The organism is Enhydrobacter aerosaccus (genome assembly GCF_900167455.1).
GTDB lineage: Bacteria > Pseudomonadota > Alphaproteobacteria > Reyranellales > Reyranellaceae > Reyranella > Reyranella aerosaccus.
This window is the reverse complement of the sequence record NZ_FUWJ01000001.1, coordinates 1,752,450-1,867,019: the sequence shown is the minus strand read 5'-3', so window position 1 is coordinate 1,867,019 and position 114,570 is coordinate 1,752,450. Positions and strand designations below refer to the sequence as shown.

The following is a 114,570-nucleotide window of genomic DNA, read 5'->3' as shown; positions in this document are numbered from 1 at the left end:
CGAGGCGGCTCTGGGACAGGTGCGTTCCTGGCATTCAAGCTTCACCAATTTATCTCGGGCGCAGGCGAGGTCTTCACCACACTGACCGAGAAGCCCCGGAAAGTTCTGTTCGAAGGTCAGCTCGAAGACCCTAGCGCGCCAGGCCATCGCCTCTATCCAACCCGTTTCTGCCGGGAGTGCGGACATGAGGTCCATGTGGTCGTCAAAACAGAGGACGCCGAGGGTACGCTGTTCTTGCCAAGGAATATAGACGATGCGCCGCTGGACGATCAGGAGGGTGATGCTGCAGGTTATCTAACCCCCACGGGCGACGGCGACCCCGATTACCTGTTTACGGGTGATATCGAATCTTATCCCGAGGATTGGCGCGAGGAGCGTTACGGCGTCGAACGACTCCGCGCGAACCGGAAACGACGAGTGCCCGAGATGGTCACCGTTTCGCCCGACGGCCGCCTCGGTTCACCGGGCAAGAGCTTCTGGTTCATACCCGGCAAGTTTGGGTTCTGCCCATGCTGCCTTGACCAACCGCACCCAAGCATGCGGGAGCGCACCAAGCTTGCGGGGCTGTCGGGCGAGGGCCGTAGTTCAGCCACGACGCTCCTTGTCGCAACTGCCCTGGAATGGATGAACAGGTCCGACAGCGGCGTCCCCAAGGAAAAGCGCAAGCTTCTCGGGTTTACCGACAATCGTCAGGACGCCGCCCTTCAAGCAGGGCACTTCAACGATTTTCTATTCGTCAGCCTGCTGCGCGGTGCGATCCTGCGAGCCGTCCTGGACGTCGGCGACGATGGCCTGACCGAGGATGAGTTTGGTCTGCGGATCGTGAGGGCGCTCGGTTTCACCGCCGCTAACCGAGATACGCGCGTCCACTGGATGCTGGATCCCGAGGCGGGGGCCGTGGTCCGCGAGGACGCCCAGCGCTCGCTCCAAAAAGTTCTAGCCCATCGGCTTTGGACGGACCTGCGCCGGGGATGGCGCTACACCAACCCGAGCCTGTCCGTTCTCAAACTCATCGACGTCGAATTCATCGGCCTCGATGACATCGCTGAAGACACCGAGCGCCTGGCCGCCATCCGGCCGGAATTCGGCGCGCTCGATGCCACTGCGCGTAAGGTCATGTTGAAGAAACTCCTTGGCGCCATGCTCGAAGGCTTGGCCGTCGGAACAGAAGCGCTCGATCCGACCGTTCTCGAAGGAGTCGCCCAGAAGTCCCGCAATCTGCTGCGCGCCCCATGGGCTATCGACATCAAAGAGACGCCCCGAAGCCGAACGACGCTGTTCCTGCAAGCCCCAGGCAAGGATCAAGTAAGCCTGCGGGAGGAGCAGACGATCGTCCGTGCCGGCCACAATTCCCGCATCGGACGCCTGATCAATCGCAAAAGCGTCATTGGGACTAAGCTCGGCAAGACTGACTACTTGACCGCCATAACTGGGCTGATGGACCTCCTTGTGCGCGAGGGATTGGTGTCGTGTGTCGAGTTGGAGGAGGATCTGCAAGGCTGGCGTCTATCGCCGTCAGCTGTCCGTGTCGTGCCCGGCGAAGCCATTCGACGCGGCGCGGCGCAGGGCAACCGTTACTTTCATGATCTCTACAATGAGATTGCTGCCGACCTGAAGGCCGGCCAGAGCAACTTCTGGGGTCTCGAAGGTCGTGAACACACGGCCCAAGTGACCCAGAGACAACGCGAATGGCGCGAGTGGCGCTTTCGGTTCGAGAAGGAGGATCGGGACAATCTCGCGAGAACCGCCGCCGACCTCAAGGCCGCTGGCGAGTCGGAGCAGTTTCTCCCCGCCCTGTTTTGCTCGCCGACGATGGAACTCGGCGTCGACATCTCGGCGCTCAATGCTGTCTATCTGCGAAATGTGCCGCCGACGCCAGCCAACTACGTCCAGCGCGCTGGCCGCGCGGGTCGTTCGGGGCAGGCCGCTGTCATCGCGACCTATTGCGCCGCCCAATCACCTCATGACCAATACTTCTTCGAAAGGCGCAATGAGATGGTGGCGGGCGTCGTTCGTCCGCCGGCCCTCGACATCACCAATGAAGAGCTCGTGCGTTCGCATCTGCACGCCGTTTGGCTTGCCGAGGCGAAGCTAGCTCTGTCTCCAGACATCCCCGAAATTCTCGACCTGACCCAAACGGGGTACCCGCTGAAGCAGGAGATCCACGCCGTCATCGACCGGCCTGAATTGGCGATAGCTGCGCACGCTCCGATGAAGCGCGTTCTCGACCAGATCCTCGCTTCGGTGGAGGGCCGCAAGCCCGCCTGGATGAGCGATCCGAACGAATTCGTTTCCTCCGTCGCTCTGCGGGCGCCACAGGAATTCGATCGCGCCTTCGACCGGTGGCGGGAGCTTTACAACTCCGCCCGGACGCAGCTCATTGAAGCCAATGCTCGTTCCGAGATCACAGGTCTCTCGGCGGCGGACCGTCGTCGCATCAAGGCCTCGCAGATGCAGGCCAGCGACCAAATCGCCATTCTCGAACAGGGCAAAGCCTCGAACGGTTCGGACTTCTACTCCTACCGTTATCTAGCGACGGAAGGTTTCCTGCCTGGCTACAATTTTCCCCGACTGCCGCTCTACGCGTTCATTCCTGGCGAGGGAAAGACCGGCTCCTTTCTTCAGCGCGCTCGCTTTCTGGCCATCTCGGAGTTCGGGCCGCGCAGTCTGATCTATCATGAAGGCCGTGCCTACCGGGTCATGAAGGCGAAGCTGCCGCCAGAAGTGCGAACGGGCGATGGCGCGGAGCTCGCTACCCGAGACATCTACATTTGCTCGAACTGCGGCGCTTGCCATGACGGTGAGGTCGAGCGCTGCCATGCTTGCAACAGCCCGATGGCCGGCGAGACGCCCGTACAGCGGACACTCCGGATCGATAACGTCGAAGCCGCGCCGGCCGAGCGGATCACAGCGAACGACGAAGAACGCGTCCGGCAAGGCTTCGACATTCAGACTGTCTTTTCCTGGCCGAAACGCGAAAGCCGAGTACAGATTACAGAGGCCGATTTCCGCTGCGAGGACGCCTCAATCTTCAACCTGCAATATGCCAACAGCGCCGAGATCAGCCGGATCAATAAGGGGCTGAAGCGACGCGCCAATCAGACCGTCTTCGGCTTCTACATCGATCCGCGCAGCGGCTACTGGGCAAAGTCCGACGACGAGGAGCCCGACGTCGATGTGCCGCCGGATGTCGTGAAGCCGGTTCGGATTGTTCCTATCGTTCGTGATCACAAAAACGCGCTGCTCTTCCGGTTCAACGATCCGACGGCCTATGCCCCCGAGACGGTTGTCACCGTTCAGCACGCCTTGATGAGAGGCATTGAGGTCGTTTTCCAACTCGAGGAAGGTGAGGTTCTCGGCGAGCCATTGCCTGCCCGCGATAACCGTCGCGCCATCCTGGCCTATGAAGCCACGGAGGGCGGCGCCGGAGTGTTGAGCCGTCTCATCGAGGATCCGCAGGCGCTCGGCAAGGTGGCCCGAGAAGTGCTGACCCTGATGCATTTCGACAGAGTCGATGAAGCGATCGCGGCAGGCGATGCCAAGCTGCTCATCAGCCGCGACGGGGAGGCATGCGTCCGGGGGTGCTATCGTTGCCTGCTTTCCTACTTCAACCAGCCCGATCACGAGCTGATCGACCGTACGGGGGACGAAGCAAAACAGCTGCTGATTGATCTGGCGCGGGGGCAGGTGGTGCTTGCCGCGTCGGCCAGCCCGTTGGGCGAAAGCGCGGAATGGGAGCGTGCCTTCAAGGATGCAGGGCTCCCAGCTCCCGATGCGTCCGTCATCACCTTCTCCGGTCAGACGATGAGGTTCGCGTGGCGCAGCCACTACGTCGCTGCCTGCGTCTCTCCTCTGACCGAGGGAGCGCGCCAGGAAGCTGAGTCCAAGGGCTGGGCGCTGTTCGAGTTGCCGGGATCGATTGCCGCGGGTGTGCCCGACGCTTTGATCTCGATGTTTGGGGGAACATCCCGATGACGGTGAATTTCACCCCAGGCGATCTGGTCCGCGCCCGCGGGCGCGAGTGGGTCGCGTTGCCGTCGCCGCAGGACGGCATTCTGGCGCTTCGCCCGCTCTCGGGCAGTGAGAACGATACGGTGATCCTCGACCCGAAGCTCGAGATTCTCCCTGTCGAGCCTGCCCGTTTCAATCTACCTGCCGACGCTGCGGCGACCGTTCAGGCGAAAGCGGCCCTGCTCGCGGATGCGATGCGGCTGACACTGCGACGCGGTGCGGGGCCGTTCCGGTCCGCCGCGCAACTCGCCTTCGAGCCGCGGACCTATCAGCTTGTGCCCCTGCTGATGGCCCTTCGTCTGCCGGTGCCGCGCCTGCTCGTCGCGGACGATGTCGGCATCGGCAAAACGATCGAAGCTGGCCTGATCTTGCGCGAGTTGATGGATCGGGGCGAGGTGGATGCGTTCTCGGTGCTCTGCCCGCCGCACCTCGTCGATCAATGGCTAGGAGAGCTGAAGGCGCGCTTCGGGATCGACGCCGTCGCTGTCACGTCCGGCACCGCGAGCCGGTTGGAGCGCAGCCTGCCGCTCGCCCAGACCCTGTTCGACGCCTATCCCTTCACGGTGGTCAGCCTCGACTACATCAAGGCGGAGAAGCGCCGCGAAGGCTTTGCGCGCGCCTGTCCGGACTTCGTGATCGTCGATGAGGCGCATGCGTGTGTCGGAACGCACCAGGGGCGGCAACAGCGTTTCGAGCTCCTGTCGGAGCTCGCCCGAGATCCAGAGCGGCGGATGGTCCTTCTGACAGCAACGCCGCATTCCGGAGACGAAGACGCCTTCGCGCGCTTGCTCTCCCTGATCGAGCCGTCATTCGCGTCGATGGACTTCGATGACGCTCGCTACCGTGAGCGCCTGGCGCGACACTTCGTGCAGCGACGCCGGATCGATCTCATCTCGGGGGATTGGGATGAAGATCGTGCCTTCCCGAAGCATGAGACGACGGAATTCGCTTATCGCCTCACCGAGGCTCATCGCAGATTTCAGGAGGCCGTGCTCGACTACTGTTTCGGCATCGTTTCCCGTGCGGGATCGGGGCAACGAGAGCGACGCTTGGCCTTCTGGGGCACGTTGGCCCTGATGCGCTGTGTCGGTTCGTCGCCGGCCGCAGCGCTGAGCGCCCTGCGGAACCGCATGGCGACCGAAAGCGATCGGCTCGAACCACAAATCTACGATGAAGACAGCGACGACGAGGACGCAGTCGATCTTGAGCCAGGCACCGCATTTGACGCCGATCCGGAGCTTCTCGCTCTGGTCAAGGAGGCCGAGGCCCTAATCGGAAAACCCGACCCGAAGCTGGCCGCCTTGGTCGATGCGCTGACGCCGCTCATCAAGAAGGGGGTAAATCCCGTCGTCTTCTGCCGCTTTCTGGCGACGGCCGAGCATGTCCGCGATGGGCTGCGCAAGGCGTTCCCGAAGCTGACCATCGAAGCTGTGACCGGCGTTCTTACGCCGGACGAGCGCCGCGATCGTGTCGCCGACATGGCGACTGCGGACGACGAAAAGCCGGTCCAGCGCATTCTCGTCGCCACGGATTGCCTGTCGGAAGGCATCAACCTTCAGCAGCTCTTCGACACGGTCGTCCATTACGATCTGTCCTGGAATCCAACCCGGCACCAGCAGCGCGAGGGGCGAGTGGACCGCTTCGGTCAGCCGGCGGAACTCGTCCGCTCGATTATGATGTTCTCGCCCGACAGCGCCATCGACGGCGCAGTGCTCGAGGTCATTCTTCGCAAGGCCGAGGAAATCCGAAAAGCGACAGGTGTCACCGTGCCTCTCCCTGAGGAACGAGGGCCGGTGACGGATGCGCTGATGGCGTCGATGATGTTGCGTCGCGGCGTGTCCCGCCAACTCACGCTCGATCTTCGGCTCGATGACGGGGCCAAGGTTATGGAGACGCGGTGGCGCGACGCCGCCGAAAACGAGAAGAAGTCCCGCGCGCGTTTTGCGCAGAATGCGATGAAGCCGCAGGAAGTCGCCCCAGAATGGGAGAAGGTCCGCACGCTACTCGGCTCTCCAGCGGAGGCGCGGCTCTTCGTCGAGCGGGCGATGGCACGTTTCGGCGTGCCCCTGGAAACCCGGAAAACCTTGCTTCTGGCGCACGTTGACGCCCTTGATGCCGGCCTGCGCGAGCGCTTGAAGGAGCATGACCTGACCGGATCGGTGCGTCTGGCGACTGCCGAGCCCGCGCCATCGGGCACCGCTTTACTCACCAGGACGCATCCCCTGACGGCCACGCTTGCCGAAGCGCTGGTCGAGGCATCGCTCGATCCAGAGTCGCTGTCCGGGCTCGGCATTGGCCGGGTCGGCGCTTGGCCGACCGCCGCGGTTCAACAAGTGACTCGCATTGCTCTCCTGCGTCTTCGGTTCAAGTTGACTGTCCATGCGCGTAAGGAGCGGCTGCTGCTGGCGGAGGAAGCGGCGCTCGTTGCGATTCAAGGCGGGGGGATCGTGGCGTTCGGCGACACCGCCCGGGAGTGGCTCAACACACCGGCCACGTCCGATCTCGCGCCCGTCGCACGCGACAGGTTTGTCGCGAAGGCGAGGGAGGACTTGCCGAGCCTGCTCGGCGGTCCAATTGCTGACTTCGTACGATCGCGCGCGCAAGAGCTCATGCAAGACCATGCCCGCCTCCGCGCCGCGTCGGGGTCTGCCTCGCGCGTCACCGTGGAGGCCGTGCTCCCGCCGGATGTGATCGGCCTCTTCGTGCTGATCCCGGGGGAGGCCTGAGCCGTGGCACGTAAGCCCGTCACCGATATGTCGGCCTGGCCCTCGCTCACGCTGGAGGGCAACCTCATTGCTCCGGCGATGGTCGCCAGCATCGACCGCCGACAAGCTTCCGAGCAGACGGAGGAGGACTACCGGATCCGCAAAGGCCTGACGATCCGCGAGGAGATCTCGACGGCCTTCCGTGTCGGCCAGTCCCATTTCGATGCGTTCGCGAAACTTCAGAATCCCTCGGTGGAAGCCACGCGGCGCTTCGTGCGGGCCTTCCTTGCGGAAACCTTCGGCTTCGACGATCTCGCTCCGGCTGATGGCGTGGTCTCGTTCCTGGCCGGTGGCCGCGTCCCCATCGTTGTTGTACCGCCCTCGGAAGAGAAGCTCGATCGTCGCAGCCCGACGCTTTCGACCGATCGTTCGCGATCTCCGGCATTCGCGCTTCAGGACTATCTCAACGACAGCGATAATGTACTCTGGGGGCTGGTCACAAACGGGGCCCTCCTCCGCCTCATGCGTGACAACGCCTCGCTGACCCGTCCCGCCTACATCGAGGCCGACCTTGTCGCCATCTTCACCAACGAGGATGCCGCCTCCTTCGCGGTCCTCTGGTCGCTGATCCACCGAACCCGGTTCGGCATCGCTGGCACGCCCGTCACCGATTGCGCGCTCGAACGCTGGCGTGAGGCGGGCTCTCGCGAGGGTGAGGCCGCCCGCGACCGGTTGGCGGCCCAGGTCGAAACCGCGCTGAAAGTGCTGGGCTCTGGTTTCCTCGAGGCCAACCCAGACCTCGCCGCACGCCTGAAATCGGGCGAGGTCAACCTGACCGAGTGGTTCAACGAGCTTCTGCGCCTCGTATACCGCCTCATCTTCCTGATGGTGGCAGAGGATCGGGATTTGCTGCACCCGCCGATCAAGGAAGATGATCCGCAGCGCACAAAGAAACTCGCTGCTCGCAAGCTCTATGCAGAAGGCTACAGCCTCGCCGCGCTGCGGGCGCAAGCGGTACGCGCAGCCACATGGGACAAGCACCACGACCGCTACGAAGGCATCAAGGTGGTCTTCCGCGGCCTTGCGCGCGGGCAGGAGGCGTTGGGGCTTCCTGCACTCGGCGGGCTCTTCAATGCTGACCAACTGCCGCACCTCGAAACCGCACGCCTGCGCAACCGCGCTTTCATGGAAGCGCTCTATCGCCTTGCCTGGCTCGCCGGCAAAACCGGCATGGTGCCGGTGAACTGGCGCGCGATGGAAACTGAAGAGCTAGGTTCGGTCTACGAATCCTTGCTCGAGCTCCAGCCACAGCTTGGCGACGACGGCAGGACGCTCCTATTCGCGTCGGAAGCCGCCGAGCAACGGGGCAATCAGCGCAAGACGACCGGCTCCTACTACACGCCGGACAGCTTGGTTCAGCTCCTGCTCGACAGCACGCTCGATCCGATGCTCGACGAGAGAGAGGCTCAAGCCGCCGATCCGGCCGAAGAGCTCCTGAAGCTCACCGTCATCGATCCCGCCTGCGGCTCGGGGCATTTTCTGCTCGCAGCCGCGCGGCGCATCGCCACCCGCGTTGCCCGTCATCGTGCCGGTGGCATCCCTTCGGCATCCGACTTCCGCCATGCGCTGCGCGAAGTCGCCTGCCGCTGCCTTTATGGTGTGGACCGCAACCCCATGGCGGTCGAGCTGACCAAGGTTGCGCTCTGGATAGAGGCGCTGGAGCCGGGTCGGCCGCTTGCCTTCTTTGATGCGCAGATACGCTGCGGCGACAGCCTGATCGGCGTGTTCGACCGCGCGATGTTGCGGGAAGGGTTGCCTGACGAGGCCTACAAGCCGCTGACGGGCGACGACAAGGAACTCTCCCGTCGCTATGCCCGGCTCAACAAGGAACAGCGCGATCGCGCGAAAGGTCATCCGCTGCTGTTCAAGAATTGGTCGCCGCCCGAAGTCCTGGCCGAGCGCGATCACAAGCTCAAGGAGATCGCGCAGGACGATCTGACGAGCGTCGAGGCAAAGGCGCGCGGCTTCTACGCGATGCGCTCGTCCGATGATTGGCAGCGCCTCAAGACAGCGAGCGACCTCTATATCTCGGCTAATTTCTACATGGCGGCGTTCTTCACCCCGAAAGCGGGCGGCGCGGCAAACACCGATGCCATGCCGCTCACGGAGCATGTGTGGCAGGCGGCAGGCGGCCAGGCGCCGGCCGAACATCTGCGCCAGGGCGCGATGCTGACGTCCCGGAAAGTGGGCGCCTTTCATTGGTTCATCGAATTTCCCGAGATCATGGAGCGTGATGGCGGCTTCGATGTCGTCATCGGCAATCCGCCTTGGGAGCGCATCAAGCTTCAGGAGCAGGAGTTCTTCGCTGCGCGCTCACCGGCAATCGCCGCTGCGCCGAACAAGGCTGAGCGCCAGAAGCTGATCGATGCCTTGGAGGCGGCCGATCCCAACAGTGCGGATGGCCGCCTGTGGCGGGATTTCGTCTTTGCAAAGCGCACGGCGGAGGCAGCCAGCGAGTTTGCCCGTTCATCAGGCCGCTATCCGTTCACCGGCCGGGGCGACGTCAACACATACGCGCTCTTTGCCGAACTGTTTTCGCGGCTTGCGAAGGGCACCGGCAGGGCTGGCGTTATCGTGCCGACAGGAATTGCAACCGATTCTACCACCTCACTTTATTTTGGGGATCTGATCGAAAACAAAAAGATTCGATCGCTCTTCAGTTTCTATGAAATTCGAAATTGGTTCAAAGGTACCGATGACAGGAAGCCCTTCTGTCTGTTGTGCTCCGGAGGCTATTCTGAAGCGGCGGAGTTCTGTTTCGATATTAAATCTATCGGTGAGGTATCCAATCCGGAACGTTGTTTTACGCTAACGGCTCGTGATATTGCCCGCATCAACCCTAACACAAAAACGGCACCCATCTTCCGTTCCCGCGCCGACGCGGAGCTGACGGCGAAGCTTTACGCCCGCGCACCCGTGTTGATTGAAGAGCGGCCCAAAGAAGAGGGTGGCGATATCAATCCCTGGGGCATCACGTTCCAGTCTATGTTCCATATGTCCAACGACTCCGGCTTCTTCCGCACACCAGCGCAGATGGAGGCCGACGGCTGGCAAAGCGATGGTGTGAACTGGGTGCGGGAGACGGCGGCAGGCGTCGAACGCCGCGTGCCGCTTTACGAAGCCAAGATGATCCACCATTTCGATCATCGCTGGGCGACCTATGGCGCCGACGCAAGTGACGACGAGGAAGGCGCCCGCGACTGTACCCTTGCCGAAAAGCAGAATCCCGATTTCGAGCCGTCGCCGCGTTACTGGGTGCCCGAGGACGAGGTTGTCTTGCGCGCCGCCCGCGTGCCATCGGCACTGAAAAGCGCCGTCAGGCTGGCGCGAGGCGACCGCGGAAAGGGGCGCCGAAAGGCGGACGCCGATGCGCGGGAAGGCGGCCGCTCCGCGGCGCTCAAGGCGCTCGTCACCTGGCTGGCCGGAGCCGTTCCTGCCCTCGAAGGGCGCCCCGCGCGAGAGGCCGATATTTTCCATCTCCTCGGCCGCGCGCAGGACTGGCGCGGCGCGCTGAAGGCGTCGCCCGAGCGTTTCCTGCTCGATCCCAAGACGCTCGCGGCCGGCGCCGAGATGCAGCGCGAGACGCCGCTAGAGGCGGTCGATCTCGCCTTCGTAGCGGAAGCGCCGCAGGATGCGCTCGCCCTCGCTGAACTTCTGATCGAACTGAAGCAGCCCCGCTGGCTCATGAGCTGGCGTAGAAATGCGAGAACGACGGATGAAAGAACCTGGATACCCACAGCGCTGCCGAAACGCGGTTGCGGAGACAGCATCTTCCTTTGGAGTTTTTCTTCTATTACTCCGCAGAAAGCATCGATATTTCTTGCATCCGCCTCATCTTTGGTATCGGACTTTCTTGCTCGTCAGAAAGTCGGTGGCTCAAACCTGAGTTTCTACTTTGTTGAACAATTTCCTGTCCTGCCGCCCTCCGCCTTCTCCACCCACGACCTCGACTTCATTCGCCCGCGCGTGCTGGAGTTGACCTACACCAGCCACGCCATGAAGGCCTGGGCGGAGGATCTGGGATATACGGGTCAGCCCTTCGCGTGGAACGAGGATCGCCGCGCCCAGTTGCGCGCCGAACTCGATGTGTTCTTCGCCAGAAAATACGGTCTGACCGAGGAAGACCAGCGATACGTCCTCGATCCTGCCAAGGTGAAAGGCGTCGATTACCCCTCCGAAACCTTCCGTGTGCTGAAGGAAAAGGAACTCCGCCTCCACGGCGAATATCGCACCGAGCGATTGGTCATGGATGCGTGGAAGCGGATGGCGGCAGAGCGTCCGTCTGATGCGCTTCCTGTCTTGGTCGAATTGCCAACTTTCGAAGACTTGCCGAATGGCGCATGGGCTTGGCCGGCGAACATTCAACCTCGGGATCGCCTCCGCTACGCGGCACAATATGCGCTTTGGCAGATGGACCCCGCGAGCGATGGCGCAGGCGCGCGCTTCGTCATCGCCGGCCTCGCCGAGCCGGCGTTGCTCACGCCTTGGTTGAAGGCCAGCGACAGGGATCAATGGATCAGGCTCATCGGCCCCGAGGCGCAGCCTGCACAGGGCGCGGTCCGACTACGCCCCGCCATCAACGCGGCGTGGCGATCGATGTTCGAGACGCTGCTTACCTCAGGTCAGTTGGAAGAACGCGCCGATGGGACGTGGACAAGGGGGCAGCATTTCAGCTCGGCGGGACTGCACGCCGCCTCCGCCGATGCGCAGCGCGCCGCCTTCGCGATCCGCGCCGTGCGGGGCTTGGACGTCGGCAGCATCACCGCTGCGGCCGCGCGCGAAGACAATGTGATCTGGGCGAGGTTCGGAAGTGGCAGCTCAGGCTGACCTGTTCGCTCCGGCGATCCAGCCGCCGCAGGCGCCGGACGGACGAGCCGGGCCTCGGCTCTGGGTTCGTCGTCTGGCCATCTTCGAGGATCCGCAGACCATAAAGCGGGATGTATCGCTGAAGCCTGGTCTCAACATCATCTGGACGCCGGACATGTCGAACAGCGGCAGCCGCGCCTTGGCCCATGGCAGCGGCAAGACCACCTTCTGCCGGCTGCTTCGGGCCTGCCTGGGCGAGCCCGGCTATGCGACGGACGCTCAGCGATCACGCCTCATGGCGCGGCTTCCGAACGGCCTCTTCGCGGCCGAGATTCTGATCGACGGCGTGTGCTGGGTTGCCATTCGCCCACTGGGGCTGCCGGGTGGAGAGTTCGTCGTTCAGGCTGATTCCATCGAAGATGCGATCGCACGGGGACATCGCGATGGCGATCAAGCATCCATCGACGCCGTCATCGTTTCTAGCTTCTTCTCGACGATAGCGGGGGCCACGCCGGCGGAAGTCAGCCGCGAGCAGGTCTGGGATGTGATTCGGGCCTGGCTGACGCGCGACCAGGAGTGCCGTCTTGCCGATGTTCTTGCATGGCGGTCGTCGCAGACGCAGACGCGTTCCCGCGCACAGGTATTGGGCGAGACAGCCAAGCTGACCATGGTGCGCCTTGCCTTGCGTGCTCTCGATGCTGAAGAGCGTGCCGCCGCCGCCCGCGAGCGAGAACTCGTGGCCGCACTCGAGGAGGAGCGCCGTCGCCACACCTATCAGCAACAGCGATATGCCGAAGGCCTGAAGGCCGTGAGGCTGGCATTGGGCGTCAGCGACGAGGTGGGTTTCGAAGACACGATCGACCAGAAGGGGCTGGTCTCGCTGGCAGAGGAGGCTTTAGCCGACGCCATGCGCGCGGATTTGCCGAAGCCGCCGGATGTCGGCTCGATCTTCGCACGGCAAAAAGCGCTCAACGAGGAGCACGAGACGCTAACAGCGAAGCGTCAGGAGTTGGAGAACGAGACGCGTTTCAAACGTGGTGAGGCTGAACGATATCGCTCTGAAGCGAATCAAGGAGAGATCGACATCTCTCAGGGAGGAATCAGGGTCTGCCCCGTCTGCAGGGTCAGCATAGATGAGGTTAAGGCGAAGGGATGTGGGATTGCGCTCGAGCGATGCGACCTTCCGGCGATTAGGGCGGCCATCGAGGAAAAGCAAAAGAAGGCCGCTGATCTGGATTCAGACGCGAGCGCAGCACAGCAGGAAGCCAAGCGCATTGAGGCCCTGATCCAACAGCTTGAGCCGCGCAAGCAGGCGCTTGAGGCGGAAGCAAAGGCCGCCGATGCAGCCAGCCGCGCCGCTCAGGCAGCCGCCAAGGCGGTGCAGGACCGTGTCTATCGGGCGAGGCGCACGCTCGATGACGTGCGTTCGCTTCGCGAACGTGAGGCTGCCGCAAGATCCACCCCCGCGGAGACCACGGCACTGGAGACGGTTCGCGCAAAGCTGAAGCTCGGGTACTCGCGATCGCGGGCCGCCATTAGAATACTGGAGGAAAGGTATCAAGGGATCATGGCCGCCTGGCTTCCCGAGGGAGTGCAGGGCAGCATCAAGTTGGACGGCCACGGCTTGAAGGTTGATGCCGAATTTTCCGGACGAGGTGAAGTGTCAACGGCCGCCTTGGACTCCCTCAAGATCGTCGCATTCGATCTCGCCGCACTGCACTTGGCCGTCGAGGAAAAGGCGGATCTACCAGCTTTCCTTATCCACGACAGCCCGCGTGAGGCGGATTTGGACGGGCAGCTCTACGCTCGCCTTTTCAGCCTTGTGCATCAGTGGGCGGAAGAAGTGGAAGCGCCTTGCTTCCAATACATTGTCACGACCACGACCGCTCCGCCGTCCGAACTGCAAGGTGATCGTTACGTGAGACTCGTAATGAGCTCGACTCCGGCGGAGCGGCGCCTGTTCGCAATGGACATTTGAGCGCCGCCGCGATGACGATCGAAACGCCCCAATCGTTTGTCGTCCGAGAGGAATGTCAGAAAGCGGCGTCGCAGAACGGCTTTCGCCGCCTCTTGGGGGAAGAGGCTGGCTGGGCGGCCTTCGGCTCGACGACGGCGAAGGGCCACATCTACCTGGCCGCAACAGGACCGGCAGGGCCGTGGTATCTCGCCCTCGACCATCACGGCGTTATCGAGGAACTGGGCGTGCCCGCGGCCGATGTGGCCGGGCCCGGCCGCGCCCGTTTCGCCTTCGATACGCTCGGCGCACTCTATGGGGTGCTGCACCGTGTCTATGAACTCGGGGTCAGCCTGCCCGACGCGCCGCTCATAGAGTTCGAGCATCGGGTCGCTAACCTGCCACAGACGACGGAGGCCGAACGGCTGGTCGTCCAGAGGATCGGGCAGGATATCTTTCGCGATCGCCTGATGGACTACTGGCGGCGGCGCTGCCCGCTGACAGGAATCGCCGACGCGGCCCTGCTGCGCGCCTCGCACATCATCCCATGGGCGGAATGCGAAACCGACGCCGAGCGGCTCAACGTGCATAACGGCCTTCTCCTTTCGGCCCTTTGGGATGCTGCATTCGACCGCGCACTCGTCACCTTCGACGATGAGGGCAAGCCCGAGTTCTCGTCGGGTCTCAGCGAGCAAGCGCGCGCCGAACTGCGCTGGAGCGCCCCCATTCCGCTGACAGATGAGCATCGGCGTCGGCTTGCGCGCCACCGTGAGCGCGCGCGAAGAGCCGATCTGGTCCCGGAGTGAACGATCGTGGCCCGAGAATAGACTAGCGCATCGTTTGCGATGTCGTCCTCGCATAATAATAAATAGTTCTCGCGTAGTACTGGGGGGCTTGCCGCATGTTCGATGATTGGTGCGATATCGACGAAACGGCCCGCGGCGAAAGAAAGAAGCTGTGCGGCCTGACCGAAAAGGCTGGTGGAAGGGCGGCCATCAAGGACGAGCTTATCGAGCGCGTCCGCTCCCACTACGACAAGCTCGAGCAGATCGCGGACGATGTGGAACGTCTAGGGTTTCCCGGAGCGTCCGCCATACTCAGGGAACGATTGCCGCGCACGGCGCGCGAGCGCTCCGGAGAATTGGGCGAGATCATCGCCTCCGAATTCATTGAGCACCACACTGGATTCCGTATCCCCGTGCGCCGCTTGCGTTACAAGGACGGTCGCGAGATGGCACTGCGCGGAGATGATTACGTCGGTATTGATGAGGATGACGAGCGGCGGCTTCTTTTCCTCAAGGGCGAGGCCAAGAGCGGGCGCACGGTCCCGCAGGGCGTCGTCGCCGATGCCCGCGAGCGTCTTTCCGAGAATGATGGCCGCCCGACGACTATATCCCTGCTGTTCGTCGCCGATCGTTTGCTTGAATCGGATGATGAAAACGACAAGGCCCTGGGGCGGCGAATCCGGGATGAGGTAGCGCTTAGGGCTGTTCCGCCGCAGCGGATCACGCATGGGCTGTTCGCGCTCTCGGGAAACAACACAGACGCCGTTCTGGAAGCCGATCTGGAAGAGGCCGACGGGGCGCACAACCACCTCTCCGCCGGGTTCCACGTCGAGGGCCATCAGGCTTTCATAGCCGAGATTTACGAAGAGGCCGGCAACCTTGGAGACGATTGACGAACTGCAAGCTTTTATCAGCACAGCGACGCGGGACAATGTCCGCGGACGCTTGCTCTACCGTGGTGAAGCCCGCGCGATCATCCGTCGCGAAGGCGAGCTTCCCGCTGGCGCGCCGCAGTTCGCGGAAACGCTGGACACCGATCTGTCCGAGTATGGATTCTCCTTGCTCCGGGCTTCCCTTGCCTTGCGTGAACAGGGCGCCGACACAGGCGTGTGGCGTCCCGGATTCCTGAAGGCGGGAAACGCATTCGAGGCGCTCGTTCGCAACGGCTCGCCGGAAACGCTGCAACGCGGCTTCTGGCGCGTGATGGGCGCGGCCTCCTATCACCTTGCCGGCTATTCGGCGATGGCCTACTCGCTCATCAGCCAGCGTGAGGAGGATCCGAATTTCGCGCCGGGGGAACTTGCGCTCGCCCGCCTGATTCTCAGGGATCTTCGGACCCTGAGAAACGAAGCGCGTACATGGCTCCGTGATCCGCTGCATCAGGACGGCGCTATCCGCGCCAGCCTGGCGGAGGGTGCCGCCGACTTTGACGACACCATTTCTGTCATATTGACCACGACAGTACATCGAGCGTTTGCGATCTTCGACTTCGCGCTTGCCACGGGTTCTGCCGCTCTACAGGAGGAGGCTCTTGCGCTCCTCAGGCGAGCGCTGCGTGTTGCCGGCGATTCAGGTGCGGTTTCCCTGTGGTGGATCATTCGCGTTGCGCTCAACCTGATCGACGATCTATGGGCGCACAGTCTTCACCGCATTCTGCCGTCCGAGGGGCCGCAGGGTGCTACTGAATACGGCGAACTGCGGGAGCTGTTTCTCGCATCGCTCTATGCACGCGACATAGCGGAGATCGAGCTTTGGCCATCGCAACTGGAGGCGGCGCGCCGCGCAACTGAGCTCGACGACGATCTGGTCGTGGCACTTCCAACCAGCGCAGGCAAAACGAGGGTTGCTGAAGTCTGCGCCTTGATGTCGCTCAGCGCTGGCAAGCGCATCCTTATCGTGACGCCGCTGCGCGCCCTTTCCGCCCAGACCGAACGATCGTTCCGCCGGACTTTCGCCCCGTTGGGATTCTCGGTTTCCTCATTGTACGGCGCGAGCGGCATGATGCCGGGCGACGAAGACGCGCTTCGCACGCGGCAGATTGTGATAGCGACACCCGAGAAGCTTGATTTCGCGCTGAGAAACGATCCAGACCTCATCGATGATGTCGGTCTGATCGTGCTTGATGAAGGGCACCTGATCGGTCCCAGCGAACGCGAACTCCGGTACGAAGTTCTCGTGCAGCGACTCTTGCGGCGTGACGACGCCGGCGAGCGGCGCATTGTCTGTCTCTCAGCCATTCTGCCGGATGGAGAGCAGCTTGACGATTTGACCGCTTGGATGCGGTCCAACGCGGACGGCGCTCCTGTCAAGTCGGAATGGCGTCCGACACGCCAGCGTTTTGGAACACTTGCCTGGACCGGCCAAGGCGCCCGGCTGACGTTCGACCTTGACGACGACGGACCCTTCATCCAGCAGTTTGTCGAGCAGCAACCGCCGATCCGTCCTCGCCGCACGCCCTTCCCCAGAGACAACGCCGAACTGACGCTCGCTGCGGCGTGGCGCTTCGCCGATGAGGGCAAGCGCACGCTCGTCTTCTGCACGCAAAGGGACCATGTCGAAAGCTATGCAGAGAAGATCGTTGATCTTTCCCGCCGCGGGTTCCTTCCGCCTCTGCTCGCCAATGCCCCCGCGATCGAAAGAGCCAAGGCCATCGGAACAGAATGGCTTGGCGAAGATCACCCAGCGGTCATGTGCCTTGATGTCGGCGTCGCCATTCATCATGCCCGCCTGCCCAATCCGTTCCTTCGCGAAGTCGAGCGCCTTCTCAATGAGGGAATTCTCACGGTTACGATCGCATCGCCGACTCTCGCGCAGGGCCTCAATCTCAACGCCGCCGTCTTGTTGGTACCCAGCCTCTACCGGGCTGGTGTCGCGCTGTCCGGCGAAGAATTTGCCAATGTGGCCGGACGGGCGGGCCGCGCATTCGTCGATCTCGAGGGACTCGTGGTCCATATCATGTATGAGCCGGTGCGCTGGCGAAGGCAGGCGTGGCGCGATCTCGTAAACTCATCGCGAGCCCGCTCCCTTGAAAGCGGGCTGATCCAGATCGTGACGGAAATTCTCCGCCGCCTTGCGCGCGGAGGGATATTGAACCGGGCAGATGCCTTTGAGTATCTGGCCAATAACAGGCAGGCCTGGGACGTTCATGTAGACGAGGAGGGCGACGAGCCGCTGGAACTCCTTCTGGAGAAACTGGACAACACCATTCTGGGCCTGATTGAAGCTCTTGATGCGAATGCTGACGATCTGCCTGCGCTCATCGACGAGGCCCTGAATGGTTCGCTTTGGGCGCGACAGATCGCACGCCGTGTGGAGGGCGCGCGGGAGCGGCAGCTAGCCCTGCTCCAAGCGCGGTCGCGGCTCATCTGGGCCAGCACGACGGCGCAACAGCGCCGCAGTCATTTCGCCATGGGCGTTGGCCTTGAAGCCGGGCTCAAACTTGACTCGATGGCGGATGATCTCGCGGCCCATCTCGACCGCGCCGATCTTGCCGCTCTTCCCGGTGCCCTGGAAGTTCTTCAGGAAGCTCTGGCGCAGCTTGCCGAGCGGCTGCTCGCCATCAGGCCGTTCGCTCCCGACGATCCGCTCCCCGCCGACTGGCGCGACATCCTTAATGCATGGGTTGCCGGTGTGCCGGTGAGCGAAATCGGACCCGACAACATGCGCTTCATCGAGGATGCATTTGCCTATCGGCTGGTCTGGGCGCTCGAAGCGTTGCGCATGCGCAGGATTGCGTTGGGCTGGGAGGGCAACATTATTTCTGGGGGTGCGGCGGCATGCCTTGAGACGGGACTTCCGCGCTTCATGATGGCGATGCTCGTAAGAGCGGGACTTCCTACGCGTGCCGGCGCGCTCGCGGCTGTCAATGATCTGAACCCTGTCTTTGTCGACAGCGCCGGACTGGTGGAATGGCTGGGAAGCAACGAGGTTGCCGCGCTGACGGACGCGGACGAATGGCCGACACCCGAGACGGCGGAAATCTGGAAGCAGTTTCGGAACGACATGCTCAGAAGCGGCGCTCAAAAGTGGAGCGACAGGGAATGGCGGCGCAATGTCAATCCCGACACATACGAATCCGATCCAGCTCCGGACCGGCCCTACAGGGTCGAAATTGATGATCAGGATGACTCAGTTTGGGTTTGCACACCGGACTTCCAACGTGTCGTGAAACTCCGGCGCACCATGCGCGATCGCGGGCCCAGCGTCCTGAGTGCTAGATTCGAAGAGGGTAGTGCGGCAGCAATCATCAGGCGGCTTGGTCGCTCCCGCCCGACTTGGTCCGAGTGATGGACTTTACGAACTCACGCTAGCCAAGAGTAGAGAATTCCTGGAATCCCAATCGTGGGCGGTGCCGTGCTAATAATTGATGGCGGTATTAAGCTCCGTCACCATCCAGTCCACCCTGTATTGCGGAGCCCTCGTTCAACCTGTGACGTCCACCTTCGGAGGACAGGCCGCCCGGGCCATAACTTTGTTATGAATGTATGAAGCAATACATGATATGTGGCTAAGGCCTGTGTACGAGAAGGGCCGCATTGGGAATGCGGGACTCTCTCGTTGACGGATTGAACCATATTTTATATATGGTTATCTCCGACTTAGACAAAGTAACTCATGTCATGTCCCGGCTCATCTCCGCCCCTTTCTTTAGCGCGCATCCGGTCTTCGACCGCGCGGAATACGCGGCTGCGGTAGGCCGGGACCCGAGTGACAAGGTCGTCACCGCGATGCTTGCTCAGCACCTTCACGCCGGCAACATCAAGCGGGTCGCGCGGGGCGTCTTCGCTTCCGTTCCCAAACACGCCGACGCCCGAAAGTGGTCGGTCGACCGGTTCTTGGCAGCATCCCGACTACGCCGGGGCGCTGTCATCGCCTATCACTCGGCGATGGAGCTGCATGGCTCCGCCTACACGGAGGGGTATGAGGTCCAGGTGATCGCACCCGGTGAGCCGGGTGTGCTTGAAGCCGCCGGCTTTTCGTGCCGCTTCATCAAGCCGCCGCGCGGCATCGCTCGGCGAGGCGGAGAGGTGAAGGACGGGGTGACGGTTGTCGACCGCATGGGGCTCGATGTTCGCGTCACGACGGTCGAGCGCACGATCGCAGATCTGTTCGACCGCTACGAACTCGCCGGCGGGGCGGATGAGCTGTTCAACTCTCTCGACCTCGTCGCACGGGTCGATGCTGCAGCACTGGTCCGCCACATGCGCGCGCTCGGCAACGCGGCGGCGGCCGGTGCGCTGGGCTTCTGGCTCGAGCGCGAGCAAAAGCGGCTTGGCATTCCCGACGCAGCGCTCCGGCAACTGCACGCGATGGCACCGCGTCAGGCTCGTTATGCCCTGGGCGCCAGGCCGGGAGAGGGGAGGACGGCCAAGGGCTGGAACGTAATCCTGCCCGTCGACGTCGTAGAACGCCGGTTCGAGGGGCTGTGAATGGCGGCGCCTTCGATTCAGACGCTTCAGCGGATTGCCGACGATACCGGTCATCAGGCCGGGACGCTCGAAAAGGTAATCCGGCTGCTCGATATCCTGCAGGAAACTGCGGGCGATACCATCTTGAGTGAACGGCTCGCTCTCAAGGGCGGCACGGCGCTCAATGTCTTTCATCTTGGTCTCGACCGGCTGTCGGTTGATATCGATCTCAACTATGTCGGCGCGCTTGATCGGTCGGCGATGGAAGCTGAGCGGCCAGAGGTCGAAGCTGCTCTGAACCGCCTCCTCGCATCTCAAGGCTATTTCGTTCGACGCCGGCCTGACGAACATGCAGGCGGCAAGTGGCTTCTGCGCTTTGACTCCGCGTTGGGCGGAAACGCCACGCTGGAGCTCGATGTGAACTACATGGCGCGCCAGCCGCTGTTTGGCGCCACTCGTATGCCGTCCACTGCGCTTGGTGACGTGCGAGCAGAACGAGTGTTGGTCCTCGACCTGCATGAGATCGTCGCCGGCAAGCTTGTTGCACTCTTCGACCGGCACGCCGCACGCGATCTTTTTGACGCGCGCCGCATCCTGTCGCTCGATGGTCTCGACTGGAAGAAGATCAAGGCCGCCATGCTCGCTTTTGGCGCCTGCGGGCGCCGAGACTGGCGAACAGTGTCAATCGATTCCATCAAAGGTGATCCGCGCGAGCTTCGGCAAAAGCTTATGATTTGTCTGCCGCGCGGCTATTTCGCTGACCGGCGTGCTATCGACACTTGGGTTGAGGAAACCGTCGCTCTCTGCCGAGAGAAATTTGCCTTTCTTCTCGACTTGACGACGGCCGAGCGGGAGTTTCTCGACTGCGTACTCGACCGTGGGGAGGTCAATACCGAGCTGCTGGACGTTGAACCCGAGATCCGCGCCCGCATGGGGGCCATGCCGATGCTTGCCTGGAAGTGCCAGAACGTGCGGAAGCATCGTGGGCTCGACGGTTGATGTCTGGTTCAATGGACGATGACGTACTTCGTCGAGTGAATTTCGACCTCATCCGTCAGAAGCGTGCATACATTTCTCTGACGGAGCTTCGCTGGGTGGCGGCACAAAGTGACGCAACGCCTGACCTATTAATGGCATGCGCGGTACCAACCAACTTGATTGCACCTCCGAAGGTGTACGGATTGACGAGAGGGTGACCGTGGCCCGAGTCTTCACGCGTGAGCAATTCTACGAGCTCGTTTGGTCCAAGCCGATGACGCACTTGGCGAAGGATTTCGCCATCTCCGATGTTGCGCTCCACAAGATCTGCAGAAAGCACGGTATCCCCAACCCGCCGCTTGGCTGGTGGGCGAAAAAGGCGGCCGGGAAGAAGGTGAAGCAGACGCCACTGCCGGAAGCCAAGCCCGGCGCTCCCGACAGGATCACGATTTCCGATGGTGAGCTCGGTCGTGAATCGGCCAAGCTCGCGGCCGCACGCGAGCAGGCACGCATACAGGCATCCGACGGCGACGACAACGAAGCTGCACCGCCGCACCCGATCGTCGACCGCACCATCGCGGCGCTCAGAAAGGCGAAACCATCCGATATCGGCCTGGTCGCCGTCAGCCAGGGTGGACTCATCAAGTGCGAGGTTGCGCCGCGATCCGTCGATCGCCTCGCAGTTATTCTGCTGCGGATCGTACGGGCGGCTTCCTTGCAGGGATTCCAGCTTGTCGGCGGTGAGGGCGCGGCGCACTTCAAATCGGAGACCGAAGTCATCGGTTTTTCGATCTCCGAGCTGGTCAAGCGCGAGAAGCATGTGTTGACCGACGCCGAGCGTAGCAAGGAGGAGGCATGGCAACGCAAGCGCGACCTGGCGGCACGGCGCAATGCTTGGGATGCGGTGCTCCTCGACAGGCCGCGATTTCCGGAATGGGACTATCACCCGACAGGTCAGCTCTCGTTCGAGTTCGAGCAGGTCTATGTGTTCGGAGGAGGCACGGGCCCTCGTCGCAGCTTCCGCGACGCCAAGATCCAACGGCTCGAGACCATGGCGAGCGAGATCGGCGTCGGGCTCGCGGTGCTCGCTGCGGCAAAGACAGAGCAACGGCTCAAGAGGGAAGCGGAGGAGCGGAGAAGGGAGGAAGAGCGACGCCGGCGCGAACTGGCGGAGCGCGCCAAGCATATCGAGGATCGTCGCATCGCCGGGCTTGGGGCCATCCTGGCGGAACTCGACGAGCTCGATCGGCTGCGCCGGCTCATCGCCATGCTCACGACAGAAGTCGCAGCCGAGCCGACGGCACGCCTTACGACGTTCCTCTCCTGGGCACAGGATCATCTGGCAAAGCGTGAAGCGCGCCTTTCTGCGCAGGCGATCGAGGAGCGGTTCGCCGCCGCGCATTTGTTCGGCGACGACGACGAACACGCCTTCACGCCGTCGAGATGGTACTAAGCGAGAGACTTGGCGTGCGGGCCGATGGCGAATGATTGCCGGTCGTGCTAAAGCGATGACGGTATTTCTGACGCTGACGTGCAATGCGTTGCGTGATCGACGAAGCGAAAGAATCGACCAGTCGTTGTCGATAGTCGCTGAAACCTCGTTGAATCGGAATCGCGCGATTTTCTGTTGAAAATCAGCACCGGAAATTTTTGTCGGTGCGCAGTTCGGATCGCGACGCGCGATCAAAAAAAATTGCGCTGAAAAATCAGCGCATTAAGATAGCCAAAAATAGATGAGTGGGCGTGACGGGGAGTACTGTGGAGTAGAATGGGATAGGGCAGAGTACCAAAGGCGATGTTGTCTCAGCGATAGCAGTCGATAGTCGTCGCATCATTGCGGCCCGCGTCTCAATTGACCATCTGACGCCCGCGTTGTTGCGTTCAAGTGAGAACCCGGGAGCCTGCTTAAACCGCGCGCCAACGGCATCAATCTCCGGATCTGTCGTTGGCCGGCTGGGACTGAAACGGACCGCTCATACATGCCGATCCTCTCAGGACCGCAAGTTCTGCGGCGCCGCCAGACCGTGCGGGAATCCCGAGTTCACACAATGCCGCCACCAGCTCGCGTTTCGTCGGCAACTCGGCTAGCGGAACCTCCCGCCGCGCTGCAATCCTGACGAGCTTTGAACTTGCTCGAATCCGGGCCTGCGGGTCCAAGTGCGCGAAACACGAGGGGATTGAGCGCGATCGAAAGGAGTGCACCGGCTAGGATCAGGTTTTGTCCCTCGATTGGCAACAGGCCAAGCGATACGCCGAGTCCGGCCAAGATGAACGAGAACTCGCCGATCTGTGCCAAGCTCGTTGAAATTGTGAGCGCGGTATTGAGCGGGTAGCGTAAAGCGAGAACGAGGAGAAATGCCGCGAGCGTCTTGCCGACGACGATGATTGCAACGACGGTAAGGATCCTCAACGGCTGGCCGATTAGAATTTCCGGATCAAACAGCATTCCGACGGACACAAAGAACAGGACGGCAAACGCATCCCGCAGCGGGAGCAATTCCTCGGCCGCCCGGTGACTGAGATCGGACTCGTGCATTACCACGCCGGCGAAGAAGGCGCCGAGCGCGAAGGAGACTCCGAAGAGTTCAGCCGAGCCATAGGCGATCCCGACAGCAACGGCGATGACGCAGAGTGTAAAGAGTTCATGGGACCCGATGCGCGCCACCTGTGCAAGCAACCACGGAAAGGTCCGGCGACCGACCAAGAGCATGATGCCGACGAAGGCGGAGACCTTCGCGAGTGTGAAGGCCAGAACCAGGAGGACGTTTTCGTTTGCGGCCTGCATAAAGGGCCCGCGCTCACCTCCGTCAAGCCAGCCAGCGAGGGGCGGCAGAAGCACGAGGGTGAAGACCATCGCCAGATCCTCGACGACAAGCCAGCCGACCGCTATCCGGCCATTGACAGATTCAAGTACACCACGATCTTCCAGGGCACGAAGCAGCACGACTGTGCTCGCAACTGACAACGCAAGCCCGAATACGACCGCTGCGCCGAGGCTCCAGCCCCACCACAAGGCTACAGCGGCCCCGAGCGCGGTCGCCGTGGCGATCTGGGCGAGTGCGCCGGGTAGTGCGATACGGCGGACTTCCAACAGGTCGTCGAGTGAAAAGTGCAGGCCGACACTAAACATCAGCAGAATGACGCCGATCTCAGCCAGTTGCTGGGACAACTGAAGGTCCGCGACAAAGCCCGGCGTATTTGGCCCGATGACCACGCCTGCAAGTAGATAGCCAAGAATGGTCGGCAACCTCAGTCGCGCAGCCAGGAAACCCAAGATCAGCGCAAGCCCAAGGCCCGTGGCAATTGTTGCGATCAAGGTAAAGCTGCGCTGCCGGTTAGAGGTGGAGAGATCGATTGGGCGTCGAACCACTGTGCGTTCCGCTTTTGCATCTCCAGCGGAGGACGCCGTGTCGAAGGTTCAGTCTGCACCGGATCGAAGCCGAAGTCCCGGGCCGGCGCATCGGTCGCTGCAGTCCGAGCAAGGCCCTTGACGAAACCCAGGATCTCCTCGGCCGTGTCGCGGCGCATCTTCATCCCGTAGCTCAGAATCGATCCGTTTCCGGATATGCGTGACTCAGCCTCAGCAATCATACGTTCCAGCCGTCGTTGTATTGCTTCGATGTGATCTGTCATTCTCTCTCTCCAAGCGCAGTATCTGCTAACTTTGGAGGTCGTGCATGTGAGACCGGCATTGACTGCCGGCCTCGCACGCACACAGGGTCACGCTGTGACTCGCGGTGGGTTGCGATGGACGAACCACAGCCGCGCGGCTGCGAGGACTGCCACCGCTATGCCGACTGCGAGGTGCACACCCCTCGCAGCTGCGTTTTCCGAAAAGGCGGCCACCCAGGGCGCGATGACCGCCCAGACGCCGAGCGCCAGATTGATCCACTCCTCCCACTGAGTGAAGGCGACGAGTGCGCCGAGCGCGACAAGTGTAATAGCAGCACCGATGATCCAAGCGTTCCAGGCTGCGGTAGCGTCAGTGGTGAAGTTCAGCGCCCAGGGTGCGAGCGCCAAGCACACGCCGAGGACGACGTTTGCAATGTCGATGACGTTCTCTTTGGTGTTGAGTGTCGTAAGTCTGTCGAACATGACTTCTCTCCGTTTTCGTCACTTTGTGGTTAGCGATGCTTCCGGGGGAAGCTGTTGGAGTGGTGTCGTCAGCTTCCGCGCTAGCGGCACCACGAGACTCATTGGCGGACGACCCGACCGTTCCACTCGGATTGTCGAGTCCGTCTTCTTCCTCGGCATCGTCGCGCTGCAAGTTTAGCAACCATTGGCGGAGCCAGGTCGGATCGACTGCTCCGGCGGCAATCTCGCGAAGTGCGGTGACGGTCGGCTTGTCCCCGTCCAGCGACACGTGCGGTGTGTCCCCGTGGCTCAACGCACGGGCGCGCGCCGCAGCGAGCAGCACAAGCTCGAAGCGGTTCGGTACGACCCGTTCGCAGTCGATGGTTGTGATCCGTGCCATACGGTCTCCTATGCGGCCTGACGGTCCCCGCTGCTTGCTGCTTGGACGAAAGGCAAGAGGGGTATCGACTGGTCGTGCCCGATCCTCGCAGACCTCATCGGTGCTGCGATCCAGCGGCGCATGGCGGGCATGATCTTGACCGTGGCGGGCATGATCTTGACCATGGACGATAAAGGTGAGGCCCTGCCGTTCCGCATAGCCCACGGCAACTTCCCGGGTCGGAAAAGTCAGTTCGACCTGAGTAAGCGGATCGTCCCCGCCGGTCCAACCCATGAGCGGTTCGATAAAGGGCGGCGTCCGTCGCTCGAAGCGGAGCGTCCAATGCCGCGTGTTCGCCTTGCCTGATGTCATAGCGGAGCGGGCGGGCCGGTAGATCACCGCGACCGCATCATCAGGAAACACCGAAGAGACCGTCAATGGCGGCTTCGACGTGCTGACGCGCCCAGTCAGATCCTCGCGTTGGCTCCCGACTAGCTTCAACATTGCTTCCGCCTTCGCAGAGGTGGCGGCGGGAGCGCGCGAGCTCCCGCCCGCCGAAGTCTCCTCTCTGTTTTACTTGCCGTTGATTGCGATGCGCTTCACGTTGCGTTGCGCCTCGGCCGATCTCGGCAGGGTAATGACGAGCTCTCCGTTGCGGAACGACGCGCTCACCTTGTCCTCGTCGATGTCATTGACGGGGATGCGCCGCTCGAACCGGCCGCAGAAACGCTCGCTGAACAGCCTGTCATTGTCCGCCGTCTCGGTCTTCTTCTCGCCCTTGATGACGAGCACGCCGTTCGACAGCTGCACTTCGACGTCTTTTTCCTCGAGGCCAGGGAGCTCGGCCGTGACCCGCACCTCTTTGTCGTTCTCGCTCACCTCGATGCTCGGCCACGACCCGACACGGTCGAACACGCGGTCGAAGCGGAAGGGGCTGAGGTCGAACCCGCGGAAGACGTCGTCGAACAAGCGGTTCATCTCACGATGCAAAGTCAGGAAGGGCGTGCCTTCCTCTCCGCGCTGCACCGGAACGCTACTGCTGCGGTTCCAGGGAATGAGATCTCTCATGCTCATGTTGTGCCTCCTTTCTCAGTTGTGTCCTTTCTCCTATCTCAAACGGGCGGCGCGCGTGGCCAGGGCCACGCGAGACCACCTCCAGCCGGCCCGATCGGACTTCCGATCAGGCCGCTTGCTTCTGCTCGATTTGCTGGGGTTCGCCGCGGGAAGGCCCCGATTTGACCGCGATCCGGCGCGGCTTCATGGCTTCCGGCAACTCGCGCACCAGGTCGACCTGCAGGAGCCCGTCCTCGAACGAGGCGCCCTTCACCTCGATGTAGTCGGCGAGGTTGAAGTGGCGCCGGAACGGACGCCCGGAGATGCCGTGGTAGAGGTATTCGCGATCATCCTTCTCGGCCTTGCGGCCTTCCACGGTCAGCATGTTCTGCTCCGCCGTGACGGTGATCTCCTCCGGCTTGAAGCCAGCCAGAGCCAGCGTGATGCGATAGTTGTCCTCACCGGTCCGCGCGATGTTGTAGGGCGGGTAATTGTCCTCGCCCGCCAACCGGAGCGAATCGTCGATGAGATCGACGAGGCGATCAAAACCGACGGTCGATCGCCAGATGGGTGTGAGATCGAAGTCTCTCATAGCCACATCCTCCATTGAGCAACATGGATACGAGGGGCGCCCAAAGAGCCGACGCCCCCTTTGGACTTTGCCGATCCCCGACGGGGCGATCGGCGATTTGCGATTTAGGAAAGCTGTTCGCGGCGTCAAGGGGCCTGCCCGTCGTCGAAAGCATTTGAAGCCACTTGCCCCTGCCGTTCGTCGGGCCGCCGCTGAATCGCCGTCCCGGCAATTAACCGCGCTCTTTGTGTTGCGGCCGTCTGTAGCCTGCTCAGCCAGCCTCACGTGCGAAGACGTCCTCTCAGTCGTCGGTCCCTGTCGAGGAGAATCATCATCGCCAGATCATCGCCACCAAGGCGACGCTCGAGGAAATGTCTCGAGATGATGAAAAAGGTGCGACAGCGGCGTCAGGTCAATGAATGACGATGACGCCGTCAACCGCCCGCCATTCGGCCGGCCGGATCAGCCGCCGGTGCGCGACCCTGACCGAGTGCAGCGCGCCGTCGAGTTCGCGCCGCCAATAGTCAAGGAAGCCATGGAGCGTCGGGAAGTCCGGCGCCGTATCGTAATCCTGCCAGACATAGAGTTGTAGGAAAGCCGGGTGGTCCGGCAAATGGTAGTGGATTTCCGCGGTGGTCAATCCATAGCCTTGCAGTTGGAGCAAAAACTCCCGGCTCGCAGCCATTGGTTCCGGTCCTCCAAAGTTGCGGCTTGATGCGTCACGTGGTCGGACGGCTGGTGTTGTCCGCTGGAAATGTTCGCGCCCTGGCAGCGGGCCGAGCGAAATCGTCCAGTCGGCGCAGTGCGTCCATGACGTCGTCGAACGACACCGGCGCAGGGGTACCAGGGATTTGACGCAAGGCTGGCATGGACTCGACCGCGCAGGCGTCCGACGCCCAGGACGAAAGAATGGCCCGCTTCTCCGAAAGACCAAGGTGCGGATCGTCGATGATCTCGCGCGGATGTTTGTAGAACTGCGCCGGGTTCAAAAGCCGATCGAGATGCGGATCGTCGGTGCTGAGATGAGACGGCGATGTCGCGTACTTGCTCGTTCCCACCATAGCGATCTCCTGATTCCAATGCTCCTTTCCTAAGAGTGCCAGGAGCCGCTCGGGACCGGCATCGGCTCCGGCAATCGGCGATGATTTTGGTAGGACCATTTTTTGCTTCAAGAGGGCAGGCTTTTACGGCAGGGCCCTGCGGTTCAACCTTTGGGGTCAAACGCTGGATAGAAAAATATAAATATATCAATGCATTAACGTGCATTGGCGCTCCAAGGCGCGGAGTGCCAATTTTTTTCCGTCGACCTCTTGAACTCGATTTTTTCCGATCCTAGCTCGATTTTCGCGCCAGCCGGCGACGCCGGTTTGCGTCTTATGACATCGCTGACCTGAGCAAGGAGGATTGCATGCATTTCCGCCCACTGCATGACCGTGTCGTCGTGCGCCGCCTCGATGCCGAGGAGAAGACCGCAGGGGGTATCATCATTCCAGACACTGCAAAGGAAAAGCCGCAGGAGGGCGAGATTGTTGCCGCCGGTCCCGGCGCGCGCAACGAGAAGGGTGAACTCGTTCCCCTCGATGTGAAAGCCGGTGATCGCGTCCTGTTCGGCAAATGGTCCGGCACCGAGATCAAGATCGACGGCGAGGAATTGTTGATCATGAAGGAGAGCGACATTCTCGGGGTCGTCGAGCACGCTGGAACGCTCAAGAAAGCAGCCTAACGGGAAAGTCATCCACCATCGTCTGATTGCTGAAGGAAGGAGGTTTAAGCCATGGCTGCCAAGGAAGTGAGGTTCTCGTCGGACGCGCGCGACAAGATGCTGCGCGGCGTGGACACGCTTGCAAACGCGGTCAAAGTGACCCTGGGCCCCAAGGGCCGCAACGTCGTTATCGAGAGGTCGTTCGGCGCGCCCCGCATCACCAAGGACGGCGTCACCGTCGCCAAGGAGATCGAGCTCGCCGACAAGTTCGAGAATATGGGCGCACAGATGGTGCGCGAGGTTGCGTCGAAAACCAATGACCTTGCCGGCGATGGCACGACCACCGCGACGGTACTGGCGCAGGCGATCGTCAAGGAGGGCGCCAAGGCGGTCGCGGCCGGCATGAACCCGATGGACCTCAAGCGCGGCATCGATCTCGCCGTCGAAGCCGTCGTCAAGGATCTCACCAAGAACGCCAAGAAGATCACCGCCAATTCAGAGATCGCGCAAGTCGCGACCATCTCGGCCAACGGCGACACCGAGATCGGCCGGTTCCTGGCCGAGGCCATGCAGAAGGTCGGCAACGAAGGCGTGATCACGGTCGAGGAGGCCAAGAGCCTGGAGACCGAGCTCGAGGTGGTCGAGGGCATGCAGTTCGACCGCGGTTATGTTTCTCCGTATTTCGTGACCGACGCCGAGAAGATGCGTGTGGAGTTCGAAGATCCCTACATTCTGATCCACGAGAAGAAGCTGTCCGGCCTGCAAGCCATGGTGCCGCTTCTCGAAGCCGTCGTTCAGTCCGGCAAACCGCTCTTGGTCATCGCGGAGGATGTCGAGGGCGAGGCTCTGGCCACGCTGGTAGTCAATAAGCTGCGTGGCGGCCTCAAGGTCGCGGCGGTGAAGGCCCCTGGCTTTGGCGATCGCCGCAAGGCGATGCTGGAAGACATCGCAATCCTGACGGGCGGCACAGCTATCAGCGAGGATCTTGGCATCAAGCTCGAGAACGTCACGCTCAACATGCTCGGTCGCGCCAAGAAGGTGGTGATCGAGAAGGAGAATACGACGATCGTCGACGGCGCTGGCCGCAAAAAGGACATCGACGCCCGTGTCGCGCAGATCAAGGCGCAGATCGAGGAAACGACTTCGGATTACGACCGCGAGAAACTCCAGGAGCGTCTTGCCAAGCTCGCGGGCGGAGTGGCGGTCATCCGCGTCGGTGGCGCAACCGAGGTCGAGGTCAAGGAGCGCAAGGACCGTGTCGACGATGCGATGCATGCGACCCGCGCCGCAGTCGAGGAGGGCATCCTGCCGGGGGGCGGCGTCGCGTTGCTGCGCGCCCTAAAGACGCTCGACGCTGTCAAGCCGGATAACCCCGATCAGAAGGCCGGCGTCGATATCGTGCGCCGTGCGATCCAGGTGCCGGCCCGGCAGATCGTCCAGAATGCCGGCGAGGACGGCTCTCTGGTGGTCGGCAAGATCCTGGAAAAGAACACCTATAACTGGGGCTTCAACGCGGCGACCGGCGAGTATCAAGACCTGGTCGGGGTCGGCGTGATCGATCCAGCGAAAGTCGTTCGGACGGCACTCCAGGATGCCGCTTCGGTTGCGGCGCTCCTGATCACCACGGAAGCGCTGGTTGCCGAGAAGCCGAAGAAGGAAGCGGCTCCAGCGCTTCCGCCTGGCGGCGGCATGGACTTCTGACACTTACGAGACCCGCAGCTTATGCGGGTCTCGTTCTCCCTATCATCGGCTGTGTCCGACAGGAACAGCGACGGGCCGCGCGGGCCACCTGGCCGCGCGTCCCTTGTCGATGCTTCGCTCATTTGAGGAGGTGGTACCCATGAAAATCGCCCAGATCGCACCGCTCGCGGAATGCTGTCCACCTCAGCTCTATGGGGGCACCGAGCGGATCGTCTCCTACCTCACCGAGGAATTGGTCCGACAGGGGCATGAGGTGACGTTGTTCGCCAGCGGAGATTCACGAACAAAGGCAAAGCTCGTTCGCTGTTCCGACATGGCGCTTCGCCTTAATCCCTCCGTCAAGGACCACATGCCGTATCATGTGATGATGCTCGACTCGGTCCGCGAGCAGGCGGACGACTTCGACGTCCTGCACTTCCACATCGACCTGCTGCACTTCCCAGTGATCCGCGACATTGCCGACCGCACTGTCACGACACTGCATGGACGCCTCGACCTTCCTGATTTGAAGCCGTTCTACGCCGCGTTTCCGGAGATCCCGCTGGTCTCGATCTCGCGTGATCAGCGCCGTCCGCTGGCGCGCCCCATCAACTGGGTTGGCAACGTCTATCATGGCCTACCGCGAGACCTGCTGCCTTTCCGGGCCAATCCGAAAGGAGACTACCTTGCCTTCCTGGGACGGATATCGCCCGAGAAGGGGCCGGACCGCGCCATCGAGATAGCCGCACGCGCCGGCATGAAGCTCAAGATCGCTGCCAAGATCGACCGCGTCGACCAGGCCTACTGGAATGAGACCGTCGCGCCGATGGTCGCGGCCCATCCGAACGTCGAATACATCGGCGAGATCAATGAATCGCAGAAAGCGGAATTCCTCGGCAACGCGCGGGCGTTGCTCTTCCCGATCGACTGGCCGGAGCCGTTTGGGCTGGTGATGATCGAGGCCATGGCCTGCGGCACGCCAGTGATCGCCTTCCGGTGCGGCTCGGTGCCGGAGGTAATCACTCCCGGCAAATCCGGCTTCATCGTCAAGACGCTGGACGAGGCAGTAGAGGCGCTCGCCAAAGTGGAGACGCTGGACCGCAGCAAAGTGCGCGAGAGTTTCGAGAAGCGCTTCACGGTGGAGCGTATGGCGCAGGACTACTTCGCCGTCTATCGCGGCCTGCCTGGCACACGGACCGAGGCCGCGCGCATTCGTCGCCGGCAGGGCGACGAAGTCGGACTGCAATCAGTCGCCTGACGGAGCTCATGATGACGACGTCATGGGGAGAGTCGAACATGACGGCACACGTTCCGGTGCCGGCGGGCGCCGGAACCGCGCCGTTGGCGCAATTCTTTATACCCGCGACTACCTCCCTGCAGGAGCGGCGGCCTCGCACGTTAAAACACGGCGACACTTTCGCCGTGTTTGACCACAACGGCGATGCCCTCTCAGGACCAGGAAGTCCCGAGGGGCTCTTTCACCGCGACACGCGACATCTGTCGCACCTTTATCTGACCATTGCGGGGACGCGGCCAATGCTGTTGTCGTCCACCCTTCGCGATGACAATGCCACGCTTACATGTGACCTGACCAACCCTGACATCTATGACAGCAACGGGCGCCTGAGCCTTCCGCACGATCTCGTCCATATTCGTCGGTCGCGATTGTTGTGGAACGCGACCTGCTTCGAGCGATTGGTCGTGCGCAATTTCGACGAGCGTCCGCGGCGCCTCGCCATCGAGATTGCCTTCGATGCCGATTTCGCGGACATCTTCGAGGTGCGTGGCACGCGCCGTGAGCGTCGGGGCGTAATGCAGTCTCCGGAAGTTTCCACGAACCGCGTGACATTGAGCTACATTGGACTCGATCATCGACAGCGAAGCACCACGTTGTCATTCGATCCCGCTCCAGCCCGGCTAACCGGAAGGAGTGCGCTCTTCACGGTCGCGATCGCGCCCAGAGAATCCCGCTCGCTCTTTCTGGAAATCAACTGCGGCTCCGAGGGCGTGAACCACCCGCCACGCCGCGCATTTTTCAGCGCTCTGCGTGATGCGCGCCGCGCACTACGGAGTTCCTCCTCGCGGGCCGCATCGATCGCGACATCCAATGAGATTTTCAACGAGGCCGTGCGGCGCAGCGTTTCCGATCTTTATATGCTGACGACGGATACGCCCGAGGGACCTCTTCCATATGCCGGTATTCCCTGGTTTTCGACCGTCTTCGGCCGCGACGCCCTGATCACCGCGTTGCAAACACTCTGGCTTGATCCCGCGCTAGCGCGTGGCGTCCTGTTGCATCTGGCTGCCCATCAGGCGACCAGCAGCGATCCCTTGGCCGACGCCGAACCGGGCAAGATTCTACATGAAGTGCGAGTAGGCGAGATGGCTGAACTCGGCGAGGTGCCGTTCCGGCGATACTACGGCAGTGTCGATTCAACGCCGCTCTTTGTCGTGCTCGCCGGCGCCTATCTGGATCGCACCGGCGACCTCGTTACCATTCGTCGCCTATGGCCACACATCGAGGCGGCCCTCACATGGATTGAGCAATACGGTGATCGCGACGGCGACGGCTTCGTGGAATATCACAGACAGACGTCCGAGGGGTTGATCAATCAAGGTTGGAAGGACAGTTACGATTCAGTTTTTCACGCCGATGGAACGTTTGCCAAGGGCCCTGTCGCACTTGTCGAGGTGCAAGCCTATGTCTACGGCGCGTGGTGCGCTGGCGCCAAGATTGCGGAGCAGTTGGGGCACGCCCTGCGTGAGACGGAGTATGAGGCGCGCGCGCACAGGCTGCGCGAAGCATATGACGCCCACTTCTTCGATGAAGAGCTTGGCACTTATGGACTGGCGCTCGATGGCGACAAGCGCTTGTGTCGCGTTCGCACGTCCAACGCAGGTCACGCGCTATGGACCGGCGTCGCATTACCCAACCGGGCGGAACCGGTCGTGCGCAGCCTGATGGCGGCATCGTCGTTCTGCGGATGGGGTGTGCGCACGGTTGCGTCGACGGAAGCCCGCTACAATCCGATGAGTTATCATAACGGTTCGGTCTGGCCCCATGACAATGCTCTCGTCGCAGCCGGATTTGCGCGCTACGGGTTTCGACGCGAAGCGGCCCGAATCTTCGAAGGCGTGTTCGCGGCTTCCAGCTACATCGACCTCAGGCGGCTTCCCGAACTGTTCTGCGGATTTCCACGCCAGCGCACGCGGGGCCCAACCTTTTATCCCGTGGCTTGCACGCCGCAAGCCTGGGCGGCTGCGGCGCCGCTTTATATGCTGCAGATCTGTCTTGGGCTCGGCTTCGACCCTGGTGAAAGGCGGATCACCTTCGAAGAGCCGATGATGCCGGCCTTTCTGAATGAGGTCCTCCTCCGCAATCTGTCGATTGGTGATGACGTGGCCGATGTCGCGGTACGGCGATCCGGTCAGCATGTCGTCGTCGACGTCCTCGCGCGGCGAGGGCCCGTACGAGTGGTGACGACCAACTGAGCTTCTGGCGCAGGTATGGAACTCTTACGGTTTCATCGGAGATTTGGCGACAACCCGGCGCAGCGGCGATGAGCTCCGGAGCCCCAGCGCCGCCGGGCATTTGACTCCGCTCGACGGCATTCTTTCGAACAAGCCGCCCAGCTTCGAAGCGACAAAGCCGAGCAGGATCGCTTTCGTCCCGTGGGCTCTTGCCCGAAAAGCTGGCTATTACGCGTAAATGCTGACGACCTGATCCGATATCCGTCATGCACATCGCACCGAGCATCCCGTCGAGCTTCGTGACCCTTCTTGTTACGATCGGTTCGGTCGAGACGGCCGTGGTTTTCGCGAGTTTGACCGCCGGCATCCATCGCAACGAGCGTCGCAGCCTGGCGTTGCGCTCGGTCGTGATCGCTGGGTTGGTGTTGCTGATCTTCGCAATCGCGGGATCACTGATCCTGTCGGTGCTCCATATTTCGCTCCCGGCCTTTCGCGTAGCCGGTGGCCTGTTGCTGTTCCTGCAGGCGCTTACCCTCACCTTTTCGAGCCCTGGTCTTTCGTCGATCAACGAAAGCGAAAAGCGTGATGCCGAGCAACCCGGCGACATTGCTGTCTTCCCACTCGCCTTTCCGCTGATCGCCGGACCGGGCAGCCTGTCGGCCGCGGTGCTGGTTATGGGGCGCACCGCGGGATGGATCGAAGGGGTAGGCGTCATCGCCATGGTGTTGGCATGCCTTCTCCTAACCTTTGTCGCGATGCGGGCGGCCGAACGTTTGGTCGCCATCCTCGGCAGGACCGGCGCCGACGTGGTCAGCCGCGTGTCGGGCATACTGCTTGCCGGACTCGCCGTTCAGTTCGTGTTTGATGGCCTCGGCGAGGCGCCATTCCTACGAGGATGAACATACGTGCGACGCACCGTCCCGCCCCATATTGCGAGGCCCACCCAGATCGTAATCTCTCCCAGGCTCTGAAGCAGGCTGGTGTTGATCCGCATCTCGGCGCTGATGTTCCTGCTGGAGCCTAGATCCCCGATCATCGCATCAAGGCGGTTGTCGTCGCCGCTCCTGCGTTTGGCCTTGTTTTCAGCCCGATGGTTTGAAGAATTTACTCGTTCCACTCCAGGTCTGGTGGGCGGCGATGACGATCGTCAGCCAGACGCCTGGTACGACGAAGCTGTGCGGGCGCTGCTAGCCCTGAGTCAAAGCATGGTGACGGTCTTTTTGGAAACCGCAGCTACCGTTTGGTTGGCGGTCGGGCAGAGGAAAATCGACCGATCGATGCCGATAGTCGCTGAAGCCATCCACATCACGGATCGTCGAAATTCCTGTTTGAAATCAAAAGCGCGAATTTCTGACGGATCGGGGAGACGGTTCTTCGTCGCGCTCAGAAAAAATTTGCGCTTAAAATCCAATACGTTACCCTGGCTCAGAATAATCGAGTGGGAGTGAGGTCTAATCTCTGCCCTCATTGGTAGGGGGTGCTGCGGCCGCCTTTGCCGCTTCCGCCGCACGCTCCGCTTTGATCCACGCAAAGAAGGCATCGGTCGTATCGGTAGGATTGCCGGTCTTAATGTATGCGTCTAGATGAGCGGAAAAGCTGATCAGCAAAAAGCGAGTGAGCAATTCGACATCGCCATAGCTAATGGTTTGGTTGCTCTTGTTGGCGGGAAGGTCGAATCCGAGTGTCGGCCAAGTGCCATGAAGCACGCGCGAACGAGCCGTTGTGATAGCCTCCACGAATTGTTGGACAGTCACTTTGCCATTCTCGACGATGGGATCCGAACTGCCTAGACTGAAGAACACATCGAAGCTCTCGTGCAGGCGGCGCTTGCTGCCGCTCATATTTTCTGCACGGAAGAGAACTTCGATTGCGGTCTCTAACTTTGCAACGGCGACCGTGTCGAGGGTTTCTGCGAGCGCTTCGTGATACCAATAGGCCGCGTTGCACCATGCCTCGTCTAGATCGGGAACCGAACTCGATGCGTCTAGAAACGCGGTTAGTCGTTGACCCATGGAACGGAGCACCGGTTCAACTTCCTTGATGTGATCCACGATGAGTTTCTGAGGCCGTGCGAGAGCGGGAATTTGGTTCCGCAATTGTTCACTGAAGCCACCATTCTCGGCCCAAGACGCATCCACTCTCCCTAAGGGGGCAGTTCGCGCAGATGCTCGCGCGATTCCTCGCATGTCCTGTCCGGGGGAAACTAGCTGAACCACTGCTAGGGCAACGTCCGTTGCAGTATCAGCGGCGTGAATAGATTCCGCAGTCGGGCGGCCCGTAACCTTCACGAAGGCCATCCACGGTGCATTCCTGTTGGTCGCGAATTCCATGAGAGAAGAGAAGCGGAAATCTCCATTCTCTGGCTGGAAAGCGCCCTGCGCACCCCCGACCTCGTTTGTCGGCGGCTCAGATATATGACGGAAGGTCACCGGCCCTATCGTGAATTTCGGGACGGCATGAGGGAACAAGATACACGGCACGACATGCTCGCGCACTTCGGTCAATGACGCGAACCAATCGTCGACTACTGTTTGAAGTTGGTCGAGATCAGGCTGAGTGAGCGACGTAGATACGCGGTGTGTCCAGTGGCCTATGATGTAGTCGAAAAGCAGCTTCGCCAAGGTTGCGTTGCTCGCTCGACGGCTAATCTCACTCCGGCTTGGGCGAAACGTTTTCGCGAGGGTAACGATTGCGTCAATGCCGCCCGCCGAGAAGCCAGTCACTGTTCGCTCGCGCAGATTGATAGATGCGTTACGGATGTCGTTTTCTTCGAGAATGGTGCCGAGATCGTCGGCGCCAAGAGGAAATGGGCCAGGTAAGCAAATCGTCTTCATCCCATCGAGGGCTCTGCGGCAGAGTTTCTCTTGTTCGGATGTCATGGTCAGTCCTGTAGATAGCCATCGCAATGGAGAGACGGGTGTGGAAGGGCATCCGCTTGACTGCGTAGTCACGCGGATATATGTTCCTTATTTGTTCACATCTGCTCGTAATGGAGCATCTTGCCGTGGCAACCATAGGCAGGCGCTTGCCTTGAACCCATTGGAAATTCAGCGTGCGGTGCCTGGGAGGCTTCGCTCTTTACTGCGGGGGCAGCCTGACCCGATACTTTTAGTCGGTGCCGGCGCGTCGGTATCGTCGGGTATTCCAGCTGCCGGAGAGGCGGTCGAGAGGATCGCCAAGTGGCGGTGGTGCCTCGACAATGATCGCCTGCCCAACGATCCGAGCGTACGTCGCGCCGACTACTGGCCATGGCTAACCGGGCAGCCCTGGTTTTCGGCCGATGTCCATCTTGCGGAAGTGTATCCGGATGCGGTTAAGAATCTGCTAAATGTCGCGAATGACAGGCGCGTCTTTTTCGAGGACATGATCCATCCGCCGGTGCACCCGAACCGGGGATATAAAGCCCTCGCGAATATCCTGCACCAAGGTTGGATTAGCACAGTTCTCACGACAAATTTTGACGAATGCGTCCAGAATGCCCGAGTGCTGGTCACGCGTCCGCATCATCTGGTTGTGATTAAGACGCCGTCAGACTTAGTCCGCTTTTCCTCTGCGCCTGAAAATCCGCAACTTGTCTATCTTCATGGCTCTGTCGAGCATCTGACAGACAAGAATCTTGCTGTCGATGTTCAGAGCATGGATAGTGAGATTGTCGAACGTGTTCGGCCACTACTACGCGATCATCCGATCATCGTTGTTGGCTATCGTGGCGGCGAGCCGTCAGTGATGCGAGGCCTGTTCCTCGACAATATCAATTATACGAATAATTTCCATCACGGGATATACTGGTGCGTGCTGGATCGCGAGATCGATGCGCCGATGCCTCCGATGGTAGCAGATCTTGCGAGGGCGATCGGCGGCAACTTTACCAAGGTTCCAATTTCGGGCTTTGACAATCTCTTCGAGATTGAATTGTACAGTCGGCTGATTGCCGAAGGCGCGCAGCCGACCCGACGAAGCCATGGTTATCGGGCACCCGAACTGCCGTTCGACATGACGGCCCTCGCTGGCGGCGCGCTTGATGGCATCGATCGCGTACTGCTTTTCACCCGTTTGCGGGAATATGCGACGGTTCTCAACAATTGGGCGCCGGATTCTTATCAAGAAGAGTGGACGCTCCGGATCGCAAGTACCTTCAACCTGCTGATCACTGGCGACGACGCGACCACTCCCAGTGTCGCCGGCTGGCTGCTGTTTGCCAACGACCCGTCCACTTTGATGCCAAGCGCCTTCGTGCACTTTCGGGCGAGGGGACCAGAACCGTGGTTGCGCCAATGTCTCGGGGACGATGTTGATCTTGCCCGTGGCACTGATGATGAGGGCTCATTTGTCGAGGTCGAGATCCGCGGCAATCTCTGGTCGCAACTCGACCAACTCACCGAGCTTCTCTCGCGCGTCAATCGTCAGTTTCGCCTGAAGCAGGAGGTATCGCGGCAAGTCCGGTCCTATAGTCCTCTTGCTCTTAAGGAGATGATCGTGAACGCGCTTGTGCACCGCGATTATACCTCCACAGGTCCAGTCGAGGTCGATGTCACCCCGGAGCGGATCATCACGCGTAGCCTGGGCGGGCTAGTGGATCCGGTGGTAGCCCAAATCTACGACCAGGAGCTTCAGGCTCTCATCAAGAGCGGCCGGCGGAGTATTAAGGGCTACCGAAATCCGGTGATATCCGATCTCTTCTACGGAGGCGGCCAGATGGACCATACCGGGTCAGGTTTGTCCGACATGTGGAAAGAAACGATCAACAATAATGGCGACGTAGACTTCGGGCCGGAAGATGGAAACAAGGCGTTTAAGGTCGAGATTCACGCACGCCCGGAGGCCGTTGACGACATCACGAACACGGCCATCGCAGATGAATCGCACGTTGCACGCTTCACGACAAACCTTCTGCCGATCCACACAATGCCCGATCGGATTTGGCACGCCGGTACGACTGCGACCTATACAGGCGGTCTTTTTCGATCGGCCGGCGATTTGCCGGTGCCGCCTGGCCATGTTCAGGACGGTCGATTCTTTACCCTCTACGACCTTGAAGGAATCGCTGACTCGTTGGTAACTCCATTCGATGCGGGAGACGTCGAGACCGCCACGCCCGACGAACTTATCGCGCTTCCCAACGGCGAAAATATATTGATTAAACTCCTGGGGGATGCCGTGCTTGGGCATTGCCGTGCACTTGGCATGCAGATCGATTTCAAGCGTAAGCGTGCGCATTTCCCTCGCTTCGACGAGGGGCATGAACGCCGGATCACCTACAAGGCCCGCTACAAGCGCGCGACTAGAACGGTCGTTAAAGCGAGAACCAAGCGTAATACCGGGGAGATCGCCTACTACGAGCACAAGGCACTCTCGATCGCGGTTGCTCCCTATGGTGCCGAGTGGTGCATCGTTCTTTCTCCAGGCTATGCCTTCACGCGAAATGGCTTCGGCCGATTAATCGGCAACGAACTCATCAACAGCCTGTCGACGCGGCGGGCGGCGAAGGACTTCAATTCAAGCGTCCACAATGATCTTGCCTTCTGGCAGGCGATGTTGGCGGACCAAGCTGAGGGGATATTCTCGCTTAAGCCAGATGTCAGGGATGAACTATCATTCTTCGCCCCCAACATCCTGATTAGTAATCAACTTCCCGGTGCATCGCTGAACTCCAGTGCGTTAGACGGGCTGGCAAGCATAGACGCCGATTCCAAGGACGAGCTCGACGAGTTGGACGAGGAGCTTGCCGCGATGGCGGACATGGTCGAGCTGGATGATTTGTCGGCGTTGGACGCGGTAAGTCCTTCTGACTCGGCACGCGACGATGACTGACCTCTCGCTCTTCGAGCTTCGGCCGCCGCCTCTGCAATTCGGTGGCGCAGCATCGACTTCAGATCCCAAGTCCGGCCTCGATAGCGCTGGCCCTTTCGATCTGCGATTCGGATCGGCTCGGAAAGACTCGATTTATGTGGGCGCGATTGGTCCCGCGAACATCGTCGACGGCGCGCACAAGTGGTTGACCCGATGCTCGACTGGAATTCCATCGTTCGGCCCGCCCACGTCGCTACGGCGTCCGTTCCCGGGTTTTTCGGAGGTCTTTCGAAAGAAACTTGTCTTCTCCGACCATCTCACCGTCGCTTTGGATAACGCTGTGGCCGATCCAATTGCGAATGCCCTTGCGGGAACTGACGCATTCCAGCGGTTTCAGACGATCGTAGATCTCTACGATGCTGCTCTTCGAAGGCTGGCGGGGCGGGATGTGAACCGACCCGATGTAGTCTTAGTCTGCCTGCCACAGAATGTGCTCGACAAGTGCAAGACCGTCGAGCGTCAGAATACGGCGGCGGAACGCGAGCGTGCTAAAGCGATCCGAAAAGCGCGAGCTAGCCGTCAGACCGACTTCTTCGACCTACTTGATGAAGTTGAGGAGAGCGAAGACGACTTCCTTAAGCGGGATTTGCGACATGCGCTCAAAGCCAAAGCTCTGGCCGCACGGCTTCCGATCCAGATCGTTACGCCCCGATTGCTAGAGGATGGCCCAAAGACCGAGGATCCAGCCACGCGCGCTTGGAACTTCTCGGTCGGCCTTTATTACAAGGCGGGCGGCGTTCCTTGGCGTTTGAATCCTCCTGGCCCTGAAGCCTGCTTCGTTGGCATCAGCTTTCACCATCATCGCACGAAGCAGCGACATGTCGTGCAATCGAGCCTTGCCCAAGCCTTTTCGAGCGAAGGCGAGGGCTTCGCGATCCGCGGTACGGGTGTACCCGCGGAGGCGGACCAGCGGCTGAACGTCCATCTTTCAGAAGATCAGGCCTTTGACCTCGGGGAGCGGATCATCGCCGAGTATGCGTCAAGAACTGGTCGTTCGCCGCTGCGTCTGGTCATTCATAAGACCAGCCAGTTCGACGCCGCTGAAATCAGGGGGTTTCGTGCGGCGCTTGGCGATATTCCGATCCTGAGCCTCGTCACAATGGTGCCGAGTGCGTTTCGGCTTGTGCGCTTCGGAATGTATCCCCCCAAGGTGGGAACGATCTGCACGGTAAACGGGACGCGAACATTCCTTTATACATCAGGCTATATCTCTGAGATCGAGACCTATCCCGGTCCGCATATTCCGCAGCCGTTCGAAGTGCGCGCGATCGGCCCTGAGGATTCCTTGGCTGCCGCAACCGACATCTTCAATCTGACGCGCATGAACTGGAACACGGCGGATATTCGTGGGAAGTGGCCGGTAACGCTTTCGTTCGCGCGACGCGTCGGTGGCATTCTTAACGAATATGGCGAGCAGGATCCCGAGGAAACCTCCTTTCGATACTTCGTATAGTGTTGGCACTCCGACGCTCATGCCCAAATGAAGGCAAGCTCGTCCGCTTGCTCGAACGAGGCGAAGCATGGTCGAAGAACCTCCGGAGCAGGAGGAGTGGCGATATGATGGGTGACGGCCTCCAGCAACACCCCTGAATGCCTAACCCTTCAGTTGAGCCATCACCCCGGCGATGTCGCCCATGCCCCAATGTTCGGTGAACTTGCCGTCGGCGATCCGGAAGATGTCGCAGGACGTGAAGCGCAGGCGCCGGCCGGTCGCGGGCACGCCGAGATAGGTCGCGGTGTGCGTTCCTTCATAGAGGAAGCTGGCGGCGGCCATGTCGTTGGTGGCCAGCTCGACCTCGACCGTCACCCTGAGGTCGGGCAGGCCCTTCAGGCGAGCGGCGAAGAAGCCGACGCTGGCCTTCTTTGGCGGGATGCTCGTGGGCACCGGCGCCGCGGCGCTGACCTGGTGGTTGACGTAGCTGTCCGCGAAAAGCGCGGCGAAGGCCTCGATATCGTGCGCCGATAACGTCGCCGCGAACTTGTCGATGAGTTGCCGCCCCGCTGACGGTTCCTGGGCATTGGCCGCGGGAGAGCTCAAGGCCTGGGCGGCGAGCCCGGCCAGGGAAAAACCAGCCAGGAGGTGTCTGCGATCCATGTTCGTTCCTTCACCCGCGAGGGTCATGTCGGCGTCATGCGCTCGATGGTAGGGCGTCCGGCCGCGACGGCAAAGTCGCCGTCTCCTTCCCGCTGCGTGAAAAAACCGAGCGTGTGATCGCCGCGACCGGCCCGACCTCGTGGTCCTGCGGGACGCCGCGTGGCATCGCGCAAGATGTCCCTCGACTTGGCGCGCATCCTCCGATTAAGACCGCCCCCATGATTCGTCTCGACAACATCAGCAAGCAGAACGGCCATCAGATCCTGTTCATCGACGCCTCGATGGGGCTCCAGAAGGGGGAGAAGGCGGGGCTGGTGGGGCCCAACGGGGCCGGCAAGTCGACGCTGTTCCGCATGATCGCGGGCCAGGAGGAGCCGGATGACGGCCAGGTGACGATCGATCCCGGCATGACCATCGGCTATTTCAGCCAGGATGTCGGCGAGATGTCGGGCATGAGCGCGGTCGCGGCGGTCATGGATGGCGTCGGGCCGGTGAGCGCGCTGGCCGTCGAGATCGCCCGGCTCGAGGCGGCGATGGCCGATCCCGAGCAGGCCGACGGGATGGATGCGCTGGTCGAGCGCTATGGCGAGGTGCAGGCGCGCTTCGAGGAGCTGGACGGCTATGCGCTGGAGGCCCGCGCGCGCGAGGTGCTGGCCGGCCTGTCGTTCAGCCAGGAGCGCATGGATGGCGATGTCGGCCTGCTCTCCGGCGGCTGGAAGATGCGCGTGGCGCTCGCCCGCATCCTGCTGATGCGGCCCGACGGCATGCTGCTGGACGAGCCCTCCAACCATCTCGATCTCGAAAGCCTGATCTGGCTGGAGGACTTCCTGAAGAAATACGACGGCGCGCTCTTGATGACCTCGCACGATCGCGAGTTCATGAATCGCATCGTCAACAAGATCGTCGAGATCGATGGCGGCACGCTCATCACCTATTCGGGCGACTTCGATTTCTACGAGGAGCAGCGGGCGCTGTCCGAGAAGCAGCGCCAGGCGCAATACGAGCGCCAGCAGGCGATGCTGGCCAAGGAGCTGAAGTTCATCGAGCGCTTCAAGGCCCGCGCCTCCCATGCCGCCCAGGTGCAGAGCCGGGTGAAGAAGCTCGACAAGATCGAGAAGGTCGAGCCGCCGCGGCGCCGCCAGTCGATCCAGTTCGAGTTCCGCTCGCCGCCGCGCTCGGGCGACGACGTGGTGAGCTTCCGCAACGTCCACAAGAGCTATGGCAGCCAGTCGATCTATGCCGGCCTCGACCTGATGCTGCGGCGCAAGGAGCGCTGGTGCGTGCTGGGCGCCAACGGGGCGGGCAAGTCGACGCTGCTGAAGCTGGTCGCCGGCGCCGCGGATCCCGCGCACGGGATCGGGCCGGACACCGGCCGCGTGACGCTGGGCGCCAGCGTCCGCATGGGCTACTTCGCGCAGCACTCGATGGATCTGCTGGACGGCGACGAGACGATCTTCGAATCGCTCGACAGCTCGTTCCCGCAGGCCGGCACCGGCGCGCTGAAGTCGCTGGCCGGCTGCTTCGGCTTCTCCGGCGACGATGTCGAGAAGCCCTGCCGCGTGCTGTCGGGCGGCGAGAAGGCGCGGCTGGTGATGGCCAAGATGCTGTTCGATCCGCCAAACTTCCTGGTCCTCGACGAGCCGACCAACCATCTCGACATGGCGACCAAGGAAATGCTGGTCGCCGCGCTGGCGGAGTTCGAGGGCACCATGCTGTTCGTCAGCCACGACCGCCACTTCCTCGCCGCCCTGTCGAACCGGGTGCTGGAACTGACGCCCGATGGCGTGCATCAATACGGCGGCGGCTACACCGAATACGTCGCCAGCACCGGCCAGGAAGCCCCCGGCCTGCATCCGGGCGGCTAGGGCGCGCCGTATCATGAGCGCAACTGCGCGCGGAGTAATCTCCGCGCTTTAGTTGCGCGCTCCCTTGACTCTGAGGAGCGCGCCACTCCAGTGGCGCTCATCGTCTTGCAGCCAGCGTCCGCGTCCCACCTCGGTGTCATCCCGAATCGCGCGGAGTAACCTCCGCGCTTAAGTGAGGGATCCCGGATCGACGCACTGCCCCCGAGCTTCGCCCCACCAACCGTGTCATCCCGAGCAAAGCGAGGGATCCCGGATCGGCACCGGCAAGAGATCCTTCGCTTCGCTCAGGATGACACGGTCTTCTGCATCCGGGCGGCTAAGGCGCGCCCTCAAGGGAGCGCGCAACTCCAGTTGCGCTCATCGTCTTGCAACCAGCCCCCGCGTCCCACCTTGGTGTCATCCCGAATCGCGCGGAGTAACCTCCGCGCTTAAGTGACGCGTCTTGTCCTATCGACCGCATAAGAGCGCAACTGGAGTTGCGCGCTCCCCTGACTCTGAGGTGCGCGCCACTAAAGTGCGGAGATTACGCCGCGCTTCAGTGGCGCTCAGGACCTTTTGTCCGCCGCGACGAGATCGAGCCAGGCCCGGGCGGCGTGGGAGAGGAAGGCGCCGCGGCGCCAGATCATGGCGATGTGCCAGTCCGTGTCTGCCTCGGCCAGGCGCACGCGGGCGACGGATCGGTGCTTGCGCTGCTCGGCGATCATCCGCGGCAGGAAGGCGACTCCCATGCCCGTTGCCGCAAGCGCGACGATGAAGTCGATCTGGCTGCTGCGCGCGACGACGGTCGGCTCGAAGCCGCGCCGGTGGCATGCCTCCAGGATGATACGGTTGAGGGCAAATCCGGCCTCGAACAGGATGAACGGCTGGTCGCGCAAGGCGGCAAAATCGAGCGAGCGTCGGCGCGCGAGCGGGTGGTCCGCCGCCAACAGGGCGGTCAGGGGCTCGCGCTTGACCTCCCGCCATTCGAACCCGTCCGACACCGGCAGGAGCGAGGCGGCGAGTTCGATCTCGCCCGACATCAGGACCTCTTCCAGCCGGTCGCTGCCATACTCCACCAGCCGGATGTCGATGCCGGGATAACGCTTGCTGTAGATCGCAAACAGTGGCGCGAACAGGACGTCGCTGCCGACCGGTGGCAGGCCGAGCCGCAGCGTGCCGCGCTTCAGGCCGCGCAGTTCCCCCAGTTCGGCGATCAGGTCCTCCCGCTCGGTGAGGATGCGCTGGGCGCGGTGGAAGACGATCTCGCCGGCGGCCGTCAGTTTGCTGCGATGGCCGATGCGGTCGAGCAGCGGCACGCCGATCTCGTCCTCGAGCTGTTTGACCGCCTTGCTGATCGTCGACTGGGTGGCGGAGACGGTCTTGGCGGCCTGCGAGAAGCCGCCCTGGCGGACGACCTCGACGAAAGCGCGCAGCGTGCGGATCTCCATGGCATTCCATATCAGAATAGATTCTAGTCATTCAATTCATTTTCCGAATGCCGATCCGGACCCTACATTCGGCGCGAAAGGAGAGCCGATGCGTGTGTCCTGGCTCAGGGTCCGTGTCCGTCGTGGCGTTCACCGCAGCCCGCTGCTGCAGATCGGGCTGGTCGTCGGGTTCTGGCTGGCTGGAGAGGGCATCGCAAAGCTGACCGGCTTGCCTGTGCCCGGCGGCGTGATCGGCATGCTGCTGGTTCTCGCGCTGCTGGCGACGCGCAGGGTGAGCGCGCACAGCCTGCGCCGGGGCGCCGAGTGGTTCATCGGTTCGATGGTGCTGTTCTTCGTGCCCGCCGTGATGGCGCTGCTCGATCACCGCGAGCTGCTTGGCCTGCTCGGCCTGAAGATCCTGGCCGTGATCGTCGGCGGCACCGTCGCCGTCATGCTGGTCACCGGCCTCATCGTCGATCTGTGCACCAGGTGGGGGGCTCGCGATGCCGCAGCTCATGCCAGCGGGGATTGATCTCACCCTTCAGGCGCTCTTCTGGTCGACCGCGACGATCGCCCTCTATCTCGCGGCGCGGGCGGTTTACCGGCGCTGGCCGCGCTGGTGGCTGATGCCGCTGGCGATCGCGCCGCTCGGCCTGATCCTGACGGCGCTCGCCCTTCATACCAGCTACCGCGACTACAGCCGCGGCACGCACTGGCTGGTGAGCCTGCTCGGGCCGGCGACGGTCGCCTTCGCGGTGCCGATCTATCAGCGGCGCGCTCTCATCCGCCGGCACTGGCGCGTTCTGGCCACGGGCATGGTGCTGGGCAGCGCCACCTCGATGCTGACGGCCTGGGGATTGGCGCGGCTGCTGGGATTGAGCGACACGCTGACCTTGAGTCTTCTGCCGCGCTCCATGAGCACGCCGTTTGCCATGACGGTGTCGAGCGAGATCGGCGGCGCGCCCGACCTGACGGCCGTGTTCGTCATCGTGACCGGCGTCGTCGGCGCGGCGATCGGCGATGTCCTGCTGCTGCGATTTCCCATCCGCTCGAGCCTCGCCCTCGGGGCGCTGCTCGGCGTTGCCGCGCACGGCGCCGGCACCGCCAAGGCGCACGAGATCGGGCAGGAGGAGGGCGCCGTCGCCGGCCTCGTCATGGTGCTGGTCGGCCTGTTCAACGTCCTGCTGGTCCCGCTGCTGATGATGGCCCAGAAGCTCGTCTCTCACGGTGTATGAGCGCCACTGGAGTGGCGCGCTCCGATGAGCTCGTCCTCCGGTCGTAGAGGCTTCACTCAGGGGAGCGCGCCACTCCAGTGGCGCTCATGGTCTTGCCAGCGCGAGGTGCGTGGTCCGCTCCGATAAGTTCGCCCCCGGTCGTAAGAGGCGTTCACTCAGGGGAGCTTGCCATTAAAGCGCGGAGATTACTCCGCGCGGAGTGGCGCTCATGATCTTATGCGCTATTTCGCCAGCACGACGTGCGTCGCCCGCGCCGTCGGCACGTGCTCGACGGTCCGGTATCCGAGCGCGCGGAGATCGAGGCCGGCGAAGAGCGCTTCGCCCCGGCCCAGCGCCACGGGCGCGAGGGCGAGGTGGATCTCGTCGACATGGCCGGCCTGGAGGTATTGCCGCACGGTCTCGACGCCGCCGCCGATCTTGACGTCCTTGGCGCCCGCCGCGTCGCGCGCCTGCCGCAGCGCCGACTCGATGCCCTCGGTGACGAAGTGAAAGGTCGTTCCGCCCAGCATCTCGATCGGCGGTCGGGGATAGTGGGTCAGGACGAAGGTCGGTGCGTGGTAAGGCGGGTTGTCGCCCCACCAGCCTTTCCACTGATCGTCCGGCCAGTCGCCGCGCACGGGGCCGAACATGTTGCGGCCGAGGATGAAGGCGCCGAAACCGTCCATCGCGCGTCGGCCGAAGCTGTCGTCGACGCCGGTCTCGCCGTCCGCCTGTCCCAGCATCTGGCGAAAGGCCCGCGTCGCGAAGAACCACTGGAACATTTCCTCGCCCCGCACCCCCAGCGGATGCTTCAGGCTCTGGTCGGTGCCCGCGGCGAAGCCATCGAGCGAGACGCTGAACCCTGCAACCTTCACCTTGGCCATCGATGCCTCCAACCGCCGTGTTTCGGGGCATCTTTATACTAAACTATACGGTTAAGTATAGCCCTATGGCCGCGCCTTGTCATATCGACAGTGTATGAGCGCAACTCGGCGCGGAGAGTACTCCGCGCGGAGTTGCGCTCATGGTCTTGGAACACCTCACCGGAACAGGCGCCGCTGCGCCATCGTTGATAGCGTGCACGTCCCCGTCCACTTCGCGCTTTGGAGCAGGGTGAGGGCACTGCTTGTGTCGTCATGTCTGCCGCAGGCGCGAAGGAGATGGATATGAAAGCACACGACCTCGATTTCCAAGCAGTCAAGCCGGTCGACCTCAGCACCGACGCGCTCAAGCCTGGCTCCAGGGCGACTCCCTTTTCCACGTTCATCTGGGCGGTCATATCGGGTGATATCGCTACTGCCGAGGCGCAGATTACGGACGATATTGAATGGGGGCTGATGCCCTACAACAAAGTGCTCAGAGGCAAGGACCAGGTTATCCCTTGGCTCAAAGCCGCATCGGCGGATCAGAAAGAGCCTGTCGTGATAACCAATGCCGCTACCAAGGACTGGGGTGTCTTTGAATACTGGAATATCGGTACAGTCAGCGAAGACGTGATCAAATTCGGCAACGAACAAAAATGGCCTTGGCCGAAAGATCCGGCGAGCTTCTTGGGCCAGAAATATCGAGTTGCCCAATGCTTCACGTACCATCTCGAGTCCGGGGGAAAGATAGATTTCATGCGTCAGTATCTCGATACGGGGAGTGTCTGGGCGCAATTCAAATAGCGACGGGTCACATAGCGAGCGGCGCCTTGCCTTTGCTGCGGCAGCCGAGGATTAAAAGGTCGACTTTCAATTTTGGCAATGCTAAAAACGCAATAACTCGATATTGCGGATGTAGCCATGCCCCTGAGCGAGCCGGACACTCTTCCAGCATCCATTGCCGACTGGCCGCCTCTCGACCGTGCCCTCCTGGGCGAGACCCACCCGGCACTTCCCACGTTCCCGCTGCACCTGTTTCCCACCCCCTGGCGCGCCTGGGTCGAGGCCTCGTCGCGGCTGTTCGGCTCGGCCGACTATCTGACGCACTGCCTGCTGGGCGGGGTCGCGGCGGTGGGCGGCGCGGGCCTGCGGATCGAGGTCGCGGCGCACTGGCGCGAGCCGCTGCTGTTGTGGCAGGCGCTGGTCGGCGGCCCGTCGAGCGGCAAGTCGGCGTCCTTCGCTCGGGTGCGGGCGTTGCTCGCCGCCGTAACGCCGCACGCGGAGAGCGGCGATCGGGCGGCGCCCACGGTGGTGTTCGATGGCGGGCTCGAGAGGGTGGATACGGCGCTGCTGGGCAGCTCGCGCGGCGTGCTGCTGTGGCGCGAGAATCTGGCCGACTGGATGGCGGAGGCCAACGCGCGCGGGCGACGGCAGGACCGCCGGCCGGCGCGGCCGGCCTGGCTCGCCGGCTGGAGCGCCGGGTCGTCCCTGGTCGGTCCGCGGCCGAGGGACGATTTCGCGGTCGGTATTGCCGGCGCGCTGTCACCGGAGCGGCTGGCGGCCTGGGGCGAGGGCGACCGCGCGCTCGCTTCGCGCTTCCTCTATGTCTGGCCGCAGCGCGGCGCCGCGCCGTCGCTGGCCGATGGTGAGGCCGACGATTCGGGCCTCGTCGCGCTGCTGCAGAAGATCGCCTCGCTCGCCGGCCATCGTGAGACGCCCTGCGTCGTGCCGTTCGACGAGGACGCCGCGCGCCGGCTGGAAGCGCTGATGCCGGCGCTGCAGCGGCCTGTCGATGAGCGCGAGGAGCCGGGCGCGGAGGGCGTGGCGGCGGAATGGATCGGCCGCGGCGTGCCGACCCTGGTGCGGCTGGCCGGCCTGCTGTCGCTGATGGAATGGTCTCTCTCCAAGGCGGAATGGTCGCCGGTCCGCGCCACGCATGTCGAGGCCGCGTACGAACTCTGGTCGGGCTATTATCGGCCGCACGCGCTTGCCGTGTTCGATCGCTCCGAGGTCGGGGCGTGCGAGCACGCCGCCCGCCGCGTCGCGCGCTGGCTGCGCCGCGTGCGTGTGTCGCAGATCTCGCGCGAGGATGTGCGGCGCGAGGCGCTGTGCCAGTCGGTCGATGTCGAGGGCGCGGAAGAGGTGCTGGCGCGGCTCGAGGCGGTGGGGCTGGTGCGGCAACTGCCGCCGGCCGGCTCGTCCCGGGGCGGTCCGCGCCGCCGCCGCTGGCTGGTGCATCCGCAACTCGCCGGGCGCGCGAGCGAAGGAGGGAGTTAGCGCAGTTAGCGCTAGTGCTTCGATCACCAGGGCGGGCAGCGTCAGGCGCTTTTCAGGTCTGATGGCCGTCGGCCGCTCGTGATCTTGCCGCGCGCAGCGCGGCGGCCAACTGGCCCAGTTGATAGGGCTTGGGCAGAAGATGGATGCCTTCCGCCGTCGCCTCCTGGGCGGCGGTGTCGGCGTAGCCGCTGGTCAGAAGCACCGGCAGGTCGGCGTGCCGCCGGCGGATCTCGCGCGCGAGGTCGAGGCCGGTCATGCCGCCCGGCATCATGACGTCGGAGAAGACGAGGTCGACGCGGCGTCCGTTGGCCAGGGCGCCAAGGGCCGCAACAGCGCTCGCGGTCCGGGTGACCTCGTAGCCGAGCTGGTCGAGCATCTCGCCGGTCAGCGCCGCGACCTCGTCGTCGTCCTCGACCAGCAGGATGCAGCCGGCCTCATGGGGACGCCGGCGATCTCCGGAGGCGCGGCGCGGGACATGGGGGGCGTCCGCCGGCGGCCGGTCGGCCTTCGGCAGGTAGAGGGAGATGCGGGTGCCGCGGCCGACCTCGGAGTCGATGCGGACGGCGCCGCGCGACTGGCTGGCGAAGCCATGCACCTGGGCGAGGCCGAGGCCCGATCCCTTGCCCACGCCCTTGGTGGTGAAATAGGGCTCGAACACGCGGGCCTGGATCTCCGGCGCCATGCCGATGCCGGTGTCGATCACCGACAGGCGCACATAGTCGCCGCCGAGTTCCGGGTCCTCGATGTCCGGCAGGTTCTCGCCGCGGATGACGATCGTGCCGCCGTTGGGCATGGCGTCGCGGGCGTTGACGGCGAGATTGAGCACGACCAGCTCGAGCTGGCCGGGATCGACCTCGACCGGCCACAGCGTGTCCGGCATATCGACCTCGACATGCACGTGGCCGCCCAGGCTCCGGTCCAGCAGCTCGCGCATGCGCGCGATCTGGCTGGCGATGTCGACCGATTCCGGCCGGAGCTCCTGGCGGCGCGAGAAGGCGAGAAGCTGGCGCGTCAGGGCCGCGCCGCGCCGGGCCGCATGGATCATGCCGTCCCTGAGGCGACGCTGCCGCGCCGGATCGGTCGGGCGGTCGAGCATCTCCAGGCCGCCGGAGATCACCATGAGCAGGTTGTTGAAGTCGTGGGCGATGCCTCCGGTGAGCTGGCCGATCGCCTCGATCTTCTGCGCCTGGCGCAGCGTGTCCTCGACCTGCGCCCGTTCCTCCATCTCGGCGCGCAGCTGTCGGTTGGCATCGGCCAGCGCGCGCGTCCGCTCGACCACCAGGCCCTCCAGTTCCTGCGCCGCCTGCTCGCGCGCCTGGATCAGCGCCCGGACCTCGTACTGGCGCCGCCGGGCCCGCAGCGCCGACTGGATCGTGCTGGCAAACGTGATCGGCTGCACCGGCCGTTCCAGCAGCGACACGTTGCGCAGGACCTCGATGAGGTTGCGGCGCCACGCCGTCACCGCCGGCTGCTCCTGGTGGCTGGTCAGCACGATGAAGGGCAGGTCCGACCAGGCCGGCTGGCGGGCGATCTGGCGCGCGAGCGGGGCCGTGTCCTGCCGGAACAGTCCTTCTTCGGCGACGAACACCGCGCCCGCGCCCGCGGCGATCTCCTCGATCAGCGTCGCGAGATCGGCACAGACGAGGGCCTCGATCCTGGCGCCGCGCAGCAGCTCGGCCGATGCTGGCCCGTCGCGGCCGATGGGCGCAAGGACGAGAACGCGATTTTCCCGGTCAGTCCCGCCCATCGGCATCGTCCACGACGTTGGGGATGTGCGTGCCGGTGAAGCGCGGGTTGCCCGAGAATATGCCGCTGAAGTCCTTGAGGGGCGGCCCGATGCTGATGCCGTTGCCGCTCAGCCGGAACTCGCGGATGGTGTGCTCGTGACGGCCGCTTCGCTTCTTCACGACCGACAGCGCGCGCCGCACCGTCCCGCCCACCTCGAAATAGCGCAGCATCAGGACCGCATCGCTGAGGTAGCTGATGTCGAGCGGCGTCTCCATCGGCCCGACCAGCCCGTGCTGCGCCAGCACGAGAATGGTCAGCACGCCCTGCTGGGCGAGATAGCTCAGCAGCTCGTGCATTTGCAGGATGAGGAAGCGCTCGTCCGGCATGGCGTTCAGGTAGCCGTTGAGGCTGTCGATGATGACGATGCGGGCGCCGTTGTCTTCCACGCAGCGCCGCACGGCGGCCGCGAACTCTCCCGGCGACAGTTCGGCCGGGTCGATCTGCTTGAGCTCGATCAGGCCGGCCTCGACATGCTTGACGAGCGGCAGGCCGAGCGTGTGGGCGCGGGCTTCGATCGTGCCGCGGCCTTCGTCGAAGGCGAACAGCGCTGCGTGTTCGCCGCGTTCGGCGGCGGCGATGGCAAAGGTGAGCGCCAGCGACGACTTGCCGACGCCGGCGGCGCCGATGAGGAGGGCATTGGTGCCGCGTTCCAGGCCGCCGCCCAGAAGCTGGTCCAGCTCGGCGTTGCCGCTCGGCGTGTATTCGATGGCGAAGTCGGCGTGATGCTCGGCGGCAACCAGCCGGGGGAATATCTTGAGCCCGCCGGTCTCGATCACGAAGTCGTGGAAGCCGCCGCGAAAGGGAATGCCGCGCATCTTGAGGACGCGCAGGCGACGCCGCTCGGCGCCGTAGTCGATCGCCAGCTGCTCCAGCAGAATGACGCCATGGACGATGGAATGAAGCTGCAGATCGTCCTGTGCGGCGGAGAGATCGTCGAGCAGGACGACGGTGCAATGACGACTGGCGAAGAAGTGCTTCAGCGCCAGGACCTGCCGGCGATACCGCAGCGGGCTTTGCGCGAGGAGACGGAGTTCGGAAAGACTGTCGAACACGACCCGGGTCGGATTGATCCGTTCCACTTCCTTGAACACGAGATCGATCGTCTCGCTGAGCTCCATATCGGCGGGATGGAACACGGTAAGCTGGCGCTCCGGATCGAGCGTCGTCTCGGGCGGCACCAGCTCGAACATGTCGACTTTCGCCAAGGACCAGCCGTGCCGCTTCGCCACCAGCTTCAGCTCGCGCTCGGTCTCCGACAGGGTGATGTACAGGACACGCTCGCCGCTGCGGACGCCTTCCAGCAGGAACTGGAGCGCGATCGTCGTCTTGCCGGTGCCGGGCCGGCCTTCGTAGAGATAAACGCGATCGGCATCGAAGCCGCCGCCCAGTATGTCGTCCAGCCCGCCGCTTCCGGTCGAGACGCGGGGCAGATCGGCCCGCTCTTCGTTTTCATCGGAAGTCGAGCTGGTCGTCATTCACTACTCCGTTGCGAGGTCGAGCAGAGTGAACGAATGAAAGAGCTGAATGGCTATGTGGTTGCCCGACCGGCTCGAGACGTCAAGTCTATCGGATCAACTTGCCGCCCGGAAAGCCCATGGATCACAGGATTTGCCCACCTGCGCATATGAGGCGGAACTTCCCTGCGTTCCATGCGTTTCAGTGCACTGGGTCATTGGCGCCTGGGCTATCGGCGAGAGGACCAAATTGAAGAATCGACAGAGCGACACTCTGAGGATGCTGGTCTTCTGCGTCGTTTTCGGTCTCCTCGCCGTCACGGCTTCTGTCGCGTCTGCCGCCAATGTCGGCTTCGAGACGATCCAGGTATCGAACGGGACGGAGCCGCCCTTGCGCGGTGGCGTCTGGTATCCCACGGACGCGCCGGCGACAGAGCATAGCTTGGGCTTGTTCACCCAGACCGTTGCGGTTGGCGCGCCGGTCTCCGGCCACGACCTGCCCTTGGTGGTTCTCTCGCACGGCGGAGGGGCCTCCTATCAAGCCCACTACGACACGGCTCTGGCCCTCGCGCAGGCCGGCTTCGTCGTCGCCGCCATCGATCATGCGGGCGACACCTATAACGACCAAAGCCAGGTCCTGCGCTTATGGCGCCGCCCGGCCCAGCTTCGGCGGCTTGTGTCCTACATGGTGGAGGAATGGCCCGGGCATGGAGCCGTGAATGCTGGCCGCGTGGGCGCCTTCGGCTTCTCCAACGGCGGCTTCACCGTCCTCGTGGCCGCGGGCGGCGTTCCGGATCTCGACAGGACGGCTCCGTATTGCCAGGCGCACCCGGACCACGATCTCTGCCAAGCCCTGAAGCAGGGCGGTGCCGATCCGCATCTCGGCGCGGATGTTCCTGCCGGCGCCTGGATCGCCGATCCTCGTATCAAGGCGATCGTCGTCGCCGCTCCGGCGTTTGGCTTCGCCTTCAGCCCCGATGGCTTGAAGAACGTCCGCATTCCAGTCCAGCTCTGGCGGGCGGCGGAGGATCATCATCAGCCGGACGCTTGGTATGACGAAGCGGTACGCCGGGCTCTGCCGCGACCGCCGGAATACCACCTCGTCGCCGGCGCGAACCATTACAGCTTCCTGCCGCCCTGCGCGCCACGTCTCGCCAGCCGCGCTCCCGGACTCTGCACCGATCCGCCCGGCTTTGACCGCGCCGCGTTCCACCGGACCTTCAATGCGGAGGTCGTGCGCTTCTTCCAGACGGCGTTGCACTAGACTCCGGTGCGAGGCCCGCGATGCCTAGGATGGTTGGACCAGCTCCGCGACTGATGCGTCCTTATTTTCCGGCGGTGGGGGTGGACAGCTTGGCGATATCGGCCCAGCGCCGGACTTCACCGGCGAGGTAGCTTCCGACCTCGTCGGGGCCACCTATCTTCTCCTCGATTCCCTGCGACATCAGGGTGTCCTTGATCTTCGGGTTCCGCAGGGCCCGGTCGACGGCGTCTGAGAGCTTGTCGACGATCGGCTTGGGCGTGCCCTTCGCTGCCAGCAGGAAGTAGGCGACCTCGACGGTCAGATCGGGATAGCCAGCTTCCTTGAAGGTCGGAACGTCCGGCAGAACGCGCGCCCTGGTATTGCCCGTGACGGCGATCATGCGCGCCTGCTTGCTGCTCTGGACGGGAATGCCGGATGCGACGGGCGTGAACCACACCTGGATGCGATTGGCCAGCAAGTCGACCAGCGCGTCGGGGGTGCTCTTGTAGGGCACCATCACCATGGTGATGCCGGCCGCCCGGTTCAACATCTCGCCGAGGAACTGCGGGACGCCGCCGACATAGCCGGCATAATTGAGCTTGCCGGGCTGGCGGCGGGCAAGTTCGACGAGGTCGGCCACGCTGTTCACGGGAAGCTCGTTGGGCACGAACATCGAATAGAGCGCCATGCCGGCAAAGGCGACCGGCGTGGAGTCCTTGGTCAAGTCAGTGTTCGCATTGCCGGTCACCTGATTGAGGATGTTGCTCATGGAGGCGATCAGCAGCGTGTAGCCGTCCGGCCGCGATTTGACGACGAGGTCCGCCGCGATATTGCCCGTGGCGCCAGGCCGATTGTCGACGACGACGCTCTGGCCCAGCGTGCTCATCATGTCCTGGGCAAGCTGGCGGGCGATGATGTCGTTTGCCGTGCCGGGACCGAACGGACAGACGATCGTGATCGGCTTGTTCGGAAAGTCCTGTGCCTCGGCCGCTCTCGACATTGTCAGGGCGGCGATGCCGCCCATCGCTACCGCGATTGCCGCGCGCCTGCGCCATGGTCCAACCGCCATGAACATCCTCCCGCTCTCTTCTTCATTGCTTGTCGAGCGAATTAAGGTCGGCCGTCCGCAGCCGGTCAACACCGTGACGCGATGGCGATGCGCCGTTGTTTCGCCAGGCATTATTCTGGAAGAGACGAGCTCTGCGCGGTCAGCTCACCGTCCGACGCCGGAGCAGCCATCGCCCGGGCAATTCAAGGGCGATTGCTCATGGATCGGACACATATGCACCGTCAGGACCGCTTCCATGGCCGACGTGCAATCCAGCTTCCGCACCACGTTCTGACGTTGACGCTCGACTGCCTTGACGCTTTTGGAGAGATTGCGGGCGATCATCTTGTTGGAATGCCCCAGCCGCATCTGGGCCAGCACCTCCCGTTCCGTATCCGTCAGGCGCGCCAGCTTGGACTGAACGAGTGTGCAACGCGCCTGCTTGAGCACCCTCTGCTGATCCTCGAAGCAGAAGCGCTCCAGCTTGTTGAGAAAGGCGTTGTCGTCGACCGGCTTCTCGAAGACGGTGGCCGCGCCCATCTCCATGGCGGCGACCGCGGTCTGAACATCGGCATAGGCGCTGATCAGGATCGCGGGCACCGAACTCTTCTGGCGCAGCAGTCGCAGAACTTCGAGGCCGGACAGGGAGGGAAGACGGTAGTCGAGAACGACGCAACCAGGACGTTCAATGCGAGCCCGATTGAGAAGGGAGCCCGGATCCCTCCATCCCTCGACCTGCAACCCAACGGACTCGATCAGTGCACATAGTGAGTTTCTGAATTGATCATCGTCATCGACGACGTACACATGATCGGCCATGAGCGCCTTCCCCTAAATTACTACTGATACGCAACCGAAGGTCGATCATTGATTTGGATCAACTGTACAGACCAAGACCCGACTCGCGAGAGGTCTGTTGCGCAACCGAACGGTCATATTTCGCGCGCAACGTCCGAGTTCCGGATTGGCACACTGAACGTCACACGCAGGGAAAATGTCACGCGCATGGAAGAAGCATCTCCATGCACGTTCCCCATCGTCGGGAACGGCAGGAGACGCTGCCACGATGCCAATGGATGATGTCACTGGCGATGGCCAGGCCGAGGCCGCTCCCCTCCGGCTTGGTCGTCACGAAAGGTTCAAACATCCGGTCGCGTATATGCTCCGGAACGCCGCAGCCATTGTCGAAGATCTGAACGACCGTCGTTTCGGGATTTGGTGACGCCACGCGAATTGTCAGCCGCCGGGTAGCGATCATCGGCACATCGAGAGCGGCAATGCTGTTCATCATGAAATTGAGCAGTGCCGTCTCCAATAAAGCCTTGAATCCATGGACTTTCGTCCGTGGTGTGCAGGTATGGAGGCGAACCCGGATCATCTTGTTCTCCGCCAGGGAGGCAAGCCGATCGATCGCCTCCTGGCATACTTCCACGAGATCGACGACCGACCGGCCGACCGGCCGACGTTCGGTCAGCATGCGCAAATGCTTGATGATCGTCGTCGCCCGCATCGCCTCGGCCTTGATCTCCTTGATCTGCTCGTCGATGTCCTGAGGCTTGATGACAGGCTTCGCGAGCTGCCTAGAAAGCGTGTTCGCGAGGTTGATGATCGTGCCAAGCGGATGGTTGAGTTCGTGAGCCACGTAAGCCGTCATGACACGCAGTGTCGCCTCACGTTCCCATTGGGGGGCGAGATTGGTGAGCGTGCCGTCGCGCATTGCAGCCTCCGAGTACGTTGACCCAGCGAACAGCGCTCGATCCGACGACTCGCAAAAGGCCGAGTATCAGCCAAATTGGTCCGTACGGTTACAGAGCGATGATTGCTGCAAAAATTAGCGTATCAAACAATCGACGACGGATTGGAAGCGATATTTTTCTCCGACGATAACGACCAGGAACCGTGTATCCGTGGCCGTTTTTCAACATAAAGGCGAGTGGCTCAGTGCGAGCAACCACAGGTGGTTGAATGCGCGGGACTGAGTGACGCTCCCGAAATCCACGAGCTGAACGGATATCGCGGCGGTGGTCGTACGGCTCTGTAAAATGAGGCGTGGGAAATCCCCCTGTGCCGAGTGCATTCCCTCCGATGTCGGGAGACTCACCCTATGAATTGGGAGTCTCCTTGATGGTCGGTCGAATGGAAATTTGGGACACACGTCTTCGTGACGCGAAGGTCGTTCCGTCACCTGCGGGCGAAATCCTTCGTCCGTGTCATCCAAGATGGGGGATCCCATATGGCCGTTGAGAAGATGAATGCCTCGAGCAGTCTTGCCGAGGTCGTCGACCGTATCCTCGACAAGGGTATCGTCATCGATGCGTGGGTGCGCGTGTCGCTCGTCGGTATCGAACTGCTCGCGGTCGAAGCCCGCGTCGTGGTCGCCGGCGTGGATACCTACCTCAAGTATGCCGAGGCGGTTGGCCTGACCGCCGGTGCCGAGGCCGCTTGATGCCCAGGTGCTTGGGGAGGGGAGAACGGCCCCTTCCCGAGCACCGACATCGGGCGCGGCCCTCAGGTTCCCCAGCTGAAGAGGAGACGAGACCATGTCTTTGACGAGCGAGATGGCGCGCGTAACAGCGCAGATCGAAGTGGCGCAACGAGATCGGGCCGCAGCCCTGGCGAAGATCAAGGCGGACCTGAAGCGGGAGACCGAGAGCAACGAGGCAGCCCGCGAGCAGGCGATGGCAACCCATCAGGCGGCCGTGAAAAGCAGCCTGCGGGACATCTTCGGACGCACGGCCTTCATGCGTGGCGCCGCGGAAGAAATGATCGAGCGTTTCAAGACGGAACGCGAGGCAGCGGCCGGTGAACTGTGGCCCAAGCTGACAGCCTATGCCGATCACGTCCGCGACACGGTCAGCGCGGAAGCTGCCCGACTGGCGGCAGCGCGGCGAAGCATGGCGAGCCGGGAGCGGAGTGCCCGTCAGACGCACGTGAAGGAAATTCGCCGCCGCGTTGGCTCTCTGCGGGCGGGTGCCAGCAAGTTCGTCGATGCGTTGCGGCAGGATCGCGCGGGCGCCGGCGATGCCTGGGGAACGCATGTCGGCAAAGGAACGCGGTAGGCCGGCGGTAACGGCCAGCTGATCGACGAGGCGGGCGGGACACCGGATGAGGTGCCCGCCGCCCAACAAGTGCGGCGGGTCGTCCTGCTAGAAAAAATGGGACGAGATCTGACAGCGGCAAGACATCGACGAAGCATCAACGAGCGGAAGCGATTGAAAGACGAGGTCGGCATGTATTTGGGAGAGCGCAGAATTCGATCGGCAGGGCGTCGGAGCGGCAGCGTCGAGATGACGCTACCGGTCGAGCTCGCCGTCCTCGAGGGCATCCCATGCCGCCTGCATCTCCGCGACGGCTTTGCCCTCGAGATCGTGCTCGAACCGGATCTCCGGGGTGTGATGTCAGTTTTCGAGAAAGTCTGGGCTCTTTTGAGGATCGGGCTGGAGGAGGTCGAGGAAATCGGCGACTTCGCCGAGGCCGACTTCGGATTTGGACTGTTCAGGTCGGCGAAATTCGGCTCGCTGCCGTCGCTCGCCTATGCCGACGCGCTTCTCGTAAGGCGCGACCTGGAGGACGGGGTTCATGTCACGCCGCAGGCGTTGGAGGCCTTCGCTTATCTCCTCGAGAGCATGGCCGTCGTGGCCGGAAATCGGCTCGGCCTGACCAGCGAGCGCGCCGCGACATTCGGGAATCGGGTCGCCTATCTCGTAAGCGGCGAGGCAATCGGCGGTCGCGACCCCTTTGCGCGCGCCGTCTTCCCCATCGGGGGCCTGGAATCGAGAGAACCCGGCTGGTGTCGGGGCAAGCCGCTGGACGCCGAGGATTGGCGCCGCGCAAGTCCTCACCTGGCAGAGGTCTACGAGCAGTTTCGGGCTTGGGAACGCGATCCCACGCTTTTCGCCAAGGAGCGGCAGCACTGGTACCGAGCGCGTCAATTCGAGTCGCAGCTTCGAACGGCCGATGCATGAAGGCTTTTTCGCGGATGTCGACGCAAGTGAGGGGGCTGACGAGATGAGCATGGATCAGGCGGAAGAAATCGGAGTCGTGACGACGATCGAGCCGAGACCGCGTGCGGACTTCGTTCGCACGCAGAGCGTCGAGGCAACGGCCAGGCGGGCGCTCGGCTATTTGAATGCCGGCTTCTCGGTTCATTTCCGCGGTCCGGCGGGCACGGGCAAGACGACGCTCGCGCTCCATCTCGCCGCTTTGCTCGGCAGGCCGATGGTGATGATCACCGGTGACGAGGAGATGCTGACCTCGACCCTGGTGGGAACGCAGCACGGCTATCACTTCCGGCGGGTCGTCGATCGCTTCATCCATACCGTGACCAAGACGGAGGAAACGGCCGACAAGCGCTGGGCAGATCATCGCCTGACGACCGCCTGCCGCGAAGGCTACACGCTGATCTATGACGAGTTCACGCGCTCTCGGCCCGAAGCCAACAACGTCCTGCTGAGCGTCCTCGAAGAAGGCCTGTTGGTCCTGCCGGCGCAGAACCAGAACGAGCCTTATATAAAGGTGCACCCGAATTTCCGGGTGATCTTCACCAGCAATCCGCAGGAATACGCGGGCGTCCACGATGCGCAGGACGCGCTGGGCGACCGGATCGTCACGATCGATATGGGACATGCCGATCGCGAACTCGAACTGGCCATCGCCGCCGCGCGGTCCGGCCTTCCGCCGACACAGGTGGCGCCGATCGTCGATATGGTGCGCGAGTTCCGGGAAACCGGTGAGTACGATCAGACACCGACGCTGCGAACCAGCATCATGATCTGCCGCATGATGAGCCAGGAGCGGCTCGCTCCGACCATCGAAGATCAGCAGTTCGTGCAGATCTGCATGGATATCCTGGGCGGAAAATCACTGCCGGGCGGGAAGGGCGACAACAAGCGCGCACAGCAGCAGAAAATGCTGCTCAGCCTGATCGAGCATCATTGTCCTGCTCGCTCGTTTACCAGTGTCGGAGAGGTCTAGCGCGTTGCCGGAGTGCATGCGGCGCGAATGGAGGATGGGATGAGGAAGGACAGAAAGCCGGCCACGAGCAGTCTGCGCAAGGCGGTGACGCTGCAGACACTCGTTCGGGGCGCAAAGCCGCGCGACCGCCAGCAGGTGGCCAATCGCTTCGCCCGGCTGGAGAACGAGCGTGCCCGGTTGGAGCGCGAGATCGCCATCTGGGAGAACTGCCGGCAGATGGCCGCGACGAAGTTGGACAAGATCCGCAACGAACTCGACTCCTTGCGGCCTCTGCTCAACGAAAAGCCAGCCAGGCGCGCCGTGCTCCGGAAGGGACGCGGTCCACGCCGCGCGCCGCCTTCTCTCGATGCACCCGGCGGCGCCTTGATCGCGAACCGCACCATGCAGCTCGAATACTAGTCGGACGCAGCCGTTGGAATCGGTCGAGTCTTAGAGAGGAGAGCGCGATGACGAAGAGGGGCAAGACGGGCGGCAAGGACGACGGGCCGGAGATCGAAGTCGGCGGTCTTTTCCGCCAGCTCGGCGAAGCGGTCGACCTGCTGGGAAAGCTCGTGGAAGTCGGTGCCGTGCACAGCCGGCAAGGAGAGTTTCGCGTCAAGGGACTCGGTGACAAGGCGCGCGGGGTCTACGGCTTCAGCATCCGGACGGGGCTCGGCGGAGAGAGCGGTGCCCAGGTCGAGCGCTTCGGCAACGTCCATCCCAGCCGGGAGGGGTTCGTCGTTGACGAGGTTCGCGAGCCGTTGGTGGACGTGTTCGACGAGGCCGACGAAGTGGCAGTGACCGCAGAACTGCCCGGCGTCACTGAAGCGGAGATCACCGTCGAGGTCCTCGGCGATCAGCTGACGGTCGAGTCCAAAGGCGAGCGCCGTTACGCCAAGGAGATTACCCTGCCGGCGGAGATCGATCCCGCAACTCTCCAGAGAAAGTACAACAACGGCGTGCTGGAGCTGCGGATGCGAAAGAAGGCTCGGCCATGAACCCGCCGGAAGCATATATCGCCGGACGGACGGCGGCGAAGTCAGTCGAGGACCGCAAGGCCAGGCCTCAGGATCTCGCCGAGGGAAAGTACGTCTACGCCATCATCGCCTGCGACGAGCCACGGGAGTTCAAGAACCGCGGCATTGGCGAACGCGGCGACAAGGTGCACACCATCAACCACCGGCAAATGGCCGCCGTCGTCAGCGACTCGCCGACGATCGACTACGAACGAAGCCGCCGGAACATGATGGCGCACACGGTGGTCCTCGAAGAGGTGATGAAGGAGTTCGATCTTCTGCCATTGCGCTTTGGCACTGTCGCTTCCAGCGCCGAGTCGGTCGAGCGGCAACTCCTGGTGCCGCGTTATGGCGAACTGTCGGCCATGCTCGAGAAAATGCGCGGGCGTTCGGAGTTCGGCCTCAAGGCATTCTGGCACGAGGGCGTCGCCTTCGGCGAAATCGTCCGTGAGAATGCGCGCGTCCGCAAGCTGCGCGACGCGCTGCAGGGGCGCTCGCTGGAGGAAAGCTACTATCAGCGCATCCAGCTGGGCGAGGAAGTCGAGAAGGCATTGACGGCCATCCGGGCACGCGACGAGGAGCTGATCCTGTCGCGGCTGCGGCCCTTCATGCGCGATATCAGGACCAACAAGATCATCAGCGATCGCATGGTCCTCAATGCCGCCTTTCTCGTCGAACGTGGGGATGTTCCGGCGTTGGACGAGGCGATCAGGCAGCTCGATCAGGAATTCAGCGAGCGGCTGATGTTCAAGTATGTCGGACCGGTGCCGCCGTACAATTTTGTCAACATCGCGATCAATTGGGAGAGGTGACACATGGGCATGCTGGCTCGCCTGCTGACGCTTCCCGTCAGCGCTCCGGTCGGGGGCGTTCTTTGGATCGCCCGCAAGATCGAAGAAGAAGCGAACGCGGAGCGCTGGGATCGGAACAAGATCACCGGCGCTCTGAGCGAACTCGAGCTGGAGCTCGATCTCGGTGCGATCGACGTCGAGGAATACGACGCCCGAGAGGCCGTGTTGTTGCAGAAATTGAAGGAACTCCAAGAGGTCGAGAATGACTGAACGTACCGATATCGCTACGCCATCCAGCCCTCGCCCGGAGGCGCTGGAAAGCAAGGAACCGCCGCCTGTGCGCACGCGCAAGCGCCAGGCCTTTTCGACCGCGGTCGCGATCATCGCGCGAGCCCGCGACGAGCTGCAGCATCTGACGGGCTACAAGGTCGACAGCGTGTCCGCTTTCGAGCGGACGGACGACGGCTGGCGGCTTTCCGTCACCGTCGTCGAACTGCGTCGCATCCCGTCGGCAACGGATGTCCTCGCCAGCTATGAGGTCATCCTCGACGAGACCGGCGACATCGTCACCTATCACCGGGGCAGCCGGTATTTCCGGGACCAGGTCGGACAGGATCAATGACGATCGACGATGCTCCGCCACGCATCGCGTGCCCGATCGACATCTTCGACGCCGTCGAAGAAGAGATCCGTCGGCTGTCGATGGCGATCAATCGGGCACCGTCGAGCGACAAGAGGGAACTGGCGAACCAGCTCCTGGAGCAGGTGTCGAGGCTGCTGGAGTGTGATGCCTACGATCCCGGCAACGAGAATTGCCGCCTCTGCCGAGGGATCTCGACGTTGCGTCGCAAGACCGCAACCCTGATCGAGACGGCGGCGGCACTGGGTTAACGAATACTGTCAGCGGAGTCGGAGCATGGCGGTCACGAACGGACGCATGGAGCATTCGATCCAGGGCTCGTCCCTTGCGGATATCCTCGATCGAATTCTCGACAAAGGCATTGTCATCGCCGGCGATGTCACGATCTCGCTTGTCGGTGTCGAACTGCTCAATATCAGGCTGCGCCTCCTGGTGGCATCGGTCGACAAGGCGATCGAGATGGGAATCAACTGGTGGGAGGCGGATCCATACCTGACCTCGCAAACCAAGGCGTCGTCGGAGCAGACCGAGCTACTTCAGCAGCGGCTGGAGCGTATCGAGGGGCTATTGGCGGGACAGGCGACCAAGGAGCAGCCGCTATGAGCCTTCAGGACGGAAGCTTGGGGTCCACCCCGCCAATCTACGTCTATGCCATCGTCCCGGCATGCCCGGGAGTTGCGGAGAAGTTCGGCTCGATGTCACCCGGCAGCCGTCTGGACGCCATTTCTGCGGGTCCATTTGCCGCTGTCATCGGCGACGGCGTGGATGTCGGTGAACCGGGACAGACCCGCGAACAACTGGCGCCGCGCCTTCTGTCGCACCAGCGCACGATCGAACAGATCATGCGCGCAAGCCCTTTGCTGCCCGTGAAGTTCGGAACGCTGGCTCCAGACGAAGGAAGCGTGCGCGTCATTCTCGAGAAAGGGAAAGCGGCGTTCCAGGCGGCTTTCGATCGTCTAGGCGCATGCGTGCAGATGGAACTTCTCGTCAGCTGGGATCTCAAGAAAGTGCTTCCCGAACTGGCGCGGGACGAGGCCATCGCGTCCTTGAAGCGCAAGCTGGAGCGGGAAGGCGCCGCCGACGACCAGGCCGCGCGGGCCGAACTCGGAAAGCTGGTGAAAAGCGTGCTCGACGGCCGCCGTGCGACGCTCGCCTCGTCGCTTCTCGAGCAGCTGCGATCCGCGGCGGAAGATGTCATTGCCTATCCGCCGACGGCGGATCAGGTTGTCTTGCACCTGGTGTTGCTGACCCGAGCGGATGGCGTGCAGGCCTTTTACCAGCATCTGGAGGCGCTCGATGCCGCCTATGATGGCCGGTTGATGTTCCGGTGCGTCGGACCGTCCGCTCCCTACAGCTTCGCGACCGTGGAGATTCAGGCAGTCGATCCCGCGACGTTGGTCCAAGCTCGTCGCCTGCTGGATGTGGAACAGAGTGCGACTTCTGACGAGGTGCGAGCTGCCTATCGCCGTCTGGCCAGGAGCCTTCATCCCGATCTTGCCGGTGCCGGCGCCGATGACGGCGCACGGATGGCCGCACTGACGGAGGCCTATCAACTTCTCGTCGCGAACGCGACTTTCAGGCGCGGAGACGGGGAGCAATCCGCGAATGCGCGGGGCGGGCTAGCGGAGACGACCAATGCCACGTCGATTCACGTCTTCGTCCGGCGGCAGGAGAGCGCCTTCGACGGCGCGAGATAGAGAGGCGGCACTGTCCATGGAAGGGCATCGCATCTACATCTATGGCATCGTCCGCGATGCGGCCGATGGCGGGCCTGCGCCTGTGCCGCCGGTTGCAGGCCTCGATGGTGGCGCGCTTCGAGCCATAGCAGGGTATGGCCTGGCAGCGATCGCGAGTGCCGTGGATCTGTCGAAGGCCGGCATCCCGTTCGAGGAGCAGCTCAAGGATCCAGATCGGGCCACGGCCCTGGTCCTGGAACATCACCGCGTGCTCCAGCAGGCAATCGACGCGCAGACCGTACTGCCCATGCGCTTCGGCGCGCTGTTTCAGGACGATCGAGGCGTGACCGACGCGCTGGAGAAGAATCGCTGCGGACTCATGGATGCGCTTGGCCGCATCGATGGCGCGCGCGAATGGGGCGTGAAGATATTCTGCGATCGCGCCGTCGCCGCTCGGCAGCTGAGCGCGACGTCGGCGGTCGTGCAGGCGGCGGAAAAGGAACTGTCCGGGCTGGCGGAGGGACGAGCGTTCTTCCTGCGTCGTCGCCTGGAGCGTCTGCGCACGGAGGAAACCGATCGCGCCGTGGCACACGAAGTCGACGTGAGTCGGCAGGCTCTTTGCGAGCTGGCACGGGCCAGTGCGCCGCTGAAACTCCAACCAGCGGCTGTCCATGGACGCGGTGAGGACATGGTCTGGAACGGCGCCTTCCTCGTGCCGCGATCGGGCGAGGAGCGCTTCCTGTCACGCCTCGAGGTGGTGGTCCAAAGCCGTTCGGATCTCGGCCTGCACTACGAGGTCACCGGCCCGTGGCCGCCCTTCAGCTTCGTCGACGGTCAGCTGGAAGGAGGGGGAGATGCCTGTCCAGACGGCGCATGACGGCGAACTGGCCCTGGCCGATCTCCTCGACCGGGCGCTGAACAAGGGCGTGGTCCTGTGGGGCGACGCGACGATCTCCCTGGCGGGTGTGGAACTGGTCTATGTCGGGCTGAGGGTTCTCGTTGCCTCCTGTTCGACCATGGAGAAGTACCGCTCCTCGCCGCGGAAGGGCAGCATGCCGATCGCACGCGGGGAGAGCTGACGATGCTTTACGTCTACGGCATCGCGGACAACGCCTTCGAGGTCCTTCGCGGTGCGGGGTTGCTGAACAGTGACGTCTTTGCGGTTCCTGCCGGCTGCCTTGCCGCGGCGGCGAGCAAGCTTGCGCAAGGCGGCATCGAAACAACGCCGCAGGGTGTGTGGCGGCATGAGCAAGTGCTCCGGCAGCTCATGCAGGATCATGCCGTGCTGCCGCTGCGGTTCGGGACGATCTGCCGCGACCGCGAGACACTGACGGACCGGCTCATGGAGGCGTCCGACGATCTGGTAAGGGGCCTTGGGCGTGTGCGCGGCAAGGTCGAGATCGCGCTCCGCATCGTCGACGAGCGAGAGCACGAGGCGCATCCTGTTCCCTCTGAGACGCCGACGGTCGACGCGATCGGCGGAGGTCGAGGCACGGCCTATCTGCGTGCTCGCCGCCGACACCATGCCGCCGAGATGGGCCGGGAAGCGCGGGCCGAGCGCGTCGGGAAGATGTTGTCGGCCTATATCGATGTCGGCGCGGAGGATCTCGTCTGTTCGGTTGCGCCGGAGGGCGATCACGCAGTGTCCGTATCCTGCCTGCTCGGCCGCGACCAACTGGCGACGCTCCAGGCCGCGCTCGAACGCTTCCAGTCCGATCATCCCGCGATCGGGTTGTCCTGGACCGGACCGTGGACCCCTTATTCGTTTGTCGCGCCTTCCTTGTTCGGCGTGGGGTTGCCATGACGAAGTTGCTGGAAGCGAAGACGGTCGATCCCGACAAGGCCGGCGATGATCTGGTCAAGCTTGTGCTGGCACTCGTGGAGACCCTGCGGCAGCTCGTCGAGCGCCAGGCGATCCGCCGCGTCGACAGTGGCGTCTTGAATGACGACGAGGTCGAGCGACTCGGTCTCGCGCTTCTGCGGCTGGAAGAGAAGATGAGCGAGCTCAAGGCGCATTTCGGGTTCGGCGACGAGGAACTGACGCTCAAGCTCGGCTCGCTGGGCGAATTGGCAAGGGATGTCTGACATGGCGGATATATCCGACGACGTAATGTCCACACCCGGCGCGACGAAGCCTCCTGAGGAACTTTCCCGGAAAGTCGCGGAGGCGCTCGCCAGGGACGTCGGCCGCGGTCTGGTCCGAGTCGATCCGGCGGACATGGCGGCCCTCGGGATCAATCCGGGAGATGTGGTCCGCCTCATCGGCGATCGGGAAACCGCCGCGAAGGCGATGCCCGCTTTCCCCATGGATCGGGGCAAAGGGATCGTCCAGATCGACGGGCTGACCCGCGACAATGCCAAGGTCAGCCTGGGCGACAGGATTCGCCTGGAGACGACGCGATATGCAGTGGCCGCCCGGGTCAAGCTGGCCCCGGCGGAACTGCCGCGGGCGGGAACGCGCAAGGACTATGTCGCCAAGCTCCTCGAAGGGCTGGTGATCACGGAAGGGGACCGGGTCCGCGCCACGCTCATGGGCACGCGCACGCGGGACTTTACCGTTCTGAAGACGGTGCCGGCGGGACCGGTCGTCATCAGCTCGACCACGTCCATCGATGTCAGCCAGCAGCAGGCCAGCCAGGCGCGGGAGCGCATCGCCTACGAGGATATCGGCGGGCTGCAACGCGAGCTCTCGTCGATCCGCGAGATGATCGAACTGCCGCTGCGGCATCCCGAGATATTCGAGCAGATGGGCATCGATCCGCCGAAGGGGGTGCTGCTGCAAGGGCCGCCGGGTTGCGGCAAGACCCTGATCGCCCGCGCGGTCGCAAACGAGACCGACGCCAAGTTCTTCGGCCTGAGCGGGCCGGAGATCATGCACAAGTTCTATGGCGAGAGCGAAGCCCATCTGAGGAAGGTCTTCGAGCAGGCCGCCAAGGGACCCAGCATCATCTTTCTCGACGAGATCGATGCGATCGCGCCCAAGCGCACCGGGCTGGGCAGCGAGCAGCAGGTCGAACGTCGGGTCGTGTCGCAGTTGCTGACGCTGATGGATGGGCTCCAGAGCAGGGGCCAGGTGATCGTCATCGGCGCTACCAATCTTCCGGACGCGATCGATCCGGCGCTGCGTCGCCCGGGACGATTCGACCGCGAGATCACCATTGGCGTCCCCGACAAGCCGGGACGGCTACAGATCCTGCAGGTCCATACGCGCGGCATGCCCTTGGCGGAGGATGTAAGTCTCGATCGCCTCGCTCAGGTCACGCACGGCTTCGTCGGCGCGGACCTGCAATCGCTGTGTCGCGAGGCGGCGATGGCGCGGCTGCGTCGGATGTTTCCGACCTTCGACCTGAGCCAGGACCAGATACCGGTCGAGGTTCTGCAGAAGCTGACGGTCGGCGTCGAGGATTTCGATGAAGCGCTGACGCTCGTCGAGCCATCGGCGATCCGGGAGGTATTCACCGAAGTTGCCGACGTCAAATGGGCCGATGTCGGCGGTCTCGAGGAAGCCAAGCGCATCCTGAAGGAATCGATCGAGTGGCCTGCGCTGCATCCCGACCTGTTTAAGAAGGCGGCGATCGTTCCGCCCAAGGGAATCCTGCTCTATGGACCGCCGGGTGTCGGCAAGACGCTTCTCGCCAAGGCGGTTGCGACCGAAAGCGGCGCGAACTTCATCTCGGTCAAGGGGCCGGCGCTGATGAGCCGATGGGTGGGAGAGACGGAGCGGGCCGTCAGGGATCTGTTCCACAAGGCAAAGCTTGCTTCGCCCTGCATCGTCTTCCTGGACGAGATCGACAGCATTGCGCCACGGCGGGGCGGCAGCGAGGCGACATCGGTGACCGACCGGACCATTGCCCAGCTGCTGACGGAGATGGACGGCGTCCAGGAGCTTCGCGGGGTCGTCGTGCTGGCCGCCACCAACCGGAAGGATCTGGTCGATCCGGCCTTGCTGCGGGCCGGTCGGTTCGACTTCCTGATCAAGCTGCCGTTGCCGGACGCGATCGCCCGTCTCGAAATCCTGAAGGTCCATACGCGCGCGCGGCCGCTGGCCGACGACGTCGATCTTGCGGCATTGGCGGGGGCGCCGAGCAACGGTCAGAGCGGCGCCGATATCGAGCTCGCATGCCGCAATGCCAGCCTGGCGGCGATCCGGGAGTATCTGGCCGGACCCTCGGGGGCAGTCGGAAAGGGAGAGGACCTCGTCATTGGGCGACGCCACTTCGAGGCCGCCCTTCATGGCACCGCCGGTGGGCGCGTGATAACGTCGGGGTTCTAATGGGAGCACCCGTTGAGACGTATCGTTCATGTTCCCATCGTCCATAGCCAGACGGACCTCGGCCCCATCCAGGATCGCGTGCGCCAGGCCTATATCGACAAGGGGGGCGAGCAAGCCTGGCGCGCGAGCCGCGAAGCGCTGGCGCAGTTCTGGAAGGCGCTCGAGCAGGTGATGGATCACCTCCCTGTCGATTATGCCAGGCTCAGGATCTATCAGGACGGTCTTCCCGTCTGCGGCCAGGAGGAGAGGATCGTTCGAGATCTCGCAGAACAGGGCGGCGCGAACTACAGGATTCTCCAGAAGCTTGCCGGCCGCGGCGCGCGGATAGAGGGAACGGAAGATCCGGATCTGCTTCGCAAGGAGTACGAGCTGATCATGAACTCGTCGCTGGGGCCGAGCGGCGGTGAGGCAGCTTCCGCAGATGACGCCGAAAAGTCGATGGTCCTGCGCGACCTGCTCGATCGACGGGATCGCTTCATCGCGGCGCGCATCGACAAGACGCTGCAGGAGGGAGAGACGGGCCTTCTCTTCCTGGGAGCGATGCACAACGCAACGGCAATGCTGCCGGAGAGCATCGAAGTCCTGTCCCTGACGGACCTTCTGCGTAACGCGGCGGCTACTTGATCACCTCCGAGAATGCGGTGCCGATACTACTTCGGCCATGGACAATATTGGACCACTTCTCCCAAAGGCTCCCCGACCCAATCGACAGATTCGTCAATCTCGGCGCAATGACCGTCGTCATCGCAAGCCCGGCGGCGCCAGACTGAGCAAGCCCAGAAGCCCGAGCACGACACCAATCCACAGCGGTGAAGAAAGGCCATGGCCGGCATCGATCGCCGCGCCACCGGCCCAGGTCGCCAGGGCCAGGCCGGCCGTGATCATTGATGCGTGAACACTATTCACCAAAGGACCCGGAGAGGCCGTTCGCATCACGCGCGCGACCATGGCAGGGTTCATCGACACGCCGACCAGCCCGACGACGATAAACGCCGCGATGCTGATCGTGGGAACGGCGGCAAACAGCGCAAGCACTACCAGGGCGATGGTAAGAATCGTCAGGCCGACGACGAGAACCGGAATGGTGAAGCGGTCCGCAAATCGCCCGATGGCGAGGTTGCCCACGACGTTGGCGATACCATAAGCAGCTAGCAGGACCGGGATCATCCTTGGTGGCAGGCCGCCGATCTCGGTGAAGATCGGTGAGAAATAGCTGAAGGCAGAGAATGTTGCGCCGATGATCAGGCCGCTCGTCGTATAGGCGGCCCACAGACGGACGCTCAAAAGCGCCGCGAGGCCGGCTGCCAGATCGACGGCCATGGCGTGCTTTGATGCCGGCACGCCGAAAGCGACCACCACGATGCAGAGGGCGGCGAGTAGCGCGACGCTCCAGAAGCTCGCCTGCCATCCGACCATCTGGTCGATCAACGTCACGGCAGGCACCCCCAGAACGGGGGACAGCATCAGCCCCGCGAGAACATAGGAAGCCGCGCGTCCGCGCTGGGCCGGCACTACGAGTTCGGCACAGATCGTCATGGCGACGCCGAAGCAGGCCGCGCTGGAGATGCCTTGCACGACCCGGGCGACGGCCATGGTGCCGTAGCCTCGCGCCAAGGCTGCGACCACGCTTCCCACGAAGAATAGGCCGAGTAGCCAGAGCAACGCCTGCTTGTTCGGTACGCGCAGGTGCAGAAGAAGTGCCGTGATCAGCGGCCCGCCGACTGTCATTCCGAGCGCGAACAAGGAGATCAGATAGCCGATTTCGCCAACGGGGACATCGAACGCCGACGACAGGGAGGGCATCATTCCCGCGACCATGAATTCCGAAGTGGTTACACCGAAAATCGTCGCTGCCAGAAGGAGGACAGCCGAGGGTATGGCAATGGGTGCCGGAGAATCCTCGCCCTCGCCGGTTGGAGTCCCCGTACAGGTCGCATTCATTGGCTTCAGCTCAATTATGTAGTAACAATTACAGAAATAGCTATCGGACTTGCCGAAAGGTGGTCAAGGGAATTATATAAATTAGACTATAGAAAGGGGCCGAATGGCTAGCCGTGGCCGACCGCGCAGCTTCGATAGAGATCTTGCGCTGGAGCGGGTGATGGAAGTGTTCTGGTCGAAGGGCTATGAAGGCGCTCAGCTCAACGACTTGACTGCCGTGATCGGCGTGACGCCTCCGAGCTTCTATGCCGCCTTCGGATCGAAGGAGGCGGCCTTTCGGGAGGCCGTCGACCTCTATATCGAAACCGTCGGTGCCCGGCCGATGCGGGCGCTGGAGGACGCGACGACCGTTCGTCAAGGCCTTCGCGCCATGTTGGAGGGCAGCGTCGACGTCGCCACGTCATCGAAGCCGGGTGGCTGTCTTCTGATTGTCGGGGCCGTGAACTGCCTCCCCGAGAATCGGCCTGCCCGTGATCATCTGCTTCGGGCGCGCAAGAAGACGCTCTCTCTCATCAAGGCACGCCTGGAACGTGGCGTGCGCGAAGGGGAACTGCCCGCCGATACCGAGGTCGGTCGGCTCGCGACTTTCTATCATGGCATCATGCAGGCGATCTCGTTCCAGGCGCGCGATGGCGCGACGAGGAAAGCGTTAAGAGCCCTGATCGAGCCGGCGCTTCGAGCTTTACCAGGCTGTCCGTGAAGTAGGGCGTCTCGTCTCCCCCAGCTTGTGCGCCATCACGGCGCAGGCGCGCGGTGCTCGCGGTAGACTGCGGCGATGGTTCTGAGCGCGGCGCGCGACTTCGCGTCGGTCAATGTCGAGTGGAGGACGATCTCGGAGGAGGCGAGGCGGGGCAAGCCCAGACGGTCGCCGACCTCGATCGTGCCTGGCGGCGCAACGCGCTCGGAGAACACCGCGATCGCGAGGCCGGCCGACACCGCCGCCGTCACAGCGGAGGAGCCGCCGCCCAGGAACACTTCCGTCCAGGGGATCCCGGCCGCATCGAGAGCTTGCGTAGCGATGTCGCGCACGCCGCATGACGGCGACAGCGCTGCCAGGCGCAGCGGCTCGCCCTGCCGATGCTCGAAGCTCGGCGCGCCGAACCAGCCGAAATGCTCGGGTGCCAGAACCTCGCCGTCCCGCCGGTCGTCCTCGCGCCGGACGATGGCCGCATCGATCTCGCCACGCTCGAAGGCGTCGAGGAGGCTGCGCGAGTTATCGAGGCGCACCTCGATCCTGAGGCCCGGGTCGTGGGCGTGAAGCTGAGCCAGTAGCGGAGGCAATTCCGGCCCGGCCACGTGCGCGGCGATGCCCACCACGAAGCGGCGCGGAGCAGCGGAGAGAGCGGCGACGGCGGCCTCGTGTGCAGCGAGGAAGTCGCGGGCGCGATCGAGAAACACCGCTCCTTGCGCGGAGAGTCTGACCTGGCGCGGCGTCCGCTCGATCAGCCTGGCGCCGATCCTGTCTTCCAGGCGCTTCAGCTTGACGCTGATCGCGCCCTGGGTGGTGCCCAGCGCCTCGGCGGCGCGCGTGAAGCTCTTCATATCCGCGATCGCCACGAAGGCGTGCACGGCTTCGACATCCAGCGCGGTCATCTGTCCATACCGAATTGTTGTCTCTGAAATATCCAATCATATCATTTATTTATTATCGAGCCACCGCTACCTCTCCGGCGTCGACGCTCTCCGCTCGAAACCACAATCGAAGGTCCGCTCATGCCCGCGAACTCGCACGCGCGCGCGCTTGCCGCCGCTTGCCTCTCAGCCCTGATGTTCGGCCTCGAGATTTCGAGCGTGCCGGCCATACTTCCGACGCTGGAAGCGGTGCTCCGGGCGGACTTCCAGCAGCTTCAGTGGACGATGAACGCCTATACGATGGCGGTCGCGACAGTGCTGGTGATGGCGGGAACGCTGGCCGACCGCTTCGGCCGCAAGCGCATCTTCGTCACGTCGATCATGGCCTTCGGCATCTCGTCGCTGCTGTGCGGCGTGGCGCCGAGCATGACGGTTCTCATTGCCGCGCGGACTCTCCAGGGCGCGAGCGGCGGTGCCATGCTGACCTGCCAGTTTGCCATCCTCTCCGACGCGTTCCGGGAGCCGAAGGCGCGCGCGAAGGCTTTTGGATGGTGGGGCATCGTCACCGGAGTCGGTCTCGGCTTCGGGCCGCTCGTCGGCGGGGGCATTGCGGCAACGCTGGGATGGGCCTGGGTCTTCCTGATACACGTCTTCATCGCGATTGTGACGCTCGGCCTCGCCGTGCGCGGCGTCCAGGAGTCGCGGGATCCCGATGCCCAGGCGCTCGACATTGCGGGCATCGCCACGATCTCCATCGCGGTCTTCTGCCTCGTCTTCTACATCACGCAGGGGGCGGAACTGGGCTTCACGAGCCGGCCCGCGATCGCGGTCGTCGCCCTGGCGGCGGCCTCGCTGACCGCCTTCGTCGCGATCGAGCGTAGCGTCCGGCAGCCGATGATCGACTTCTCCGTCTTCAGGATACGACGCTTCACCGGCGCCCTGTATGGCTCGATGGGCATGAACTTCAGCTTCTGGCCGTTCATGATCTACCTGCCGATCTGGTTCCAGGCCGGGCTCGGGCTCGAGGGCCTGTCCGCGAGCGCGGCGCTGCTCGCCTATACGCTTCCGACCCTCGTCGTTCCGCCCGTCGCCGAGCGGCTGGCGCTGCGCTACGGCGCCGGGCTCGTCATTCCTGGCGGCATGTTCACCATCGGGCTCGGCTTCCTCATCATGGCCGCGGCGGCTCACACCGGGCAGCCCGCGTGGTTGGCGACATTGGTTGGCGCGGTCATCGCGGGCATCGGCCTCGGCGCCATCAATACGCCGGTCACGAACACCACCACGGGATCGGTGCCGAGCGCCCGCAGCGGCATGGCCTCCGGAATCGACATGAGCGCGCGCATGATCTCGCTGGCGCTGAACATCGCGCTCATGGGGTTCGTCCTGGTCGGTGGCGTGTCGGCGTCGCTGCGAGACGGGCTTGGAGGAGCCGTGGATGCCCAGACGCTGGCCGCCCTCGCGCAAAGGATCGCCGCCGGCAATCTCGTGCTCAAGGAAGGAAGCATGTCGGCGGGCGCCGCCGACGCCGTCGCTCACGCGGCGCTGACCCGGGGCTACGTCTGGGTGATGCTGTACGCGACTCTTTTCATCTGGGGCCTGGCGACGTTGAGCGCCTTCACCTTCGGGAAGGGCCGCAAGACCGCTGTCGTTTCCTGCGAGGGATGACGACCAGCCACCTCGTCGCTCGTCCCGGTCGTGCCGCCAGCCCGGACAAATCCGCGTGACGACACGCGCTCTTCCTCGCGCCGAGCTTCCGACATATCTCTGGTCCGCCTTTGGGCAGGCGGCCCAGCGAAGCACGGAGAGAAGCGACGATGGCGAGTCGGAAATATGCAGCCTATGCGCCAGCGGCGCCTTACTTCGATCTGGTCCGCCGGGCGCTGGGCGACCGCGTCGACGGCGAGCACTTCTTCGATATCGTCGCCGACGATATCGCCTACGAGGTCCTCTACGAGTTCCCGGGCTGGCCGCGCGTCCTGCGCGGCCGCACCGAGCTGATGGCGAGCTTCCGCGGCTATGTCGACAACATCGCCCTGCAGGCCGTCGATACGCTGGTCACGCACGTCGCCGACGGCGGGCGCGTCGTCGTGCTCGAATACGAGGTCCACGGCACCGTCCTCGCCACCGGCGCGAAGTACGACAACCGCTTCTGCTCCATCGTCACGATCGAGAACCGCAAGATCGCGTACTGGCGCGACTACATGGATTCTCTCGCCGCCTGGAACGCCCTGACGGCGCGCGGCCGCTAGGCATCGACAGGGAAAAGCGGCGGCGCCTCACGCCGCCGCCAGCGTTTCATCGTCGGCGTAGCGCGACGGCGGCACGCCGACATGCCGGGTGAAGGCGACGCTGAAGGCGCTGGCCGAGCCGTAGCCGACACGCTGCGCCACCTCGGCGATGCTGCCGGCCTTCTGCCGTAGCAGGTTCTTCGCCAGCGCCATGCGCCAGGCCAGCAGATACTCCATCGGGGCGACGCCGACGGCCTGCCGGAAACGCTCGAAGAAGGCCGAGCGGGAGAGCGCTGCTTCCCGGGCCAGCTGCGCAATGGTCCAAGGCCGCGCGGGCGCCTCGTGCAGGCGCCGGATGGTTGCGGCGAGGCGATCGTCGGCCAGGCCGCGCAGGAGTCCGGGCGAGGCCGCCGTCGCCACCGTCGAACGCAGCGCCTCGATCAGCAGGACTTCCAGCAGCCGCGCCAGGACGACCTCGCGCGCCGGCCGCATCGCCCGCACCTCATCGCTGACCAGTCCCACCAGCGTGGCGAGCCGGTCCTCGCCGTGCACCAGCACGAGGCGGGGCAGGAGCGAGACCAGCAGGGTCGCGTCCGGCGAGCCGAAGGCGCAGTAGCCGACCAGCAGTCGCACGTCGGGCGGTCCCTCCGGCGTGCCGAGCCGGAATGTGCCGTCGCGCCCCACCACCGGCACGGTATCGGCGTCCGTCGCCGCCATCGCCTGGTGGCTCGACATGGTAAAGGCGTGGACCGACGGGATGAGGACGAAGTCGCCGGCCTCGAGCGTGAGCGGTGCATGCCCGCTGGCCTCGAGCCGACACGATCCTTCGGCGATCACGCAATAGAAGGGTCGCCCGGCCTCAGTGCGCCGGATGCGCCACGCGCCGGCGGCGCTCACTCTCTTGGAGAAAGGGGCACGAGGCTGCAGCAGCGTGACGATCTCGGCCAGCGGATCGATCAAAGCCGGACTCCTGCAAACGCATTATAGACCCTCTCATATAGTTAGTCCGGGCTCGGCGTTCCATATGCAGGCCACCCGACACTCCTGACGAAAAGGGAAAGCCCCCATGAATACCGTCCTGATCACCGGATGCTCGTCCGGCTTTGGTCTCGAGACCGCGCGCCTCTTCCTCGATCGCGGCTGGACCGTCGTCGCCACCATGCGCACGCCGCGCGCGGATGTGCTGCCGCGCTCCGAGCGTCTGCGCGTGCTGCCGCTCGATGTCACCGATCCGGACAGCATCGCCGCCGCCGTCGCCGCTGCCGGTCCCATCGACGTGCTGGTCAACAACGCCGGCATCGGTTGGGCGAATGCCCTCGAAGGCACGCCGATGGCGATCGCCCGCGGGATCTTCGAGACCAACACGATCGGCACCATGGCGGTGACGCAGGCGGTGCTGCCGCAGTTCCGCGAGCGGCGGGCCGGCGTCGTCGTCAACGTCACCTCGACCGTGACGCTGAAGCCGCTGCATCTTCTGTCCGTCTACACCGCCAGCAAGGCGGCGGTGAACGCCTTCTCCGAAGTGCTGGCGCTGGAACTGGAGCCGTTCGGTGTCCGCGTGCGTATCGTGCTGCCGGGCCGCGCGCCGGGGACGCGCTTCGGCGACAACGCCCGCGCGCTGATGAAGGATGGCTTTCCCGAGCCCTATGCGGCGCTGGCGCAGCGCGTGTTCGCCAGCTTCCAGATCCCGGGCCCGATCACCGAGTCCCGCGACGTGTCGGAAGCGGTGTGGCGGGCGGCGACCGATCCCGCCTGCCCGATGCGCCTGCCCGCCGGGGCCGATGCCGTCGCCCTGGCGGCGGCGGCCTGACGACGGAGGCTGACGGCTTTCGATCCCGCGCGGCTTTGCAGGGCTCTCAACCCAGAGAGCGCAACACATCGTCGAGCGGGATCATCGCTTTCAGCGATTGGCTTCCATGGTCCGGACGCCCTTCCTCAAGGGCGACCGCCGTCTGGAATCCGCGATCGTTGGCCATCCTCTCCTTCCAGGCACGCAGCTTCGGGTAGGCATCCGGGGCGACCGCGCCATGGAATTCGCCCCAGCGGGCAACCCCGGCGAGGATTGCGTCGGGCAGCATCGGCGCATCGCCGCCAAGGAACGGCGAGTCTCCCATCATCTCCTCGAGCTGTTGATGACGCCTCGCCACGGAAGCCAGGCCGTAATCCCGCAGCACCTCCCGCTGCCGTTCCGTGAGCGTCGTGACTTCGAGAGCGACCCAGAGCGATGCGAAGGCGGCGGTGAAGTTGGTGTTGATGAAGGCCATCAGCTCGTGGGCGCGATACCAACGAGCCGTACCGGGCTCGAAACCGATCCGGCGCGCCCGGTCGCGTTGTTCGAGCCAGGACGCGATGGCCAGGGTTTGTGTCAGAACCTCACCTGTCTCCCGAATCAGCACCGGAGTCTCGCGGCGTGCATTCAATCGACGATACCCGTCCGTCAGCATCTCGTCCGGCATCTTGACCCGGACAACGCGATAGGGCTCGCCGGCCCATTCAAAGGCCGCGAGGAGACCTGTCGAACTTCCAAGAGGGTGACCAACGAAAAGAACCGGCGTCATTTCTCAATCCTTGTTGAAGCGGACACCAGTGTGCTTTTGTGGACTTTCGTCGCCTAGCCATGGGTTCTGAGACACTAAGTCCACAAATGGAGACATCTCTATGCGTCTCGATGACTTGTCCTACTTCGTCAAGGCGGTGGAAGCGGGTGGGTTCGCGGCGTCGGCGCGACAGATGAACTGTCCCAAATCGACCATCAGCAAGAGAGTGGCGGAACTGGAGAAGCAGCTCGGCGTGCGCCTCATCGAGCGATCGTCCCGGCACTTCGTGCTCACCGATCTCGGCCGCGAGGTCTTCGAGCATGCGCGGGCAGCGGTGATCGAAGCCGATGCGGTGAGGGCGTCCGTGGAGGCTCGGCGTGCCGAGCCTGCCGGTCGCGTCCGGATCACGGCTTCGAAACCGACGGCGGAGATCTACCTCGCGGAGCGGTTGCCGCAACTTTCGCGCCTGTATCCTCGCCTGCTGCTGGAGGTCGACATCGGCGATCGCTTCGTCGATCTGGCGCAGGAGAAAGTCGACATTGCGATCCGGAGTCACTTCGACCCGCTACCCGATTCCACGCTCGTGGCGAGGACGCTTGGACGAGGACCGGTGATCCTGGTTGCTTCTCCCGGCTATGCGGAAGCGCGAGGAACTCCGAACGCACCCGGGGACCTTGCCGGCCACGATGGATTGTGGAGCGGTCTCGAACAGCGCCACTGGCGCCTGTCGAATGATGCCGGACAGGCGGTCGAGGTCAGCCCGCGCCGCCGCTTCGTCGCCAACGAATCGCACTGCCTGATCTCCGCCGCGGCACAGGGACTGGGCATCGCCCCGATGCCTCATTCACTGGTCAGGCGCGAACTCGACGAAAGACGGCTGGTTCGCATTCTCCCGGAATGGACGGCGGGCACCCTGACAACGACCATGTTGATGACCCATCGCCGCAACCAGCTCCCGGCGATCCGGGCCGTCGCGGAATTCCTGAGTGCAATCGATCGCGCGTGAAGGGCGCGCGATATCTCCGCTGGCCGGCCTCAATAGGCCAGCAGGTTGTCGCGGAACTGCTTGTGCTCGTAGGCGCTGCGGACCAGGCCGCGATCCTGCAGCGCCGGCACCAGCCCGTCCTCGATCTCCGCCAGCGTGCGGCGGTTGACGTTCGGCATCGAGAACAGGAAGCCGTCGCCGCCGACCGCCTGCATGGTTTCTGCCATCTGCGCCGCGACCGCGTCGGGCGTGCCGCACAGAGGTACCGACAGGTCGACGGTGTTGAAGCTCGCCATCGTGTCGCGGATCGAGCGGCCCTGGGCCAGCTTGCGGTACTGCTCCAGGTTCTGCTGGTGGCCGTTGGTCGTCACATGGTCGGGCAGGGGCTTGTCGAGATCGAACTGGCCGAAATCGATGTTCGTCACCTTGCCGAAATGCGCCAGCCGTTCCTCGATATGCATGCGGGCATGGGCGAGCTGCCGCGCCTTGCGTTCCTGCGCATCCTCCATCGTCTCGCCGAGGATGGGATTGACGAGGAACAGCAGCTTGCAGTCGTCCGGATTGCGGCCGTGCGCCACCATGTGGGCGCGCACGTCGTCGCGATAGGCCTTCATCGCCTCGACGCCCTTCACATGCACGACGATGGTGTCGGCATGGGCGGCGGCGAACTTGCGCCCGCGCGGGGAGCCGCCGGCCTGGGCGATCACCGGCTGGCCCTGCGGCGCCGGGCCGGAATTGAGCGGCCCGCGCGTGCTGTAGTATTTGCCCTTGAAGTTCACGGCATGGACCCGGGTCGGATCGACCAGCACGCCGCTCTTGCGGTCGGCGATCACCGCGCCGGGTTCCCACGAGCCCCACAGGCCGCGGCACACCGCCATGTATTCGTCGGCCATGTCGTAGCGCAGGTCATGCTCGGGCATGCCTTGCATCCCGAAATTCATGGCCGCGAAATCGGAACTGCCGGTGACGGCGTTCCAGCCGATGCGGCCGCCCGACACCTGGTCCAGCGTCGCCACCAGCCGCGACAGCAGATAGGGATGATAGGCATAGGTGCCGAAGGTGGGCACGATGCCGATGCGCGAGGTGACCTGCGTCATCAGCGCGGCGACCACCGACGGATCCTGGCGCGGCACGCCGATGGCGTTCTTCAGGTAGATGTCGGTCGAGCCGTTGAAGCTCTCGCCGACATAGGAGGAATCCTCCAGCAGGACATAATCGAAGCAGGCCCGCTCCAGCGCCCGCGCCATGTCGAGGAACAGCTCGGGCTGCATCCAGGTCGAGCCGATATGCCCCGTCCAGGGCTCGCCCCACGCCTGCGCGCTCGAGCCCTGAAGAAACCAGGCGAGATGAAACGGTTTGCCAGCCAACGCGCATGCTCCTTTGTGAACGGGAGCAGGGGAAGCAAGGGGTGTGCCGGGGCGGGAACGACCGTGATGACTAGCCTAGCCCTTCGCGGCGGGAGCGGGTGGCACCGGCAGAATGATCTCCGAAGCGACCTTCCAGTCGTTTCCGACGCGAAGCCAGTTGATGATCATCAGAAACGGCTTGGGCGTTCCATCCTGTCCCGCATAGGAGACCGTGATAGTCATCGGCACGTAGGACTCGGCGACGTCGTGTGTCAGGCCGACGACCTTGAATTTCGAATAGTCCGGTTCGAGCACGACCGGCCCGGAGCTGCCGATGTCGTGCAGCTTTTCATCGACCGCCTTGTTGCCCCAGTAGCCGGCCCAGTTGCCCTCGGACGGGATCGCGCTCTTTGCCACCAGCAGCGTCGAGGGCGATTGCCAGAACATCCCGTGCAGGGCCTTGAAGTCGTGCTTGTTGGCCAGTTCCATGAGCTTGCCGAACTGCGACCTGATGATGTCGAGGGTCGCGGCATCCAGCGGCTCTTCGCTGGCGGCGGGGGCTGTCGCGGCGGACCCGATCGAAAGGACCGTGGCGGCGAGGGCGGCAAGAAGTGTCTTGTACATGTCGGAACTCTCTTCAGGCTCAACCGTGGCAGTTCAGCCCGCACAGTCGCGCAACAGAGCCGTGATCTTCGCATCGAGGTTGCGGGCGACGGCGAGCGCGTCCGAGTTGCCGTAAGGCAACAGATAACTCTCCATCTTGTCGTAGGTGAGGTGTACGCCATCGGGGCGTTCATCGATGAGGATCGTGACCGGCGCGTACGATCCGGCATCGGGGACGTGCTTGACCATTTCCTTCATGATGAGTGGATTGCCGACCAGGAACCGCATGCTGTTCGGCGTCCCGGGTCCGGAGTCGTGACGAACGACGTCGCCCAGGTCGAATTCCGCGAACAGCATGAAACCGGTGCGGCCGAGACTGCCATGCACGATACGCTCCAGCTCCGCGAAGGAACTGGCGGCCCGCATCGCCTCGAAGAAGGCCACCATGTCGGGTTGCCCGATCGCCGATTTCAGCGTGGCCACGACGACGTCGAACGGCTTCAGGCTGGTGAGGCTGAAACGCTCCACCTCGATCTTTGCGATTGTCATGTCGTCCTCCGCAACAACGCTCGGGGATTGAAGGGGATGTCGCTGCCGGCACGAATGCGCCGGCAGCGATCCTGTCAGTCCGCCAGCGCTGCTTTCTCGATCACCGCGGCGACTTCGTTCGCATGAACGACGAGCGAGGCATGGCTGCCGGCGACTTCTGTCGTCTGCGCCTTCATCTCGGTGGCGAAGAACTTCTGCGCCGCAGGTGCCAGCACCTTGTCCTTGGTGCTGATCACATAGAACGTCGGCTTGTCGCGCCAGGCCGCGGTATCGACCGGCGCCTCGAACGCGACATGGTTCAGCGGAAGCTGATGGTTGGCGAGGGACTCGGCGATCTTGGGGGGAAGGTCGGCCGCGACCGCCGACGGAAACACCTTGGGATCGATGTAGAGATTGCCTTTGTCGTCGGGATGGATCGCAGCGGTGCCTTCGGTTGGCGGACCGCTCTTGGCGAGGGCCGCCAGCGATTGTCCCACGTCGGGTGCGAATGCGGAGACGTAGACCAGCGCCGAGACTTTGGGATCGTTACCGGCTTGCGTGATGACCACGCCACCCCAGGAATGACCGACGAGGACGGTCTTGCCGTTCTGCTTCGCCAGCGCCTGCCGGGTGGCCTCGACGTCCGCGGCCAGCGACGTCAGCGGATTCTCGACGAGCGTGACGGTGTAGCCCTTCTTCGTGAGGATGTCGGCCACGGGCTTCCAGCTTGTCTGGTCGACGAAGGCGCCATGGACGAGCACGATATTGTGCGCCGCCCCCTTGGGCAGACCGGTCGATTGGGCGTGGGTGGCAAACGCCGCTCCCGCCGCCATGACGGCAGCGGCGGTCGAGAGGAGAAGATTTCGCATTGATGACTCCTGTTGGGATGACGCACGACGCGGGTCGGCAAATGGCTGGTGTTGCGACGAGAGGGTGGCCCTTCCATCTGCGGTTGTGCTGGACGGAAGACCGCCCGACGCGTCGGCGCGTCTCGGCAGGACCTAATGTGGCGCGTTGCTGGACGGTAGAGCTCGATCGTCCAAGAATTGTGTCCAGCCGTCCGCGGCATTAGCCTCTCGCCATGGACATCCTCGCCGAAGTGCTCGACCGCGTTCGCCTCGGCGGGACGCTGCTCTTCCACTTCGAGCTCGGACATCCCTGGGGGCTGGCGCTGCCCCAGCGTCCCTATGCCCTGTTCCATTACCTCAGTCGGGGCACGGCGACGCTGGCGTTCGAGGACGGACGGGAACTCCCCATGACCGCCGGCGACTTCGTCGTCGTCTCACGCGGCCAGCCTCACCTGTTCTATTCGGATCGTCGGATCGAGCCGTTCTCGGTCCTGGACCTCGATCGCTCGTCGGCGCATCTCGGTGTCGTCCATCACGGCGGCACCGCGGAGCCCTGCGCTACGATGATCTGCGGCAGGTTCACGGTCGCGCGGCCCTCGCGCGGCAGCGTGCTGGAACTGCTTCCGCCGGTACTTCTCCTGAAGCCGACGGACGGTGAATGGCTCGAAGCGATCCTGCGCCGCATGGTCAGCGAATCGGCGCGGGCGCTTCCCGGCCAGGGCGTCGCGCTTTCGCGACTGACGGAAGTGCTCTTCGTCGAGGTGCTGCGCAGCTGGATCAAGTCGCTTCGTCCCGGAGAAGGTGGGTGGCTCGGGGCGATGACGGACCCGCATATCGGGCGAGCGCTTCAATTGATCCACGAACGACCGGATCGGCCCTGGACCCTCGACGACCTCGGGCAGCGGGTGGGGCTCGGCCGCTCGGCCTTCTCGGATCGCTTCACCCGGCTGGTCGGTCTTTCCATGCACCGTTACCTGACCGCGCGTCGGATGGCGGAGGCGGCCTCCCTGCTCGAGACAGGCGATGAGGCGATTGCACGAATTGCAGCACGGGTCGGCTACGAAACCACGGCCGCCTTCTCGAAGGCGTTCCGTCGACACCACGGCCTGTCACCCGGTCGCTATCGGGCAACGCGCGATTCGGCGGCGGCCGAAGGTGAGGGCGCTCTCCCCGAAGCACAGGTCGCCGATTAAGCTTGTACGACCGGCGGCGCAGCATCGCGGATCGGTTGAAGTCACGCGATCGTCTCTCTTACGCTCTTGCCGGACTATTTGTGGTCTTACTTTTCCTCAATGAAAGGGATTGCTCACTCGTATTCGCTCATCGAGCACCATTCCGTCCTGCATATCCTCCGACCACAACGTCTCACATCCCGCCTGAATTGCGGACGCCGCGATCATCGCGTCGAACGTCGACAGAGTGTAGCGCTCCGCCAACGCCAGTCCGGTCGCGTGTGTCTCAATCGTCACCGGATGGATCGTGAGCGCGCCGCGCAAGAGCGAGAGGAAGGCGTGTGTCTCTTCCCAGGAGAGGCGCATCTTGCGCCGGGCCATATTGGTAATCTCGTTGAGGACCTGGACGCTGATGGCGCCACCCTGTGCCAGCAGGGCTTCGGCCCGATCGGCTTTGCGCGTGTCGCTGGAGGCGAGATAGAGCAGGACATTGCTGTCGAAGAAGTCAGCGGGCATTCGCCTCGTCCCGGTCGAACTTGAAGTCGGCGGGCAGGCGACCTCGGAAGGCGCGCAATTGCTTCAGCAACTCCTGGCGTCCGGGCGAGCGCTTCACCGCAAACTGTCGGCTTCCCGCCACATCGATCTCGATCTCGTCGCCTTCCTTGAGTTCGAGGGCGTCCACGACCGAGGCGGGGAGGCGGACCGCAAGGCTGTTTCCCCATTTGGCAACGCGCATATTTGAGGCTCCTTGATATACATCCAATAATGTATATCCGCGCGCCTGATTTCAACGGTGGTTGTGAGAACCGCTCGACATTTGTTCTTCATATTGCTATTTTCGTTGCGATTTTCGCCATGAGATCGCCGTGCACTTGGAAGAACATACCTATGGTCCAGCGAGTACCGCATCCCTGCGGCTGTCGATCTCGGGGGGTGATACCGCCAGTTAGCGCAGTTAGCGCTAGTGCTTTTGTGTAACAGAGTGCGCCCGCGGAGCGGATTGGCCAGGACGTTCGTTGCCACCTTTCGAGACAGCCGCTGCGCGGCCTCCTCACGGTGAAGAGGAGGCCTGGATCTCCGATACTTCACCCTGTGCCCTCATCCTGAAGGGCACCGAAGGCGCGTCTCACAGGATGGCTGTAAGCAGTATCTGTTCCGGCGCGCTATTCCGCGCCGGGGTCCTTGCGCAGCGAGCCGATGCCGAGCGATCCCGCCGGGGCCTCGGGCGCTGGCTCAGGCGCTGACTCGGGCGCGGCCGCGGCGTCCGTTCCGCTGTCGGGGAGGGACGTGCTCGATTCGCCTTCCGGGGCCGGGCCGGTCGGCCCGGGGGCGGCGGCGGGCGGGGCGACGGTGTCGAGGAAGCCCGCGGTCGGGATGAAGAACAGCGTGCCGGTGACAGCGCGGCTGAAGTCGAGCAGGCGGTCGTAGTTGCCGGGCGGCCGGCCGATGAACATGTTCTCCAGCATCCGCTCGATGCGGCTGGGCGAGCGGGCGTAGCCGATGAAGTAGGTGCCGAACTCGCCCTTGCCGATCTCGCCGAACGGCATGTTGGCGCGCACGATGGACAGCTCCTGGCCGTTCTCCTCGATCACGGTCAGGGCGTTGTGGGCGTAGGAGGGCTTCACCGAGTCGTCGAGCTCGACATCGGAGAGCTTGGTACGGCCGACGATCTTCTCCTGCTGCTCGACGGGCACCGCTTCCCACGCCTTGAGGTCATGGAGGTACTTCTGCACGATCACGTAGCTGCCGCCGGCGAAGGCCGGATCCTCATCGCCGATGAGGGTGGCGTCGAGCGCCTCCTGGTCGACCGGGTTCTCGGTGCCGTCGACGAAGCCCAGCAGATCGCGGTCGTCGAAATACTGGAAGCCGTGCACCTCGTCGGCCGTGGCGACGGCGGGGCCGAGGCGCGACATGATCAGCGCCGCCAGCTCGAAGCAGAGATCCATGCGCATGGCGCGGATGTGGAAGATGAGGTCGCCCGGAGTCGAGACGGCGTGGTGCTTGCCCTTGATCTCGCGGAAGGGATGCAGCTCCTTCGGCCGCGGCGCGCCGAACAGCCGGTCCCAGGCCTCGGAGCCGATGCCCATGATGCAGGACAGCCGGCCGTCGAGGTCGCGGAAGCCGACCGCGCGCTGCAGGGCCGACAGGTCGGCGCACAGGCTCTTCACGGCGGCTTCATGCTCCGCGCCGTCGTTGATGGTCACGACGAGGAAGATGGCGGCGCGCGTCAGCGGCGCAGCGACCGGTTGGGACATCGTGGACGGCACGCACTACTCCTTGGGGCTTCGATCGGGGGCCGGCATCTTGGGGCGGCAAGAGGTGAAGAGCAATTGCAGGGAGCGTCGGCGCGCCGGCCCGAATCCGGCCCGGGACGCCCGGCTTCGGACTATAGCGGGCGCGTCGCTGTCATAAGAGATTCTTCAGGCCGTGCTTGGATAGGGCTTATGGGTCGTGGCGCGCCGCCGAGGGGCGCGCGCCTGCGGCCCGCAGTCGACGGACCGGGGCGTGACAGGCAAGCGGAGAAGCGAGGTCAAGACGGCGCTGACATTGCGCCAGCTCCGGGCATTTCTGCTGACGGCGGAGAATGGCAGCGCCTCGACCGCGGCGCGCGCGCTGGGCGTGACGCAGCCGGCCGTGAGCCAGCAACTGCAGGAGCTCGAGAAGCTGTTGCGGGTGCGGCTGATGGAGCGCGTCGGCATCCGCATGCTGCCGACGCTGGCGGGACGGGCCCTGATCGATCCGATCCGCCGCGCGCTGTCAGCGATCGACCAGATCGAACCGACGATCGCGTCTTTCCGGGAGGGCGATTCGCGGCTGGTGCGGCTGGGGACGGGGGCCACGGCCTGCATCCATTTCCTGCCCGGGCCGCTGGCCCGGACGCAGGCCCAGATGCCCAACCTGCAGATCCTGGTCGTCACCGGCAACACCGACGAGATCGTGGCGGCGGTCGAGGACGGCTCGATCGACGTGGCGCTGGTGACCGGCGAGGTGTCGCGCGCCAATCCTTCGATTCACATGGAGCCCGTGTTCGAGGAGGAGCTGGTCGGCATCCTGCCCAAGAAGCTCGAATACCAGTTGCCGAAGATGCTGCGGCCGCAGGATCTGGTGCGCGTGCCGCTGATCCTGTTCGAACCGGCCGGCCGCACCCGCGGCATCATCAACGCCTGGTTCAAGGCCGAGGGCATCCGACCGATCCCGGCGATGGAGCTGGGCAGCATCGAGGCCATCAAGACCCTGGTCGGCGCCGGGCTGGGCGTATCGCTGATCCCGAGCCTCGCGGCGTCGTCGGGGCAGAAGACGATCGTCTGTCGCCGGCTGGTGCGCCCGGTCCATCGGCATCTGTCGCTGGTCCTGCGGACCGACAAGGTGCTCGATGCCGGCCTGCGTGCGCTGCTGGCCGAGATCCGGTCGGCGGCGCAGTCGCTGCAGCCGCCCGTCCTCGATCAGTCCCCTCTCATAAGAGAAGCCGATGCCGAGCGATAAGCTCTGCCTCGCGCTTTGTTATCGAAGCGTATTGCTGGGCCAATACCTTCCGCGGCGTGGCACCCGTTGCAAGACGGCGGGGCGATAGCTTCAGAAGGGAAATCATCGTGAACAATCCGAACGTCGCGCTCGCGCTCGAGTCCGCGCCCGGTCCGATCGGCGGCAGGCTGGCCTGGAAGAGTGCCGATCTCGCGGCCGATCCGTCCTGGATCCATCGTCTGACCGGGCAGGAGGTGGCCGAACTCGAAGCGGCCGCCGCCCATTCCAAGACGGTCGTCGACAACGTGCTCGACCTGCGCAAGGAGCATTTCCCGCTGCCCACGCTCGCGACCAAGATCAAGGCCTTGCGCACCGACATCATGGATCGTTTCGGCTTCGGCTATCTGCGCGGCCTGCCGGTCCACAAATACGATCGCGACACGGTGATGCGGATTTACTGGGGCCTCGCCTCGCATATCGGCGACGTCGTCCCGCAGAATCGCAACGGCCACATGATCGGCCATGTGATCGACATCGGCACCAAGGTCGACGACTACAACAAGCGCCTGACACAGACGTCGGCCGGCCTGTCGTTCCACTCCGATTCCTGCGACGTGGTCGGACTGGTCTGCCTGCACACGGCCATGACCGGGGGCGAAAGCGCTCTGGTGAGCGGCATCGCCGTGCACGACGAGATGATGCGGCGCGCCCCCGATCTTTGCCGCGCGCTCTATCAGCCCGTGACGGTCGATCGCCGCGGCGAGGTGCCGGAGGGCAAGTTCCCGTGGATGCGCATTCCCGTCTTCATGTGGCAGGACGGTCAGTTCACTGGCTACGCGCCGCTTCAGGAATATCTCAACTCGGCGCGCCGCTTCGACGAGGCGCCGAAGATGACGGACCAGCAATGGCAGGCCGTTGAACTCTTCTTCTCGATCTGCAGTGAGCCGGAATTCGCGGTCAAGATCCCGTTCGAGCCGGGCGATTTCCAGTTCGTGCACAATCACGTCGTGTTCCATTCGCGCACCTCGTTTGAGGATTGGCCGGATGTGGCGAAGAAGCGTCATCTCATGCGCATCTGGATTTCCCTGCCGGACGGTCGCGAATTGCATCCGGCAATCGCCGAACGCTGGGTCCACATCGAGCGCGGCACCGTGCGCGGCGGCGTCAACATCCCCAACCGCAAGGCGCTGACGATCCCGCTCGAGCCGCTGACACCGGCCTTCGCCTGAGACGTCGATAGGGCGGGGAGGCACCGCCTCCCGCTTTCTGCGACGGGCAGTGAAAAGAAAGGGTCAAGTCGTGGGCCTATACGACTTGGCCCTTGGGCGTGTTTTCGATTCGGAGTTGCCGGTGTCGGTTCTGGTTGTGCGTGGCGTTTCCAAGTCGTTCGGAGCCGGTTCGGTTCTGTCCGGCATCGATCTCGACATCGGCGAGGGCGAGATCGTGACGCTGCTCGGCCCTTCGGGCTGCGGGAAGTCGACGCTGCTGCGCATTATTGCCGGCCTCGAGGTCGCCGATACAGGGGCGATCGAGATCGGCGGCCGCGATGTCTCCCGGCTGGCGCCGGGCGCGCGCAACATCGCCATGGTGTTCCAGTCGCTCGCGCTCTATCCGCATCTCACCGGTCGCCAGAACATGGCCTTGCCGTTGCGCGTGCGGCGACTCGGTCGATGGCAGCGCCTGTTCAGTCCGTTGCGTCTTTCCCAGTCCGTGCGCACCATCGAACGCGAGATCGATGCCGCTGTCGACGATCTGGCGGCGCGTCTGGCGATCGCCGAGGTGATCGACCGCGTGCCCGCCCGTCTGTCGGGCGGCCAGCGGCAGCGGGTGGCGATCGGCCGGGCGCTGATCCGCGACAGCCGTTTGCTGTTGCTGGACGAGCCGCTGTCCAGCCTCGATGCCAAGGTGCGGGCCCAGGCGCGCGAGGAGATCGTCCAGATCCAGCGCAGCTTCGGCCTCTCCTGCGTCTTCGTCACGCATGACCAGGGCGAGGCGCTGGCGATCTCGGATCGCATCGCCGTGATGCTGGGTGGGCGGGTTGCCCAGTTCGATACGCCGGCCGAGATCTATCGCAATCCTGTCTCGCTCGAGGTCGCGCGCTTCGTCGGCACGCCGACCATCAACTGTTTCGAGGGCATCGTCGATGCGCAGGGTCGCGTCCATACGGGCAGCTTCCTGTTCGACACGCGGCTTGCGGCACCGGCGGGCGACACGGTCACCGTGGCGGTGCGACCGGAACATGTCCGGCTCGGTCCGGCTCGTGAGCTGTCCGGCCCTGTGCTGCGTGTGGTGCGGGTGGAAGATCACGGTCACGACGGGCTGGTTCATCTCGGCAGGGGCGATAGCCTGGCGCCGGCCCTGATCGCCCGCAGCGGGCAGTCGACGAGCCTTCGATCCGGAGACGAGGCGCGGGTCGCGATCGCGGCGGAGGAGGCGTTGTTCTTCACGCGCGACGGGGCACGTCTCGAGTCGACACCGGTGCGGATGGCGGATTACGCCCGTGGCTGAGCGTGCCATGAACAGGCGAGGCGATGCGAGCCTGGCGCCCTATCTGATGGTGGCACCGGCGACCGTCCTGCTGCTGGCCTTGATCCTGGCGCCGCTGGCACTGGTCGTCGCCACGGCCTTCACGGACTGGCATCTCGGCGGCGGCGCGGCGGCGTTCGTTGGCTTCGATACCTTCGTGACCCTGCTCGACGAGCCGGACTTCCGGACCGCCGTCTGGAACACCGCGCGCTATGTCGTGTTCGTCGTTCCCGCGACATCGGTCGCCGGGCTGGTGGCGGCGCTGCTGATCGCCGAATGCCGACGTGGGCAGGCGCTCTACCGGATGCTGTTCTTCCTGCCGTCGGTCGCCACGCTCGCGGCCATGTCGGTGGCCTGGCAGATGCTGCTCAGCCCCTCGGTCGGCGCGCTGCCGCAGATCCTGCGTCTGGTCGGCCTGACGCCGGGCAACTGGCTGCAGGACCCGGATCGCGCGCTGTCGGCGCTCGGGCTGATCGGTATCTGGAGCGAGGCAGGATTCGCCATGCTGTTCTTCCTCGCCGGCCTGAAGACCGTGCCGGCGGAGCTGCACGAGGCGGCGGCGCTCGATGGCGTCGGCACTCTGCTCGACCGGCTGTGGCACGTGACGCTGCCGCATCTCGCGCCGATCACTGCTTTCGTCCTGGTGTTCAGCTCCATCCACGCGCTGCGCGTGTTCGACACGGTGGCGATCATGACGCGCGGCGGGCCCGAGAAGTCGACGCTGGTGGCGCTCTACTTCATTTACCAGGAGGCGTTCTCGCTGTTCCGCACCAACCTCGCGGCGGCGGCGACGGTCCTGTTCATCGCGGCGGTGCTGCTGCTGAGCCTCTTGCAGCTTTACCTGACACGGGCGCGGGGCGGCCGATGATGCAGCCCTCGTCGCGTCTGGTCGGCATCGTCCGGCATCTCCTGCTGGCGACGGGCGCCATGCTGGTGCTGCTGCCGCTCCTGTGGGCGATCCGCATCTCCTTCCTGCCGGCCGAAGACGTCTTCTCGCCCCAGTTCCATTTGCTCCCAAGTCGCTGGATCGGATTCGAGAACTACGCGCGCGCCCTGACGGCGTCGCCGCTGCTGCGCTTCCTGGTGAATGGCGTGGTGGTGTGCGCGGCGATCATCCTGTGCCAGGTCCTGGTCGCCATCCCCTGCGCCTATATCCTCGCCAAGGGCCGGATCGTCGGTCTGCGCCTGATCTGGCTGGCGGTGCTTGTCGGGCTGGTGGTGCCGCCGGCGGCCTTGGCCTTGCCGCTGTTCATCATGGCGGCGCAGCTCGGGCTGATCGATACCTATGCCGCTCTCATCCTGCCCTGGACGATCTCGCCGCTCGGCATCTTCCTGCTGCGCCAGGCCTTCCTCAGGGTCCCGGACGAGCTGATCGAAGCGGCGCGGCTGGACGGGCTGGGCGAGGTCGAGATCCTCGCGCGCATCCTGGTGCCGCTGATCACGCCGGCGATCGGCGCCTTGATCATGATCTCCCTCGTCGCCCACTGGAACGACCTGCTGTGGCCATCGGTGGTCGTGACGTCGGGCGACAAGGCGACGCCGCCGTTCGGCGTGATGCTGTTCCAGGTCCAGGAGATCGGATCGGATTACGGACCGCTGCTCGCCGGCGCGATCATGATCGCCGCTCCCTTGCTGCTCGTCTTCATCCTGACGCAGCGCCGGTTCCTCGATGGATTGAGCTGGACCGGCTCGAAGTGACCGCACGCTTCCGCAACCCCTTTCACGACAACAGGTACCTTTCGATGAGACGCTTCCTCCTTCCGTTCATTCTCCTGCTGACGGCTGTCGCCAGCGGCCGTGCCGCGCTGGCGGTGGAGATCACGGTGCTCTATCCGCAGCCCTATCTCTACCAGGCGCCGATCGAGGAGATCGTGAAGGCCTTCGCCGAGAAGCGGCCCGACATCCAGGTCAAGCTGCTGGCGCCAACCAAGGCCTACGAGGAAACGGCCAGCGCCGTGTTGCGCGGCGCCATCACCGGCAGCATGCCGGATGTCGCCTTCAACGGTACCAACCTCATGCACCTGTTCGTCGATCGCAAGCTCGCTGTGGCGCTCGATGGCTTCGTCAGCAAGGAAGCCGATTGGGACAAGCAGGGCTATGTCCCCGGCATGATCTCGACCGGCAAGGTCAATGGCCAGCTCTACGGGCTGCCGTTCGCGCTCTCGACGCCGATCCTGTACATGAACGTCGATCTCCTGCGGAAGGCCGGCGGCAATCCCGACGCGCCGCCGCAGACCTGGCCTGAGCTGCTGGCGCTGGCGCACAAGATCACCGATCCGGCCGGCAACACGCACGGCGCTTACATGCTGTGGACGACCACCGGCAACTACCTGTGGCAGGAGCTGCTGTTCACGCATGACGGCGAGATGCTCTCGGCCGACGGCAAGAAGGTCGGCTTCGATACGCCGGCGGGCCTCAAGACCTTCGAGATCCTGCGCGACCTCGTCACCGAAGGCGGCATGCCCAATCTCACCGACGACCAGGGCACGCAGGCCTTCATCGCTGGCCAGATCGGATTCTATCTCGGCTCGTCGGCGCGCGTGAACAGCCTGATGGGCAAGGTCGGCAAGCGCTTCGAGCTGCGCACCGCGCCGTTCCCGAGCCCGCGCCCGGACTCCAAGATCGTATCTGGCGGCGGCACGATGATGATCTTCGCCAAGGATCCGGCGAAGCAGGCCGCGGCCTGGGACTTCATCAAGTTCGCCGCCGGTCCGATCGGCCAGACGATCATGGTGCGCCATATCGGCTACATGCCCTCGAACCAGATCGCCATCGATACGCCCGAGCTGCTGGGCGACTACTACAAAAACAATCCCAACATGCGCACGGCCATCTCGCAGCTCGCGCGCACGCGGCCCTGGCTCGGCTTTCCGGGCGAGAACAGCCTGAAGGCGATCCAGGTCATCTACGACAACATGGAAGCGGTGGTGGCTGGCAAGGCCACGCCGGAGGTGGCGCTGCAGCGGTCCGCTACCCAGGTCCAGGCGCTGCTGCCGAAGTAGCATCCGCCTTCGCCGCGGCGATGAAGGTCCGGACGGCGGCGGAGGGCTCGCGGACGGGAGAGACGACGAGTCCGAAGGTGCGATGAAGGGGCGTACTGAGCGTCCCGATCCGCAGGCCCCGCCGCGACTCCGGAAGGGTGGATTCGGGCACGAGGGCGACGCCGGCGCCTTCGCGCACCAGGGCGATGGCGCTGGTCCAGTCGCGCACTTCGATCTGGACATCCGCCAGGGACGTTCCGGCCGCCGCGGCCAAGGTGCCGGCATGGACGTCGCAGCCGCCGGTGGCGAGCACGAACGGCTGGCGGGCGAGTTCGACGAGACTCACCGCGGACCGCTGGGCCAGGCGATGGGCGCTGGGGAAGATCGGCACCCAGGCATCGCGTCCGAGGATCGCGGCGGCGCGGCGCGGTGCCGGATTCAGGACGACACCGAGATCGACCTTGCCTTTGGCGAGCCAGGTCTCGACCTCGCGATCGTCGGTCTCCAGGGCGACCACGCGCACTTCAGGATGGCGGCTGCGGAACCGGCGCAAAAGAGGCGGCAGCAGCGTGGCGAAGACACTGGGGAATCCGGCCAGACGGATGGTTCCCTTGGCGAGGCCATGCACCGTATCGGCCTCGGCCCGGATGCGGCCGAGCGCGTCGAGGGCGGCGCGGGCATGGGCGACGACGCGTTCGCCGGCCGCGGTCAGATCGGCGCCGCGCCGATGACGCACCACGAGCGCTACGCCAAGAGTCTCCTCCAGCGCCGCGATCGCCTGGCTGACGCCCGATTGCGTGACACCAAGCTCTGCGGCTGCCGCGGTGAAGCTGCCGGCCTCGGAAAGCGCAACCAGGCTGCGCAGATGACTCGTATTCATATTAGTAACACTACTAGCACAATAGTGACCGAGTAATTTTACTTTTATCAAGGCTCGCGTCAATTTGCGTCTCGTGCCGGGCCGGTCGTCGGTCCGCGCCTTTGGAGAGTCGCATGAAGCTGTATTTCGCCCCCGACGCCTGCTCGCTGTCGCCGCACATCGTCCTGCGCGAGCTCGGCCTGCCGTTCGATCTGGTGCGCGTGGACAACAAGACGAAGAAGACCGCCGACGGTGGCGATTTCCTTGGCGTCAATCCGAAGGGTTATGTCGCTGCCCTGCAGCTGGACGACGGCGAGGTGCTGACCGAGGGGCCGGCCATCGTGCAATACATTGCCGATCTCAAGCCGGAAGCCGGACTGGCGCCGGCGAATGGCACGTGGGAACGCGTGCGGCTGCAGGAATGGCTGAACTTCATCGCCACCGAGATCCATGCCGGGGCGAGCCCGCTGTTCAACGCGGCCATTCCCGAGACGGTGAAGGCGATCTTCAAGGAGCGCCTGTTCCGGCGGTTCGACACCCTCGCCGCCACGTTCGCCGATCGGGACTATCTCATGGGTGAGCGCTTCGGCGTGGCCGATAGCTATCTGTTCACCGTGCTGCGCTGGATGGATCGCTTCGCCATCGATCTCGATCGTTGGCCCGCCATCGCGGCTTTCATGGAACGAGTCGGCCGCCGCCCAGCCGTGCAGGCCGCGCTGGCGGCGGACGGGGCGCGTCCCAGCCCCGATGATCGTGCGACCTTCGGAAATTGCGGGAACTGCGCCAGCGCAGATCCCGCGTTCCGAGGTCACATCGCCTTGATGTAAGCGACCATCTGGTCGAGCACGGTGCCCCAGCCGCCGTGGAAGCCCATCTCCTCGTGCTTCTTGCGGGCGTCCTCGTCGCGATGCAGGGCGGTTGCCGTGTAGCGCGTGCCTTTGCCTTCGGGCACGATGTCGACGATGGCGGTGAAGAACGGGTTGGGCGAGGGGCGCCAGCCGGCCAGGAGCGTATCGGTGATGACCAGCCGGCGCTCGGGGACGATCTCGAGGAAGCAGCCGTTGTTGGGGAACTCCTGGCCCTCCGGCGAACGCATCACGGTGTTGAAGACGCCGCCGGGGCGCAGATCGATCTCGACCTTGGCGATCGTCCACGGCTTGGGCACGAACCAGTGCTTGAGATGCTCGGGCTTGGTCCAAACCTCCCACACCAGCGCGGTCGGCACGTCGACGACGCGTTCGAGGACGAGGTCGAGCTTGGGATCTGGCTTCGTCATGATGAGCGTTTCTCCTTGAGGGCCAAGAGGTAGGCATCGAGCTGGTCGAGCCGCTGTTCCCAGATCGCCCGTTGCCGGGAGAGCCAGTCTTCGGCGAGCCGCAGGCGCTTCGGCATCAGCCGATAGGTGCGCACGCGGCCGGTCTTGCTGGATTGCACCAGCCCGCAGTCTTCGAGGACGCGCAGATGCTCGACGAAAGAGGGCAGGGCCATGTCGAACGGCGCTGCCAACCCGCTCACCGACTCCGGCCCCTGGCTCAGCCGCTCGAGCACGAGGCGGCGGGTGGGATCGGCCAGCGCACGGAACACGCTGTCGATCGGCTGGGCGGTGGTCGTCGTCATCGTCGTGTCCTTCTGGCAACGCTTTAGGCTAGATTTATACTTAGGGAAACGCCTAAGTATTGCATATCTCGCTTCCCCTCGCGACAGTGCGGTCTTTCCGGTGGACCGTCGCGCCGGCCATGCCCATGTGAGGATCATGGCCGTCCTTGTCCTGCCGTTCCTCGATGCGCTGGCGCACGATCTCGTCCAGCCCGACGATGGCCCTGCCATCGATTTCAGCCGCCCGGCCGGGGAGCCGGCGCTTACGGCTGCGGACTCGGTCTCGTGGCGCGTGTTCAAGAACCCGGTGGCGCTGTTCGTCGGCGGCGTGGCGGCGGTGATCCTCGAGCTGGCCGATCCCGCCGTGCGCAGCGGTGTCTGGGAGCACAGCAGCTTTCGCCGCGATGCCGTTGCACGGCTGCGGCGCACCGGCCTTGCCGCGATGGTCACCGTCTACGGCCCGCGTCGCACCGCCGAGGCGATGATCGCCCAGGTCGGCCGGTTGCATGCCCGGGTGCGGGGGCGGACGCCGGCGGGCGAGATCTACGAGGCCAACGATCCGGCGCTGCTCCGCTGGGTCCATGCCACCGCCGCGTTCGGCTTCGCCGAGGCCTACGATCGCTATGTGCGGCCGCTGGGCGAGCGAGGCTTCGATCGCCTGTATGGCGAAGGCGCAGCCTCGGCCTGTCTCTACGGCGCTATCGATGCGCCACTGTCGCGGGCCGCCGTCATGGACCTGATCGACAGCAAGCGCGATCGGCTGCAGGCCTCGCCGATCCCGTTCGAGTTCCTCGACATCATGCGCCGCGCACCTGTGCTTCCGGCTCCGCTGCGCCCGCTTCAGCGCCTGCTGATCCGCGCCGCCGTCGATCTCGTTCCGGCCTGGATCCGCCAGCGCCTCGGCCTCGACGACAGCGCCGGCCTGCACCGCTGGCAACGCCCGGTGGTCCGCCTGATCGGCCGACTTGCCGACCGTGTCCTGTTGCGATCGAGCCCGGCCGTGCAATCCTGCCTGCGCCTGGGATTGCCGGCGGATTATCTCTACCGGTGACGTTCGATCATTGATGTTGTCGAGAGCGCCGTGTCAGGCTGAGCGTGGCATGAGATGCGGGTCGCGGAGGGGGATAGTGCTGACAGTACGGCCTTACGAGCCAACCGATCTCGACGCTCTCTATGCCATCTCGCTGGCGACGGCGGATGCCGGCGGCGATGCCTCGCACCTCTATCGCGACAAGCGCCTCGTCGGGGCCATCTACTCTGCGCCCTATGCGATGCTCGCGCCGGAGCTCGTCGTGGTGGCGGCCGACGCGGAAGGGGTGGGCGGCTTCGTCCTGGGCGCCGTCGATACCGTGGCGTGGCAAGAGCGGCTGGAGCGAAGCTGGTGGCCGCTGTTGCGCCAGCGCTATCCCGCGCCCGATCCGGATGCGCGCAGCCAATGGACGCCGGATCAACGGCGCATGGCCATGATCCACCATCCCGAACATGCGCCTCTTGAGGTGGTCCGGCACTATCCGGCGCACCTCCATCTCAACCTGGCACCGCGGCTGCAGGGCCGAGGGCTGGGGACCCGGCTCTTTCACGCGTGGATGCAACGGGCCCAGGAGCAGGGCGCGCGGGCCACGCATGTCGGCGTCAACCGGGCCAACGTCCGAGGGATGGCCTTCTGGAGCAGGATGGGCTTCCTGCCCGTCACGCCGCCGGACCTGTCGGAAGGCCGCACGGTGTGGATGGGGCGGGATTGATGCGATGCCCGGCGGTCAGGGCATCCTGATCCAGGCTTCGAAGTCCTTGGTCGCGACGTTGCTGCCGCAGAGGATCGTCGCCACCGTCTTGCCGGCATATCGCTGCGGAGCTTCGAGAAGGGCCGCAACGCCCAGCGCGGCCGCCGGCTCGACGATCAGTCCCGCGTGCACGTAGAGAAGGCGCATGCCTTCCTTGATGCTCTCCTCGGTGACCAGCACGGCGTCATGGGCGACGGCCCGCAGATCATCGAGAACTTCCGGGATCACGTAACGACCGGCCACACCGTCGGCGATGGTGTTCGGGACGCCAGGATCCACGACTCGAGCGGCGTGGTAGGAGAGGGTCATCGCCGGTGCATTGCGCGGTTGGACGGAGACGACTTCGACGCCGGGCCGTCGACACTGCATCACGTATCCGACGCCCGTCGCCATCGCTCCGGCCCCCAGCGCGACGAGGACTGCATCGAGATGGTGAGGCAGCGCCGCAAGTTCGAGCCCGATCGTTGCGGCGCCTTCGCAAGTATCGAGGTTCTTGCTGTCCTCCACCAGGAAAGCGTCCGTCCTCTCCGCGTGCTCCTGAGCCGCCTGGAGCGCGACTTCGATTCCTCCGTCGACCAGGACCACCTTCGCTCCGAGCATCCGCATCTTCTCCACCTTGAGCGCATTGGCCGTGGCGGACGCCGTAACCGTAACATCGAAGTTTCTCGTTCGACCGCCGTAGGCGAGCGCCTGGCCCAGATTACCGGCGCTAGCACAGACAACCGACGTCGTGTCGCCTCTGGCCTGCAGTCGGGCCAGGACCACCTCGGTCCCGCGTCCCTTGAAGCAGCGTACGGGATTGAGGGTTTCCACCTTGAGGACGATCCGGCAGCCCAGCGCCCGGCTCAAACTCTCGCAAACGTACTGTGGCGTGTTGAGAAAGACAGCGCTGATGGCCGCAGCCGCGGTTTCGATGCGGTCGATGTCCAGGCGCATGTCGTCCCCCTCGTGCCGGTGATCGATATCACCCCGTCTGTGCCTGCGCGGCTCGATTTCCGGAAGACATCTCCTTGTATCTCTTCGCCTTGGTCGGGACCTGCGGGAAATCGATCAGGCGTCTGATATTCTCCGCCGCCGATCTTCCCGGGAGAGTGCGCGTGACGACGACGATCTATGGCATCAAGAACTGCGACACGATGAAGAAGGCGCGGGCGTGGCTGGACGCCCATGGCGTGGCCTACGCCTTCCACGACTACAAGACGGCCGGGATCGATCGGGCTCGGCTGGAGGGCTGGGCGGGGCGCGTGGGCTGGGAGACGCTGCTCAACCGGTCGGGCACCACCTTCCGCAAGCTGCCCGAGGCGGAGCGGGACGGGCTGACGGAGAAGAAGGCCATCGCCCTGATGCTGGCCCAGCCCTCGATGATCAAGCGGCCGGTGCTGGAAAGCGGCAAGACGCTGCTGGTGGGGTTCAAGCCCGAGACCTACCAGCAGACCCTCGGCTGATCCACAGCTGCCCCTCCGCTGACCGGCCGAGGTTACCAGCACAGACCGAGCTTCCCCGGTCACAAAAAGGTCCCTGGTCTCCGGAGCGGGATCGCGCTTATCGTGGCAGGCACAATGAATCAAGATTCGATATATCTTTCAGTGGGTTGAAACCGCTCCTTGACGTTTCGGATCAAAACAAACAAGCTAGCAACATCCGGTCGTCCCTGCGATGGCCGCAATAATTGCCAGCGGCTGTCTGCGGCCGCCTTTCCCTCTCGAGGTTCTGGCCATGAAAACGAAGGTCTTTGCCCTGATTCTGGTCCCCCTGGCCCTGTCGGTGTCCGGCTGCGGCGATAACTGGGGGCAGCGTGCCGTCACCGGCGGCGCCATCGGTACCGGCGCCGGCCTGGCCGTCGGCGCGCTGGCCGGCTGGCCGTTGCTGGGACCGGCGTTGGCCGGCGCGGCGCTGGGTGCGGGTATCGGTGCCGCCACCACGCCGGGCGGCGTCAAGTAAGCGGGCTTCTGAACGGGCTTCCGATTCGGATCAGCTCAGCAGCAGCCTGAGCTTGCGGTCGAAGACGCGCAGCACGTCTTCGAGGCTGTCGCCGTGCGCCAGCTTGCGCGGCCCGTTATAGACCATGTAGCCGCCGCCGCTGGTGCCCGGCACCTTGGCGATGGCGAACAGCGGCTGCTCGGCGGTGTGGCGGAAGATCGAGAAGATCGCCATGCCGGGCCGGAAGTCGATGGCATAGTCGCGCCATTCTCCGCTGGCCACGCGCATGCTGTAGAGATTCAGCAGGCGCGACAGCTCGCGGCGATCGAACGAGACGATGCGGCGGCGGGCCCGTTGATCGGCGAGGCGGTAGAGATTGGTCATGCAGGCAGGGAGGGGATCATGCCGTTTGACCGAATTGTTGCAGATGCCCTGTCGGGGGTAAAGCGTCGCGGTCGATCCCCAGCCCTGCGCGACGCGATGGTTTGCCAAAGTTGCGCCCCGGGGCTATGAACCGCCGCTGAAGCTGTTGATTTTCCGCAATAATCGGGAGCCCTGCGTGTCCGACTCCGCTGCCTTTCACGAAGTCGACAATGCCGTCCGGCAGGACGAGATCAAAGCCTGGTGGAAGCGTTACGGGACCCTGACGGTCTCGGGTGTCGTTGTCCTCGTGGTGGCGGTCGCCGCCGTGGTCGGCTGGCGCCAGTACCAGTTCTCGCAGCGGGCCGCGGCCGGCGAGGCCTACACGGCGGCGCTGGCCAAGATCGGCCAGGACAATGCGGCCGCCCGGGCCGAGCTGGACAAGCTCGCCGCCAGCGCGGTCGATCCCTATCGCTGGCTGGCCGCGATGACCGCGGCGCAGCTCCAGGACAAGGCGGAGGATCGCGTCGCGGCGCTGCAGGCGGTTGCGCCGAAGCTGCCCGATCCGATGAACGAGCTGGCGCAGGTGATCGCCGGCTTCCAGAGCGTCGACACGCCCAAGGGGGCCGAGACGATCGCCAGCCTCGAGCCGCTGGCCGCGCCCAACCACGCCTTCCATGGCAGCGTGCTCGAGCTGCAGTCGCTGGAGGCGCAGCGCAAGGGCGACCTCAAGCGCGCCCGCGAGCTGTGGGCCGAGATCGTCAAGGATCCAACCGCGCCCCCGGGCGCCATCCAACGCGCGCAGGCGCTGCTCAATTTCACGGACGAGCAGGGGGCGAAGTAACAGGCGATGTCGACAGTGCTGCGTTTTATTGATCACCGCGTCCTCCTCTCCGCCGTTCTGCTGTCGGCCTCCCTCACGGGCTGCAGCCTGTTCGACAAGAAAGGCCCGCCGCTGCCGGGCGAGCGCGTGTCGGTGTTTTCCGATCGCCGCGACGTGACGCCGGACAACGATGCGCCCGCGGTCCAGGTGCCGCCGCCCTTCGCCAATCCCTCCTGGCCGCAATCGGGCGGCTATGCCGACTATGCGATGCAGCATCTCGACATCGCCGCGCAGCCGCAGGTGGCGTGGTCGGCCGATATCGGCGCCGGCACCAGCTCCGACCGCATCCTCACCACGCCGCCGGTCGTGGTCGACGGCAAGGTGTTCGTGAAGGACGCCCAGAGCACGGTCTCGGCCTTCAACGCCGATACCGGCCAGCGCCTGTGGAGCGTGACGCTGCAGCCCGAGGATACGCGCGATGCCGACGAGTTCGGCGGCGGCCTGGTCTGGTACGGCGGCCGGCTGTTCGTGACGACCGGCTTCGCCGAGGTGTTCTCGCTCGATCCCAATACCGGCAACGAGATCTGGCACTCGACGGTGAAGGCGCCGGTGCGCGGTTCGCCGCTGGCCTTCGCCGATCGCGTCTTCGCCGTCAGCATCGACAACAAGCTGCACGCGCTCGCCGCCACCGACGGCGCCGACCTGTGGTCGTTCTCCGGCTTGCAGGAAGTCTCCCGCTATGTCGGCGGCAACAGTCCGGCGGCCGCGCGCGATCTCGTCGTCGCGCCCTTCAGCTCCGGCGAGCTGGTGGCGCTCTACGTCAACAACGGCCGCGCCGCCTGGAACGAATCGCTGGTCGGCCGCAGCCGTGAGTCGCGCGCCTTCGGCAACCTGGCCGATATCCGCGGCCGGCCGGTGATCGATCGCGGCATGGTGTTCGCGATGGGCAGCGCCGGCCAGATGATCGCCATCGACCTGTCCACCGGGCAGCGGCGCTGGGAGCGCAATTTCGGAGGCTACCAGACGCCGTGGGTGGCCGGACCGTACCTGTTCGTGCTGACCAACTCGGACGACGTGGTGGCCATCGACCGCGCCGCCGGCAAGGTGAAATGGGTCACGCCACTGACGCAGTATTTCGACGCCAAGCGGCAGAAGCCGATCCTGTGGGGCGGGCCGGTGCTGGCCGGCGATCGCCTGCTGGTGACGGGCACGAGCGGCGACGTGGTGGTTCTCTCGCCCTATACCGGCGACGTCATGGGCAAGATCTCGGCCGGTGGCTCGGCGCGCCTGGCGCCGATCGTCGCCAACCGCACGATCTATATCCTGACAGATTCGGGCAGGCTCATTGCGCTCCGCTGACGACGATCGCTCCTCCGGCCGCGACGGCCCGCGGGTCGCCATCGTGGGGCGGCCCAATGTCGGCAAATCGACGCTGTTCAACCGCCTGGTCGGCCGCCGTCGCGCCATCGTCGACGACACGCCGGGCGTAACGCGCGACGTCCGCGAGGCGCCCGCCCAGCTCGGCGATCTGGCCTTCACGCTGCTCGACACGGCGGGCTGGGAGACGGCCGGCGGCGAGGCGCTGGAGGCGCGCATGCGGCGCTTCACCGAACGCGCCATCGACACGGCCGAGGTGGTGCTGTTCCTGATCGATGCGCGCGCCGGCGTGCTGCCGCTCGACGAGGCTTTCGCCGGCTGGCTGCGCAAGCGCGCCGGCAAGGTGATCCTGGTCGCCAACAAATGCGAGGGCCGGGCAGGGCAGCAGGGACTGGCCGAGGCGCACGGTCTCGGTCTCGGCGAGCCGATCCCGTTCTCGGCCGAACATGGCGAGGGATTGAGCGATCTTCACGAGGCGCTGGCCCGATACATCGAGCCGATGCCCGAGGAAGAGGACGACGAATTCGAGGACGGCGAGGGTGCCGAGGGGCCGAGCGAGGCCGAGCTCGCCAAGCGGCCGCTGCTGCTGGCCATCGTCGGCCGTCCCAATGTCGGCAAGTCGACGCTGGTCAACCGGCTGGTGGGCGAGGAGCGCGTGCTGACCGGGCCGGAGGCCGGCATCACCCGCGATGCCATCCGCGTCGAGTGGCAGTGGAAAGGCCGTCAGGTCCGCCTGGTCGACACCGCCGGCATGCGCCGGCGCAGCCGCATCGAGGCCAAGCTCGAGGCCGCCTCGGTCGCCGATACGCTCGACACGATCCGCCTCGCCGACGTCTGCGTCGTCGTGCTCGATGCCGCCAACATGGCCGAGAAGCAGGATCTCGCCGTCGCCGGCTGGGTCATCGAGGAAGGCCGGGCGCTGGTGATCGCGGTCAACAAGACCGATCTGCTCGCCGACGATCGCAGCGCGGCCAGCAAGGCCTGGCGCAAGCTGCGCGACCGGCTCGAGGCGTCCTTCGCCCAGGTGAAGGATGTGCCCATCGTCGGCATCTCCGCCCTCAACGGGCGGGGCGTGGACCGGCTGATGCCGGCCGTGTTCGAGACCTACGCGATCTGGAACAAGCGCGTGCCGACGCCGAAGCTGAACCGCTGGCTGCGCGAGATGGAGACGCTGCATCCGCCGCCGCTGGCCAACGGCCGCCGCATCCGCCTGCGCTTCATGACCCAGATCAAGATCCGGCCGCCGACTTTCATCCTCTCGGTCAGCCAGCCGGAGGAGCTGGGCGACGATTACCTGCGCTTCCTGATCAACCGCCTGCGCGACGATTTCGGGCTGCCGGGCGTGCCGATCCGCGTGACGATGCGCAAGCCGAAGAACCCCTACGCCAGCCGGGCCCGCAAGCGCTAGCTGCCGGCCGCGGCGCTGCGCGCAGCGCCGATCAAGACCTCGCACGATCAGCGCAACAGAACAGGCTCACAAGAAATCGTGATCGGTCCTCCACGGCTGCCGCATTGCATCGCGGTGGTCGGTGAATACGTCGTGCCTGCGGGGCGCGACCAGGGAGCTGAGCATGAAGATTTCTACTCGGCGCGGCATGCTTGTGGCTGGCGTCCTGACAATGCTTGTGACGACGCTTGTGACGGCGGCGGGCCTGTTGTCGATCCAGGCCGTCGCCCAGAGCGCAGGCGGCCCCGGCTCGCCGCGGACGTCCTCCTGCCCCGGTGACAATAGTGGCCTGTCCCTGTCGCCCGGCTTCTGCGCCACGATATTCGCCGACAATCTCGGTCACGTGCGGCACATGGCGGTCGCGCCCGACGGCACGCTCTACGCAAACACGTGGAGCGGCCGCTATTACGCCGCCTCGCCGGCACCGCCGGGCGGCTTCCTGCGCGCCCTGAGAGATACCAAGGGCAGCGGCCGTGCCGATGTCGTGCAACGGTTCGGCACCGCCCATGAAGCCGGCGCCAGCGGCGGCACCGGCATCGCGCTCTACAACGGTGGGCTTTATGTCGAGGAGGGCGACCGCATCCTGCGTTACGCCCTGCCGGCGGGACAGATGGTGCCGACCGGATCGCCAACCGTGGTCGTGTCCGGAATGCCGCTCACCGGCGATCATCCGATGCATCCCTTCGTCATCGACGCCAAGGGCAACCTGTTCGTCGACTCGGGCTCGGCGACGAATGCCTGCCAGGCCCAGAACCGGATCCGCGGTTCACGCGGCCTGTCGCCCTGCACCGAGAAGGAGACGCGGGCCGGGACCTGGCGTTTCGATGCCAACAAGACTGGCCAGACCTTTTCTCCGGCGCAGCGCTACGCCAGCGGCATTCGCAATGGCGAGGGCTTCGCCTTCGACGCCGCCGGCCGCCTGTTCGCGACCCAGCACGGTCGCGACCAGCTGTTCCAGAACTGGCCGCAGCTCTACACCGCCGAACAGGGCGCGGACTTGCCGGCCGAGGAGCTGATCGAGCTCAGGTCTGGCGCCGATTATGGCTGGCCCGAGTGCTACTACGATCAGGAGCAGAACAAGCTTGTGCTGGCGCCCGAATATGGCGGAGACGGCGGCAAGACGGTCGGCCTCTGCGCACAGCGCACGGCGCCGGTCGCGGCTTTCCCCGGACACTGGGCGCCCAACGATCTCGCCCTCTATCTCGGCAGCAAGTTCCCGGCCGGCTATCGCGGCGGGGCCTTCATCGCCTTCCACGGATCGTGGAATCGCGCGCCCCTGCCGCAGGGCGGCTACAACGTCGTCTTCCAGCCTCTGGCCGACGGCAAGGCATCGGGGCCGTATGTCGTCTTCGCCGATGGATTCGCCGGCGCCTACAAGGAGCCGGGTCGGGCAGCGTTCCGACCGAGCGGGCTCGCCGTCGCTCCGGACGGCGCGCTGTACGTTTCAGACGACGTGCATGGCCGCATCTGGCGCATCACCTACACGGGAGATGGGTCTGACAAGGTCGCGCCGGCACCCTCGCCGACGACGATGACCACGGCAGCGCAAGGCGCGGTGCCACCCGAAGGCACGCATCCCGATGCGGGTCGTGCCTCGGTTCCGCTGCCGACACCACCGGGTTCCAGCCCCGACCAGGTGGCGCAGGGCGATCGCATCTTCCATGGCGAGGCCAGCAACGGGACCTGCAGCGGCTGTCACGGCTCGGATGCCGGCGGCACGCCGGTCGGTCCGTCGCTGAAATCCGGCCAGTGGATGTGGAGTGACGGCAGTCTGTCAGGATTGGAGGGAGTCATCGCCAAGGGCGTGCCCCAGCCCAAACGCTACCAGGGCGTGATGCCGCCGATGGGCGGCAGCTCCCTCACACAAGCCGATCTTGCCGCCGTTGCCGCCTATGTCTGGGCCATCAGCCACGCCAACAACGGCCATGGACAGGGCGGTTGACGAGATCAGCCGGTCGAATCGTCCTGGTGGCCGGCGACCCACTCGCCGTTCAGCGCGCACGAGGGCAGGGCGAGTTCGATCAGCGCCTCGGCATGGGCTTCGGGCGAGGACACCGTCTCGGGATTCTCGCCCGGAAAGGCTTCCTTGCGCAGCTTGGTGCGCAGCGGGCCGGGATCGTAGAGATTGACGCGCACGCTGGTGTGCCCGCATTCGGCCGCATAGGTCGACGCCAGCATGTCGAGCGCCGCCTTGCTGGCGGCATAGGCGCTCCAATAGGGCACGACGCGCCGGGAGATGTCGCAGGTGACGAAGATCGCGCGGCCGGCATCGGATTGGCGCAGCAACGGATCCAGCGAGCGGATCAGGCGCCAGTTGGCGGTGACGTTGACCGCCATCACGCGCTCGAAGATGTCCGGCTCGATATGGCCGACCGGCGCCAGCATGCCGAGCAGGCCGGCATTGCCCAGCAGGATGTCGAGCTTGCCGAAGCGTTCGTACAGCGCCTGCCCGAGGCGATCGATGCCGGGGCCATCGGTGACGTCGAGCGGCACCAGCGTGGCGCTGCCGCCAAGGGCCTGGATCTGGTCGTCCACCGCTTCCAGCCCACCCACCGTGCGCGCCACCAGGATGCAGTGCGCGCCTTCCCTGGCATAGGCGAGTGCAGCCGCCGCGCCCAAGCCGCGCGATGCGCCGGTGACCAGCGCGATCCGTCCCTTGAGTCTCATCGCGTCAGGCCGGCTCGGCCAGGAAGGAGAGCTGCCGGTCCTCGGTGTCGTTCAGATCGTCGAGCGCGATCGGATAGTCGCCGGTGAAGCAGGCATCGCAGAAGGTCGGATTGGCGGCATCGCGGCCACCCGGCATGCCCATGGCGCGATACAGGCCGTCGATCGAGATGAAGGCCAGCGAATCGACGCCGATGAACTTGGCCATGCCAGCGACGTCGTAGCGCGAGGCGAGCAGCTTCTCGCGCTCGGGCGTGTCGATGCCGTAGAAGCAGGGATCGGTGGTCGGCGGCGCGGCGATGCGCATATGCACTTCCTTGGCGCCGGCGCTGCGCACCATCTCGACGATCTTCATCGACGTCGTGCCGCGCACGATCGAATCGTCCACCAGCACCACGCGCTTGCCGTCGATGTGCGCCCGGTTGGCGTTGTGCTTCAGGCGCACGCCCAGATGGCGGATATGGTCGGCCGGCTCGATGAAGGTGCGGCCGACGTAATGATTGCGGATGATGCCGAGTTCGAACGGGATGCCGGACTTCTGGGCATAGCCGATGGCCGCCGGCACGCCCGAATCGGGCACCGGCACGATGACATCGGCCGGCACCGGATTTTCCTTCGCCAGCTCCATGCCGATGCGCTTGCGGGCCTCGTACACGCCGACATTCTCGATCTTGCTGTCGGGCCGGGCGAAGTAGATGTGCTCGAACACGCAGAAGCGGCGCTGCTGCTTGGCGAAGGGCTTGATCGATCGCAGCCCCTGGCCGTCGACGATCACGATCTCGCCCGGCTCCACGTCGCGGACGAAGCGGGCGCCGATGATGTCAAGCGCGCAGCTCTCGGACGTGATGATCCAGGCATCCTCCAGACGGCCGATGCAGAGCGGCCGCACGCCCATCGGATCGCGCACGCCGTACAGCGCCTCGGCCGTCAGCATGAGCAGCGAGTAGGCGCCCTTGACCTTGCCCAGGGCATCGATGATGCGATCGACGACGGGGGAGTAGCTGGAACGGGCGATCAGATGGTTGATCACCTCGGTATCGGTCGTGGACTGGAACAGGCAGCCCATCCGCACCAGCTCCTTGCGCAGGAGGTAGGCGTTGGTGAGGTTGCCGTTGTGGGCCAGCGCCAGGCCGCCGAAGTCGAAATCGGCGAAGATCGGCTGGATGTTGCGGTCCGACGAGCCGCCGGTGGTGGCGTAGCGGTTATGGCCGATGGCCGAATAACCCTTGAGGGTGGCGATCACCGACTGCTCGCCGAAGATGTCCCCCACCAGGCCGGCGGCCCGATGATTGTGGAAATGACGGCCGTCGAAGGTGACGATGCCCGCGGCCTCCTGGCCGCGGTGCTGGAGCGCATGGAGGCCCAGCGCGGTGTGTGCGGCGGCATCCGACGTTCCGTAGATGCCGAACAGCGCACATTCCTCGTGGAATTTGTCGAGGTCGTGGGCTGGGTGATGTGGGTTCACGGCGGGGTTATATCTGGGGGCCGCGCCCGATACCATCAAGGATAACTCACTGCGACTGTTTGTTGTCGCTGGGAGCGGTCGGGGTGACGGGCGCCGATGGCGCCGGGCTGGAGCCGGAATCGCTGGCCGGTTTCTGCGTCAGGCGTGTGCGAAAGCCGGTCGGCAGGTAAGGCTCCACGAAACTGGCCATTTCCCGGATCAGCGGGAAGGTGGCACCGGCCTCGACTGCCGGCGGCAGCTGCTTGGGCCCGAGATAGCTGTAGAACAGAAAGATCGTCCCCAACACGACCCAGGTGCAGAGGACGCCGAAGCCCGCGCCCAGGATGCGGTCCGGCTTGGCCAGCGGCCCGGCCTTGATCGACCGCGAAAAGGCGTTGGTGAGCATCACCAGCACGATCAGCGCGCCCACGAAGACCGCCAGCATGGAGACGAAATAGGCGAGCTCGGCGTTGGCCACCAGTTGCTCCACCTGGGGCTGGATGACGTTGTAGTAGTGGACGGCGATCCAGCCCGAGGCGATCCACGAGGCGATGAAGAGCAGCGAATGGGCGAAGCCGGAGGACGCGCCGATGGCTGCGCCGAACAGCACGACCGCGATGACCGCGACGTCGAAGACGGTGATCCCTAGCTGATCCATTGCCCCTGCGTCTCCCCTTTACTCTACGCACCCAGACCTATTCGCGCCCGCGGTCCGGGCCGTTGTTTCGGCGCGGTCGCTTCAGGGGCCGATCGCCCGGCTGGAAACGGGCCACAAGGTCCGACAGATGCTCGATTTCGTCAACAACGATGCCCTCGGTCGCTCGTGCAGGCGTCCCGCCAGGACGCTGCGGCCCGGCCTGGCTCCGCGGTACCAGGGCGGTGCGGAAACCCAGCTTGGCCGCCTCGCGCAGCCGTGCCTCGCGTTGTCCAACCGGCCGGACTTCGCCCCCGAGGCCGATCTCGCCGAACACCACCATGTCAGGCGGCACCGCTTCGTCGGCCAGCGACGAGACGACGGCGGCCGCGACAGCCAGATCGGCTGCCGGCTCGCCGATCCTGAGACCGCCGGCGACGTTCAGATAGACGTCGTTGGCACCGATGCTGACGCCGCAGCGCGCTTCCAGCACGGCCAGCACCATGGCCAGCCGGTTCGAATCCCAGCCCACGACCGCGTGTCTCGGCGTGGCGAAGGAGGAGGGCGCGACCAGGGCCTGGATCTCGACCAGGACCGGCCGCGTGCCCTCGATGCCGGCGAAGACGCAGGCGCCCGACACCTGTCCGCGCCGCTCTGCCAGGAACAGAGCCGATGGGTTGGCGACGTCCGCCAGGCCGCGATCGGACATCTCGAATACGCCGATCTCGTCGGTCGGCCCGAAGCGGTTCTTCACCGTGCGCAGGATGCGGAACTGGTGTCCCCGCTCGCCCTCGAAATACAGGACCGTGTCCACCATGTGCTCGAGCACGCGCGGTCCGGCGATGGCGCCGTCCTTGGTGACGTGGCCCACCAGCAGGACGGCGATGCCGCGCCGCTTGGCGAGTTCCACCAGGGCCTGCGCGGACGCTCGCACCTGCGTGACTGTCCCCGGAGTGCTGTCGACTGTGTCGAGCCACATGGTCTGGATCGAGTCGATCACGGCGACCTTCGGGGCGTCCGGACGCTCCAGGGTCGCGACGATGTCCCGGACCGAGGTGGCCGCCGTCAGGTGTACCGGCGCGTCATGCAGGCCCAGCCGTTCGGCCCGCAGCCGGACCTGGTCCAGCGCTTCCTCGCCCGAGATGTAGGCGCAGGCGGTGTTCTGCTTGGCCAGTGCCGCCGCGACCTGCAGCAGCAAGGTCGACTTGCCGATGCCCGGATCGCCGCCGATCAGCAGCGCCGATCCGACAACCAGCCCGCCGCCGCACACGCGGTCGAACTCGGCGATACCGCTCTTGTAGCGCGGAGGCTGGGGCGTCGAGCCGCTCAGGCCGGCGAATTCAAGCAGCTTGCCCTTGCCGCCGCGCGCCAGCCCGCCGCCGGCCGGTCCGGGCGCCGGCGCCGCTTCCTCGACGATGGTGTTCCACTCGCCGCAACTCTCGCAGCGACCGCTCCACTTGCTGGTGACGGCGCCGCACGATTGGCAGACGAAGCGCTTCAGCGGCCGCGCCATCAGGATAACTCATGCTTGCTGAGGCACCAGCCGGCGCCATGGAGCCAGCAGGTATCGTCCTTTTCATGGTCGTCGCGGCGGAGCGATTTCAGCGCGGCACGGCCGACAGGGTCGCCAAGCGATTGCCCGAGAGCGGCCGCCTCGGCGGCATCGCGCAGACCATGGCAAGGGAAGATACCGATATTGCCAGCGGATCGCGCGGCGAGGCGGTCGCCTGTCTTGTCGATGCGAAGCAGGAAGCCCCAGCGGGCATCGGTGGTCAGTGGGATGAGTGCCCGACCGCCGGGGGTAAGCGCGTCGATCCACGCGATCGGCGGCGCGCTGGCGCCGGCAAAGGCGATGATGACATCCCACTGGCCCTCGATCTCGTGCGCGCCGTTGACCTTGTGGACGGAAGCCTGCGGCCACGGTTCGAGATTCCTGCTGGCAGCCTCGCCCAGCGCGTCATCGACCTCGAGCCCGAGCACGCTGCCGGTATCGCCGACCAACTCGGCCAATATGGCAGTGAAGTAGCCACTGCCGGTCCCGATCTGTAGGACGCGCTCGCCTGCCCGTATGCCGACACGATCGAAATGATAGGCCCACAGCGACGGCTCGCCGGTGTTGAGGCCGCGGCTCTCGTCGAGCGCGATCAGGATATTGTGGTAGAGCGCGCGCGGGTCGTTATCCGTCGTCCAGTAGCCTTGCTCGTACAGGCAAAGCGCACGCCACGGGCCGGGGCCGACGAAGCGCTCGCGCGGAACCGCCGCGAAAGCGTCGACGACGCGCTGATCGGTCACGTGGGCGACCGCGCGCAATTCCTCGGCGAAGGCGCGGCGGGCCTCGTCGAGGGTCACAGCTTGCGCACCTGCATCTGGATCGGACCATCGGCGCGGCCGTGGATGAACTGGTCGACATGGGCGTTGCCGCAATGGTCGATCTCTTCCACTGGACCCTGCCAGATCAGCTTGCCGTCATAGAGCATGGCGATGCGGTGCCCGATCTTGCGCGCGCTTGCCATGTCGTGGGTGATCGAGACCGCTGTCGCGCCGAGATCGCTGACGCACTTCACGATCAGCTCGTTGATGACATCGGCCATGATCGGATCGAGTCCCGTGGTCGGCTCGTCGAAGAAGATGATCTCCGGTTCGCGTGCAATGGCGCGGGCGAGGGCGACGCGCTTCTGCATGCCGCCCGACAATTCCGATGGGAACAGATCGCCGATCTCCGGGCCAAGCCCGACCGCACCGAGCTTGGCGATGGCGATCTCCCGCGCCTTGGCGGGAGCCATGCCGTCGCTCTGGATCGGACCGAAGGCCACGTTCTCCCAGACGCGCAACGAGTCGAACAGCGCACCGCCCTGGAAAAGCATGCCGAACTTGCGCATCACCGCCTCACGCTGGCGGCTGCTGATGCCGACGGTTTCCTCGCCGTCGATCCTGATCGAACCTGAATCGGGCCGCATCAGGCCGAGGATGCATTTCAGCAGCACCGACTTTCCGGTGCCGGAACCGCCAATCACCACCATCGACTCGCCGACGGCGACGTCGAGATCGATGCCCTGCAGGACCTTCTTGGGACCGAAGGACTTGGTGACGCCGCGCAGCGAGATCTTGGGAGCTGTCATCGGTCAGCGGGCGAAGAAGGCTTCGGTGATGAAGTAGTTGAAGGTGAGGATGAGGATCGAGGCCGAGACCACGGCATTGGTGGTCGCCATGCCGACACCCTGCGCGCCGCCCTTGGAATTGTAGCCGTGGTAGCAGCCCATCAGCGTGATCAGGAATCCGAAGACGGCCGCCTTCACCAGACCAGAGAACACGTCCTGGAACTGCAGGAAATCGAGGGTGTTGCGCAGGTAGGTCGCGCTGTTGAAGTCGAGCTTGTAGACGCTCACCAGATAGCCGCCCAGGACACCGATGATATCGGCGACCAGCACCAGGATCGGCAGCGTCACGATGCCGGCGATCAGGCGTGGCGCGACGAGATATCTGAAGGGATCGGTCGACAGGGTGCTGAGCGCATCGATCTGCTCGGTGACGCGCATGGTGCCGATCTCCGCCGCCATGGCCGCGCCGACCCGGCCCGCTACCATGAGGCCAGCCAGCACCGGTCCCAGTTCGCGGGTAAGGGAGACGACGACGACATTGGGGATCGCGCTTTCAGCGGAGAAGCGCGCGAAGCCCGTATAGCTCTGCAGGGCCAACACCATGCCGGTGAAGATCGCCGTCAGTCCCACGACCGGCAGGGAGTAGTAGCCGATCTCGAGCATCTGCCGCCCGATCTGGCGGCGGTAATAAGGCGGCTGCAAGCCGCGATGCACGGCCTCGCCCGCAAAGGTCGTCATCGCGCCGGCTGCCGTCAGAAAGGCGAGAGTCATGCGGCCAAGCAGGGTGACCAGGGGAACGTTCACTGAGAATTCTCCGGCCCGTCGATGTAGAGGCGGGCATAGCGGCGGCCAAGCGCGGTCATCACTTCGTAGGCATTGGTCCGGGCATGATCGGCGAGATCGTCCGCCGTCAGGTGCTCGCCCAGTACCTCGACGGTCGCGCCAGCCTGGCACGCGGACTCGGGGACATCGGTCACATCGATCGTGACAAGATCCATCGAGATGCGACCGATCACGGGCACACGATGCCCGGCGATGTAGACATGCGCCCGATTGATGAGATTGCGGAAGTATCCGTCGGCATATCCAAGCGCGATTGTTGCCACACGACTGGGTCGCGCGGATCGCCAAGCGGCACCGTATCCAACGGTCTGCAGAGCGTCAATTCGGCGAGTCTGCAGGATGCGGGAAACCAGTCGGACCGTCAGCAGCATCGGGTTCGGCTGGCCCGGCAGGGGATTTATGCCGTACAGCGCCGCGCCCGGTCGCAAGAGGTCGAAATGATAATCCGGCCCCAGGAAAATTCCCGAGGAATTGGCCAGCGACGCAGGCGCCCCGGGCATTGCCTTCACGAACGAACGAAAGCGCGAAAGTTGTTCGCCGTTGATCGGGTTAGCCGGCTCTTCGGACACGACCAGATGGCTCATGAGCAACGCAAGCCGCAGGCCCCGGAGCCGGCCGCGCTCGTTGACGAGCGCCTGCGCCTCTTCGGGCGAAAAGCCCAACCGGTGCATGCCGGTATCGATATGGATCACCGCATCGAGCGGACGATTGAAGCGCTGGGCGGCGGCGCGCCAGCTATTGAGCTGGGCGAGATGATTGAGCACCGGCGTAAGCCCGTGCTCGACGAAGTCGGGTTCGGTTCCCGGCAGCAGTCCGTTCAGCACATAGATCGGAAGATCCGGCAGCACGGCGCGCAGGGCGACCCCTTCATCGATGTGGGCGACGAAGAAATGGCGGCAGCCCTCGGCCGCGAGCCGTGGGCCGACGACGGTGGCTCCCGTGCCGTAGGCGTCTGCCTTGAGCACGGCGGCGCAATCGATCTGCTGGCCTCCTGCGCGGCCGGCATCACGCAGGCCGCGCCAGTTGGCGGCAATGGCGCCGAGATCGACAGTCAGGATGGCGCCAGCGCGGCGCGTGGGATCGGCTTCGGCAGTATGGGACACTGAGTACTCTAGAATGCAGGCTCATCCGGCCGGTCTTCGTCGGCCGCCAGATTGCCAAACTTGGTGATCGATCCATCGAACGACAGCCGCACGATGCCGGTCGGGCCGTGACGCTGCTTGGCAACGATGACTTCGGCCTTGCCGTAGGTCTGCTCGCAGCGCTGACGCCACGCATCATGGCGCTCATTGTAGTGCTGGTCGTTTTCCTCGGGGCGTCGGCTCGGCTCGGAGCGGGTGAGATAGTATTCTTCGCGATAGACGAACATCACGACGTCGGCGTCCTGCTCGATCGAGCCGGACTCTCGCAGATCGGAGAGCTGAGGCCGTTTGTCTTCACGCTGTTCGACGGCACGGCTGAGCTGTGACAGGGCGATCACCGGGACGTCCAGTTCCTTGGCCAGAGTCTTGAGGCCGCGCGTGATTTCGGAAATTTCCTGCACGCGGTTTTCCTGCCGCGAACGGCCGGACGGATTGAGCAGCTGGAGATAGTCGACGACCAGAAGGCCAAGACCGTGCATGCGCTTCAGACGCCTGGCACGCGTGCGCAGGCCGGCGATCGTGAGGGCAGGGGTATCGTCGATGAACAGATTGAGGTGCTCGAGTTCCTGGCTGACCGTCAGCACCTTGTCGAAGTCGCTGCTGATCATCTCGCCGCGCCGAATTTTCTCCGACGACACCATCGCCTGTTCCGACAGGATACGAGTGGCGAGCTGCTCGGCCGACATTTCCAGCGAGAAGAAGCCGACGACCGCACCGTCGACCACCTTGGAGCCGCCGTTGGGATCGTGTTCTTCGCGATACGCCTTGACGGCATTGAACGCCATGTTGGTCGCGAGCGCGGTCTTTCCCATCGAGGGACGGCCGGCAAGGATGATCAGATCGGACCTGTGCAGGCCGCCCAGGAGCTGATCGAGTTGGAACAGTCCGGTTGCCACGCCCGTGAGCTGGCCGACACGGTGATAGGCCGACTCCGCTGCGGTCATGGCCTCGGTGAGGGCGGCGCGGAACGGTTTGAAGCCGCCTTCGATCTGGCCGATGCTGGCGAGGTCGTAGAGATGCTTCTCAGCGAGCTCGATCTGTTCGACCGCACTTTCTTCGATGGTGGGCTTGAAGGCGCCGTTGATGACGTCGTGCCCGAGCTCGATGAGCTGGCGGCGCAGATACAGGTCGTGGATCACGCGACCATACTGCTCGGCGTCGATGACATGCACCGAGGCGGCCGCGAGATTGGCCAGGAATTCCGCTCCCCCGGCTTCCTTCATGGCCTCGTCGTGTTCGAGATACGTCTTGAGGGTGATGACGCTTACGACCTGACCTTTCTCGATCAGGCGGGCAATGTCATCGAACAGCTTGCCATGCAGGGGATTGGCAAAGTGCTCGCCCTTCAGGAACTCGCCGACGCGATGATAGGCAGCGTTGTTGATGAGGATCGACCCGAGCAGAGCCTGCTCCGCCTCGGGGTTCTGGGGCGGCTCGCGGACAGCAGCGAGCTTGATGATCCTGTCGTCGGCCTGATCGGCTTTTTTCTCTGGCTCCATGGTAGAGCCTTTTCAAGCTAGAGGGGTACGAACTCCACTGTCGTTTTTAAGAACGAAACCAGAAGCTGTCAGCTACCCACAGCCAAGTTTTTCACATCCTGTTAACCAGGAGGAAGCTACTCGGCGGCCATGGACGAGGTGACGGTCGCGGCACCGCGTTCTGCATCCACCATGTAGTCGCGGACCAGCGGCACGGCGTCCTGTCTGCGGGCGATCTGAATCTGGAACACCATTTGATTCATGTACCGGAAAGCCACTTCGCACCCGGCCAGGTAGAATTCCCACATCCGGCAGAACCGGTCGTCATAGCCGGCCATCTGCTTGATGCGCTCCCGGTTCGACAGGAAGCGCTGGCGCCAAAGCCGCAAGGTTTCCGCGTAGTGCAGACGCAGGATCTCGATATCCGTCGCCCACAGCCCGACCCTTTCGATCGCCGACAGGACCTCCGAGAGGGCGGGGGTATAGCCACCCGGAAATATGTACTTCTTGAGCCAGGTGTTGGTGCCGCCCGGCGGCTCCATCCGGCCGATGGCATGCAGCAGCATCACACCGTCTTCCTTCAGGAGGTCCTTCACCTTGCGGAAGTACTCCAGGTAATGGGCTGCGCCCACATGCTCGAACATACCGACGGAGACGATGCGATCGTACTGGGCGCTCTCCTGACGGTAATCCAGCAACTTGAAGCGGACCCGATCCGCTAGGCCGCCTTCCAGGGCGCGGCGGCTCGAGACGGCGAGCTGCTCCTTCGAGAGCGTCACGCCGGTGACATCGACCCCGAACTGCTGCCCGAGGAAAAGGCCCATGCCGCCCCAACCGGATCCGATGTCCAGGACCTTCTGTCCCGGCTTCAGCAGGAGCTTGGCCGCGATATGCTGTTTCTTGTCGGTCTGCGCCTGCTCGATCGGCTCCTTGCCGGTCCTGAAATAGGCGCAGGAATACTGGCGGTCGCGATCGAGAAAGAAGTCGTAGAGCTGATCCTTTAGATCGTAGTGATGCGCAACATTGCGCTGCGCGGTCCCGATCGGGTTGTGCTGTTCGATAGCCCGGATCAGTTTCTGGAACCCATAGGACCAGCGGACGAAAGGGGTCTGCTCGAGCGCGGCCATGTTCCGGCCCAGCAAATCGAGGAGATCGTAAATATCGCCGTCTTCGACCGTAAGCTTGCCATCCATGTAGGCTTCGCCAAACGCCAAGCGGGGGCGAAGCACGAGCCGCAGAGCGGTCCATCGGTCGTGCACTCGCATGGTAACGCCGGGGCCGGGACGGGGCCCCCGGATGCGATGCGATTGACCGGCCGCATCGATGATCGTGAGTTGGCCTTCCCCCAATACGCGGGAAAGAACCTTCGCTAACAGCATCGTCGGTCCATCCTCACAAGCCGGTGAAGGTGCTCACTTCCACCGGTAATGCCACGTTCTCGCCTTAAATGTTAATCCGATTGGCATTTTCAATGCAAAGGGCTGTCGAAAGAAAATTGCTTGCGGTCGTCCCCGAAAGTTTGTGCAGCATGGATAAGAACAAATAAAAACGCCCGCCGTTGCGGGCGCGCAACGGCGGGCGTTATCGGCTGGCCGGATCCGAAGGATCCGGATCGGCCTATTTTTCTTCCTCGGCGGCCGCTTCTTCCGTGCCGGCCTCAGTGGCCTCGCCCTCGGCGGGCTTGGGCTCGAACAGAGCAGCGGCCTGTTCAGCCGCCCGCTGGGCCGCTTCCGCAGCCTCCAGTGCCGCCCGCTCGGTCTCCGCCACCAGAGCACCGCCCTTGGCGAGGAACTCGGCCTCGTCCGGCGAGCGCGCGACCAGAGCGGTAATCTCGACCACGACCTCCGGATGGAGGTGGACCTTGATGGGATGGGCGCCGAGCGACTTGATCGGCTTGTCGAGTTCGACTTGGCCGCGGGCGAGCTTGACGCCCGCTGCCGCGGCTGCATCGGCGATGTCACGGGAAGTGACAGAGCCGTAGAGTTGCAGTGCTTCGGAAGCCTGCCGGATCAAGGTGACCTTGAGGTCCTTGATCTTCTCTCCAGCCGCTTCGGCCTCGCTGCGGCGCTCGAGGTTCTGCGCCTCCAGCACCTTACGCTGCGACTCGAAGTAGGCAATGTTGTCCTTAGTGGCGCGCAGGGCCTTCTTCTGCGGCAGAAGGAAGTTGCGGGCGAAGCCGGGCTTCACCTTCACAACATCGCCCATCTGGCCGAGCTTGGGCACACGCTCCAGGAGGATGACGTTCATCGGCATGATGCGCGCTCCTTAGGAGATCACGTAGGGCAG

Annotated in this window: 106 protein-coding genes and 2 pseudogenes (2 of these 108 running past the window's edge); 63 read left to right on the top strand and 45 right to left on the bottom strand. The window is 64.2% G+C overall.

Translation table 11 applies throughout. The features are described from left to right. From B5D62_RS08895 to B5D62_RS08850, 10 genes are all read left to right on the top strand, one after another. A protein-coding gene (locus B5D62_RS08895; protein WP_085933378.1) for a DEAD/DEAH box helicase crosses the window boundary here: on the top strand, positions 1-3,975 show its 3' portion. Its footprint begins 1,206 nt before the window's first position; only the last 3,975 of its 5,181 coding nucleotides appear in the window; its start codon lies beyond the left edge, outside the window; it ends in the stop codon at positions 3,973-3,975. After that, positions 3,972-6,737, top strand: a complete 2,766-nt coding sequence (locus B5D62_RS08890) for a DEAD/DEAH box helicase (protein WP_085933377.1) — start codon at positions 3,972-3,974, stop codon at positions 6,735-6,737. The genes B5D62_RS08895 and B5D62_RS08890 overlap by 4 nt, the downstream gene beginning before the upstream one ends. Before the next feature lie 3 nt (positions 6,738-6,740). After that, complete coding sequence (locus B5D62_RS08885) at positions 6,741-11,603, top strand: Eco57I restriction-modification methylase domain-containing protein (RefSeq protein WP_085933376.1); 4,863 nt, start codon at positions 6,741-6,743, stop codon at positions 11,601-11,603. Next, positions 11,587-13,560 (top strand): DUF2326 domain-containing protein, encoded by a 1,974-nt coding sequence (locus tag B5D62_RS08880; protein ID WP_085933375.1) that lies wholly within the window; start codon positions 11,587-11,589, stop codon positions 13,558-13,560. Before B5D62_RS08885 ends, B5D62_RS08880 begins: the two co-directional genes overlap by 17 nt. Before the next feature lie 11 nt (positions 13,561-13,571). Continuing rightward, positions 13,572-14,342 (top strand): HNH endonuclease, encoded by a 771-nt coding sequence (locus B5D62_RS08875; RefSeq protein ID WP_085933596.1) that lies wholly within the window; start codon positions 13,572-13,574, stop codon positions 14,340-14,342. Between the two features lie 95 nt (positions 14,343-14,437). Continuing rightward, complete coding sequence (locus B5D62_RS08870; protein WP_085933374.1) at positions 14,438-15,214, top strand: Hachiman antiphage defense system protein HamA; 777 nt, start codon at positions 14,438-14,440, stop codon at positions 15,212-15,214. Further along, positions 15,201-18,608, top strand: a complete 3,408-nt coding sequence (locus B5D62_RS08865; protein WP_085933373.1) for a DEAD/DEAH box helicase — start codon at positions 15,201-15,203, stop codon at positions 18,606-18,608. Before B5D62_RS08870 ends, B5D62_RS08865 begins: the two co-directional genes overlap by 14 nt. 332 nt (positions 18,609-18,940) lie before the next feature. Then, positions 18,941-19,750 (top strand): type IV toxin-antitoxin system AbiEi family antitoxin domain-containing protein, encoded by an 810-nt coding sequence (locus tag B5D62_RS08860; protein WP_139373775.1) that lies wholly within the window; start codon positions 18,941-18,943, stop codon positions 19,748-19,750. Next, positions 19,751-20,728 carry a nucleotidyl transferase AbiEii/AbiGii toxin family protein gene (locus B5D62_RS08855; protein WP_085933371.1) on the top strand — a complete coding sequence of 326 codons (978 nt, stop codon included), beginning with the start codon at positions 19,751-19,753 and terminating at the stop codon, positions 20,726-20,728. Between the two features lie 199 nt (positions 20,729-20,927). Beyond that, entirely contained in the window at positions 20,928-22,160 is a 1,233-nt protein-coding gene (locus B5D62_RS08850; RefSeq protein WP_218190984.1) for a hypothetical protein, read from the top strand. 710 nt (positions 22,161-22,870) lie between these two features. On the opposite strand, the pseudogene B5D62_RS08845 reads toward B5D62_RS08850, so the two are convergent. From B5D62_RS08845 to B5D62_RS08805, 8 genes and pseudogenes are all read right to left on the bottom strand, one after another. Continuing rightward, positions 22,871-24,023 (bottom strand): annotated as a pseudogene (locus B5D62_RS08845) (cation:proton antiporter domain-containing protein); the annotation flags it as partial. Beyond that, positions 24,020-24,340, bottom strand: coding sequence for a hypothetical protein (locus B5D62_RS08840; protein ID WP_139373774.1), 321 nt, complete (start codon positions 24,338-24,340; stop codon positions 24,020-24,022). The pseudogene B5D62_RS08845 and the gene B5D62_RS08840, both read right to left, overlap by 4 nt. A gap of 87 nt (positions 24,341-24,427) precedes the next feature. After that, on the bottom strand, positions 24,428-24,802 hold the full coding sequence (locus B5D62_RS08835; RefSeq protein ID WP_085933368.1) for an SPW repeat protein: 375 nt from the start codon (positions 24,800-24,802) through the stop codon (positions 24,428-24,430). Beyond that, positions 24,690-25,532 (bottom strand): DNA-directed RNA polymerase subunit omega, encoded by an 843-nt coding sequence (rpoZ, locus tag B5D62_RS34340; RefSeq protein ID WP_419188779.1) that lies wholly within the window; start codon positions 25,530-25,532, stop codon positions 24,690-24,692. The genes B5D62_RS08835 and rpoZ overlap by 113 nt, the downstream gene beginning before the upstream one ends. Positions 25,533-25,733: 201 nt before the next feature. Next, positions 25,734-26,234, bottom strand: a complete 501-nt coding sequence (locus B5D62_RS08820) for an Hsp20/alpha crystallin family protein (RefSeq protein WP_085933367.1) — start codon at positions 26,232-26,234, stop codon at positions 25,734-25,736. Between the two features lie 106 nt (positions 26,235-26,340). Next, a complete protein-coding gene (locus B5D62_RS08815; protein ID WP_085933366.1) occupies positions 26,341-26,805 on the bottom strand; it encodes an Hsp20 family protein in 465 nt (154 codons plus the stop codon). A 391-nt stretch (positions 26,806-27,196) separates the two neighbouring features. Then, positions 27,197-27,469: an usg protein gene (locus B5D62_RS08810; protein ID WP_085933365.1), complete on the bottom strand. Its 273-nt coding sequence runs from the start codon at positions 27,467-27,469 to the stop codon at positions 27,197-27,199. A gap of 34 nt (positions 27,470-27,503) precedes the next feature. After that, entirely contained in the window at positions 27,504-27,845 is a 342-nt protein-coding gene (locus tag B5D62_RS08805; RefSeq protein WP_085933364.1) for a hypothetical protein, read from the bottom strand. Between the two features lie 347 nt (positions 27,846-28,192). Here B5D62_RS08805 and groES point away from each other — a divergent pair, with 347 nt between their 5' ends. The 6 genes from groES (at position 28,193) to B5D62_RS32835 (ending at position 35,085) form a co-directional block, all read left to right on the top strand. Next, positions 28,193-28,507: a co-chaperone GroES gene (gene groES / locus B5D62_RS08800; RefSeq protein ID WP_085933363.1), complete on the top strand. Its 315-nt coding sequence runs from the start codon at positions 28,193-28,195 to the stop codon at positions 28,505-28,507. A gap of 51 nt (positions 28,508-28,558) precedes the next feature. Beyond that, a complete protein-coding gene (gene groL / locus B5D62_RS08795) occupies positions 28,559-30,187 on the top strand; it encodes a chaperonin GroEL (RefSeq protein WP_085933362.1) in 1,629 nt (542 codons plus the stop codon). Between the two features lie 139 nt (positions 30,188-30,326). After that, positions 30,327-31,424 carry a glycosyltransferase family 4 protein gene (locus B5D62_RS08790; RefSeq protein ID WP_085933361.1) on the top strand — a complete coding sequence of 366 codons (1,098 nt, stop codon included), beginning with the start codon at positions 30,327-30,329 and terminating at the stop codon, positions 31,422-31,424. Between the two features lie 38 nt (positions 31,425-31,462). Then, complete coding sequence (locus B5D62_RS08785) at positions 31,463-33,658, top strand: amylo-alpha-1,6-glucosidase (RefSeq protein WP_139373773.1); 2,196 nt, start codon at positions 31,463-31,465, stop codon at positions 33,656-33,658. Between the two features lie 245 nt (positions 33,659-33,903). Then, complete coding sequence (locus B5D62_RS08780) at positions 33,904-34,536, top strand: MarC family protein (protein WP_085933360.1); 633 nt, start codon at positions 33,904-33,906, stop codon at positions 34,534-34,536. A gap of 81 nt (positions 34,537-34,617) precedes the next feature. Continuing rightward, positions 34,618-35,085, top strand: a complete 468-nt coding sequence (locus B5D62_RS32835) for a hypothetical protein (RefSeq protein ID WP_139373772.1) — start codon at positions 34,618-34,620, stop codon at positions 35,083-35,085. A gap of 3 nt (positions 35,086-35,088) precedes the next feature. On the opposite strand, the gene B5D62_RS08775 is transcribed toward B5D62_RS32835, so the two are convergent. Beyond that, positions 35,089-36,516, bottom strand: a complete 1,428-nt coding sequence (locus tag B5D62_RS08775) for a hypothetical protein (RefSeq protein WP_139373771.1) — start codon at positions 36,514-36,516, stop codon at positions 35,089-35,091. A 151-nt stretch (positions 36,517-36,667) separates the two neighbouring features. Here B5D62_RS08775 and B5D62_RS08770 point away from each other — a divergent pair, with 151 nt between their 5' ends. Next, the gene (locus B5D62_RS08770) at positions 36,668-39,448 is read left to right on the top strand and encodes an SIR2 family protein (RefSeq protein WP_218190981.1); all 2,781 of its coding nucleotides are present in this window, start codon (positions 36,668-36,670) and stop codon (positions 39,446-39,448) included. Further along, entirely contained in the window at positions 39,441-40,940 is a 1,500-nt protein-coding gene (locus tag B5D62_RS08765) for an argonaute/piwi family protein (RefSeq protein WP_085933357.1), read from the top strand. The genes B5D62_RS08770 and B5D62_RS08765 overlap by 8 nt, the downstream gene beginning before the upstream one ends. A 141-nt stretch (positions 40,941-41,081) precedes the next feature. Here the strand turns inward: B5D62_RS08765 and B5D62_RS08760 are convergent, their stop codons facing one another. Beyond that, positions 41,082-41,582 (bottom strand): ester cyclase, encoded by a 501-nt coding sequence (locus tag B5D62_RS08760; RefSeq protein ID WP_170920839.1) that lies wholly within the window; start codon positions 41,580-41,582, stop codon positions 41,082-41,084. A gap of 218 nt (positions 41,583-41,800) precedes the next feature. On the opposite strand from B5D62_RS08760, the gene B5D62_RS08755 reads away from it, so the two are divergent. Next, positions 41,801-43,447 (top strand): ABC-F family ATP-binding cassette domain-containing protein, encoded by a 1,647-nt coding sequence (locus B5D62_RS08755; RefSeq protein ID WP_085933355.1) that lies wholly within the window; start codon positions 41,801-41,803, stop codon positions 43,445-43,447. A gap of 545 nt (positions 43,448-43,992) precedes the next feature. Here the strand turns inward: B5D62_RS08755 and B5D62_RS08750 are convergent. Beyond that, on the bottom strand, positions 43,993-44,874 hold the full coding sequence (locus B5D62_RS08750) for a LysR family transcriptional regulator (protein WP_085933354.1): 882 nt from the start codon (positions 44,872-44,874) through the stop codon (positions 43,993-43,995). An 88-nt stretch (positions 44,875-44,962) separates the two neighbouring features. Here B5D62_RS08750 and B5D62_RS08745 point away from each other — a divergent pair, with 88 nt between their 5' ends. Both B5D62_RS08745 and B5D62_RS08740 read left to right on the top strand, forming a co-directional pair. Further along, positions 44,963-45,385 carry a CidA/LrgA family protein gene (locus B5D62_RS08745; RefSeq protein ID WP_085933353.1) on the top strand — a complete coding sequence of 141 codons (423 nt, stop codon included), beginning with the start codon at positions 44,963-44,965 and terminating at the stop codon, positions 45,383-45,385. Further along, positions 45,369-46,088: an LrgB family protein gene (locus B5D62_RS08740; protein WP_139373770.1), complete on the top strand. Its 720-nt coding sequence runs from the start codon at positions 45,369-45,371 to the stop codon at positions 46,086-46,088. Before B5D62_RS08745 ends, B5D62_RS08740 begins: the two co-directional genes overlap by 17 nt. Positions 46,089-46,309: 221 nt before the next feature. On the opposite strand, the gene B5D62_RS08735 is transcribed toward B5D62_RS08740, so the two are convergent. Then, a complete protein-coding gene (locus B5D62_RS08735) occupies positions 46,310-46,951 on the bottom strand; it encodes a dihydrofolate reductase family protein (protein WP_085933352.1) in 642 nt (213 codons plus the stop codon). 282 nt (positions 46,952-47,233) lie between these two features. Between B5D62_RS08735 and B5D62_RS08730 the strand changes: the two genes are divergently transcribed. After that, positions 47,234-47,734 (top strand): nuclear transport factor 2 family protein, encoded by a 501-nt coding sequence (locus B5D62_RS08730; protein WP_139373769.1) that lies wholly within the window; start codon positions 47,234-47,236, stop codon positions 47,732-47,734. A 117-nt stretch (positions 47,735-47,851) separates the two neighbouring features. Further along, positions 47,852-49,207: a DUF3987 domain-containing protein gene (locus B5D62_RS32830; RefSeq protein ID WP_139373768.1), complete on the top strand. Its 1,356-nt coding sequence runs from the start codon at positions 47,852-47,854 to the stop codon at positions 49,205-49,207. Between the two features lie 52 nt (positions 49,208-49,259). Here B5D62_RS32830 and B5D62_RS08720 read toward each other — a convergent pair whose 3' ends face one another. Next, complete coding sequence (locus B5D62_RS08720; protein ID WP_085933350.1) at positions 49,260-50,954, bottom strand: response regulator; 1,695 nt, start codon at positions 50,952-50,954, stop codon at positions 49,260-49,262. Continuing rightward, positions 50,941-52,470: an ATPase domain-containing protein gene (locus B5D62_RS08715; protein ID WP_085933349.1), complete on the bottom strand. Its 1,530-nt coding sequence runs from the start codon at positions 52,468-52,470 to the stop codon at positions 50,941-50,943. The genes B5D62_RS08720 and B5D62_RS08715 overlap by 14 nt, the downstream gene beginning before the upstream one ends. Before the next feature lie 229 nt (positions 52,471-52,699). Here B5D62_RS08715 and B5D62_RS08710 point away from each other — a divergent pair, with 229 nt between their 5' ends. Then, entirely contained in the window at positions 52,700-53,713 is a 1,014-nt protein-coding gene (locus tag B5D62_RS08710) for an alpha/beta hydrolase family protein (protein ID WP_218190980.1), read from the top strand. A gap of 61 nt (positions 53,714-53,774) precedes the next feature. On the opposite strand, the gene B5D62_RS08705 is transcribed toward B5D62_RS08710, so the two are convergent. From B5D62_RS08705 to B5D62_RS08695, 3 genes are all read right to left on the bottom strand, one after another. After that, entirely contained in the window at positions 53,775-54,761 is a 987-nt protein-coding gene (locus B5D62_RS08705) for a Bug family tripartite tricarboxylate transporter substrate binding protein (RefSeq protein ID WP_170920838.1), read from the bottom strand. Between the two features lie 144 nt (positions 54,762-54,905). After that, positions 54,906-55,559: a response regulator transcription factor gene (locus tag B5D62_RS08700; protein WP_085933346.1), complete on the bottom strand. Its 654-nt coding sequence runs from the start codon at positions 55,557-55,559 to the stop codon at positions 54,906-54,908. Positions 55,560-55,737: 178 nt separating this feature from the next. After that, entirely contained in the window at positions 55,738-56,457 is a 720-nt protein-coding gene (locus B5D62_RS08695; protein ID WP_085933345.1) for a sensor histidine kinase, read from the bottom strand. Between the two features lie 516 nt (positions 56,458-56,973). Here B5D62_RS08695 and gvpA point away from each other — a divergent pair. The 18 genes and pseudogenes from gvpA (at position 56,974) to B5D62_RS08605 (ending at position 68,713) form a co-directional block, all read left to right on the top strand. After that, positions 56,974-57,186, top strand: coding sequence for a gas vesicle structural protein GvpA (gvpA, locus tag B5D62_RS08690; RefSeq protein WP_085933344.1), 213 nt, complete (start codon positions 56,974-56,976; stop codon positions 57,184-57,186). Between the two features lie 94 nt (positions 57,187-57,280). Further along, the gene (locus B5D62_RS08685; RefSeq protein ID WP_085933343.1) at positions 57,281-57,799 is read left to right on the top strand and encodes a hypothetical protein; all 519 of its coding nucleotides are present in this window, start codon (positions 57,281-57,283) and stop codon (positions 57,797-57,799) included. Positions 57,800-58,027: 228 nt separating this feature from the next. Beyond that, positions 58,028-58,705 (top strand): hypothetical protein, encoded by a 678-nt coding sequence (locus B5D62_RS08680; protein ID WP_085933342.1) that lies wholly within the window; start codon positions 58,028-58,030, stop codon positions 58,703-58,705. Positions 58,706-58,754: 49 nt separating this feature from the next. Then, positions 58,755-59,714, top strand: coding sequence for a gas vesicle protein GvpN (gvpN, locus tag B5D62_RS08675; RefSeq protein ID WP_218190979.1), 960 nt, complete (start codon positions 58,755-58,757; stop codon positions 59,712-59,714). 39 nt (positions 59,715-59,753) lie between these two features. Then, a complete protein-coding gene (locus tag B5D62_RS08670; RefSeq protein WP_085933341.1) occupies positions 59,754-60,113 on the top strand; it encodes a hypothetical protein in 360 nt (119 codons plus the stop codon). 47 nt (positions 60,114-60,160) lie between these two features. Then, complete coding sequence (locus B5D62_RS08665; RefSeq protein ID WP_085933340.1) at positions 60,161-60,691, top strand: Hsp20/alpha crystallin family protein; 531 nt, start codon at positions 60,161-60,163, stop codon at positions 60,689-60,691. Next, positions 60,688-61,521, top strand: a complete 834-nt coding sequence (locus tag B5D62_RS08660) for a GvpL/GvpF family gas vesicle protein (RefSeq protein ID WP_085933339.1) — start codon at positions 60,688-60,690, stop codon at positions 61,519-61,521. The genes B5D62_RS08665 and B5D62_RS08660 overlap by 4 nt, the downstream gene beginning before the upstream one ends. Positions 61,522-61,524: 3 nt before the next feature. Further along, entirely contained in the window at positions 61,525-61,770 is a 246-nt protein-coding gene (locus B5D62_RS08655) for a gas vesicle protein GvpG (protein WP_085933338.1), read from the top strand. After that, positions 61,763-62,122 (top strand): gas vesicle protein GvpO, encoded by a 360-nt coding sequence (locus tag B5D62_RS08650; protein ID WP_085933337.1) that lies wholly within the window; start codon positions 61,763-61,765, stop codon positions 62,120-62,122. Before B5D62_RS08655 ends, B5D62_RS08650 begins: the two co-directional genes overlap by 8 nt. Next, the gene (locus B5D62_RS08645) at positions 62,119-62,391 is read left to right on the top strand and encodes a hypothetical protein (RefSeq protein ID WP_085933336.1); all 273 of its coding nucleotides are present in this window, start codon (positions 62,119-62,121) and stop codon (positions 62,389-62,391) included. Before B5D62_RS08650 ends, B5D62_RS08645 begins: the two co-directional genes overlap by 4 nt. A 46-nt stretch (positions 62,392-62,437) precedes the next feature. Next, positions 62,438-62,587: pseudogene (gvpJ, locus tag B5D62_RS34470) on the top strand (gas vesicle protein GvpJ); the annotation flags it as partial. A gap of 152 nt (positions 62,588-62,739) precedes the next feature. Continuing rightward, positions 62,740-63,837, top strand: coding sequence for a GvpL/GvpF family gas vesicle protein (locus B5D62_RS33640; RefSeq protein WP_085933335.1), 1,098 nt, complete (start codon positions 62,740-62,742; stop codon positions 63,835-63,837). A gap of 16 nt (positions 63,838-63,853) precedes the next feature. Further along, on the top strand, positions 63,854-64,693 hold the full coding sequence (locus B5D62_RS08630; RefSeq protein WP_170920837.1) for a GvpL/GvpF family gas vesicle protein: 840 nt from the start codon (positions 63,854-63,856) through the stop codon (positions 64,691-64,693). Beyond that, the gene (locus tag B5D62_RS08625; RefSeq protein ID WP_085933333.1) at positions 64,671-64,895 is read left to right on the top strand and encodes a gas vesicle protein; all 225 of its coding nucleotides are present in this window, start codon (positions 64,671-64,673) and stop codon (positions 64,893-64,895) included. Before B5D62_RS08630 ends, B5D62_RS08625 begins: the two co-directional genes overlap by 23 nt. Before the next feature lie 2 nt (positions 64,896-64,897). Further along, the gene (locus B5D62_RS08620; RefSeq protein ID WP_085933332.1) at positions 64,898-65,620 is read left to right on the top strand and encodes a GvpL/GvpF family gas vesicle protein; all 723 of its coding nucleotides are present in this window, start codon (positions 64,898-64,900) and stop codon (positions 65,618-65,620) included. Then, positions 65,617-65,901 carry a gas vesicle protein K gene (locus tag B5D62_RS08615; protein ID WP_085933331.1) on the top strand — a complete coding sequence of 95 codons (285 nt, stop codon included), beginning with the start codon at positions 65,617-65,619 and terminating at the stop codon, positions 65,899-65,901. Before B5D62_RS08620 ends, B5D62_RS08615 begins: the two co-directional genes overlap by 4 nt. Position 65,902: 1 nt before the next feature. Then, complete coding sequence (locus tag B5D62_RS08610; protein WP_218190978.1) at positions 65,903-68,089, top strand: CDC48 family AAA ATPase; 2,187 nt, start codon at positions 65,903-65,905, stop codon at positions 68,087-68,089. Positions 68,090-68,101: 12 nt separating this feature from the next. After that, positions 68,102-68,713 carry a hypothetical protein gene (locus tag B5D62_RS08605; protein WP_085933330.1) on the top strand — a complete coding sequence of 204 codons (612 nt, stop codon included), beginning with the start codon at positions 68,102-68,104 and terminating at the stop codon, positions 68,711-68,713. A gap of 117 nt (positions 68,714-68,830) precedes the next feature. On the opposite strand, the gene B5D62_RS08600 is transcribed toward B5D62_RS08605, so the two are convergent. After that, positions 68,831-70,030, bottom strand: a complete 1,200-nt coding sequence (locus tag B5D62_RS08600) for an MFS transporter (RefSeq protein WP_085933329.1) — start codon at positions 70,028-70,030, stop codon at positions 68,831-68,833. Between the two features lie 103 nt (positions 70,031-70,133). On the opposite strand from B5D62_RS08600, the gene B5D62_RS08595 reads away from it, so the two are divergent. Continuing rightward, entirely contained in the window at positions 70,134-70,730 is a 597-nt protein-coding gene (locus B5D62_RS08595; protein ID WP_085933328.1) for a TetR/AcrR family transcriptional regulator, read from the top strand. A 35-nt stretch (positions 70,731-70,765) separates the two neighbouring features. Here the strand turns inward: B5D62_RS08595 and B5D62_RS08590 are convergent, their stop codons facing one another. Next, entirely contained in the window at positions 70,766-71,623 is an 858-nt protein-coding gene (locus B5D62_RS08590; RefSeq protein WP_085933327.1) for a LysR family transcriptional regulator, read from the bottom strand. Between the two features lie 120 nt (positions 71,624-71,743). Between B5D62_RS08590 and B5D62_RS08585 the strand changes: the two genes are divergently transcribed. Together B5D62_RS08585 and B5D62_RS08580 are read left to right on the top strand one after the other, a co-directional pair. Beyond that, positions 71,744-73,267 (top strand): MFS transporter, encoded by a 1,524-nt coding sequence (locus tag B5D62_RS08585; RefSeq protein WP_085933326.1) that lies wholly within the window; start codon positions 71,744-71,746, stop codon positions 73,265-73,267. Between the two features lie 149 nt (positions 73,268-73,416). Next, the gene (locus tag B5D62_RS08580; RefSeq protein ID WP_085933325.1) at positions 73,417-73,851 is read left to right on the top strand and encodes a nuclear transport factor 2 family protein; all 435 of its coding nucleotides are present in this window, start codon (positions 73,417-73,419) and stop codon (positions 73,849-73,851) included. Positions 73,852-73,878: 27 nt separating this feature from the next. Here B5D62_RS08580 and B5D62_RS08575 read toward each other — a convergent pair whose 3' ends face one another. After that, a complete protein-coding gene (locus B5D62_RS08575; RefSeq protein ID WP_085933324.1) occupies positions 73,879-74,790 on the bottom strand; it encodes an AraC family transcriptional regulator in 912 nt (303 codons plus the stop codon). A 106-nt stretch (positions 74,791-74,896) separates the two neighbouring features. Between B5D62_RS08575 and B5D62_RS08570 the strand changes: the two genes are divergently transcribed. Further along, positions 74,897-75,640, top strand: a complete 744-nt coding sequence (locus B5D62_RS08570) for an SDR family NAD(P)-dependent oxidoreductase (RefSeq protein WP_085933323.1) — start codon at positions 74,897-74,899, stop codon at positions 75,638-75,640. A 46-nt stretch (positions 75,641-75,686) separates the two neighbouring features. Here the strand turns inward: B5D62_RS08570 and B5D62_RS08565 are convergent, their stop codons facing one another. After that, positions 75,687-76,388, bottom strand: coding sequence for a glutathione S-transferase family protein (locus B5D62_RS08565; RefSeq protein ID WP_085933322.1), 702 nt, complete (start codon positions 76,386-76,388; stop codon positions 75,687-75,689). 100 nt (positions 76,389-76,488) lie between these two features. Here B5D62_RS08565 and B5D62_RS08560 point away from each other — a divergent pair, with 100 nt between their 5' ends. Next, the gene (locus B5D62_RS08560) at positions 76,489-77,373 is read left to right on the top strand and encodes a LysR substrate-binding domain-containing protein (protein ID WP_085933321.1); all 885 of its coding nucleotides are present in this window, start codon (positions 76,489-76,491) and stop codon (positions 77,371-77,373) included. 29 nt (positions 77,374-77,402) lie between these two features. Here the strand turns inward: B5D62_RS08560 and B5D62_RS08555 are convergent, their stop codons facing one another. The 4 genes from B5D62_RS08555 to B5D62_RS08540 form a co-directional block, all read right to left on the bottom strand. Further along, complete coding sequence (locus B5D62_RS08555) at positions 77,403-78,719, bottom strand: NtaA/DmoA family FMN-dependent monooxygenase (protein ID WP_085933320.1); 1,317 nt, start codon at positions 78,717-78,719, stop codon at positions 77,403-77,405. Positions 78,720-78,794: 75 nt separating this feature from the next. Next, positions 78,795-79,322, bottom strand: coding sequence for a hypothetical protein (locus tag B5D62_RS08550; protein ID WP_085933319.1), 528 nt, complete (start codon positions 79,320-79,322; stop codon positions 78,795-78,797). Positions 79,323-79,355: 33 nt separating this feature from the next. Next, positions 79,356-79,850 (bottom strand): DUF302 domain-containing protein, encoded by a 495-nt coding sequence (locus tag B5D62_RS08545; RefSeq protein WP_085933318.1) that lies wholly within the window; start codon positions 79,848-79,850, stop codon positions 79,356-79,358. 74 nt (positions 79,851-79,924) lie between these two features. Then, positions 79,925-80,698: an alpha/beta hydrolase gene (locus B5D62_RS08540; protein ID WP_085933317.1), complete on the bottom strand. Its 774-nt coding sequence runs from the start codon at positions 80,696-80,698 to the stop codon at positions 79,925-79,927. A 212-nt stretch (positions 80,699-80,910) separates the two neighbouring features. Here B5D62_RS08540 and B5D62_RS08535 point away from each other — a divergent pair, with 212 nt between their 5' ends. Further along, positions 80,911-81,870 (top strand): AraC family transcriptional regulator, encoded by a 960-nt coding sequence (locus B5D62_RS08535; RefSeq protein ID WP_085933316.1) that lies wholly within the window; start codon positions 80,911-80,913, stop codon positions 81,868-81,870. A gap of 96 nt (positions 81,871-81,966) precedes the next feature. Here the strand turns inward: B5D62_RS08535 and B5D62_RS08530 are convergent, their stop codons facing one another. The 3 genes from B5D62_RS08530 to B5D62_RS08520 form a co-directional block, all read right to left on the bottom strand. Further along, positions 81,967-82,365, bottom strand: a complete 399-nt coding sequence (locus B5D62_RS08530; RefSeq protein ID WP_085933315.1) for a PIN domain-containing protein — start codon at positions 82,363-82,365, stop codon at positions 81,967-81,969. Beyond that, positions 82,355-82,585, bottom strand: a complete 231-nt coding sequence (locus tag B5D62_RS08525; protein WP_085933314.1) for an AbrB/MazE/SpoVT family DNA-binding domain-containing protein — start codon at positions 82,583-82,585, stop codon at positions 82,355-82,357. Before B5D62_RS08525 ends, B5D62_RS08530 begins: the two co-directional genes overlap by 11 nt. 427 nt (positions 82,586-83,012) lie before the next feature. Beyond that, entirely contained in the window at positions 83,013-84,104 is a 1,092-nt protein-coding gene (locus B5D62_RS08520; RefSeq protein ID WP_085933313.1) for a Dyp-type peroxidase, read from the bottom strand. 250 nt (positions 84,105-84,354) lie between these two features. Between B5D62_RS08520 and B5D62_RS08515 the strand changes: the two genes are divergently transcribed. The 6 genes from B5D62_RS08515 to B5D62_RS08490 all read left to right on the top strand — a co-directional run bounded on the left by B5D62_RS08515 (position 84,355) and on the right by B5D62_RS08490 (position 90,839). Further along, positions 84,355-85,332, top strand: coding sequence for a LysR family transcriptional regulator (locus B5D62_RS08515; protein WP_170920836.1), 978 nt, complete (start codon positions 84,355-84,357; stop codon positions 85,330-85,332). 107 nt (positions 85,333-85,439) lie between these two features. Continuing rightward, positions 85,440-86,540 (top strand): TauD/TfdA family dioxygenase, encoded by a 1,101-nt coding sequence (locus B5D62_RS08510; protein WP_085933311.1) that lies wholly within the window; start codon positions 85,440-85,442, stop codon positions 86,538-86,540. Between the two features lie 121 nt (positions 86,541-86,661). Further along, the gene (locus B5D62_RS08505) at positions 86,662-87,819 is read left to right on the top strand and encodes an ABC transporter ATP-binding protein (protein ID WP_139373767.1); all 1,158 of its coding nucleotides are present in this window, start codon (positions 86,662-86,664) and stop codon (positions 87,817-87,819) included. A gap of 7 nt (positions 87,820-87,826) precedes the next feature. Next, positions 87,827-88,705 carry a carbohydrate ABC transporter permease gene (locus B5D62_RS08500; protein ID WP_085933309.1) on the top strand — a complete coding sequence of 293 codons (879 nt, stop codon included), beginning with the start codon at positions 87,827-87,829 and terminating at the stop codon, positions 88,703-88,705. Beyond that, complete coding sequence (locus tag B5D62_RS08495; RefSeq protein WP_085933308.1) at positions 88,702-89,535, top strand: carbohydrate ABC transporter permease; 834 nt, start codon at positions 88,702-88,704, stop codon at positions 89,533-89,535. The genes B5D62_RS08500 and B5D62_RS08495 overlap by 4 nt, the downstream gene beginning before the upstream one ends. A 44-nt stretch (positions 89,536-89,579) precedes the next feature. Beyond that, positions 89,580-90,839, top strand: a complete 1,260-nt coding sequence (locus B5D62_RS08490; protein WP_085933307.1) for an ABC transporter substrate-binding protein — start codon at positions 89,580-89,582, stop codon at positions 90,837-90,839. On the opposite strand, the gene B5D62_RS08485 is transcribed toward B5D62_RS08490, so the two are convergent. Beyond that, on the bottom strand, positions 90,808-91,698 hold the full coding sequence (locus tag B5D62_RS08485) for a LysR family transcriptional regulator (RefSeq protein WP_085933306.1): 891 nt from the start codon (positions 91,696-91,698) through the stop codon (positions 90,808-90,810). The genes B5D62_RS08490 and B5D62_RS08485 overlap by 32 nt on opposite strands. Positions 91,699-91,811: 113 nt before the next feature. Here B5D62_RS08485 and gstA point away from each other — a divergent pair, with 113 nt between their 5' ends. Next, a complete protein-coding gene (gstA, locus tag B5D62_RS08480; protein ID WP_085933305.1) occupies positions 91,812-92,504 on the top strand; it encodes a glutathione transferase GstA in 693 nt (230 codons plus the stop codon). Here gstA and B5D62_RS08475 read toward each other — a convergent pair. Continuing rightward, the gene (locus B5D62_RS08475; protein WP_085933304.1) at positions 92,486-92,953 is read right to left on the bottom strand and encodes an SRPBCC family protein; all 468 of its coding nucleotides are present in this window, start codon (positions 92,951-92,953) and stop codon (positions 92,486-92,488) included. The two genes, gstA and B5D62_RS08475, sit on opposite strands and share 19 nt — an antisense overlap. Further along, entirely contained in the window at positions 92,950-93,294 is a 345-nt protein-coding gene (locus B5D62_RS08470) for an ArsR/SmtB family transcription factor (RefSeq protein ID WP_085933303.1), read from the bottom strand. Before B5D62_RS08470 ends, B5D62_RS08475 begins: the two co-directional genes overlap by 4 nt. Positions 93,295-93,430: 136 nt before the next feature. Here B5D62_RS08470 and B5D62_RS08465 point away from each other — a divergent pair, with 136 nt between their 5' ends. Together B5D62_RS08465 and B5D62_RS08460 are read left to right on the top strand one after the other, a co-directional pair. After that, on the top strand, positions 93,431-94,324 hold the full coding sequence (locus B5D62_RS08465; RefSeq protein WP_085933302.1) for an oxygenase MpaB family protein: 894 nt from the start codon (positions 93,431-93,433) through the stop codon (positions 94,322-94,324). Between the two features lie 76 nt (positions 94,325-94,400). Next, positions 94,401-95,015 carry a GNAT family N-acetyltransferase gene (locus B5D62_RS08460; RefSeq protein WP_085933301.1) on the top strand — a complete coding sequence of 205 codons (615 nt, stop codon included), beginning with the start codon at positions 94,401-94,403 and terminating at the stop codon, positions 95,013-95,015. Between the two features lie 15 nt (positions 95,016-95,030). Here the strand turns inward: B5D62_RS08460 and B5D62_RS08455 are convergent, their stop codons facing one another. Continuing rightward, positions 95,031-95,990 carry a threonine ammonia-lyase gene (locus B5D62_RS08455; RefSeq protein WP_085933300.1) on the bottom strand — a complete coding sequence of 320 codons (960 nt, stop codon included), beginning with the start codon at positions 95,988-95,990 and terminating at the stop codon, positions 95,031-95,033. A 161-nt stretch (positions 95,991-96,151) separates the two neighbouring features. Between B5D62_RS08455 and B5D62_RS08450 the strand changes: the two genes are divergently transcribed. Beyond that, positions 96,152-96,499 (top strand): ArsC family reductase, encoded by a 348-nt coding sequence (locus tag B5D62_RS08450; protein ID WP_085933588.1) that lies wholly within the window; start codon positions 96,152-96,154, stop codon positions 96,497-96,499. Positions 96,500-96,770: 271 nt separating this feature from the next. Further along, positions 96,771-96,995 (top strand): hypothetical protein, encoded by a 225-nt coding sequence (locus B5D62_RS08445; RefSeq protein WP_085933299.1) that lies wholly within the window; start codon positions 96,771-96,773, stop codon positions 96,993-96,995. Between the two features lie 30 nt (positions 96,996-97,025). On the opposite strand, the gene B5D62_RS08440 is transcribed toward B5D62_RS08445, so the two are convergent. Further along, on the bottom strand, positions 97,026-97,466 hold the full coding sequence (locus B5D62_RS08440; protein ID WP_231714746.1) for a DUF2794 domain-containing protein: 441 nt from the start codon (positions 97,464-97,466) through the stop codon (positions 97,026-97,028). A 67-nt stretch (positions 97,467-97,533) separates the two neighbouring features. Between B5D62_RS08440 and B5D62_RS08435 the strand changes: the two genes are divergently transcribed. From B5D62_RS08435 to B5D62_RS08420, 4 genes are all read left to right on the top strand, one after another. Next, positions 97,534-98,178, top strand: a complete 645-nt coding sequence (locus B5D62_RS08435; protein WP_170920835.1) for a tetratricopeptide repeat protein — start codon at positions 97,534-97,536, stop codon at positions 98,176-98,178. Positions 98,179-98,193: 15 nt separating this feature from the next. Further along, positions 98,194-99,516 carry an outer membrane protein assembly factor BamB family protein gene (locus B5D62_RS08430; RefSeq protein ID WP_170920834.1) on the top strand — a complete coding sequence of 441 codons (1,323 nt, stop codon included), beginning with the start codon at positions 98,194-98,196 and terminating at the stop codon, positions 99,514-99,516. Further along, complete coding sequence (der, locus tag B5D62_RS08425) at positions 99,503-100,942, top strand: ribosome biogenesis GTPase Der (RefSeq protein ID WP_085933296.1); 1,440 nt, start codon at positions 99,503-99,505, stop codon at positions 100,940-100,942. The genes B5D62_RS08430 and der overlap by 14 nt, the downstream gene beginning before the upstream one ends. Positions 100,943-101,153: 211 nt before the next feature. Continuing rightward, complete coding sequence (locus B5D62_RS08420) at positions 101,154-102,923, top strand: PQQ-dependent sugar dehydrogenase (RefSeq protein ID WP_085933586.1); 1,770 nt, start codon at positions 101,154-101,156, stop codon at positions 102,921-102,923. 5 nt (positions 102,924-102,928) lie between these two features. Here B5D62_RS08420 and B5D62_RS08415 read toward each other — a convergent pair whose 3' ends face one another. The 12 genes from B5D62_RS08415 to rpsR all read right to left on the bottom strand — a co-directional run. Then, positions 102,929-103,648: an SDR family NAD(P)-dependent oxidoreductase gene (locus B5D62_RS08415; RefSeq protein WP_085933295.1), complete on the bottom strand. Its 720-nt coding sequence runs from the start codon at positions 103,646-103,648 to the stop codon at positions 102,929-102,931. Between the two features lie 4 nt (positions 103,649-103,652). Beyond that, on the bottom strand, positions 103,653-105,146 hold the full coding sequence (gene purF / locus B5D62_RS08410; RefSeq protein WP_085933294.1) for an amidophosphoribosyltransferase: 1,494 nt from the start codon (positions 105,144-105,146) through the stop codon (positions 103,653-103,655). 10 nt (positions 105,147-105,156) lie between these two features. Beyond that, positions 105,157-105,747: a CvpA family protein gene (locus tag B5D62_RS08405; RefSeq protein WP_085933293.1), complete on the bottom strand. Its 591-nt coding sequence runs from the start codon at positions 105,745-105,747 to the stop codon at positions 105,157-105,159. Positions 105,748-105,784: 37 nt separating this feature from the next. Further along, positions 105,785-107,236, bottom strand: coding sequence for a DNA repair protein RadA (radA, locus tag B5D62_RS08400; protein WP_085933292.1), 1,452 nt, complete (start codon positions 107,234-107,236; stop codon positions 105,785-105,787). Next, entirely contained in the window at positions 107,236-108,072 is an 837-nt protein-coding gene (locus B5D62_RS08395) for a protein-L-isoaspartate O-methyltransferase family protein (protein ID WP_170920833.1), read from the bottom strand. Before B5D62_RS08395 ends, radA begins: the two co-directional genes overlap by 1 nt. Beyond that, the gene (locus tag B5D62_RS08390) at positions 108,069-108,842 is read right to left on the bottom strand and encodes an ABC transporter ATP-binding protein (protein ID WP_085933290.1); all 774 of its coding nucleotides are present in this window, start codon (positions 108,840-108,842) and stop codon (positions 108,069-108,071) included. The genes B5D62_RS08395 and B5D62_RS08390 overlap by 4 nt, the downstream gene beginning before the upstream one ends. A 3-nt stretch (positions 108,843-108,845) precedes the next feature. Further along, on the bottom strand, positions 108,846-109,625 hold the full coding sequence (locus B5D62_RS08385) for an MlaE family ABC transporter permease (protein ID WP_231714745.1): 780 nt from the start codon (positions 109,623-109,625) through the stop codon (positions 108,846-108,848). Continuing rightward, the gene (alr, locus tag B5D62_RS08380) at positions 109,622-110,767 is read right to left on the bottom strand and encodes an alanine racemase (protein WP_170920832.1); all 1,146 of its coding nucleotides are present in this window, start codon (positions 110,765-110,767) and stop codon (positions 109,622-109,624) included. The genes B5D62_RS08385 and alr overlap by 4 nt, the downstream gene beginning before the upstream one ends. A gap of 8 nt (positions 110,768-110,775) precedes the next feature. Beyond that, entirely contained in the window at positions 110,776-112,305 is a 1,530-nt protein-coding gene (locus B5D62_RS08375) for a replicative DNA helicase (protein WP_085933288.1), read from the bottom strand. 116 nt (positions 112,306-112,421) lie between these two features. Next, complete coding sequence (locus tag B5D62_RS08370) at positions 112,422-113,477, bottom strand: SAM-dependent methyltransferase (RefSeq protein WP_231714744.1); 1,056 nt, start codon at positions 113,475-113,477, stop codon at positions 112,422-112,424. A 424-nt stretch (positions 113,478-113,901) separates the two neighbouring features. Beyond that, complete coding sequence (gene rplI, locus B5D62_RS08365) at positions 113,902-114,531, bottom strand: 50S ribosomal protein L9 (protein WP_085933584.1); 630 nt, start codon at positions 114,529-114,531, stop codon at positions 113,902-113,904. An 18-nt stretch (positions 114,532-114,549) separates the two neighbouring features. Then, positions 114,550-114,570 carry the 3' portion of a 30S ribosomal protein S18 gene (gene rpsR / locus B5D62_RS08360; RefSeq protein ID WP_085933286.1) on the bottom strand. 213 nt of this gene lie beyond the right edge of the window, so only the last 21 of its 234 coding nucleotides appear in the window; its start codon lies beyond the right edge, outside the window — the gene reads right to left on this strand; the stop codon is at positions 114,550-114,552.

Bases quoted from the DNA above. Each gene is read 5' to 3' on its own strand.
- B5D62_RS08740 (WP_139373770.1), top strand. From the start codon at position 45,369: ATGCCAGCGGGGATTGATCTCACCCTTCAGGCGCTCTTCTGGTCGACC.
- B5D62_RS08500 (WP_085933309.1), top strand. From the start codon at position 87,827: ATGAACAGGCGAGGCGATGCGAGCCTGGCGCCCTATCTGATGGTGGCA.
- B5D62_RS08780 (WP_085933360.1), top strand. From the start codon at position 33,904: ATGCACATCGCACCGAGCATCCCGTCGAGCTTCGTGACCCTTCTTGTT.
- B5D62_RS08565 (WP_085933322.1), bottom strand. From the start codon at position 76,388: ATGACGCCGGTTCTTTTCGTTGGTCACCCTCTTGGAAGTTCGACAGGT.
- B5D62_RS08390 (WP_085933290.1), bottom strand. From the start codon at position 108,842: ATGACAGCTCCCAAGATCTCGCTGCGCGGCGTCACCAAGTCCTTCGGT.
- B5D62_RS08465 (WP_085933302.1), top strand. From the start codon at position 93,431: ATGGCCGTCCTTGTCCTGCCGTTCCTCGATGCGCTGGCGCACGATCTC.
- B5D62_RS08560 (WP_085933321.1), top strand. From the start codon at position 76,489: ATGCGTCTCGATGACTTGTCCTACTTCGTCAAGGCGGTGGAAGCGGGT.
- B5D62_RS08535 (WP_085933316.1), top strand. From the start codon at position 80,911: ATGGACATCCTCGCCGAAGTGCTCGACCGCGTTCGCCTCGGCGGGACG.
- B5D62_RS08790 (WP_085933361.1), top strand. From the start codon at position 30,327: ATGAAAATCGCCCAGATCGCACCGCTCGCGGAATGCTGTCCACCTCAG.
- B5D62_RS08615 (WP_085933331.1), top strand. From the start codon at position 65,617: ATGACGAAGTTGCTGGAAGCGAAGACGGTCGATCCCGACAAGGCCGGC.
- B5D62_RS08455 (WP_085933300.1), bottom strand. From the start codon at position 95,990: ATGCGCCTGGACATCGACCGCATCGAAACCGCGGCTGCGGCCATCAGC.
- B5D62_RS08715 (WP_085933349.1), bottom strand. From the start codon at position 52,470: ATGACGACCAGCTCGACTTCCGATGAAAACGAAGAGCGGGCCGATCTG.
- B5D62_RS08530 (WP_085933315.1), bottom strand. From the start codon at position 82,365: ATGCCCGCTGACTTCTTCGACAGCAATGTCCTGCTCTATCTCGCCTCC.
- B5D62_RS08485 (WP_085933306.1), bottom strand. From the start codon at position 91,698: ATGAATACGAGTCATCTGCGCAGCCTGGTTGCGCTTTCCGAGGCCGGC.
- B5D62_RS08585 (WP_085933326.1), top strand. From the start codon at position 71,744: ATGCCCGCGAACTCGCACGCGCGCGCGCTTGCCGCCGCTTGCCTCTCA.
- B5D62_RS08875 (WP_085933596.1), top strand. From the start codon at position 13,572: ATGACGATCGAAACGCCCCAATCGTTTGTCGTCCGAGAGGAATGTCAG.
- B5D62_RS33640 (WP_085933335.1), top strand. From the start codon at position 62,740: ATGAGCCTTCAGGACGGAAGCTTGGGGTCCACCCCGCCAATCTACGTC.
- B5D62_RS08760 (WP_170920839.1), bottom strand. From the start codon at position 41,582: ATGGATCGCAGACACCTCCTGGCTGGTTTTTCCCTGGCCGGGCTCGCC.
- B5D62_RS08415 (WP_085933295.1), bottom strand. From the start codon at position 103,648: ATGAGACTCAAGGGACGGATCGCGCTGGTCACCGGCGCATCGCGCGGC.
- B5D62_RS08785 (WP_139373773.1), top strand. From the start codon at position 31,463: ATGACGGCACACGTTCCGGTGCCGGCGGGCGCCGGAACCGCGCCGTTG.
- B5D62_RS08680 (WP_085933342.1), top strand. From the start codon at position 58,028: ATGACGCTACCGGTCGAGCTCGCCGTCCTCGAGGGCATCCCATGCCGC.
- B5D62_RS08705 (WP_170920838.1), bottom strand. From the start codon at position 54,761: ATGGCGGTTGGACCATGGCGCAGGCGCGCGGCAATCGCGGTAGCGATG.
- B5D62_RS08405 (WP_085933293.1), bottom strand. From the start codon at position 105,747: ATGGATCAGCTAGGGATCACCGTCTTCGACGTCGCGGTCATCGCGGTC.
- purF (WP_085933294.1), bottom strand. From the start codon at position 105,146: ATGGTATCGGGCGCGGCCCCCAGATATAACCCCGCCGTGAACCCACAT.
- B5D62_RS08745 (WP_085933353.1), top strand. From the start codon at position 44,963: ATGCGTGTGTCCTGGCTCAGGGTCCGTGTCCGTCGTGGCGTTCACCGC.
- B5D62_RS08870 (WP_085933374.1), top strand. From the start codon at position 14,438: ATGTTCGATGATTGGTGCGATATCGACGAAACGGCCCGCGGCGAAAGA.
- B5D62_RS08815 (WP_085933366.1), bottom strand. From the start codon at position 26,805: ATGAGAGACTTCGATCTCACACCCATCTGGCGATCGACCGTCGGTTTT.
- gvpA (WP_085933344.1), top strand. From the start codon at position 56,974: ATGGCCGTTGAGAAGATGAATGCCTCGAGCAGTCTTGCCGAGGTCGTC.
- rpoZ (WP_419188779.1), bottom strand. From the start codon at position 25,532: ATGACATCAGGCAAGGCGAACACGCGGCATTGGACGCTCCGCTTCGAG.
- rplI (WP_085933584.1), bottom strand. From the start codon at position 114,531: ATGAACGTCATCCTCCTGGAGCGTGTGCCCAAGCTCGGCCAGATGGGC.
- B5D62_RS08370 (WP_231714744.1), bottom strand. From the start codon at position 113,477: ATGGATGGCAAGCTTACGGTCGAAGACGGCGATATTTACGATCTCCTC.
- groL (WP_085933362.1), top strand. From the start codon at position 28,559: ATGGCTGCCAAGGAAGTGAGGTTCTCGTCGGACGCGCGCGACAAGATG.
- B5D62_RS08810 (WP_085933365.1), bottom strand. From the start codon at position 27,469: ATGGCTGCGAGCCGGGAGTTTTTGCTCCAACTGCAAGGCTATGGATTG.
- B5D62_RS08775 (WP_139373771.1), bottom strand. From the start codon at position 36,516: ATGACATCCGAACAAGAGAAACTCTGCCGCAGAGCCCTCGATGGGATG.
- B5D62_RS08660 (WP_085933339.1), top strand. From the start codon at position 60,688: ATGAACCCGCCGGAAGCATATATCGCCGGACGGACGGCGGCGAAGTCA.
- B5D62_RS08520 (WP_085933313.1), bottom strand. From the start codon at position 84,104: ATGTCCCAACCGGTCGCTGCGCCGCTGACGCGCGCCGCCATCTTCCTC.
- B5D62_RS08600 (WP_085933329.1), bottom strand. From the start codon at position 70,030: ATGAATGCGACCTGTACGGGGACTCCAACCGGCGAGGGCGAGGATTCT.
- B5D62_RS08580 (WP_085933325.1), top strand. From the start codon at position 73,417: ATGGCGAGTCGGAAATATGCAGCCTATGCGCCAGCGGCGCCTTACTTC.
- B5D62_RS08685 (WP_085933343.1), top strand. From the start codon at position 57,281: ATGTCTTTGACGAGCGAGATGGCGCGCGTAACAGCGCAGATCGAAGTG.
- B5D62_RS08610 (WP_218190978.1), top strand. From the start codon at position 65,903: ATGGCGGATATATCCGACGACGTAATGTCCACACCCGGCGCGACGAAG.
- B5D62_RS08735 (WP_085933352.1), bottom strand. From the start codon at position 46,951: ATGGCCAAGGTGAAGGTTGCAGGGTTCAGCGTCTCGCTCGATGGCTTC.
- gstA (WP_085933305.1), top strand. From the start codon at position 91,812: ATGAAGCTGTATTTCGCCCCCGACGCCTGCTCGCTGTCGCCGCACATC.
- B5D62_RS08750 (WP_085933354.1), bottom strand. From the start codon at position 44,874: ATGGAGATCCGCACGCTGCGCGCTTTCGTCGAGGTCGTCCGCCAGGGC.
- B5D62_RS08835 (WP_085933368.1), bottom strand. From the start codon at position 24,802: ATGTTCGACAGACTTACGACACTCAACACCAAAGAGAACGTCATCGAC.
- B5D62_RS08665 (WP_085933340.1), top strand. From the start codon at position 60,161: ATGACGAAGAGGGGCAAGACGGGCGGCAAGGACGACGGGCCGGAGATC.
- B5D62_RS08630 (WP_170920837.1), top strand. From the start codon at position 63,854: ATGGAAGGGCATCGCATCTACATCTATGGCATCGTCCGCGATGCGGCC.
- B5D62_RS08860 (WP_139373775.1), top strand. From the start codon at position 18,941: ATGTCCCGGCTCATCTCCGCCCCTTTCTTTAGCGCGCATCCGGTCTTC.
- B5D62_RS08590 (WP_085933327.1), bottom strand. From the start codon at position 71,623: ATGACCGCGCTGGATGTCGAAGCCGTGCACGCCTTCGTGGCGATCGCG.
- B5D62_RS08495 (WP_085933308.1), top strand. From the start codon at position 88,702: ATGATGCAGCCCTCGTCGCGTCTGGTCGGCATCGTCCGGCATCTCCTG.
- gvpN (WP_218190979.1), top strand. From the start codon at position 58,755: ATGGATCAGGCGGAAGAAATCGGAGTCGTGACGACGATCGAGCCGAGA.
- B5D62_RS08695 (WP_085933345.1), bottom strand. From the start codon at position 56,457: ATGCGCGACGGCACGCTCACCAATCTCGCCCCCCAATGGGAACGTGAG.
- B5D62_RS08595 (WP_085933328.1), top strand. From the start codon at position 70,134: ATGGCTAGCCGTGGCCGACCGCGCAGCTTCGATAGAGATCTTGCGCTG.
- B5D62_RS08820 (WP_085933367.1), bottom strand. From the start codon at position 26,234: ATGAGCATGAGAGATCTCATTCCCTGGAACCGCAGCAGTAGCGTTCCG.
- B5D62_RS08805 (WP_085933364.1), bottom strand. From the start codon at position 27,845: ATGGTGGGAACGAGCAAGTACGCGACATCGCCGTCTCATCTCAGCACC.
- B5D62_RS08890 (WP_085933377.1), top strand. From the start codon at position 3,972: ATGACGGTGAATTTCACCCCAGGCGATCTGGTCCGCGCCCGCGGGCGC.
- radA (WP_085933292.1), bottom strand. From the start codon at position 107,236: ATGGCGCGGCCGCTGAAGCGCTTCGTCTGCCAATCGTGCGGCGCCGTC.
- B5D62_RS08570 (WP_085933323.1), top strand. From the start codon at position 74,897: ATGAATACCGTCCTGATCACCGGATGCTCGTCCGGCTTTGGTCTCGAG.
- B5D62_RS08700 (WP_085933346.1), bottom strand. From the start codon at position 55,559: ATGGCCGATCATGTGTACGTCGTCGATGACGATGATCAATTCAGAAAC.
- B5D62_RS08625 (WP_085933333.1), top strand. From the start codon at position 64,671: ATGCCTGTCCAGACGGCGCATGACGGCGAACTGGCCCTGGCCGATCTC.
- B5D62_RS08670 (WP_085933341.1), top strand. From the start codon at position 59,754: ATGAGGAAGGACAGAAAGCCGGCCACGAGCAGTCTGCGCAAGGCGGTG.
- B5D62_RS08755 (WP_085933355.1), top strand. From the start codon at position 41,801: ATGATTCGTCTCGACAACATCAGCAAGCAGAACGGCCATCAGATCCTG.
- B5D62_RS08765 (WP_085933357.1), top strand. From the start codon at position 39,441: ATGACTGACCTCTCGCTCTTCGAGCTTCGGCCGCCGCCTCTGCAATTC.
- B5D62_RS08720 (WP_085933350.1), bottom strand. From the start codon at position 50,954: ATGGGCGGGACTGACCGGGAAAATCGCGTTCTCGTCCTTGCGCCCATC.
- B5D62_RS08655 (WP_085933338.1), top strand. From the start codon at position 61,525: ATGGGCATGCTGGCTCGCCTGCTGACGCTTCCCGTCAGCGCTCCGGTC.
- B5D62_RS32830 (WP_139373768.1), top strand. From the start codon at position 47,852: ATGCCCCTGAGCGAGCCGGACACTCTTCCAGCATCCATTGCCGACTGG.
- B5D62_RS08375 (WP_085933288.1), bottom strand. From the start codon at position 112,305: ATGGAGCCAGAGAAAAAAGCCGATCAGGCCGACGACAGGATCATCAAG.
- B5D62_RS08840 (WP_139373774.1), bottom strand. From the start codon at position 24,340: ATGACAGATCACATCGAAGCAATACAACGACGGCTGGAACGTATGATT.
- B5D62_RS08855 (WP_085933371.1), top strand. From the start codon at position 19,751: ATGGCGGCGCCTTCGATTCAGACGCTTCAGCGGATTGCCGACGATACC.
- B5D62_RS08490 (WP_085933307.1), top strand. From the start codon at position 89,580: ATGAGACGCTTCCTCCTTCCGTTCATTCTCCTGCTGACGGCTGTCGCC.
- B5D62_RS08545 (WP_085933318.1), bottom strand. From the start codon at position 79,850: ATGACAATCGCAAAGATCGAGGTGGAGCGTTTCAGCCTCACCAGCCTG.
- B5D62_RS08730 (WP_139373769.1), top strand. From the start codon at position 47,234: ATGAAAGCACACGACCTCGATTTCCAAGCAGTCAAGCCGGTCGACCTC.
- B5D62_RS08550 (WP_085933319.1), bottom strand. From the start codon at position 79,322: ATGTACAAGACACTTCTTGCCGCCCTCGCCGCCACGGTCCTTTCGATC.
- groES (WP_085933363.1), top strand. From the start codon at position 28,193: ATGCATTTCCGCCCACTGCATGACCGTGTCGTCGTGCGCCGCCTCGAT.
- B5D62_RS08650 (WP_085933337.1), top strand. From the start codon at position 61,763: ATGACTGAACGTACCGATATCGCTACGCCATCCAGCCCTCGCCCGGAG.
- B5D62_RS08445 (WP_085933299.1), top strand. From the start codon at position 96,771: ATGAAAACGAAGGTCTTTGCCCTGATTCTGGTCCCCCTGGCCCTGTCG.
- B5D62_RS08420 (WP_085933586.1), top strand. From the start codon at position 101,154: ATGCTTGTGACGACGCTTGTGACGGCGGCGGGCCTGTTGTCGATCCAG.
- B5D62_RS08620 (WP_085933332.1), top strand. From the start codon at position 64,898: ATGCTTTACGTCTACGGCATCGCGGACAACGCCTTCGAGGTCCTTCGC.
- B5D62_RS08470 (WP_085933303.1), bottom strand. From the start codon at position 93,294: ATGACGACGACCACCGCCCAGCCGATCGACAGCGTGTTCCGTGCGCTG.
- B5D62_RS08475 (WP_085933304.1), bottom strand. From the start codon at position 92,953: ATGACGAAGCCAGATCCCAAGCTCGACCTCGTCCTCGAACGCGTCGTC.
- B5D62_RS08645 (WP_085933336.1), top strand. From the start codon at position 62,119: ATGACGATCGACGATGCTCCGCCACGCATCGCGTGCCCGATCGACATC.
- B5D62_RS08540 (WP_085933317.1), bottom strand. From the start codon at position 80,698: ATGCGAAATCTTCTCCTCTCGACCGCCGCTGCCGTCATGGCGGCGGGA.
- B5D62_RS08525 (WP_085933314.1), bottom strand. From the start codon at position 82,585: ATGCGCGTTGCCAAATGGGGAAACAGCCTTGCGGTCCGCCTCCCCGCC.